A 115343-nucleotide genomic window follows, 5' to 3' on the forward strand; every position below is an offset into this window, starting at 1 on the left:
GAGGATAAACTCACTATAAAGTTAAAATTTACAGTTCCGCTGTTGCCTTCATTCAGAGAAATATCATTAATGGAAAGTGCTGGGGTAGTAGAAGTAGCGCAGGTGGCCGAATGGCTTTCCAAACCGTTAAATGTATCGTTGGCAAAGCCTTCCCATTGATTAGACGGATCAAAAGGGTTCGAACCATCAATATCTCCGCCACAGGTGGTAGCATTACGTCGGAGGGTATTATCAGCGGTAGAGGCCAGACCTGATCCCCACTCAGTTCCGGGGTCAAAACCTATCTGGCCAATTACATCTACGATAGTGCTCCCTTTACGGAGAACAATCGCATCGTCCCCATTATACCATCCGGCACCATTGGTTTGATTTGCTTTTGCTAAAATTGCCAAACTAGCAGAGCTATGCGCCAATACAAACACATTGCCGTTAGTTATGGTACCCGTTAAATTAATTGTAAGGCCGACAGAACTGCTTCCATTAAAGTACATCTGTACATTATACCCTTCCGTTGCCAGATCAATTGTATTTCCCGTCCCATTGTAAATTTCAAGGGCTTTGTTATTGCTTGATCCCTCAATATATTCAGAGAAAAATAACTCAGTGGGAGCCTGCGCCCACGCACTTCCTGCCATAGCCAGCATGAGCAGGCAAAAAAGGAGTTTGAACCTGATTTGTAAATTTTTGAGCATAAAGGATTAGTTTAAGGTAAGCTCAAAAATAGAAAGGTTTGGGGGCTCCATAAAGTTAACAAAATGTTACCAGTAGGCTCAAAAAGCCCTTTTTACCCCAACTAAGGAAGTACCTATCTAGCCATTTAGGCAGCGGTATAGGATATTTTCAAGGAAAATAAAGCTAAGCATCTGGCTGTCAAATGGCATTATTTCACCGTATCAATTTTGCTCGTATTGTTAAATATTTATTGCCGTTTACGAACTGGGAAGAATAGTACCAGGAATACTTTCTTTGATCCAACCCCGGCCAACCATTTATGCTATGATTTCCAATAATTACGTATATTTCACAAGTTAATTCCCGGTATTTCTTTAACCAACCCTACCCTATTCATCAAAAACCAATGAATCAGATAGCCCGCTTGTGCCCCCTGTTTTTCCTGGTCATTTTTGCAGCCTGCACTACCAGTGAAAGTACTTCCGACAACGAAGAAGGTCTCGCCACCTTCAGTGCCGACAGCCTGAAAAAACACGTGGCGGTACTGGCCTCCGACGACTTCCTGGGCCGTATGCCATTTACCGAAGGCGAGACCAAAACCATTAATTACCTGCAGGCGCAGTACCGGGCCGTGGGACTGGAACCCGGCAACGGCGAAAGTTACCTGCAGGAAGTACCTATGGTCAATATTGAGGCAACCGCCGCGCCTACTATGCAGGTCACTTCGCCCAGGGGTACCACCACGCTGAAAGCCTTCGATGAGTACGTTATCTGGACCGACCGGACCGAGCCCACCATCCGCCTCGACAACAGCGAACTTGTATTTGCGGGCTACGGCGTAGTGGCACCCGAGTACAACTGGAACGACTACGCAGGCCTGGACGTGAAAGGAAAGGTAGTGCTGGTCATGGTCAATGACCCCGGTTTCTGGTCGGGTGACACTAGCTTGTTCAAGGGGAAAGAAATGACCTACTACGGCCGCTGGACCTATAAGTTTGAAGAAGCCGCCCGGCAGGGTGCCAAAGGTTGCCTTATCATCCACCGCACCGAGGCGGCGGGTTATCCCTTTGCCGTACAGCAGAATAACTTCAATACCTCCCGGCTGCAATTGGACAATCGGGGCAAGACTATTCCAAACTGTGACGTCATTGGCTGGGTACCCGAGACGATCGCTACCGGCCTGATGGAGTCGGCGGGACAGGGGGCCGATTTGTACGCGAAAGCCGACCAGCGGGGTTTTAAGGCGGTACCACTGGGGGTGAAGCTAAGTACCTCCATGACCGTGAAGAGTACCTACAATAAAACCCATAACGTCATTGGCAAGATCACCGGCACTACCCGCCCGGATGAAGTTATTATCTACACCGCCCACTGGGACCACCTGGGCATAGGTACCCCCGACGCCACCGGCGACTCCATCTACAACGGCGCACTCGACAACGCTACTGGTACCGCCGGACTCCTCGAACTGGCCAGAGCTTTTAAAAGCCTCAAAACCCAGCCCGAACGTACCATAGTATTCCTGGCGGTAACGGCCGAGGAGCAGGGCCTGTGGGGTTCGGCTTATTACGCCCAAAACCCGATTTACCCGGTTAATAAAACCGTGGCGAATATCAACATGGACGGCCTGAACCGCTTTGAACCAACCCAAGACATGGTACTGGTGGGCGAAGGACAGTCAGAACTGGAAGAGTACACCAAAGAAATCATTGAGCAGGACGGTGGGTACATCTCGGCCGAAACCCATCCCGAAGCCGGCTACTACTACCGCTCCGATCACTTCAATTTTGCCAAGGTAGGTATACCGGCCCTGTACCTCGAGTCCGGCGTAGATGTAGTGGGGAAAGGTAAGGAGTACGGACAGAAATTACAGGAAGAGTACACCGAGAAAAGCTACCACCAGCCTTCCGACGAATACGACCCCGCCACCTGGACCATGGAAGGCGCCATCAGCGAACTGAAACTCTTATTCCGGGTTGGCAAGCGTATGGCCTTCGAAGAAAAATGGCCGCAGTGGAAAGAGAGTTCGGAGTTTAAAGCGATCCGGGAAGCTCAAAAGTAATCAGCTGAATGGAACAGGTGCGTACAACCGCAGTAGTAGTGGCTGGTCAAATAAATTAAAAAGCTGGCTGGAAGCCGTAACACCTTACCATAAGTATTTTATTTTCTATGAATAAAATGACCCGACCTACCGTAGTAGCTATTCCGGGAAGTACCCGGCAGAAATCGGTAAACCATAGTCTTATCAAGGCCATCACCGAACTAACGGCCCAGCGCCTGGAAATTACGGTGTATGACGGCCTTGGACGTCTGCCACAATTTAACCCGGATGATGACCAAGAAAATGTGGCGGCCAACGTCTCAGATTTCCGACAACTCCTCCGGGAGGCCGACGGAATCCTGATCTGTACCCCCGAATACGCCCGCGGAGTACCTGGTACGTTGAAAAACGCCATTGACTGGACCATCTCGTCGGGTGAATTCCCACACAAACCTACACTTCTCATAACAGCTTCTACGGATGGTACCTTTGGACACCGGGCACTAATGGAAACGCTGAAAGCCATTGAGGCAAAGAATATTGACAATCTGCAACTGGTCATTCAGCATGCGAAAACAAAAATCAGTAATGAGAATAGAATTACCGATGAAAGTACCCGCCATGCCGTGGAGGAGCTATTGGATAGGTTTGTCTGGACGATACAAAATTCGTAGTGTACGCAGGTTTCTTTCTAACCCCGGCGGGAGGCGCTCCTCCCGCCGGGGCAACACGTAGTACCATCAGTGCTGCCCCGATTTGGAATGAAAAATCGTTCAAAAAAAATGGCCGCAATGGAAAAAGGAATCAGGTTTAATTACAGTTCGGGATAAGCAGAAGCAATAATACCAAATTTGTCCCGACGGAAATTCACCACTAACAGGTACTTACTTTTTATTTTATCAAAATAAAAAAGCCAGATGAAAACCCTCGCCCTGACCATTCTGCTTTCACTCGGCCTGCTGCCGGTCTACGCCCAATCGGATAATCCGAAGTACGATAAGGTACTGTCGGAGTCGTTGGGTGGGGATGATTATGGAATGAAGCGGTACGTACTTGTTATACTAAAGACCGGACCCAATACCTCCGAAAGCAAAGAGAGCGTGACCAGCCTCTTCCAGGGCCACATGGAAAATATAGGTAGGTTGGCCGCCCAAAAAAAGCTGGTTGTAGCCGGTCCTTTGCACAGCAATGAGAAAGCCTACCGGGGCATTTTTATTCTGGACGTAAAGACCAAAGAAGAAGCCTCCCAACTACTGGATACCGACCCGGCAGTAAAAAGTAAACTTTTAGAGGCGGAGCTGTTCGAATGGTACGGTTCAGCCGCTTTGCCGGTATACCTGGAAAGTCACGAAAAGATTGAAAAAAAGAGGATGTAGTACCTGTCTCCTCCCCCGCCTTTCCCAAACCTTTACCTGCCAATACAGTTTCAACTGCGGGCAACTCCTGATCAGGCAGTACCTGGTCGGGAGTTGCCTAGTATCATTAAGCAGATTGTATGATTGTATCGCTGTTCATCAGACATTTCAAAATTTTCAGAGGAGATAACTTTATTCCACTTTCCACCGGCAGTGGCTTTTCAAGCATAATAGGCGGCAATGGGGTTGGAAAAAGTACCATACTTGAGGCGCTGGACATTGCCTTTGATAAAAGGTACTCCCAGGACTGGCCCATTAATAACGAAGCAAAAGCCGAAGGCTTTGATGACGTAAACTTCCCCTACATAGCACCGGTCGTTGCCATCCGAAAAGATTCACTCAGAAGAGAAACGAAAGAAGAATCAGCGCTTTATAAAAAAGCAAAAAAGCTTTCAGACTTTTTATGGAATGCAGAGGATGAGGAAGAGGAAGGCTCTTTTGGCGCGTTTAACCAGTTTAAGCAAGAACTTAAAAACAGATTCGATCAGGAGGAGTACTTCCTCATTCTCATTGGAAAGAAGTACAACAAGAATGAAATTTACTTTGGTCCCCTCCACCATAGTCTGGACTTCATAGGTGGTAAGGCAGATAAGGATTACAAAGAAGAAGCCTTACAGGACTATTTCGATGATTTCTACGACTACATAATCAGCCACTATTCGTACATCTATATACCGGTCGAAACGGACGTCAATACCTATACAAAGCTGGAAACCCAGGACATGCAGAAACTGATGGACCGGAACATCCAGAATGTTATTGTAAACGCCATTAAACCCAGCACTTTAAAACAGATTAATAACGACCTGGATGAATTCATTCAGGACATTGAGAGTGTACTGGAAACGTACGAGTACAAAGGACACTATAAGAACAGCCTGACCATGCCGGACCTGGTCTCGAAGATAATCGAGGCGTACTTTTCCATAAAAGTACTCAACAAGATTACCGATGGAGGCAGCGGAAGGATACCCGTAAACGAGTTGAGTTCCGGCGAAAAGAGGAAAGCGTTGATTGATATTGCCTATTCATTTCTGGTAAAAAATACGGACCGGGACTCCAACCTGATCCTGGCTATTGATGAACCCGAAGCCTCACTGCACATATCCAATGCCTTTGAACAGTTTGAGAAATTGATCGGGATTAGCAAGCAAAACCACCAGATCATTATAACGACGCACTGGTACGGGTACCTACCCATTGTAACCCACGGCAGCGCGACTTCAATCAAAGAAGAACCGGATGGAAGGCTAACTACCAGTTTCTTTGATCTGTATAACTACCGGGAAGCGATTACCAATGCACGAGCCAGGGTAAAGGGTCCACTTCCGGTTGACTACAATATCAAAAGCTACAATGATCTGGTCCAGTCCATTGTATTCACTTTGCTTCGGGATGACCCCTACCACTGGATTGTTTGCGAGGGGATCTCTGAAAAGATTTACTTTGAATACTACTTCCGGGACGAAATCAAAACCAAAAACCTCAGGATACTGCCCGTGGGTGGGTACCGGGAAGTCAAGAAGATTTATGACTACCTGAAATTTCCCATTCAGGACCCGGACTACGCCATCAAGGGCAAAGTGTACTGCCTGATTGATACTGATCAGGAGCGGGTAGAAGTTGAGTATGCAAAGAATAAAAAACTTTTCTTCGAGCGGCTACTAAACGTAGAAGGTTCGGGTACTGAATTAGTTGACATCAATAGTAATCAGACCAGTCCGCCCACCGAAATTGAAGACTGTCTGGATGCGGCTATCTTTTACCAGACCCTGGCTGAATTCACAACCGAAGACGAAACCCTGGCCACTATACTAGGCGAATACCCCCTATTGGACACTGCCCTGAACTCATTTGACTTCCTGGACCTGCGCCGCACCGACCGCCAGGCTATCAAGGACTTCTTTGACGCCAACGCCGGCTCCAACAAGGTACACTTTGCCAAGAAATACGTGGAGATAGCTGAGCGGCCCTTTTTTTCAGCCAAACAGGAACCGGGCTGGATTACGGATATAAAAAACAAGCTTTACGGGGAGGCGGAGCAGAAATAACTACCGGAAGTATACACAGTGCTACCTTAGATTTGGCAGCAAAGACTTTGATTCCATCAAAAACAACTGACCAATAAAACAATAAAGAGCCGTCCCGATGGGGCGGTTCTTTATTTATTCACCCCGGGGTTCTACCAGTACTACCTCTTCCTTATCTACAATAACGGCCCCTTCGGCCAGTCCTTTGGGCTTGCGGATAAACTTTTTGGGCGTCACTATAACCGGACAGAGGCTGTCGGTGCGTCGCTTCGAGTACCAGGCCGCCAGCTGAGCGGCCCGCTCGATAACCGGCGCCGGAAACTTCTTACCAGCCTGGTACTTAATCACCACGTGCGAGCCGGAAACATCCCGCGCGTGCAGCCACAGATCCTCTTTGTAGGCGTACTGCCGCGTGAGCAGGTCATTGTTTTTGGCGTTGCGCCCCACCAGTATGGTATAGCCCTGGTACTCGACTTTTTTAAAAAGCTCACCCTGCAAGGGCGCATTGGTAGTTTGCTTGAGTCCGTGTTTTTTAATGTAGGAGCGTAGCTCACGCAGTTGCTCAATCCCTTCCAGCGCTTCCAGGTGCGTCCGTAGCTGCTGCATTTCCTGCTCGCGGGCTTCGGAACTCTCCTGTAGCTTGGCAATTTCAATCTTTTCGTTTCGGGCTTTGCGGTAGTATAGCTCCGCGTTTTTCTGCGGCGAAATGTCTTTTTTGAGTTTAATCCAAATGGGCTGGTCGCGGTAGAAGTCGTGCAGCTCCACCCGCTCGGCGCGCTCGGGTATCTGGTGCAGGTTCGCCATCAGAATATGCCCCATCTCTTCGTTTTTGCCGCCTTCTTCCCGTTCTATGAGTTTCTGGAAATTGTTTTCGAGGTAGCGCTCCGTTTGCTGAATCCGTTTGCGAAGCAGGCGTACAATCTCCCCTTTCTCGTGCTCTACGTTGCTCAGGCGCACGTGGGCGTAGTAGTAGCGGTTCAGCGCCTCCAGCGGGTCCTCGTAAGTACCCTTTATTTCTCCCAGAGGCAACAACGACAGCAGGGGCGCGTGGTCAAGTATAGTCAGGTAGAAGTTAGCGGGGTTCTCTAACTGGTTCACTACCGTCTGAATGGTAGCCCAGCGCTGAGCTGGCTCCGTCACTACGCTCAGCTGCTCTTTCAGGTAGTTGTTTATCTCCTTGCCAAAGGTGGGGTACAGGGGCTCGTGGCGGCAGTCATGCATCAGGTACGCTTCAAAGGACTGTTCGAGTGGTCGGGTGAGCTGACTGAGTTGTAGTTGCTGGTCGGCTACGAGTTTGTTATTAAACAAGTCAATGGCTTGCCCGCTGGCATCAAAGTGGATAATATTGGAACGATTGCCAAAGAGCTTAAAGACCAACGTATCGCCTCCTTCCAGTTCCATCCCCAGCGCCCGCTCGTTCAAATACGACTTTACGCCAAGTACCTGTTGATCGTACAACATCGTAAACAAATCCACGCTATTGCGACGGGCGCGGTCAAACTGGTCGGGGAAACTCAGGCAGGCAAAGTCCGGACGCAGGCTAGCCTTAATAAAGAAAGGTTTGTAGAAGTTAAGCTTGCCGCGGGCTTCGGCAAACACCAGAATAATCTCGTCTTTTTCCTGACTGAACGCCTCCATTAATCGCTTGCCCTGAATCTCGGAATGGAGCCGGGGAGCGAGTTGTCGTAAAAAGTAGAAGTTCTGATGCACAAATGTAGGTACCTGGTTTCCGGGACAAAGGTAGCTTTTTTGATTCGTGCTTTAGGCTATAGGCTTTATGCTGTAAGCAAAAGAGGCGCAGCTAGCTGCGCCTCCCAATTACCTTCCCTACAGGTACTTTATAGCTCCGCTAACTTCCCTGCCGGATCATCCGTTGTACGGCTTCCTCAATAACATACTCCAGTTTTTCCATTTTTCTGGGAAGTACTCCTTCCGCAACTGATTTCAGGACAACCGTTTCGTTATCGGCATCCACCAGTTCCAGCGACAGGGTACCCATGTCGTAGCGTCCTACTTCCTTCTCTTCAATCTGCCATCTCCAGCGGTACTGTCCTACGTAACGCGGCGCACCGTCGTTGGCGAAGTTGGTCTGGCGGGTCTGAACTTTTTCCTGTACATCCAGGCCTATGTTTACTTTCAGCGCCGGATTGGTACTTTGCTTCATGCCTTTGCTTTCCAGATTACGGGCAATGGCATCCTTCATCATGTTTACACTGTTTTTAAGGCGCACCCGGCCCGGAAGGGGCAGGCTGTCACCATCCACGTTGATCTCTCCAAAACCAAAAGTTGGATACTCGGCTACGTTTAGCTCCTGCGCTTTAATGGTATCCACCACCCGCACCCTGGGGCTACACGATACCGCCAAAAACAGGCAAACTACGGCTATACTATATGTCCTTAATCTTCTCATCTTCTGCACACTATTAGTAGTAAAAATGGTACTTCTTTATAACGAAATAACACATTTTTCAAGCATATAGTGCCCCGTAAACTCTTGCACCGGAGCCTTCCGGCCGTTCTTTAAGGATGATTTAAACTTCCAGCGTAAGCCCGTCAAAGCCCAGCCGGATATGCGGAGGAAGTTCAGCTTCGACGGCTTCGTGAAGACCCATTTTGTGACTTAGGTGAGTAAGGTAAGCGGTAGGTACTTCAAGCCGGTTGATGAGGGCAATGGCCTGGGAAAGGGTAAAGTGGGAAATATGGGGTTCCCGTTGCAGCGCGTCCATCACCAGCACTTTGGTCCCCTTAACTTTTTCGAGTTCCTGCTCGGAGATGAAGTTGGTGTCGGTAATATAGGTAAAGTCTCCCACCCGAAAACCGTAGACCGGCAGCCGGCCGTGCATGACTTCAATGGGAGTGAAGGTAACGCCCGCTACGTCAAAGGGTTGGTTGGCAATGGGGATGAGCTGTAAGTGCGGAACGCCGGGGTAACGGTCTTCTTCAAAAGCATAGAAGAATTCCCGCTGTATCTGGTCAAGTACTTCCACCCGGCCGTAAAGGGGCATGTCTTTCCGCTGGCGAAAGTTAAAAGCCCGCACATCGTCGAGCCCGGCGACGTGGTCTTTGTGCTGGTGGGTAAAAATAACGGCATCCAGTTGCCTGACCCTGGCCCGAAGCATCTGCTGCCGAAAGTCCGGACCGGTATCAATAACGAAAGACTTTCCCTGTACTTCCAGCCAGACCGAAACCCTGAGCCGTTTGTCGCGGTAATCCAATGAACGACAAACGGCACAGTCGCAGGCGATAACCGGTACCCCCTGCGACGTACCGGTTCCAAGGAAAGTAACCCTCATGCAGTTTACTTTTCGGTAAGGTGCGCTACTACTTCTACCAGACGGTCAAAGTTGAGCGGCTTCATCAGGGCATCGTTAAAGCCCGCATCCTTGAAGTCTCCGTCGGTGTAGTTTTTGGCATTGCCGGTAATAGCCACAATGGGAGTCTGGGCTTTTTGGGGATTACCCAGCGACCGGATGGCCCGGGCGCACTCCATGCCATCCATGATCGGCATGTTTATATCAAGAAGGATAATATCGAAGTCTTCTTTTTCAAGCAGCTGAAGTACCTGCTCCCCATTTTTAACGGCGGTAATTTCGTAATTCTGGAATTCGAGTATCTTCCGGGCTAAATTTTGAATCACCGAGCTGTCTTCGGCAATCAATACACGTTTAGTATAAGACATGTTGAATTTTCAGTTTTAATGGTTCAATTGTCATGGTGAATTTAGGGATATTTCGCCTAAGTAAACAAGTACCCTCCGGTATTCTGGCAAAATTCATCTATTTTTTTACAAAAGATAGTTTTTCGCGTAATGGTCCAGTAGTACCTGGCGGGTACGCATCCGCTGATGATTAAGTACTTTAAGTAGTTGTAAATAAATAGCTTATTATCCCCATTTTTAAACTCCGCCAAGGTACCTGACAGCGAGTCTACCTGAATATGGGGTAAAGCCAGTACCTTTGGCTACCAAACCTGATTTTTACAACTATGCTGCGATACCTGTTTCTGTTGCTGCTGGCAGCGGGACCTTTGCTGGCCCAGGACTACGAGGAAGAAATAGCCATTCACCGGGATGAATACAGGGAAGAATTTCTGACCAGTCCCAGGTCTCCCCTGAAAAAAGAAGACCTCGAAGGGCTGCGCTTCTACGAACCAACCCTGGCTTACCGGCTTGAGGCCCGGTTTGTACCTACCCCAAAAAGTCAGCCTTTTGAAATGCCCACTTATAATGGTGAAAAGAAAGCCTATGTCAAGTACGGTGAACTGCACTTCAGCCTGAACGGAAAGCCCCAGAAACTGGCCGTGTATAAGTCGGCACTGCCGCAGCTGCCCCAGTACCGCGACTACCTTTTTGTACCTTTCAAAGACCCCACCAACGGCACCACTACCTACGGCGGCGGCCGCTACCTGGACCTTCGGACAAATGATGTCAAAGACAAGCGTCTGCTGCTGGACTTTAACAAAGCCTATAACCCCTACTGCGCCTACAGCGACGGGTACAGTTGCCCGATTCCCCCGGCCGAAAACCACCTGAAGGTAGCCATTGAGGCCGGCGAAAAAACCTACGCCAAGCAGCGCTAAGTACCTTCAGGTCAGCCAGTCATTCAGTTTTTTTTCGTAGCAGGCCAGAAAAGCATCATAGGCCTTCTTAAGTTCGGGCAGGGCTTCGGACAAGGTACTTGTGTCGTTTGTTTTCAACCGGCCTTCGGCCTCGCGGGCTATTTCGGCTACCTGCATGACCCCTACCGTACCGGCGCTTCCTTTCAGGGTGTGCAGGTGACTTTTTACGGTGGCAATATCATCGCGGTCGAAGGCAATGATGGCTTCGTTGACCAGTTCGGTCGACTCGTTTACGAAGTCTTCGTAAACCGATAGTACCAGGTCGGCCCCTCCGATGCTTTTCAGCTGCTCCACCAGGGCACGGTCCAATATGGGTAGTACTATTTCCTGGGCTATGGCCTGTTGCTTCTGCCCCAGCTCGCGATTTTTCTTGCCGCCCACAATTTCTCTTACTTTATTTATTAGCTGCTGGGCCCGGATGGGTTTGGGAATATAGTCGTCCATGCCCTGGCTCAGGAACCGGTCGCGGTCCTCTTTCATGGAGTAGGCAGTCATGGCAATGACGGGAGGAAGTCTTTTGCCAAACTTTTTCCGGAGTTCGCGGGTTGTTTCGACCCCGTCCATATCCGGCATTTGAATATCCATAAATAAGACATCAAAGTAGCCATCGGGTAATTCAAAAACCTCCTCAACCTTTTTGATGGCCACAAAACCATCTTCGGCCGTAATGACTTCACAGCCGGCTTTTTTCAGAATTTCGCTGGCTACCTTGCGGTTCACCAGGTTATCATCTACCAGCAAAATACGGGGATGATAGTCGGAAAAAGCATTGTCAATGGGTACCTCGAGGTCATTTGCATCCTGGCTGGCCGGTGAAATACTGGTTTCCCGGGCTTCAAACGTAAACCAGAACATACTTCCCGCTCCCGTATGGGATTCTACCCCAATGTCACCGTTCATGAGCTGACACAGCTGCCGCGAAATAGCCAGTCCCAGACCAGTTCCCCCGAAGGTTTTGCGGGAAGAGTTGTCAACCTGGGTGAAGGAGGTAAACAGCATCTTCTGGTCTTCTTCTGATATACCAATGCCCGAATCGTATACCTCTACTTTAAATTTATGCAGTTTCTTTTTGCTCCCTGCCAGCGATACTTCAATGCGAACAGCACCATTCTCCGTAAACTTAAGGGCGTTGGAAGTCAGATTGGATAGAATCTGAAGCAGGCGCGTCTGGTCGGCCAGAATATAGGTCGGTAGCTCAGAGGCCAGCTTATAGGTCAGGGTATTGCCTTTGTTGCGGGCGGTTTGTCCAAAGAGAGCCACCAGTTTTTCCAGCAACTCCGTCAGTGATAGGGGTGCCTCGTGCAGCACCATTTTGCCGGCTTCAATTTTGGACAAATCCAGAATATCGTTCAGGATATGCAGCAGGGTTTCGCTGGAACGCTTGATGGTATGTACATAGTCGCGCTGCTCGTCGTTGAGTCGGGTACTTACCAGCAGGTCTATCATGCCAATAACCCCGTTCATGGGCGTACGTATTTCGTGGCTCATATTGGCCAGGAAGCCTTCTTTTACCTTCAGGGAATGCTCAGCCTGTTCCTTGGCTTTCCGGAGTTCCTGCTCGTTGTGCTTGAGCTCGGTAATATCGCGGGCCAGGGCGGCTACTTCCAGCGGTTTGCCGTTTTCGTCGGCAAAAAGCAGCATATTGAACATAAACTGCCGCTCGGTACCATCCTTGATCCGCAGGGGGGCTTCGAAGTTGCGAAGACTTTTATCGCGACGCAGCCGGATGAGGGCCGCGTGTATCAGTTGCCGGTCAAAGAAGAACTCGGAAATATTGCGACCCAGTACCTCCTGCGGGGTATAGCCGGTCCGCTTGAAAACCGACGGGCTGATCATGGTTATGCAGCCCTGGCGGTCCACACGGCAATAAATGTCCTGTAGGTTTTCGAATATTCCCCGGAAAACTTCTTCGCTTTGGCGTAGGTCAATTTCGGCCTGCTTCCGGCGCGTAATGTCCCGGGCAATGCCCGAAACTTCCTCAATTAGGCCTCCGGTGTACAAAATAGGATTCAGATAAAACTCCAGCCACATATCTCCCCCACCGCGTTTATCAATTTTCAGCTCAAAGTACTGAGGCTCGCCCCGGAACGTCTGTCGGTAGCGGTTTTCGAGTACCCGGCGATTTTCGGCCCCCATCATGCGCCAGCCCAGCTTTTCGGTACTTACATTCAGCGAAGGCGGCATATTGAGCTGCGCCTTAATCAGGTCGGCGTAGTTGCGGTTGAATGAAGTAAGCTGTAAACTTTTATTGACCGACCAAATCAGGTGGGAACTACTGTCAAAGATGGCGTTGAGCCGGGCGGCGTATTTGGCCAGCTCTTCTTCGCTTTGTTTCCGGGCTATGGCCAGCGCCACCTGCCCCGAAATAAACTCCAGCAGTTCCAGGTCGCGGGCGTCAAAGGTGTTGGGGTTGTCGTAGGACTTTACCCCGATGATTCCGGTTACCCGGTCGCCAATGCGCAGGGGTACGCACAGCAGTACCTTGGGCGTAACGCCATACAGATACAGGCTGTTGGTAGTAGCCAGCTTTTCGATATCCTCTTCGTACAGGAACAGCGGGCGGTTGGAGGCAATGGCGAACTCGGTCAGGCCGTTGCCCAGGCGGCGCTTGGTAAAGCGCAGGTTTCCCTGAAAGTATTCGTCTATGTAGTACGGGAAGTACAGGTAGCTTTTGTTCTGGTCATAAAGGGCAATAAAGAAATTCTTAACGTCAATGATCTTGCCTAATTCCTGGTGAATATTGTGGTATAGATCGTCCAGATTCTGGGTACTGATGGTCCAGTTGGCGATGCTATAGTACAGGCTCTGCGCTTTTTCGGCCCGTATTTTCTCAGAAAAATCGTGCAGGATACAACGAAACGCGGTGGGCTTGCCGTGGTCGTAGCGGCAGTTAACGCTACCGGTCAGGAATATTTTGCGGCCTTCCTTGCTGATAAAAACCGTTTCAAAGTCGGGCATGGGTTTGCCTTCCTGAATTTCCCGGAGTTGTTTCAGCGTCACTTCCCGGAACTGCGGATGCAGAATATCCGAAATGGTCATGGCGGCGATTTCTTCCAGACCGTACCCAAGTACCTCCCGCCAGGCGCGGTTCACAAATATGAACTTGCCGTCGAGGGTAATCAGCTGAATCAGGTCACTGGTATTATCCACCAGGTCCTGAAGCTGGGAGTTGGACTTGGACAGGGCCGACTCCATGCGGCGGCGGCGGGTGATGTCCTCCCCTACCAGCGTTATAGAACTAAGCTTCCCGTTTTCTTCCTGCATGAGTACCGAGTTGATGGACAAGGTCCGCAGGGTACCGTTCTGAGCCAAAAGTGGTAATTCCCGCCGTTCTATCTTGGCCCCCCCGTACATTCCATCTTCCAGCGTATCGCGTACCTCATCCTGGTCTTCTTCCGGAATAAGTTTATCAAACAGGCTGTACCCCACCAGGTCTGACTCCTGCCAGTTGGTCTTTTTCAGGGTATAGGGACTCACCGACTTAATCACCAGGTCGGGGCTGAGGGTAATTCCTATCAGCTTAAGGTGCTCAAGGGTACTATGTATCGATTGCCAGTCGGTATATGATTTTATTGTTTCCATGGTTGTCACTGCTGGGCTAACCTAAAACCGGTTATATTCTTTATTCAATAAATCTACGAAATTAGGCGTAATTTTAGGCCTTGTTCCTGCATTATCAAAACTTGTAACTTTTGAAAGTACGTGCCAAAAAACATCTGGGCCAGCATTTTCTCCGCGATCTGAACATTGCGGAGCGAATCGTGGAAAGCCTGACCAGACACCAACAGTACAACCAGGTACTAGAGATAGGCCCCGGTATGGGGGTACTTACCCAGTACCTGCTGACTAAGGAGTACTTGACTACCTACGTCATAGAAATTGATATTGAGTCCATTAACTACTTAAAGACCCACTACCCCTCCCTGCAGGACCGCATCATCGATGGCGACTTTCTGCGCTGGAATCCGGGTACTTTATTTAAGGAGCCTTTTGGCATTATTGGCAATTTCCCGTACAATATTTCCTCCCAGATTTTTTTCAGGGTCCTGGACCAGCGCGATCAGGTACTTGAGGTAGTGTGCATGCTGCAGAAGGAAGTAGCCCGTCGCATTGCTTCGCCTCCCGGCAGCAAAGAGTACGGTATTCTGAGCGTACTGCTACAGGCTTACTACGATATTGAGTATTTGTTTAGTGTGCCACCGGGTGCATTTGATCCGCCCCCTAAGGTACAATCGGGAATAATACGGCTTACCCGCAACAAAACCGCGAAATTGGACTGCGATGAGAAATTGTTTTTCAGACTGGTAAAAACGGCTTTTAACCAGCGGCGCAAAACCCTGCGGAACGCGTTAAAGCCGCTGGGTACCGTGCCCGACCATGCCTTACTCGATAAACGCGCCGAGCAATTGGCCGTAGCGGACTTTATAGTACTAACCCGGCTTTTGGCCCAGGTACCGATTGATACTATTGACCTTCCGGAAAATGATTTGTGAGAATCAAGGTAATTGAAGTACCATGAATTTTGAATTAAAAAAAGAGTATGTAGATCACATTCAGGAGCTGATTGAGAAGCAGGACGCCCCAACGCTCCGGGCTGAAATGGAGGAATTATATCCGGCCGACGTTACCAGTCTGCTGGATGAACTCGACACCGAACCCGCCCGGTACCTCCTTAATCTGCTCGATACCAAGGTAGGGGCCGAGATCCTGGCCGGGATTGACCCCCACGACCGCCGCGACTTTCTTAAAAGCTTTACCTCCGATGAAATTGCCCGCTATGTAAACATCTTTGATTCCGATGATGCCGTGGATTTGCTCAATGAGCAGCCAATACGCATACGGGAAGAGGTAATAGCGCTGCTGGAAGACCGCGAACAGGCCCGGTTTATCCTGGATCTGCTGCACTACGATGAAGACGTGGCCGGGGGTCTGATGCAGAAGGAATTGGTAAAGGCCAATGTAAACTGGACGGTAAACCAGTGTATTGAAGAGTTGCGGAAGCAGGCCGAAGATGTAGAGAAAGTATATTCAGTATACGTAGTCGACGACAACGACCGGCTTTTGGGGGTACTTTCCCTAAAACGCATTGTACTGGCCCAAAAATATACCCTCATCGAAAGCCTCTACGACAAGGACATCATTTTTGTGGAAACCTACCGCCCCGCCGAGGAAGTAGCCGAGCTAATGCGCCGCTACGATATGGATTCCCTGCCCGTGGTGAATGTACAGGGTAGGTTGCTGGGGCGTATTACCATTGATGACGTTGTGGACGTAATTACCGAACAAGCCAGTTCGGATACGCTGGCCATGGCGGGTATTACCGGAGAAGTAGAGGAAGACGATACCGTATGGCGACAAACCCGTGCGCGCCTGCCGTGGTTGCTGGTGGGGATGATGGGGGGAATACTGGCGGCCAAGTTTATCAGTTTTTTTGAGGGTGATCTGGTCATAGTGCCGGCTATGGCGGCGTTTATTCCTATTATTGGCTCTACGGGGGGGAACGTGGGTATTCAAACCTCCTCCATTATATTGCAAAGTCTGGCGGATAAGTCGGGCCTGGATACGGGCGTCTGGCAGCGTCTGGTCCGGATGTTTGGCGTAGCTCTTATCAACGGCCTCATCATCAGCATCATCGTATTTGGCTTCAACCTTTTAATTGGTAATGAGGTACAGCTGGCGATGGTGGTTTCTTCGGCACTGGTGTCGGTAGTCTTTCTGGCTTCTTTTATGGGTACAGTTACTCCCATTTTGCTGGATAAGCTGGGCATCAATCCGGCCGTCGCCTCCGGTCCTTTTATTACCACGGCGAATGATTTGATTGGTTACGGGGTATACTTCGGCCTCGCGCACCTGCTGCTGGATCTCTAGCTGTAAGCTATTAGGCGTTAGTTATTAGCTTATAAATTTCCGCTGGCACTTGAAGGATACCTCGCAAGCCAAACATTAGGGAAACGCACTAATATTTCAGCAATAGCTACCTAACGCCTAAAAGCTAATTCCTAACACCTGACAACTCATGATTGCAGTACTACAACGGGTTACTGAAGCCTCTGTCACCATTGATGGAACCATACACGGGCAAATCGGGCTGGGTTTTCTGGTACTCGTAGGAATAACGCATACCGATACCACTGAGGACGTGGAATGGCTGGGGCGGAAGATAGTGGGGATGCGGGTTTTTTCGGATGCTGACGGCCACCGTGGCAGCGGAAAAATGAATCTGGACCTAAAGACCGTAGGGGGTACTATCCTGCTGATTAGCCAGTTTACGCTACACGCCAGTACCAAAAAAGGCAACCGCCCGTCCTTTATCGAAGCGGCCCGACCCGAAGTAGCTATCCCGCTGTACGAACAAATGATCACTTTTCTCAATCAGGAACTAGGTACTCCCATCCAGACCGGCGCCTTCGGGGCCGATATGAAAGTAAACCTCCTGAACGACGGCCCGGTCACGATCCTAATTGATTCAAAAAATAGAATTTAGAGGAAAAAGGAGGAAAGCAGAAAAGCGGGAAGGGAGGAAAGGAGGGAATACTCTTTTTTGTCGAAAATAAATTCACTAATTCACCATTCACTCATTCACCAGTAAACACCATGACTATTGAAGAAGCCCAGCAGGAGGTAGATAGCTGGATAAAAACCTACGGGGTAAGGTACTTCTCGGAATTGACCAACATGGCCATCCTGACCGAAGAAGTAGGTGAACTGGCCCGGATCATGGCACGCACCTACGGCGACCAGTCTTTCAAAAAATCAGATCTGGAAAAAGACCTGCCCGACGAAATGGCGGATGTACTGTGGGTACTTATTTGTCTGGCCAACCAGACGGGCGTAAACCTGACCGAAGCTTTACAAAAGAATATCGAAAAAAAGACCCTACGGGATAAAGACCGCCACAAGCAGAACCCCAAGTTGTAACCTACTAACGCGAAATCACCACCGGAGATTCTTCCACACCAGCTTCGGCTTACCCCTTATAAGCCGTACTTGTCCAGGAGGTACAGCATGGCAGCCATGGAAGCAGCCCCCATTTCCAACTCTCTGCGGCTGATGGCATCAAAGGTATCGGAGGCGGCGTGGTGGTAGTCAAAGTACCGTTGGGAGTCAGGGATCAACCCCAGCAGTACCGTGCCCTGTTGCGCCAGCGGCCCAATGTCCGCCCCTCCCCCGCCGGGGCCAATTTCGTGCAGACCGTAGGGGGCTAGCAGCGGTTGCCAGGCAATAATCTTTGCCCTTTTGGCAGCATCTCCAACTACTCCAAATCCGCGCGGTACAAACCCGCCCCTATCTGACTCAATCGCTGCCAGGTGCTTTTCTTTCTTCGATCGGGCTGTGTCGGCATAGGCCATTCCGCCCTTTAAGCCGTTTTCCTCGTTCATGAACATAACTGCCCGAAGGGTACGCCGGGGCTGGTACCCCAGTGCCTTTAAGAGCCGAATTGCCTCAATGGCCTGAACACAGCCCGCCCCGTCGTCGTGCGCGCCTTGACCCAAATCCCAGGAGTCCAGGTGGCCCCCTACGACCAGTATTTCTTCCGGGTTCTGAGTACCTTTCAATTCACCGATTACGTTATGGGAAGGCGCATCGGGAAGCGTTTCGGGGTTTTGCTGAAAGAAAAACTCAAGCTCAGGATTGGTCTTCAGCATCCTGCTCAGTAATTCAGCGCCATTGGTACTTATACCCGCCGCTGGTATCAGCGGAACGCCGGTACCATAGCGCATGGCTCCGGTATGCGGGAAGTCATCCAGCCGGGTAGTCATGGAACGAACTATGGCCCCAACCGCGCCCAGTTGGGCTGCTTCGGTAGCTCCATTGCCCCGCTGATCCACCGCGCCACTGTACGCCTCAAAGGTGTTGAGCTTAGTGGGGTCCATGGGGCGGTTAAAGAAAACTATTTTGCCCTGTACCTTACTACGTCCCAGTTCACGGAGTTCCTGAAAATTCTTTACTTCCACCACCCGGGCTTTAATTCCGGTCTTTGGAGTAGCTACCGAACCACCAAGGGCAGCAATCGGGACTTCTGTTTTTTGGTTGCCAATTTGTATGTAGGCTTTTTCCCGGGTACCGCGTACCCAGTGGGGTACCATTACATTCTGCAGGAATACCCGGTCAAAGTCCTCCTGTTCCATTAGCTGTCTGGTATAATTTACGGCTTTGGCGGCTCCTTCTGACCCGCTAAGCCGCGGACCAATGCGGGTAGTGAGGTGCCGCAGCCACTCGTAAGACTTGCCGCGGCTCAGGGCTTCGTCAAACAGCCGACGAATAAATACGGAATCTGACGGGGGCGTACTTTGCGCCAGTACCTTGGTACCTGCCACCGTAAGGAGCAGAACAGAGAGGAGGAAGAGTCGTTGCATGGGAGCAAAAAAGTTACTTTTTTCCAAAAATAAAAATCCCGCGCGTTTCTGCGCGGGACCTGGTCCATTATCTGATTTTCTTACAAGCATTCATATTCAAAACCATATACCTGCGTGGAAGCCTGCCCCGACTGGGAAAAGAGGGAAACGCTGGCCTGGCTGGGAAGGTCCTTTTCGGTATACTCATAGGTAACTACCCCGGTTTGGGAAACGCCACCCGCAGGTCCGTAAAACTTAAAGCTACCCGGGTTCTGGCTACTGGCCCCTCCTCCCGAAATAAGGTTTACCATCCTGACCGCATCGCTGAACAAGTACAGGTTTTGCCGACCGTCGTAGTTCTCGTACTCGGCTACCAGTACTTCGGCAGGCACTGCGGGTACTTTAATGTACCACCGGGTCAGGTTGCCGTTTTCATCGTACTCGTAGCGCCAGTAGGTGGCATCCCAGGCAAATTTCGTCACGCGTTTCCGGTCATCATATTCCAGATTGTTGGTCTGTACCAGTTGTGGCCCCGAATTTAACAGCCGCGACTGGGTCAGACTATTCACCTTGCCCTCTTCATCATAGATGGGCTCATACTGGAAGTTTTGAAAAGGGGCCGCCAGACCCGTTTCTCTGAAAAGGATTACCTTTCCGTCCTGATTGTATTCAAAGGTATAGCGCTTTTCGGGCGAGGCGGAGTTGTCGGTTTTATACTGCACCATTCGATACAACCGATTCTGCTCATCATACTCGTAGGAACGGTAGGGGTTGCCGTTGAGGGTTTCGGCTTTAATGAGACAACCCGTTGGATTCTTTTCAGGTTCGTTCTTTTTACAGCCAGCCAGCAGGGCCATAACCAGAAAAAACAGGTAGATCAGCGGTGTTTTCATAGATGTGTCTTTCATACTAGTGCGGTGCAAAAATGATACCTAAATTACTACAAATAATTTTCATTATCCTGCGTCCCAGGCAGTTCTTGCCGCCACCAACAAAAAAGCCCGTGGATAAGTCCACGGGCCACTGTATTATATAGAGTACTTTTTAAAGTTCCAGTAGCAGACGAGCCGGGTCTTCCAGCAGTTGCTTTACCCGTACCAGGAAGCTTACCGAATCACGACCGTCAATGGTACGGTGGTCATAGGACAGCGCTACGTACATGATTGGGCGAATGACGATTTCACCATTAACTACCACGGGACGCTCGACAATATTGTGCATACCCAGAATGGCTGACTGGGGCGCGTTGATAATCGGCGTAGACAGCATGGAACCAAAAATTCCTCCGTTGGTAATGGTAAAGGTACCACCCGACATTTCGTCGATACCAAGTTTGCCATCCCGCGCGCGGGTAGCCAGCCGGATGATTTCTTTCTCAATGGCCGCAAATGACATTTTTTCGGCGCTACGGATGACGGGTACCACCAGGCCGCGTGGAGTCGACACCGCGATAGAAACATCACAGTGGTCGTTGTAAACAATATCGTCGCCGTCGATGTAGGCATTAACTACCGGGAAGTCCTGAAGGGCAACACAAATCGCTTTGGTAAAGAAGGACATAAAGCCCAGACCTACTTCGTGCTTTTCCTTGAATTTATCTTTGAACTTGGACCGCAAATCCATAATGGGCTTCATATCCACTTCGTTGAAAGTGGTGAGCATGGCGGTTTCATTCTTTACCGACACCAGACGACGGGCAATAGTACGGCGCAGGGATGACATTTTCTCCCGACGTTGTCCATGGTCACCCGTGGGGGCTGGCGCAGCGGCCTGGGCAGGAGCAGCAGGAGTTGGTTTTGGCGCTTCTGCTTTGGCGGGCTCGGTTGCTGGTTTTGAGCCACCCTTTTCCGCTTTCAGGGCATCTTCCTTCGTTACTTTTCCGCCAGTACCCGTTCCGGTTACCTCTTTGGGATCGATGCCTTTTTCGGCCAGTATCTTGGCCGCTACCGGCGACACATGACCCGCCGAAAACTCCCGGTCGTCTTCCTGGGCGGCGGGAGCTGACGCTGACTGCGTGGGTGCCGGTGCGGTGGCCGCACTACCCTGGCCCGCTTCGATGCGGCAGATGGTCGCCCCAATGGCCAGCGTTTCGCCTTCGCCCGCTACAATACGCAGGGTACCGGCCGCCTCGGAAGGGAGTTCAAAGGTAGCTTTGTCCGATTCCAGTTCACACAGGATCTCATCCATTGCTACCTGGTCACCGTCTTTCTTTATCCAACTGGCAATAGTTACTTCGGTAATGGATTCACCCACGGTAGGTACCTTCATTTCGACCACGTTGCCCGAAGCCTTAGGCGCTTCGGCCTGAGGCGCATTAGCCTGGGGCGCACTAGCCTGGGGCGCATTAGCCTGGGGAGCGGGAGTCACTTCCTTTTCCTGAACGGGGGCCGGTGAGGCGCTTCCATTTCCGGCTGAAGTACCTGAACCTGACTTATCAATGGTGGCAATCAGGTCACCAATAGAGAGGGTATCACCTTCCTTAGCCTTAATATGAAGTACTCCTTCGGCTTCGGCGGTTAGCTCAAAGGTAGCCTTGTCAGAATCCAGTCCGCAGATTACTTCGTCCATCTTCACCTGGTCACCTTCGTTCTTAAACCAGGTTCCAATGGTAACTTCGGTGATGGATTCACCTACGGGCGGTACTTTTATTTCTATTTCAGCCATTTTTTCAACTTTCTTATGAAAATAACGTGGTCAATTTACATTGGTTTGAATACTATTCAAAAGCCCGGCGGATGATCTCGGCCTGCTCCTGCGCGTGTATCTTGGCAAAGCCCGTAGAAGGTGACGCACTCGGACGGCGGGCAATAACTTCCAGGGGTTGTTCGGGGTACATACGCAGCAAAAAGGTCCAGCCTCCCATGTTGAAGGGTTCTTCCTGTACCCAGTATACTTTGGCCTTTTTATACTGTCCGATCAGCTCATTGAGTTGATTCTTGGGGAAAGGATGCAGTTGCTCCACCCGAATTATAGCTACATCGTCCCGCTTGTCGGCCTGCTGTTTTTCGAATAACTCGTAGTAAAGCTTTCCGGTACACAGCAGTACTTTCTTCACCTTTTTGGGATCAGCGAACGTATCACCAATAGTTTCCTGGAAGCGACCACTGGTCAGCTCATCCAGGGATGATACGCACAGCGGGTGCCGCAGCATTGACTTGGGCGACATAACTACCAGGGGCTTCCGGAACGGGAAGCTTAGCTGACGACGCAGCAAGTGGAAGAAGTTAGCCGGTGTCGTAATATTGGAAACAATAATATTATTGTTGGCTGACAACTGCAGGAACCGCTCAGGGCGGGCATTGGAGTGCTCGGGGCCCTGACCTTCGTAACCGTGCGGCAGCAACATCACCAGTCCGTTCCAACGGTCCCACTTGGTTTCGCTGGTAGTAATAAACTGGTCAATCATGACCTGCGCGCCGTTGGCAAAATCACCAAACTGGGCTTCCCAGATCACCAGGGCGTTGGGATTAGCCATGGAATAACCAAACTCAAAGCCAAGTACACCGTATTCGGAAAGCAATGAGTTGTAAATCATAAACCGGCCCTGCTCATCCTGGATATGGTTCAGGTTGGTATAGGCTTCGTTGGTTTTGGCATCGCGCAGCACCGCGTGGCGGTGGGAGAAAGTACCCCGCTGCACATCCTGTCCGCTAAGGCGGACAATTTTACCTTCGGCCACAATAGAACCGTAAGCCAGGAGCTCAGCCGTAGCCCAGTTAACCTTTTTGGTATCAAAGATCATTTGCTTCCGATCTTTGAGCAGCTTATCTATCTGCTTGAGCGTACTAAACCCTTCCGGTACTTGTGCCAGGGCCTGACCTACTTTTTCAAGTACTTCGACACTTACCCCCGTTTCCGGTGATTTTTCAAAATCCTCGGGGGTAGAATATTTCAGGTTTCTCCACTCCTGCTCCAGTTTAGGCATAGCATAAGGCAGGGCTTTCTGCTTCACCATGTCGAGACGTTCCTGCAGGAGGGCCTTAAACTCTTTATCCATGTTGGCAGCTAGCTCGGCGTCCACATCTCCGCGTTCTACCAGTACTTTCTGGTATATCTCGCGCGGGTTCTGGTGGTTTTCGATGTAGCTATACAGTACGGGCTGGGTAAACTTGGGTTCATCCGATTCGTTGTGTCCGTGGCGACGGTAGCACACCATATCAATGAATATGTCCTTGTTGAACTTCTGCCGGTACTCTACCGCCAAACGCATACAGTAAACTACCGCTTCGGGGTCGTCGCCGTTAACGTGCAACACCGGGGCGTCCACAATCTTGGCTACATCGGTACTATAAATACTCGAGCGGGCATCTTCAAAGTCGGTAGTAAAGCCTACCTGGTTATTGATAACAAAGTGGATGGTACCTCCGGTATAGTAGCCTTCCAGATTGGACATCTGGGTTACTTCGTACACAATACCCTGACCGGCAACGGCGGCATCACCGTGAATTAGTACGGGTAGTACACAGTCGTAGTCGCTGTTGTACATGCCGTCGGCGCGGGCCCGCATGGCTCCTTCCACTACCGGATTTACGGCTTCGAGGTGCGAAGGGTTGGGGGCCAGCTTGAGGTACATCTGGTGTCCCGAGGGGGTCTCGATCTGACTTGAAAAACCCATGTGGTACTTCACGTCGCCGTCGCCCCACACCTGATCGGGCAGGTTTCCTTCAAATTCATTGAAGATCTGCTCGTAGGTTTTACGCATGATATTGGCCAGCACGTTCAGGCGACCCCGGTGGGCCATCCCGATCATAACTTCCACTACGCCCATTTCGCCCGCCTTGTTAATCATAGCGTCCAGCGCCGGAATGGTTGTTTCACCCCCTTCGAGGGAAAAACGTTTCTGTCCCAGAAACTTGGTGTGCAGGAAGTTTTCGAATACAACTGCCTCGTTGAGTTTGGAGAGAATATGCTTTTTCTCATCTGTTGAAAAAGTCATATTCAGCGCCTCCTGCTCAATCTTTTCCCGCAACCAGTTTTTCTGGTCAGGATCCCGGATGTAGAGGTACTCAAAACCGATGTTGCCCGTGTATATTTTTTTCAGGGCATCCACGATTTCCCGTAGCCTGGCCGGACGACCGAACACTTCCGTTCCCGCTTCAAAGACCTGATCCAGGTCAGCTTCGGTCAGGTTGAAATCGGCCAGGTCCAGACGGGGTTTACGGTCGCGTCGCTGGCGAATCGGGTTGGTGGTAGCCAGCAGGTGCCCGCGTGAGCGGTAGCCCCTGATCAGGTGTACAACCTCCATCTCCTTCCGGATCCGGTCCGCGTCCGTCCGTCCGGGGTCCATCCGTCCCGGGTCCATTTTACCGGTAGCCGGCACCTCTTTGGTAGCCACCCCATTGGCGTGGCCGTTTCCATTGAGCGGATATTTTTGTGAAAACTCAAAGCCTTCAAAAAATTTACGCCATCCCTCTTCCACCGAGGATGGGTCTTGCTTGTAGGAATTGTACAATTCCTCTATGTAAGCACCGTCAGAATTAGCTATATATGAATATTTATCCATCACAAATGTGATTTTTCTTTTGCGGGGCAAAGTTACGAGATGTTATCTAAACAAAACACAAAAAAAACTCCTTTTTACTGGATACTTTACCAATCATCCTTCGGCCACAAGCCCTATTTAGTTCAGATGAAAGCCCGATGGATTGGGCACGAACTTGAGCATTAACTCATGCATGCCAACCGGGCCGGTACTGGTCACGTTAGCGCCTGCTTCAATGGCTCTTGAATTAAAAATGTAACCAACCCTTACATTAGTTGAAACCTGGACTTCGCCAGAAAGTTGTAAATAATTTCGAACGGCAGTCCGGAAGGAAGCTCCCAGTCCAATGCGTTCATTATACCAGGCGCGGGCGCCCACATCGACGCGCAGGCTGGTACCGGCTTCCTGCACCACCAGTACCTGAGGAACCAGTTTCAGGTCTTCGGCCAGGTCAAACTGCCCCCCGGCCAGTACATACAGCGGTCGCCGGTAAATACCGTACGAAGCCCGGCTGCCGTACCCCTGGGCCAGTAGTTCGGGTTTGGAAACACCCGCGTAAAACCGATCAGTCCGGAGCCAGATACCCGCGCCAAAACTGCCCAGCGCGCGGCTGAGGGAAGTATTGGAGGTAAAATCGTAGACCGGCAGTACATTTACGCCCCCCTGTATTCCCAAGGAAATCTTTACCGGACCGGTACTTGCCACGTGGTAAGCTACCGACCCGTAGGCACCCGTAGTGGCGTATACGCTCATACGGTCGTTCAGAGCCTGCAAGCCTAAACCTACCTTACCATTGGCTACCGTACCGTCCGTAGCGAAGGTTTGGGTAATGGGGGCGTTGGGCAGGAAAAACCACCGGCGACGGAGAATCGCCGTCATGTTAAAATCTTCCCGCACGCCGGTAAAAGCCGGATTTATGGCCATCGGGTTTTGCTGGTACTGCTCGTAAAGTACCTCCCGCTGACCAAACGACCAGCTAACCGACCCTACTACCAGCAGAAGTACCCAACCTGCCTTCCTTACAGCCAACACTGCTACTTTTTTCATGTAAAACTAAATTTGCTTCAAGTGTAGTCATCCTTTTGGTACAAAACAAAAAAGGCAGAAGAAAACCTCTTCTGCCTTTTGCGAATCATTACTGGTATTTAATTCAGGTTTACAATCCTTATTTCGGTACGGCGGTTTTGCTGGTGCTCTTCGTCCGGACAATTTACCCCGTCGGTACATTTGTTCACCGGGCGGCTTTCACCATAACCACGGGTCGCTATTCGTTTCGCGGCTATTCCTTTGCCTACAATGTAATGTTTAGCTGCGCGGGCCCGGCTGTTGGAAAGGGCCTTATTGTACTTACTATTGGCCCGGCTGTCGGTATGGGAGCTTAGCTCAATTTTCATTTCGGGGTACTTCTGCATAATCTCCACCACTTTGTCCAGTTCCTGCTGGGCATCCGGGCGCAGCTCCCATTTATCCAGGTCATAGTAAATGTTTTCTACCTGCATAACATCGCCTTTTTCAAACATCAGGATGTTAATTTCGGTGAGCTTATCGGGCGAGAAATTCAGGATTTTCTTGCCAAACGTACCAAACTCACCAATGGTAGCGTCGATAGTGTAGTTACGGCCCGGTACGGCATCAAAGGTATACGTACCATCAGCGCCGGTTTCCGTTTCCTGAATAGTCCCGTCCATATCGTCGCGTCGGGTAACAAGTACCCCCTGGAGGGGCTGGTTTTTGTTGGATACTACTTTGCCTTTCATCATGACTGAGCCAGCCGTGGCAGATCCACTACCGGTGGCGCGTATTAACGGAATTTCCAGGCGACTGGGCTGGACATCGTCAAAGGCACGTACGGCAAACCCGATGGAGTTATTGAGGTAGCCCGTGCTGGAAGCAATAAACATGAATTCATTTTCAGCTTCCATGCACAGGGACAGGGCACCGGTACTATCGGTACGCACCTGACGCATTTTGGCAGCGTTATGCTTGTTTTCAATCTGAACCAGGGCGCCTTTCAGCGGCTGACGGCTTACCGCATCAAGTACCTGAACGGTCAGGTCGCGGCAGGCGTAGAGGGGACCTTCGCGTTCGAAGCTATAGATATCGTCGTCGGAGCCGCCGTTGCGTCGGTTGCTGCTGAAGTACCCCTGCGAGCGGTCGCCGTCGGTCAGGATACCAAAGTCATCCTTGCTCGAATTGATAGGCGCTCCCAGGTTGATGCTTTTTCTGGGTTTGACGGGTTGTTCCATAACGGCGTAGTAGATATCCAGGTCACCCATGCCCGGCCAGCCATCCGAAGAAAAATAAAGGCCACCCCGCTCATCCACAAAGGGAAACATTTCATTGCCTTTGGTATTTACTTCGGGTCCCAGATTCTGAGGCTCCGACCAGGTGCCATTTTCGAGACGGGACACATAAATATCGGTTCCGCCCATACCGCCCGGACGGTCGGAGGCGAAGTACAACAGGGTATTGTCGGCGTTCAGGGAAGGGTGCCCGGTGGAGAAATCATCGCCGTTGAGAGGAAGTTCTTCTATTCGGGTCCAGGACCCGTTGATATTCTCGGCGGTAAATAGCTTGAGTTTATTGATGCCGTCCTGGCTTTTCCCGTACTTACCGTTGCTGAAATTGTTTCGGGTAAAAATAACCCGGTTGCCGTCCTTAAAAAAGGTGGCGGGTCCTTCGTGGTACTTGGAGTTGAGTGTCTTGCTGAACTGCTCCGATTCGGTCAGTGGGTTTTCTTCGTAACCCAGGTTGATATTATAGCTGCTGCCGGCGTAGTAGCCCACCGTTCTGGAATCATTGGCCGTGGTAGAAGTGTAGGCATCGCGGCCCAGTACTCCTCCTTTTTTTCGCCGCTGGTTTCTTCTTTGCTCGGTCCCTCCCCCCAGAGAAGCCGTCGGCCGTTTTTTTAGCCGGGCCAGGTCATTGAGGTAGTACAGGTCCAGAAAGGCCGTTTCGTTCCAGTTAAATACCCGCTTGATACTGACTCCCTCGTTACGACCCGAAACAAACACCAGACCGTCGCGGAAGTAGGCCGGGCTGAAGTCGGCGGAGGAGCCATTGATGTCCAGAAAATTGACCCGGTATGAAGCCTCGTTTTTTGTGAGCAGGGAAACATTCGTATTTAACTTAGAAAAATTCTTAGCCCGGTTATCGGCTTCTTCGAGGGCGGAGTACTTTCCGTATATTTCCTGGGCCACCTTGTACTTGCCGTTGCTGGCCAGAGCCTGGGCGTAGTAAAGGTAGCACTGGTTGTACTCCTGGGGTAAGCTTTTATCGTACTCTCTGATCAGGTCCCCAAATATACGTTCGGCGTTCTGGCTGTCTTTGAGTTGACGGTAGCTGTACCCGAGCTTGGCTTTGGCGGCCAGCGATTCACCACCCGACAACTCTTTGTTGAGGAGGGCCTGCTCGTACAATTTCGTAGCTTTCAGGTAGGCCAGTGATTCAAATTCCTTATCGGCCTGGCCGAGCAAAGTCTGCCCAAGCGCCTGCCCTGTAAGGAATAGAAAAAATACAAGAAAGTTGGTAAAGCGTGTCATATACCGATGTACTTTAAGACAGAGGTGTGTATCAGAAAAGGCATATCCTTACCATTAGGAACCCTTCAAGAGTACCGGAGAATATTCCTTTCTGCTGCCGCCTGGGTTAGAAATAACGGGGGGTCAGGATCTTGCTCTTGCTAAAACCAAACTCATACCGAAGCATGATTTCGTGACTACCCGAATTGATACTCAGGTTGGTCTGCCGGAGACCGTTCAGCATCATATCATAGGCATACCCCAGCCGGAACTGGTCGGTCAGCTGAACTTCGAGCATACCTACCACCGCGTCGCTGGTAAACATTTCGGCGCTGTTCTGGAGGGTACTGAACTGATTACGACGGTAGGAAGTACCAAGGGCCAGGCGGTCATTGATCCAGAGGTTCAGGTTACCATCCAGGCCAAGCGGAGCGCCGTTGGCATACTTTACCAGCAGGGAAGGCTTTAACTTCAGGGAGTTGCTCAACCCTACCACAAAGCCCGCCATCATGTAAGCGTGTCGTCTTTGCTGCGCCCGGTTGTCACCCGAATTATAATCAGAAAGGTTGTTAACAATCAGTTGCGGAACCGAAACGCCCAGGTAGGACCGGTCGTTGCTGAGGTAAATACCAGTACCAAAGTTGGGGAGTATTTTGGAGATATTGGAAGCAAAAGCCGGGTCAACCGACCCGCCGGGGGCCAGTCGTGCTTCGGTCAGATCCCAGCGAAAGCTAATGGCTCCGGCCTGTAGTCCCAGCGCGAGGGTAGAGCGGTCGCCTACCTTTATACGAAAAGCGTAGGAGGCAAAAGCACCGGTTTCGTTCTGGAGGCCAATCTGATCGTTATAGATCTGCAGACCTAACCCTACCCTTTCCTTATTAACCGGAGCATCCAGGGTAAAGGTCATGGTTTTGGGGGCGCCGTCAATATTAACCCACTGATTTCGGTAAAGGCCCGTGGTGCTCAGTACATCACGGCTTCCGGCATAGGCCGGGTTGAGCGCCATCATGTTGAACATGTACTGAGAGTACATTTTGTCCTGCTGAGCCAGAACTTCGGTACTGCCGACCCCGAGGGCCAGCAGTACCAGAACAGTCCATTTTTTTAATTGAGTGTACTGCAACATTTTCTTATCTGGTTATTGTCAGGTATCGTACAAAGCGGCGTCCATCACCCAGTTTGACTACGTAGAAGTAGGTTCCATCGGGGAGGCCCTGGCTGGTATTTCCTACCTGCAGGCCATTGTTTGGTGTACCGTTCCAATCGTTGTTATAGCTATCATTTTTGTAAACCAGGCTCATCCAGCGATTGTACACTTCCAGCGTTACGGTCTGACCACCGGTATTTCTGATTACGAACAGGTCGTTGATACCGTCGCCGTTGGGAGAGAAACCTTCCGGTATGAACAGCTCGGTACCCGCCGGAATAATAATCGGGGTTGGATCTTCCTCGGTGCCTTCTGTTGGGTCTCCGTTTCCGTTCAGGTCAGGTATCATACCATTGGTTGACACATCGGTCACTACCAGGTCGCCCGCTCTGGCTGATGCATGTACCCGGTTGAGGTACGGGGTCTGTCGGCCGTCGGTTGATACGTTTATGGTAAATTTGAGCGTATCCGCAATTCCGGCGTTCAGGGTACTATTGGTTGCAATCAGCAGCTCTACGTCGTTGAGCCCGTCAAAGTCAGGGTTTATGGCCAGACTGCTTAGATTACTTGCAATTGGTGTGCCAACTTTCCGGAACACCGCTCCGGTCTGGGCATTGAACACCTTAGCGAGTGAATCAACCAGTTGTACATTGGTCAGGAGTTCGCTGCCGTAGTTTTTCACCACCACCGTGTAGGTAATGTTGTAGCTTCCGTCAGACTGCCGCAGCGTATCAGAAATGGTCATGGCTACCCCAATCTTCGGACTACCCGGAATATTGTTCAGGTCAATCGGGGTTGGGGTGCTGTTGTTACCCGGGTTCAAATCGTTGTCGGGGTCAGCACTGGTACCGGAGGTGGATGTATCAGATACCATTACTCCTCCGCCACCCATGGCCGAACCAATGGCCACGTTGTTGAACTGGGAACTGGTGGCGCCGCGCACATCGACCCGTACCGTCAGGAATATATCGCGGGTAAAGGCTTTGGGCAAGGTACTTAGCGAGTCTACCAGGAGCTCGGTAGCACCGGCCTGACCCGTGTAAGCCTGGTTTACCGTCAGACCGGCGTCGGCGCTTACCGCTACACCTCCCGGCACCAGGATGGCACCATTGCCAAAGGTAGTGCTGAGGTTGTCCGTTACTTGCACCTTGTTCAGCTCATTCATACCGAGGTTGGTAAGTCGGATCGTATAAGGTACATCATAGATGCCCGTTTCTACCTCAACCGGTGTACCTACCATTTTGGCTACCCCAAGCAGGTTTGGCATATCAAAGCGAACCGGGGTAGGCAGATTGCCCAGCGGAGCCGGATTAAATCCGTTGTTTGATATATCCTGTACCATGGTTCCCCCGGCACTACCCTGAGCGATAACCGAATTGTAGAATGGCCCGTTGCTACCGTTAGGTTTTACCCGTACGTACAGCGTTATGATATCCGAGGCGCCGGCGGGCAGGGTACTTCCGCTTAGCAACAGGGTATTTTTATCCTTGCCGTTATAATACGGATCAGTAATCAGCGAACTGGTGGCACTCACTTCCGGCGAACCTATCACGTGGAACTCAACCGGATCCGGGAATGCCTTGGTTAGCGAGTCGATGAGTTGAACATTCGTGAGCGCCGAGGTACTGTAGTTCCGGAGGGTGATTCGGTAGGTAACCACGAAGGTGTCATCAAATGAAGGTTCAACGTTAACTACTCCCATCGCAACCCCCACCGCGGCCGAATCAGGCGCGGCCCCGGTGACATGAATATCCACCGACGATTCATTGTTGGCAGCTACCGGGTCAACCTGGTCCTGACTCAGAATCCGGACGGTATTGGTAATGGTACCTGTATCAGTCACCAGCACGCCGCACGAATGCACAATACTATCGTTCGGGGCCAGCATGGGTATCACTGCCTTAATAATATTCCCTTCCACCTCAAAGCCGGAGCCCAGTACAAACTCCAGTCCCGCGGGGAGGATATCAATCACCGAAATATTGGTGGCGGTATCCGGTCCGTAGTTCTTGAGCTTAATGGTATAGATGACGCTGTCACCTACCTGTACGTGCGTTTTGTCAACCAGCTTGATAACTTTTAGGTCGGTACGCAGGGTGTCAGAACCGCAGCTGAATACCGACACCTTCACTTTGGCCGGTGCGCTGTAACAACCTTCGGCAGAACGCTGGAATACGTAGTAAGTACCTTCTCCTACCGATTGTGGTGAAGTCACCAGCGCTGAGGCTGGACTGGTACCCACCCGGTATTCAAAAGTACCTCCCGGTAAGACTGTACTCATGACGGTGGTGCTAAGGTCAACCGTAGTAGCCGGGCAGATATTCCGCTTGTTGACTACAACCGGCGTCGGTAAGGCGCTGTATACGTTTACTACCACCCTCGCCGACTTCATGGAAATACAGGAGTTGCTGTTTACGAGGGTTACGTAGTAAGTACCGCTTGTTTTTACCACAAACCGGTTGCCGGAAGTAGTATTGCTTCCGTTCCAGCGGTACTGGTACGGGGTATCGGTGGCGGTAAGTACTACCGAGTCGCCCGCGCAGATATTCAGGTGGGTTGGCATGGTATCCGTCTTGGCTACTCCGTTGATGGAAATATGCGGACGGAAGGTTATGTTCTGAATGGTCAGTTTGAGCGAATCCTGGGCGGACTGACAAATACCTGCACCGTCCGGATCGTTGGTGGTAAGTTTCAGAGTCACGTAACCGCTTATCAGGTCTTCCTCGGCAGGATAGTAGGTAGCAGTAAGTGAATTGGCGTTATCAAAAGTACCCTTACCGCTGGTAGTCCACGCGGCACTGGTAGCGGCTCCACCAATAGTACCCGAAAGCTTGTAAGAGATGGTCGCGCAGATGGTAGCATCGTTGCCCGCGTTGACCGTGGCCGGATTGGTCTGGCAATCGGCAATTGGGTCAGAGCAGTCAATTATGGTGGTCACAACGATGGCGGCCGGATCACTGAAACATCCGGAGGTAGTTTTCTCGAATACATAGTAGGTACCGGCCGTTGCGACGCTGGCCGGGTTGCTTACCGCTGGCGAACCGGGGGTGTTGCCGGTTCGGTATACAAAGGTACCTCCCGTTGTTTTTGGCGTACTGGTTACCGCCGTAGCCAGGTTCACCGTAGTGGCCGGACATACGTTGAACAGATACGTGGTCGAAGGCTTGGCTATTTTTGGCGTTACGGTAACGGTCACGGCGTTAGAGAGCGGGCTCTTGCAGTTATCCGAGGTGCAGCACTGGGCAGTAAAGGTAGTCGTGGCAGCCGGTGTGATGGTGATGGAATTACCCACCAGGCCATTGGACCAGATTACCGAACCGCTGGTACAACCGGTAGCGGTCAGGGTTACGGTACTACCGAAGCAAACCGAGGTTTCGGAAGCCTTGGCGACTGGCGCGGCCGGCGCGCCCACCGTGATAACAGCCGGAGCCGAGGCGGCGCTTTGACAGGCACCCAGTTTACAGATGGCCGTATAGGAAGTGGTAGACGTTGGCTTCACTACAATGCTCGCGCCGGTTTTACCATTGGACCACTCTACATTTCCACCACAACCCATGGCCGTAAGGGTTACACTATCGCCGACGCAGATGTTCATGGAGCTGGCAGCGATGGTCGGCGGATTAAGCTCGGTTACACTTACCGTTACGGCGTTGGAAACTTTGCTCAGGCAGGTATCAACCTTACAGAGGGCGGTAAAGGTAGTGGTAGCATTCAAAGGTATCGTAATGCTGCTGCCCGTCTGTCCACCCGACCACACCACCTGGCCGGTACAGTTGGTAGCTGACAGGGTTACGTCGCTGCCTTTACAAACCGTGGCGTTGCTGGCCTTGATAACCGGGGCCAGTACTTCACAGGCAAATACATTTATCTTAATCCTGGCGGTATCGCTTACGCATTCTTTCACTACACATATTGCACTATACGTAGTAGCAGCGGTAGGCGATACGGTGATACTGGCTCCGATGGAACCGTTGCTCCACTGTACTTTACCACCTACGCAACCCGCAGCGGTAATGGTGACAGGTACGCCTTTCTGAACCGGATTAGCCGAAGCAGTCAGGGTAGGCTTGGCCGGGTCAATGACCACAATGGTATAGTTGCCAGATACGGGACTCTTACAGCCATTGACTACGCACTTAGCCGAATAGCTGGTGGTGGCCGCTGGAGTTACGGCGATTGCTTCGCCAGTCTGGCCGGTAGACCACTCGGTAGTACCCGTGCAACCCACAATCTGTAGCGTGACACTTTCACCCTTACAGATGGTGTCTTTGGAGCAGATAACGGTTGGTGCGGGAGGCGACGTAACATTAATGGTGATAACGCCCGGGGCACTGGTACAGGTACCGGTTCCACAGGTAGCTTTATAAATGGTCGTAGTGGTTGGCTTCACCTTGATGCTGGCCCCGGTCATGCCGTTGGACCAGGTTACCGTGCCGGTGCAGCCGCTAGCCGTCAGGGTTACGCTGTCACCCACGCAGATGCTGGTTTTGCTGGCGGTAAGGGTAGGCGCCGCCGACTGCCCCACGTTGATGGTAACCTTATTGGAAGGACCACTCGCGCAGGTACCGGTACCTTTACAGATAGCGGTGTACTGGGTCGTGGTGGTTGGCTTCACCTTAATGCTGGCTCCGGTCATGCCGTTGGACCAGGTTACCGTGCCGGTGCAGCCGCTAGCCGTCAGTATTACGCTGTCACCCACGCAGATGCTGGTCTTGCTGGCGGTGATGCTTGGTGGCGTACCATTTGTATTGACATTGATACGCACTGTATTGGAAACGGCACTGGCGCAGCTTCCTACTTTACAGGTAGCGGTGTAGTCGGTCGTAGCGGTTGGTTTCACCGTTACGCTGGCACCGGTCATGCCGTTAGACCAGGTCACGGTACCACTACAGTTGGTGGCGGTCAGAACCACACTATCACCCGAGCAGATTACCGTTTTATTAGAGGCAATAATCGGGGCGGTCGGGGCGGCCACCTTAATGGTTACCACGTTGGACTCACCACTCAGGCAGGCATCTGTTTTACAGGTAGCGGTAAAGCTCTGGGTCGAGTTCAGGGTAACGGTAATTGAACTACCGGTAGCACCATTGGACCATTTTACAGTACCCTCACAACCGGTAGCCTTCAGGGTAACCGGGGTGCCGGGACATACGGTAGTCTCGCTGGCGGAAATAACCGGGGCGGTCGGGGTTACTACTTTTATTATATGATCTTCCGACACCTTACTCTCGCAGCCGTTTGTGACACACTTGGCCGAGTAGGCCGTAGTGGTAGTCGGGCTAACGGTAATAGATGCTCCCACGGCTCCCGTTGACCACTGTACCTGACCGGCACAATCGTGAGCGGTCAGCGTGACGCTTTCACCCGGACAAATCTCCATTTTCCCACAGGTAACAACTGGTGCGGGACCCGGCGTAGTGACCTGGATGGTGATGGAAGCCGTTTCGCTCACACAATTTGCCTGCTTGCAGTAGGCAGTGTAGGTAGTGGTTTCGGTTGGAGTTACTACCAATGGGCTGCCCGTTGCACCGTTGGACCAGATTATGGAACCGGTACAGTTAGAGGCGGTAAGTGTAGCACTGCCTCCTACACAAACGGCGTTGGCACTGCTGGCCAGTACCGGCTTGGTGGGATTGTTAATCTTTATGGTAATGGCATTGGAGGCTTCACTGATGCAGTCGCCTTTCTTGCACTGGGCGGTAAAGGTGGTGGTTTCGGAAAGGCCCACGGTGATAGAGGCCCCGGTCATTCCATTGGACCAGACTACAGTACCATCCTTGCATCCCACGGCCGTCAGCGTGGTGCTTTCGCCTACGCAGATATTGGTAGAAGCGCAGGCAATAACCGGCGGGTCAATCGTGGGACAACCTACCGTAACGGTTACCTTGTCGTCATCGTCTTCGCCTTTATCATAGCCATTACCAGGTGTCGAGTCCGGATCTTCCTGGTCCGACTTGGTAACCTGGGCTATGTTAAGGATACTTCCGTTGCCGGTTACCTTGGCCTTAAAGCTCAGGGTTTTGGTTTCATTGACACCAATGCTGGCAAAGGTACCTTTGAGGGTAGTGCCAAATTTGGTCATATTGGTACTTGACACAAACTCAAGTCCGGCAGGCAGCAGGTCGGTCACCTCTACGTTAGTGGCTACCAGCGGCCCCTTGTTGCTTACCTCCAGGGTATAGGTTATTTCCTCGTTTAGTGCCGGATTGGTCTTGGACACTTTTTTGGCCAGCATCAGATCCGCTACCGCGCCTACCTTAATGGTAACCGTCGAGGTATCATTATGCGTTTGATTGGGATCGTTGTCCGGGCTTTTTACAATGGCGGTATTGACAATACTACCACTGGCAGTCCCTTTTATGCTGGCGTTGATAATCAGGGTACGGCTGGACGTGTAAGTCAAATCACCGATGGTCCATACGCCGGTAGCACTGCTATACTCACCCACCGGTACCGAACCGGTGTAGGTCAGGGAAGCGGGCAGTACATCATCAACGGTTACGTTTTTAGCGTTGCCCGGCCCCAGGTTCTTAACGGTCACGGAGTAGGTTATGCTTTGTCCCGGCGAATAAGGTGCGGGGGTAATAACCGTTTTTACCACGGCCAGGTCGGCGTAGCAGGTTTGTACGGCTACGGTAATCGGGGTTCTTTCGCTGATACAGCCTTCATCGCTGACGGCTTCGGCGTAGTAGGTAGTGTTAGTGGTGGGAGATACTGTCAGTTTTCCTCCACTTACGGTAGTACCAATGGGTGTACCACCCGTAGCCTGAGTATACCAGCGAATGGTCATATCCGGAGCAAACCCAATGAGCTTGGTACTCTTGCCCTGGCAAATCAGGGTATCGTCGCAGGCTACCCCAAAGGCGGGGGCCGGACGCGGATTGATGATTACCTTTATGGCATCCATTTTTGGTTTACAATCACCCTCCGGATCATTGGTGGTAGCTGTCAGTACTACTACGCCGGCCGCCAGGTCGGCTGAGGATGGGGTATATACCGCGGTTAAGCTACTGCCGTTGGCAAAGGTACCCGAGCCATTCGACGACCAGGTTACTCCGGTGGCGGCTCCGGTAACCACTGCGGTTACTGTAACGGTTTCGCCGGGGCAAATTTCCTGATCAGCACCGGCATCAACCGTATAAGCCAGTTGACAGTCACAAGCGCTAATGTTAACCGTTACGACCGCCGGGCTGCTGTAACAACCGGCCGGTGATTTTTCAAACAAATAGTAAGTACCACCGGCTACCTTGATAGGATTAGAAACCAGCGCCGAAGTAGGACTGGTACCCGTTCTCCATTCAAACACCCCACCCGAAACCGACGGTATCGGATTCAGGAACGTCAGGTTGGCCAGGGTATCCGGGCAGTTGTTGTTCAGGCTACCCGGTACTGTTGGCTGAGTAGGCTTGGGATTAACCGTCACCGTAACCGGGGTACGGCCCTCGGTTTTGCAACCTTCGGTGGTTTCACCTTCGAGGTAGTAGATAGTAGTCGCCGTTGGGTTGAGCGACTGGGCCTGTCCGCTGGTGGTGGTAACGAAAGCCGTTCCGCCGGTGGCGGCAGTGTACCATTTAATGGTAGTACCTGACACATTGCTGCTGGCGGTGAGAGCTATTGATTCACCTGCACAAATAGCCTTATTACCCGTAATAGTAAGCGTGATGGTTGGGCAGTCGGGGGTAATACCGGCGTCTATAGTCAGGTTATTTCTAAGTTTATCGTTGGCTGGCTTTGAGGTGTCAATGGTAATGGCATTGGTCTTACCACTTACGCCCGATTCACTGGCATCGCTATCTCTGGCGTCATCGTCGCCCTGGTTAAACTGGGTGAACAACTTGCCGGAGGGAGCCGAGAATTTAACGAAGTACTTACCACTCTGGAGCGAATCAAAAAGGTACTTACCGTTGCTATCGGTCACGGTAGTAGTAATAGCTACCATGTTTTCATCCTGAAGCTCAACGGTCACCTCTTGCACACCGGGTTCACCGGCATCCTGAATACCATCCTTATCGTTGTCAAGCCACACAAAATCACCAATGGAACCAAAAGCTCCGGGGACAATCTCGATGGCACAGCAGCCGGAGGCCGGACAGGAAATACCTACCACGGATGTAAAAGTAAAAGAACCCGGACCTTTGATGGTCAGGGTAGTGTCCTGGTTGATGGCAGCGACGGTTTTATTATTTACAATTACGGAGTCTTTTATTTCAGTCCCGTTGTAGTACCATTTAATACCTTTATAGCCGGTAGGTACATCAACTATGTACATATCGCCGGGGTACCAGTCTATGGGTACAGAGAAGCAGCTGGTGGCAATATCATCCTGATCCAGCGCTCCATCACCCGGCCAGGAATCCTGGTCATCTTCGGTCATGCTTACGATTTCAGCCACGCTAAAGAAAACTCCCTGGGCCAGTACGGTAGCTTTTATTTCCAGAATAGCCGAATCGTTAGCCGCTACGGTACCTACGTTCCAGGTACCGGTTGCGGCCGTATAACTACCCGTTCCCCTTACAATAGCGTTACTAACGTAGGTGACGCCGCCAACCGGCAGGCTATCGTGTACCACAACATTGGTGGCCGCATGAAAACCGGTATTTTTAACGGTAAGCGTATAGGTGATGTTCTGCCCGATGGATGGCTTCGCCTGGTCAATCTTTTTACTCAGGCTTAAATTTACCTGGGCTGATACGGTGGTAGCAGCCAGCAGAATTAGGGAGAAGAAAGAAATGATACCGGGCAGGAGTAGCTTTGTCTGGAGCGAAGAGCCGGAGGCTGATAGCCGACGGAGGAGAAAATTGGGGGTCCTTTCAACCGGAGAACCTGAGTGAATCAGTTGAAAAAGGGGCCGGAGGTGGGTGGATAGGACGTTAAAAAAATTTCTTAGTAAAAGTGGATTACTCATATGGAAAATAGTTGTGTGTGAATCCAAGACATAATAGTGTACTTCACTGTGTTGAAGAGTACGTCCTTCCCTACTTGCCTTTCTCCCACCAAACCTACGGACTTTCCTTCTGATAGTCAACCACCTGTAATATAACAATGCATTCCCATGGATTGCACGGGAATACCAGGTAACAGCTTTATTTCTGTACAAAAGTGCAAAAAATAAACTGTATATTTTTATTGTAATTAAAGTGCTTTTTGATAATAAGGTATTTGCCACCCCCGCTAACCGAACTCGTTGGATAGCAGCTGATTGAAAAATACTTTTTAGGCCTATATTGTTTAAATTTTTTTTCATAGCCGAAGTAGCAAATTGGATTTCTCTTAGTCCCAAAAGGCAGTTTTTTGACGCACTTAGTTTCAAACACAAACTGTGCCAATTTTACCCCCCTTCCCGACCACCAAATTGCTCCTCCTCCCACCCAGTTAGGAATGAGGTACTTAGACCAAAGCAAAAGCAAAAGAATTTTATTTTAACTTGCTGATAATCAAAATCTTGCGAAGACAAATGCAGCAAATGAAGAGGTGTATATACTCTAGCCAAAAAAGTGCCAGAAATTAGTAACCGGCGCAAAAAAACACACTCCTTCCTGACTCATTATCAGATGGTAAGAAATATTTAACTTGGATTTCTCCTCTAAAAATTCAGCTGTTTCCATCATGCAAAGAGGCACCCAATTGGGTGCCTCTTTGCATGATTCGGTAAAGTACCTGGCTCTTAAAAATCGTATCCCAGCGTTATATAGGGGATCGCTTTGTTCGTGACACCGTTGTCGACACCCCAGGCGTAGTCAAACTTCACGTAGAAGCCAAACAACATGGTACGGGCTCCTACCCCGTAGCCCATCAGGTAAGGATTACGGAAGTTGGTAACCGTAGCGCGGAACGGATCCGAGCCACCGCCCACAATCTCGGTATTAAGGCTGTTTTCCTGGCTGAAAGGCCCTCTGCCGGTCCAGGCGGTACCTATGTCAGAAAACCCGACGATCTGGAAGTTACGAAGGAAATTGGATGTGATGGGTCCACGGTAAATGTACTTAATCAGCGGAATCCTGAGTTCAGCGTTCACCAGGACGTAGTTGGTACCTGACAAACGATTCAGGTTAAAACCACGGAGGTTGGTTGCAAACTCGGAGAAGAAAACATCGCGGTTGTCCACGCCGGGTCCAAAGGCCAGCGGATTATTGGTAGTACGTCGCTCGACCCGGTTAAGTACCCAGTTTTCCATACCACCCATGATTGACTGCTTGGGTGAACGCCCGCCCGAGCGACTGAAGGCAAAGCGGGTAGCCAGGATAAGGTCACGGTGGATTTTCTGGTAGCGTCGCAGGTCTATACTTACCCGGTTGAAACTCTCATCCAGATCGGAGATACCCAGCTGGTTTTCGTAACGAATCTTGAAGCGGGTACCTTCAATCATGTTCATGCCATTGATCCTGGAATTGTCGTAAACAAACTCCGAAATAACACCTCCGTACTGGGTGGATAGGTCAGGCTCCGACAGCAGATTCAGGTCAACCAGGCGGGTTACCGTGTAGGTAGGCGAGACCGAAATACGGGTATTGACCGAAAAAGGATAGGCAGCCGTAAGCCGTACCTGGTTGAACCGGTACTTCTGGGTGGCATTTTCTTCATCAATATACAGGCTGCTGCGGTCGATCCGGGCACCAAAGTCAATCCGGTAGGTGTAGTTTTTGTATTCGGCGAAAAGGTCACTGTTTCGGAAGGTAGTTGAAACGAAGAACCCCGCTTTAATGACGTGGTTTTCCAATAAATCATTCATAGAGATTGACTGGGAGTATCCAAACTTTCTCAGGGGGTCAATACGCCAGTCGGAGGTAGCGTCGTTGGCTATGAATATTCCCTTGTAGTCAAAGGGCCCCCGGATCGAAATATTTTCCCGCCGACGTGACTTGGGTATGGTAGCAGGAGCATTGGCTACGGTACCCCGACGCTGCCGGTACTCAAATGTTTTCAGTACATCCGGATCAAACTGATAATTGTCCGTATCAACCTCCCCTTCTTTCAGTTCTATCCGGTTTGTAATGGCCGGTAGGGTATCTGCCTGGGGCGTTGTAGCCGGGGCCACAGCCGGGTTTTTCTGGTTGGTTCCACCCGTTGCCGTCCGTTGTCTCAGGTCCGGCGTGTCCAGGTTGGCATTCATGTCAATCCGGTTGTGGAACGACAATACATATTCTCCTTTGTCCAGTCGGGTGTAGGCCAGGGAGCCATTGCCCAGGGTAGTCATATCGGCGTTACGCATGCCTACTATGTAGTTGGTAATCTGCGAAACGTTACCCGAAGCCCGGTCAACTTTAAAAAGGTTGGTAATGCCCTTCTGATCCGACAGGAAATAAACGGCCTGTTCGGTCGCGTGAATTGGTTTCATTTGGTACCCCTGGTTCTCAACCAGACTTTCAACGAGCTCGGCCCGCGGGGAACCATCATGTTCAAAAATCCCAAGCTCCGTACCCGTACCGGCGGTTTTGGTGGTAGTGGCAAGGGAATCGGTGGATCGGTTGGAGGCAAACACAACGCGCCGCGACGAACCATTTACAAAACGGGGCGACACGTCATCGAACATATCATTGGTGAGGGCAATGGTGGAGGCACGGGCAATACTTACCAGGTAGATGTCATTTTTTCCGCCTTTATCGGCACTTACAACCAGCATACTACCATCGTTGGAAATATCCATATCAATGATCTGGTCCAGACCACGAATGGTCCGCTTGACCAGAATCTTAGGCTTTTTGGTATCCAGCTTTTCGTAAATGTAAAAGTTCTGCTTAGCCTCCTCTTCGGCCAGTACCGCCAGCGTATTGTTGCGGGTCCAGGCCACCAGTGGCATTAAACTCTTTCCCTGTACCAGACCCGTCATAATTTTCCCCTGACGGATGACCATCCTCCGGCCGGTTTCGAGGTTACTCACTACAACGCGGTAGCGATCTTTGTGCATTTCGGTGTAGGCCAGGTATTTTTCATCGCCCGATATTTTTACCGAAGCTCCGGCCGACATGGTACTCAGTACGTTCAGCCGGTGCTGCCAGTCGGGAGTAGGCTCAATATAATGCTGCCCCGCCTGGGTGACCATTCCGCTGTAGTAGTCGCGCCAGTCGCGCAGAAAGCGGTTATAGGACGGAATACCCAACGTACTGGTAATGCTCGTTTGCTCGGTACGGATAATACGGGTCAGGTTCAGGATATTGGAAATATTATCCCGACCGTAGCGTTCGGCAATGTAGTTCCAGATCGACTGCCCCACCAGCATGGCGTCGGTACCGGTCAGCAGGGCTGGTTTCCGGATCTGGCGCTGCAGGGTCACATCCCGCATGTAATCATTCATTTCGGGTGTCCAGCCCTCTGCAATGTAGGCCGCGATTCCCGACATAAACCATTCGGGCAGGGTCAACAACAACGAGCTTTGCAGGGCATCTTTCAGATTTCCCCCGTAGAGCATATCATACACGAAAAGCAGGGCAATTTCTTTAACCAGTTTTTTGCGGAAGCTGAGCTGGTCACCGGTAAAGGCTATTTCTACCCGCGACTGAGCCAGATCCAGTTCCTGATCTTCAAGATCTCCGAAGGTAGCCATACCCATATTGCTCTGCTGAAGCTCACCGGGCGAATTGTAGAGAAATATCTTTACCTTGTTGTAGGGTGTATAGCCCAGCATTTCGGTGATCCGGTCAAACTCCGTCTCGGCCAGTTGGGCGGTGGTGCGGGCCAGGGTAGTACCTCCCTGATAATGGTATATTTCGAAGTTGGAGGTTTTGAAAACCTTCCAGTCAAAGGTTCGGTACTGGATGCGATTTTTCCCAAAAACCTCCTGGGAAGGATAGCGTTGCGCAAACACCCCCTGATTGGCAACGGTGAACAGAAAAACGAATGCCAGAGCATTCGTAACATATCGGAAAGGTAACTTCATCTGAATCTTTGGCTTTCTTTACTGGTAATATAACGAAAAATACCTACCAATATTCACTAACAAATTTAAATCTTTCCCCTTTTCCATGTACTCTACCAAGTTGGCAGCAAAGTAGGGCGCGAGCGTAACCCCTTTGGTACCCAGACCGTTAAATACTCCCACCTGCTGAAACTGTGGATGAAAGCCTACCAGCGGGCGGCGATCTTTGGAAGATGGACGCAGGCCCGCCCGTTGCTTCAGTACCTGATAAGGTACCTTCAGTACTCCCTTTGCTTTTTCTTCCAGGTACTGCCGCCCCTCTTCGGTGGTTTCCCAGTCCAGGTCGTGCCAGGAATAGGTAGCCCCCAACCGGCACTTTCCTTCCCCGTCTGGCAGAATGAAAATTCCCTGATTCACAATTCTATCAATAGGGTACTTGTCCAGCGCTATTTCCAGAATTTGCCCTTTTACCGGGTTGAACGGGAGCCAGTTGAACAGGGTATTACTGAGGGCGTCTACACCCTGACAAAATATGACTTTACCAATACGCAATCCATTCCACTCAACGGTATCCCCGCTCAGTACCATGTCGTCAGGGTTAAAAAAGCCCTCCCGGTACTGCCCTCCTTGCTGAAAGTACTCCTGGCTTTTGAGCAGAAACAGAGGCAGGTCTACCCAGCCCGACCCGGTCACTTCCAGCCCACCGTGCGGCGCATACAGGTAGTCGTTATAGGGTAGGTTGGCGGGAGGTTGCTGAATATAGGGGCCTATGCCGGGTTCGGCGGTTTGGGCGAGGTAACTGTTCTGTTCTTCTACCGAGCGGTAGGGCCTGTAAATGTTGATGTAGTGCAGAAACCGCGCCTGCAGGGTTTCTTCCAGCTCTCCGTAGAAGCGGCGGGCGTAGGGGAATAACTCATCGGCCAGCCAGGTCTTTACCAGCTTTCGGCCGGTTAACGGGTTGAAAATACCCGCCGCCACCAGCGAAGCCGCCGGTCGGGTTGAATCATTTACAATTAGAAATTTTTTGCCGCACTGGTGAAGGTGCCAGGCCAGCGAGGTACCTGCCAGCCCCTGCCCCACTATCAGGTAGTCGTAGTCCATTGGTTTTGCTGGTGAAGTCAGGCTTCTTCGCGGCGGCGGATGGCTTGCCCGATTCGTTCGTCGGCAAGGCGTACTACCAGGTCTACCTGCTCATCCACGGTCATCAGGGTATTGTCGATCAGGATGGCGTCTTCGGCCTGCCGCAGGGGGCTTTCGGTGCGGTTGGTATCAATATAGTCCCGTTTCCGGATGTTCTCAATTACCTCCTCAATGCCGACAAGTTCCCCCTTGGCGAGCAGTTCTTCCTGTCGGCGGTGGGCCCTTACCATCACGTCAGACGTCATGAATATTTTGAGCTCGGCCTGCGGAAACACCACCGTACCTATATCCCGTCCGTCCATGACTATCCCCTTGCTTTTGCCCATTCGCTGCTGCTGGGCTACCATGGCGTGGCGAACTTCCGCCACCGTACTTACCTCACTCACGCGGTCCGAGACGTACATTTTCCGGATTTCATCCTCAACATTCAACCCGTTGAGGAAAGTATCGTTACTGCCGGATTCGGGGTGCCGGCGGAACGAAATATGAATTTCGTCCAGAGCCTTCTGTACCTCGCGGGGATTGGTATGGGAAATGTGGTTCTGGCAAAAATACAGCGTAACGGCCCGGTACATGGCCCCGGTATCTATATAGGCGTAATGCAGCTGTCGGGCTACCAGCTTAGCCGTGGTACTTTTACCACAGCTGGAATACCCATCAAGCGCTACGGTTATCTTTGGCATACTTTCGTTCGGTCGTATAAGATTGCAAAATAAACGAAAGTAGCCGTTTGATGCACCTTTTTAGGTACGAAACTTCACGTAAAGATGTTCGTCCCAGAAAGTACCTTCCTTAAAAATGGCCTGCTGATGAATAGCTTCCAGGGCATAACCGGCTTTTTCAAGTACCCGCATGGAGGAGCGGTTAAAGCTGAAAACGCCCGCGTAAAGCCGTTGAATGTCAAAGACGGAAAAGGCTTCGGCGGTAAATTCCCGAATGGCTTCGGTCACCAGGCCCCTACCCCAGAACGGCTCCGCCAGCCAGTATCCAATCTCGGCGCTGTAGCGATATACATCTTTTTGCCTGACTACACCAATTCCCCCCACCAACTGGTCATCCTGTACAATGGCCCGGCTCAGGTGGGTGTCGGCGCTTTGGCCATACACGCAAAAATCAATCCATTTCCGGGCATCCTCAAGGGTATAAGGAGAAGGAAATGAATCGCGGACATTAGCGGCAATCCTGGGATTATTGGCGTAAAGCGCCAGATTACCGGCATCGTTGTACCGGTACGGACGTAGCAGAATTGACATAGAGGCAAGTGAGGATAGTTCTCTTCCGGAAATGAAAGGTACTACTTTAGGGCTAGTCTGTGCTGTTAGTGGTCATTAAGAACATATACGCTTAGCCCCCGGGCACCGTGGGCACCTATCACCAGCGACTGCTCAATATCGGCCGTTTTGGAGGGACCGGCAATAAAGCAGCCCCAGCCCGTTTCGGAAATATTTACCCGTTCCATTGCCTCGTGCATGGTATTAACTACTTCATTTCGCCGGATAACAATGCCCAGGTACTGCGTGATAAACGGAAGTACCCTATGCGCCACGTGCTTTTCGGACACCCAGATGGCCCCGTTTTCGGCCACGGCGAATTCACCCTCAATCACGGCCACATTCACCATTTCCAGCTCGTGCGGGTCCTCTACATTCAGGCTGAAGTCGGCCCAGTCGGCCAGAAAGGGTATGGTGGTGGCCCGGTTGCTAAATTCGTTAAAGGTAGTTTCCAGCCGAACCCGGATGTCCTGCCAGTTATTGGCCAGTTCGGCTACGCCTCCGTTCAGGTTAACCATCTCCGAAAACTTACCCACCGGGTCATCATAAATGATACCGTACTGAGGGGCATCGGGCAGCTCGGTAGGTTCGGGTTGGGCCGCTTTGATTTTATTCAGTATTGAATCGCGTGAAGCCATAGGTACCTGTCGTTTTGTTAAAGCTTAAAGCCCTGCCGGGCCAGCAGCTGCCAGCCATTTTGGCCCCGCGTCCAGACCTGCAGTACCCCCAGATTGGTTTTGTTTCTTACCCCACCAGTTACCACATCGGCGAACATCTTATTGCGTACTACAGCCGTATTACCGACAATTTTTATCTCCATATCCGGCATTTCCAGCGTTTCAAACACCGACTTCCGGTTTAGAATCACATCCAGGAATTCAGCCTTTGTTTCTATTAACCCGCTGGAATGACCATACGAAAGTTCTTCGGCCAGTATGCTCCGCAGGGCCGCTTCGTTTCGGGTAAGTACGGCATTCTTCCAGGTTTCGATGGCCGTCTGTACCTGCTTTTCCTGCACCGACTGGGCCAGTACCGAACAGTAGCTGAGTAGAATGAACGATAGTAGTACTAAGGGTTTTTTCATTGGGTAGATAAGGAATAGAAATGAGTAAGTACCATTAGAAGCATCTCCACCTTGAAATTTACGTATCGAAAGCCGGCAGTTTCAAAACCTTTTTACATAAAATAATTTGCACACCAGGAGTTCCCACCAGGTATAGGAAAATAAATCAGGGTACCTGCGGCATTGGTTTCATTTTACACCTCTTCCTTCGAAACCAGTTCGAGTAAAGAGTACTTAATAGAAGAACCATCAGCGGGTGGACTTCTGAGGGTTTCTTTCCTTACCCGCATTGTATAAATGTACCCTTCCTGGTAGGTAAATCCTTCAATCTGCTCATAAAAAAAATGCCACTGCTGGGTTCCCACCAGCTCTCCCTCCTGAATCTGTAAACACTCCATCGGGCCGTGGGCACCGACACAGGCGGCTTTGCTATCTCTTACCTTCAGAATAATTTCTCTTTCAATATCATGCTTTTCACAGGAAAAGCAAAGCAATAGAGCGACTAACAAATAAAGGGGTCTTTTCATGGAATCGTTTGTTTTTTTAAGTACGACCCGTTTTTCCCGCAGTTCGTTGCAGTCACTGCGAATAAAACTTGAACCCGGTGTCTGCACGAGCCTATGCGCCTACTCCCCTCCCCGGTTGCGGGCGTACCACTCCCGGAAGCTTTCCTTCGGCGGGGCGGGCATATCACGTTGTTTAAACCAGGGATTCAAGGAATTATTTGTCACTACGGGTAAGGCCCGCATAACCGTACGGCCCAGCTTGCCCGACCACTGGTAAAAACGGGGCTGGGAAAGTACCGCTGCCATCGCTTTTATACCTACCGTTTTGGACTTAGGTACATAACCTTCCCTGGCCAGAACCTGCCGCCATTTGTAAAGCTGGTCGTGAATGTCAATTTTTACGGGGCATACGTTGGAACAGCTCCCGCACAAAGTACTGGCAAAGGGCAGATCGGCGTTTTTGGTCATGTCCAGGTTGGGCGCCAGTATAGCTCCGATAGGTCCGGCTACGGCGTTGTGGTAGCTGTGTCCCCCGCTCCGGCGGTACACCGGGCAGGTATTCATACAGGCTCCGCACCGGATGCACTTCAGGGAATTACGAAAGTCGGGACGTCCCAACTGGGTACTCCGGCCGTTGTCCACTATTACTATATGCATTTCCTGCCCCGGCCGCGGGCGCTGAAAGTAGCTGCTATAGGTAGTAATAGGCTGGCCGGTGGCGCTGCGCGCCAGTAGCCGCAGGAACACTCCCAGGTGCCGGGCCTCAGGAATCAGCTTTTCGAACCCCATGCAGGCAATGTGTACGTCGGCCAGGTGGGCACCCATGTCGGCGTTGCCTTCGTTGGTACATACCATAAAACCTCCGGTGCTGGCTACGGCAAAGTTAACCCCAGTCAGGGCTACGCGGCGGGTCACAAACTTCTCGCGCAGGTGTTGCCGGGCGGCCTCGGTCAGGTACTGCGGGTCGGTGGCTCCGGCCTCGGTACCCAGGTGCTTGTGAAAGAGGTCACCAATATCTTTTTTCTTCAGGTGAATGGCCGGCAATACTATATGGCTGGGTGGTTCCTGCCGCAGCTGCACTATGCGCTCGCCCAGGTCCGTATCAATCACTTCGATGCCCTGGCGGGTCAGGTACTCGTTGAGGTGGCACTCCTCGGTAAGCATTGACTTGCTCTTGACCATGCGGGTAACCTGATGCTTTTGTAGTATCTCCCCTACGATCCGGTTATGCTCGGCGGCGTCGGCAGCCCAGTGTACCTGTATGCCGTTAGCAAGAGCCTTCTGCTCAAACTCTACCAGTAGTTCCTCCATGTGGGACAGCACGTAGTGTTTAATGTGGGAAGCGGTTTCGCGCAGGGCCTCCCATTCGGGAATCTGAAAAGCGGCTTTATCGCGTTTCTGACGCACAAACCAAAGTGTTTCGTCGTGCCAGTCTACGTAAGATTCGTCCCGGTTAAAGGTTTCGGAGGCCCGGGCGTGGTCAGTTTCGGCTTTATACATAGTCAATTGGCTGTTTCTTCTCAGATTCTGATTTCCGTGAAACTTTGTATGGTTCCGGCGCTAGCAATGGCGCCGGAATTTTTTATTAGTTATGATTCAGGATTTCGGCAATATGTTTTACCTGAACCGGTGAGCCTTTACGTTTCAGAATTCCCTGCAGGTGCATCAGGCAGCTCATGTCAGCTCCCGTGATATATTCGGCTCCGCTTCGCTCGTGGTCGGTTACCCGATCTTTCCCCATCTTGACCGACACGGCCTCTTCACTCACACAGAAAGTACCCCCAAAGCCGCAGCATTCGTCGGCCCGGCCCAGTTTGACCAGCTCCAGGCCCTGTACCTTACCCAGCAGGATTTCGGGTTTTGAAAAGGGCGGCGCGTTCAGTTCTGACATCTGCGCCAGCCCCAGGCCCCGCTGTCCGTGGCAACTCTGGTGCAGCCCGACCCGGTGGGGAAACCGGGCCCGCAGGTCAGAAACTTTGACTACATCCGTCAGAAACTCCACCAGCTCGTATATCCTGGTACGTACGGCAGTAGCCGTTTTCTCGTCCTGGTCTGAGTGCAGATGGTCTTTTATATGGAGGGTACAACTACCCGAAGGGCTTACGATGTAGTCAAACTCCTGAAAATTCTGAATGAAGAGATTGTTGCAGTCGGTGGTGAGATGTTCAAAACCCGAGTTGGCCATGGGCTGTCCGCAACAGGTCTGCCGAGGGGGGAATTTGACCGTACACCCAACCTTTTCGAGTACTTCCAGCGTGGCTATCCCTACCTGGGGGTAAAACTGGTCAACGTAACAAGGAATGAAAAGACCTACTTTCAAGATATATTCAGCACTAGCTGGTTTAGGTTTACCAAAATTCGACGGTGGCTACAATCGGAAAGTGATCGGACGCATCCCGATCCTGCCGAAGTACTTTGTAATTCTTTACATTAACCCGGGTGTTTTTCAGGACCATTATATAGTCCAGGCGGTCGCCGGGTACGCCTTCGGTCCAGGTAGGTAGCAACGAGCCCCGGGCGGCATCCATCCATTTCTTCCGGAAGGAGAAATAAGGCTGCTCGTTGGGCCGCGCTCCCATGTCCATCGCCAGCAGCACCGGCTGAATACTTTCGTCCAGCATCCGGTTGATGTAGGCTGCCTGCAGAGCCCGGTCAAATACCGAGGCGTACTCCAGGCGGGCGTTGCAAAACCGGAAGGTAAAACCGCGCGCAGGCATTACCAGGCCACACAGCAGCACCCTCGGGTCCGAGCCGGGCGAAGTAGGCAATTGCAGTTTCTGCGTTTTTTCAAAGGGCCACTTGGACAGGATACCTACCCCCTGGCTGCCACCCGTGGTTGAGTCGGAGGCACCGTAGGCGTAGTACATGCCGGTTTGGATGGCCAGCTGACGCAACTGAAAACGTACTTCACCGTCACTATCCAGACTATCCACGGCCTGAAGCGCTACCAGATGGGGTTTTTGCTCCTGTATGACTTTTAAAATAGCCCTCAGATTCGACTTACCCCAGCGGTTCTCACCGTGCCGGATGTTAAAGCTCAGTACTTTAACCTCTACTACTTTCCCTGGCTGAGACGCTGCAATAGTTACAACCACCGCGAGCAGTACCAGCAATGTAAAAAATCGTTTCAAGATAGAACCTCACCGTTTGAACACTATCATTCACTATCCTGCATATCGAATATTTTTTTCATTAAAACCCATTTCTCACCGGGTTTCGCCGTTGGAAGTGCCTGCTGGTACTTCCACATGAGTCCTTCCCACTCCTGCACTACCGGGTTGTTTTCGTCCATGACCGCTTTCTGTTCAAAGCTGAAATCATCCCGGGTTTCCATAATCATAAACAGGCGGTTGCCCAGGCGGTAAAGCTCCATCTGTACAATACCCGACTCCCGAATACTCGCCCGAACCTCGGGCCAGATAGCCTGGTGGTGGGCTTCGTACTCGGCTATGAGCGCGGGATCATCTTTCAGATCGAGAGCCAGGCAGTACCTTTTCATAGACCGGATTAATTAGTAGTTACCCGCGCACCTCTCAGCGCGTAATAAATAATAAAGGCAAAGCACAGCATAGGTACCACCAGCGCAAAGGCCGGTCCCGACTTAAACAAGGCTCCCGCCACCATAGGCATAACCGCTCCGCCAACTATAGACATAATTACCAGCGAGGAGGCCAGCTTGGACTCCGCCCCCAAACCCTTGGTCGATAAGGCAAATATAGTCGGGAACATGATAGACTGGCAGAAATAAGTAAGACTTAAACAAATAACCGCCGTAAGTCCACCCGAAAAGATAGCCATTACCAGCAGCAGGGTAGCCCCTACGGAGTACCAGGTCAGTACGCGGCTCGGGGAGATACGGGACATCAGGGAGGTACCCACAAACCGGCCCAGCATGAACAACACCAGAGCAAAAGAAGCATGGTAACCCGCAATCTGGGTTGAAGATAAGGTACCGGTAGTACCGGTTATGGAATTGATAAGATTCATGTACCCTTCGGCCAGTGACCAGTGCTCTTCGCGGGAAAAGTCCAGCTTGAAATCTACGAAGTACCCCCAAAGTACCGTTTGCGCTCCTACGTTCAGGAATTGGGCAATGATACCCAGCGTAAGGTGACGGTGACGAAACAGGGAAAGAATAGAAATAGGGCGGTCGGTGCTTTCGGCTTCATCTTCGGTGACCGGTTCGGGCATGCGGGTGATCACAAACAGCAGGGCGACAAACAACACCAGCGCCCCAATAAACAGGTAAGGTCCCTGCACGGACAGCGCCTCCTGTATCCGGATTTGCTCGGCTTCCACGGCGGGCATGGCGGCCAGCGTTTCGGTGGTGTATTCGGTACGGGAAAATATAAATAAGGAGCCAATTACGGGTCCCAGAATCAGGCTGATACCGTTGAATGATTGGGCAAAATTGATTCGCCATTCGGATTTGTCGGGGTCGCCCAGTACGGTTACGTACAGGTTGGCGGCGGTTTCCAGAAAAGCCAGTCCGCTGGCAATGGTGAACAGGGCAAACAGGAAAAAGCCATAGACCCTTACCGAAGCCGCCGGGTAAAACAGGAAGGCCCCGGCCGCGTACAGCAATAGCCCGAACAGAATTCCCTTTTTGTAGCCAAACCGTTTCATAAAGTACCCCGCCGGCAAAGCCATAAAAAAGTACCCCATGTAAAAAGCAAAGTCAATAACGCCCGCCTGAAAGCGATTCAGATCCAGCGCAATCTGAAACTGCTTGATGAGGGTCCCGTTAAGGGAGTTAGCCAGCCCCCACAAAAAGAAAAGGCTGGTGACCAGAGCCAGGGGAATAAAGTAACTACTTCCGGAAGTAGCAGGGCTCTTGACGGTAGCCTTCGCAGAAGAGGGAATTGATGCCATAGGTAGTTTAGGAAATGGTTTAGTTAAGGTACTTAATCAGGCCTCGTCCAATCCGTAAAATCGGGTGGCGTTCCGGCCAAAAATCTTTTCTTTTTCAGTTACAGAAAACCCCAGCAGGTACTCCTCCAGAATCTCTTTCATTTGTCCGTAGTCAGCCGCTACCAGGCATACCGGCCAGTCGGAGCCAAAAAGCAGACGATCCACACCAAAGGCCTCCACGACGACATCCAGGTAGGGGCGAAAATCATCCTTTTTCCAGTTGTGCCAGTCCGCCTCGGTTACCATGCCGGACACTTTACAGTGGACGTTGGGGTAGCTGGCTAGTTGCCGCATTGCGGCAGCCCATTCCTCTATCTTTCCTTCTTTAATATACGGTTTAGCCAAATGATCCACGACAAATTTCACATCGGGAAGTTGCTCCACAAAGTACCGGGCCGCCTCCAGCTGGGTTGGATAAATAAGAATATCGTAGGTGTAATCAAAAGCCACCAGTTGCCGTACGCCCCGGATAAAATCGGCCTGACGAAGGAAGTCTACGGGTTCGGCTTGTACGATGTGCCGGAAGCCTTTTAATTTTTCAAACTGAGAATAAAATTCCAGCCGCTCGTACAGGTTAGCCGCCCGCAGGTCCACCCAACCTACCACGCCCTTTACAAAGTCATTGGCTTCGGCCAGTTGCAGTAGAAATTCCGTTTCGGCTTCGGTCTGGTCAGCCTGTACGGCCACGCAGCCTTCTATGCCGTTGGCCCTGAGTACCGGCCCCAGGTCACCCGGAAGGAAGTTGCGCCGAATGGCTTGCATGTCGGGCGTAATCCAGGCGTCGCGCACGGGATCAAAAATCCAGAAATGCTGGTGAGCATCAACGGTCATGACTCGAGATTTTTTACTCGTTAAACTAAGGGGACGCGGGGTTTCCAGGCTTCGGCCGTCTGTTGCTGCTCACCCAGTCCTTCAATTCCCAGTTTTACCTCATCTCCCGGCTTCAGATAAACCGGTGGTTTCATGCCTAACCCTACCCCAGCCGGCGTACCCGTTGATATTACATCGCCCGGCAGCAGGGTCATGAACTGGCTTAGGTAACTAATCAGTTTTGGAATACCAAATATAAGGTCAGAGGTAGAGGAATCCTGGATTTTGGTACCATTTAGAGACAACCACAGTCCCAGATTATGCGGGTCGGCTACTTCGTCTTTGGTAACCAGGTAGGGTCCCAGCGGCGCGAAGGTATCGTTGCTCTTTCCTTTCACCCACTGTCCGCTGCGCTCCAGCTGAAATTCCCGCTCCGAGTAGTCGTTATGGACAGCATAGCCCGCTACGTAGTTCATGGCCTCGGCTTCTTCCACGTAGCTGGCCCGGGTACCTATTATTACCGCCAGCTCTACCTCCCAGTCGGTCTTGACGGAGTTTCGGGGAATAACCACGTTGTCGTTGGGTCCGCAAAGGGCCGTTGTCGATTTAAAGAATACAACCGGCTCCTGGGGAGGTTCCATACCCGACTCAGCCGCGTGGCGGGCGTAGTTTAACCCTATACATACGATTTTGGACGGACGGGCAATACAGGAGCCAAAACGGACCCCTTCTTCTACTACCGGACACGATGCCGCCTGGGCAGGCAGCCATTCGGCCAAGCGGGTCAGGCCACCGGTGGTAAAGAAGTTTTCGTTGTAATCTTCTCCAAATGCGGAAATATCTATCATTTTTCCATCAGGAAGCAGGACCCCTGGTTTCTCCTGTTCGTACGCGCCAAAGCGGAAAAGTTTCATCTTACTGAGTTTAAAAGTTTATGAGTCAATGAGATTATGAGTAAGTAATCGACAATTGATTAGTTGTTAAGCTTTTCGAATCCTCCATCAATCAGGTAGTCGCAACCGGTTATAAAGGCTGCTTCGTCGGAGCAGAGGTACAGCGCGAGTCCGGCGATTTCCTCCGGCTTGGCCATGCGACCGATGGGTTGGGTTTTGGAAAGTTTTTCAAACATTTCCTTCTCCTGTCCGGGGTAATTTTTGGCAATGAAGCCATCCACAAAGGGAGTATGTACCCGGGCCGGCGAAATGCTGTTGCACCGGATACCCTCGGCCAGATAATCTTTAGCTACCGAAAGAGTCATGGTATATACCGCTCCTTTACTGGTAGAGTAGGCAAAGCGGTCGGGAATGCCCACCGTAGCCGCAATGGATACCATATTTAGTACTACCCCACCCCCAGCCTGCAGCAGATGGGGTATGGTCGCAAAAATGCAGTTATAAACACCTTTGATATTTACATTGACAATCCGGTCAAAATCAGCTTCCGAGGTAGTATGGGCTTTACCTATATGCGCAATACCGGCGTTGTTGACCAAAATATTAATGGTATGCTGAGCGGCAATCCGGTTTATTACCTCTACTACTGCGGCCTGTCTGGAAATATCAACCTGATGCGCCTGGGCTTGTCCGCCTTCCTGCTTAATTACTTCAGCAACCTGCTGAGCCTGTTCGCCATTGAGTTCAAGAATATGTACGAAGGCTCCCTGCCGGGCGAAGATTTGGGAAATAGCCAGGCCAATTCCGCTGGCCCCGCCGGTTACCAGCACTACTTTATTGTCTAATCGGAACATGGTTAGGTACAGCTGCTGAATTTAGGAATAGGTTTGGTTTGAGAAAACAACTCCCTATAAGAGGACGCGAAGATTCAAACATAACCATGAAACTACATTTCTTTTTATATACAATGACAATTTTAACCGCTTTAAAGCGGGACTGCCCGATGCTCCCTGAAATATAGCCAAACGATAACAATTTGTACTACAGACCGTTGTATTCATAAAAAACAACCTTATGAAATCGCTATTTTCAAAATATAATAAACCGTTTCTGGCCATTTTTCTCCTTATTGGATGCAGCTCTTCCGAACAGGATCCGGGTGCCAACCCGCAGGGACCGGGTACCAACGCAGCCAGCTATACCGCCACCGACGCCTTTCCCGGCCTCAAGTTCAGGTCACCGGTAGACCTTACCTACGCGCCGGATGGTTCAAACCGCCTTTTTGTGCTCGAGCAGGAAGGAGTAATCCGGGTATTTGAAAACAAAGCCGACGCCAGTTCAGCCCAGGTATTTCTGGACATCAAAAACAAAGTGACGGATGGTGGAGAACGGGGACTGCTGGGGATAGCCTTTCACCCTGACTACCGTACCAATGGCTTCTTCTACGTTAACTACACGCGGTCCAGTCCGCTGGAGACGGTTATTGCCCGCTACAAGGTCAATCCGTCCAACCCCAACGCGGCCGAACCGGCCAGTGAAACCGTACTGCTTACCTTTCCACAACCCTTTTCCAACCACAACGGTGGTGCCGTAAAGTTTGGTCCGGATGGGCACCTGTATGTATCGGTGGGTGATGGCGGAAGTGGTGGCGACCCCCAAAACAATGCTCAGAACCGGAACAACCTGCTGGGTACTATCCTGCGCCTGGACGTGAATTCTACCGAGAAGGGAAATTATGGAATACCGAGCGGTAATCCATTTAAGGGTAATTCGGAGGGGTACCGGGAGGAAATTTATGCTTACGGTCTTCGTAATCCCTGGCGCGTCAGCTTTGACAGCCAGACCGGCAACCTATGGGCCGGGGACGTAGGTCAGAACGCCATTGAAGAAATTGATATTATCAAGGCCGGAGGCAACTACGGCTGGCGACGTAAAGAAGGCACCGAATGCTTTAATCCCAAATCTAATTGTGAGGAGCAGGGAATGGTCGCTCCCGTCTTTACCTACTCCCAAAGCAACGGCGACAGGTCTATTACCGGTGGCTTCGTGTACCGCGGCAACAGCCTTTCTGAATTAAAAGGCCACTACATCTACGGCGATTTTGTAAGCGGTAAAATATGGGCGCTGCAAATGGATGGTGAAAAAGCGGGCACCAACCGACTTCTGATTGACCTGCCCGGTACTATTTCAGCCTTTGGTGTGGATGCCAACAACGAGCTTTATATCCTGAATTATGGCGACGGGAAACTAATGAAACTAACAAATTCCAAAGAGTGAAAGAGTAAGTTTAAAGTACATGAGTATATAAGTAAAAAAGGGAGTAGTATGTACCTGATGGCTCATACTACTCCCTTCTTAGCTAGTAATGTTATAATTAATTGGAGAAAAAGCTTTCTCCCTTCTTCCCCCTTCCTCCCAATTCTCCTTTTATAAAGATACCCCTCTTTTCCACGGGATGAAGTCGTCCTGCCCCAGTTGCTGGGCTTTGGTAAGTACTTCACCACTGGCAATTTGAATGACACATTCCAGCAAGGCCTCGGCATTCTGCTCAATACTCTGCTCACCCGATACCACCGGACCGCTATCGAAGTCGATGACATCGGCCATGCGCTGAGCCAGCGTGGTATTGGTAGATACCTTCACCACCGGACAAATCGGATTACCGGTAGGAGTACCCAATCCGGTTGTGAAAAGGATAATGTTGGCACCGGCAGCCGCTTTCCCCGTAGTAGCTTCTACGTCGTTGCCGGGAGTACATACCAGATGTAAACCGGGTTGGGTGGCGCGCTCGGTATAGTTCAGTACATCGGCAATGGGAGCGTTTCCACCTTTGCGGGCCGCACCGGCCGACTTGATGGCATCGGTAATCAGGCCGTCCTTGATATTACCGGGTGAAGGGTTAAAGGCAAAGGCTGACCCCACGGCGTCGGCTTTGGATGAATAATCCCGCATGAGCTTTTCAAACTTGGCCGCTTTCTCCTCGGTTACGCAGCGGTTCAGCAGTTCCTGCTCTACCCCGTGCAATTCGGGAAACTCCGCCAGCAGTGTTTGTCCACCCAGAGAAACAATAATATCCGACAAATGCCCCAGTACCGGATTGGCCGATATACCCGAGAAACCATCGGACCCGCCGCATTTCAACCCCACGGAGAGTTTGGTCAGCGGGGCGGCTTCGCGTTCCTGCTTATTCACCTCTACCAGCCCCATAAATGTTTCCTTGATAGCCCCCGACATCAGCGAGTACTCTGTACCTTTTTGCTGCTCAAACACGTACATCGGCTTGTTGAAGTTGGGGTCACGTTTTTTGATTTCATCTTCCAGAATGGAAAGCTCCGAATTCTGACAACCCAGGCTTAGTACCGTTATCCCGGCCACGTTGGGGTGTACGGCGTAGGAGGCAAACAGGGAGCAGAGCGTAGTGGCATCCTGACGGGTACCTCCACAGCCTCCTTCGTGGGTCAGAAACTTTATCCCATCCACGTTCCGGAACGGCCGGTTAGCCGCCCCATTACCTCGTGTACTTCCAATTGACTCCAGGTCAGGAATGCGGCTGAAGTCACCTCCCTGCTGGTAGGTACTTAAAAACTCACGTACCTGCTGCCGGTACTGGTCCGACTGCGCGTAACCCAGTTCTTTTTCGAAGGCATCTTTCAGGATTAGCACGTTCCGGTTTTCACAGAATACCAGCGGTACTACCAGCCAGTAGTTGTAAGTACCTACGCGCCCGTCGGGCCGGTGGTACCCCATAAAAGTCCGATCGGTCCATTTGGTTACGTCCAGCGGCGACCAGTTGTACGGCTGCCGACGGGCGGTGCTGTACCCTTCTGAGTCGTGTTTGAGATTGAAGGTAGTAATGGGTTCGCCCCGCCGGATAGGCTGGGTGGCGCGGCCTACCAGCACGCCGTACATAATGACGGCTCCACCGGGTTCAATATCTTCGGTAGCAAACTTGTGTTTGCCGTTTACCCCGTAAGGCAGGTTAAACTGCTCTCCCCCCCACTCCGCCGCAGCGTGGGCGGGCAGGTCGCGGAGGGCCACTATTACGTTATCGTTGGGGTGTATCTTAAGAATAGACGCTGACATAAAAATATAGGAATGAATTCATCAATGGAAGACCGAAAATAATGTTTATACCCTTACAAGTACTACTATTTTATAAAACTACCGCTTCCTTTATTGCGCCAGAATCCTTTTCTTTGGTCATAAAGTTCAATCACACTCAACGCTAACACTTAATTTCCATCATGATACACGCCAACGTACTGAACCTATTTGACCAGACTATTCAGGAAGCAGAAGTAAGTATAGAAAACGGGCGGATAGTCAGTATCGTTAACAAAGGCAAAGAAAATACTTCCCTACCCTACCTGCTGCCGGGTTTTGTGGATGCTCACGTACATATAGAAAGCTCTATGCTCACCCCGGCGCAATTTGCCCGGCTGGCAGTGGTACACGGTACCGTCGCGACGGTCTCGGACCCCCACGAAATTGGCAATGTACTTGGTGTCCCCGGTGTAGAATATATGATAAGCGACGGAAAGCGGACACCTTTTAAATTTTGCTTTGGAGCTCCCTCCTGTGTACCCGCCACCACATTTGAAACCGCCGGGGCAGTTATTGATTCAAAAGATATCCGTCGTTTGCTGGGCATGAAGGAGATTGGGTACCTGGCCGAGATGATGAACTTCCCCGGAGTACTGCACGAAGACCCGGACATTATGACCAAAATCCGCCTGGCTCAGGCCTTTAATAAACCCATTGACGGCCACGCCCCCGGCCTGCGGGGCGAGGCGGCCCGCCAGTACGCCGAAGCCGGTATGTCGACCGACCACGAATGCTTTACCTACGACGAAGCACGGGAAAAGATAGACTACGGTATGCACATCCTGATTCGGGAAGGTAGCGCCGCCCGCAACTTCGAAGCACTTATCCCTTTACTATCGGAGTTTCCGCAGCGGATTATGTTCTGCTCCGACGACAAACATCCCGACAATCTGGTGGAGGGGCATATTAACCTGCTGGTAAAGCGGGCGCTTGCCAAAGGCCACTCCCTTTTTAATGTACTACGGGCGGCCTGCCTCAACCCGGTACTTCACTATCGCCTGCCCGTGGGGTTGCTGCGTGAGGGTGACCCGGCTGACTTTATTATGGTAAATAACCTGACTGATTTTACCGTGCAGCAGACTTACCTGAACGGACAGGTAGTGGCCGAAAACGGAAAGTCGCTCTTGCCTGACCTGCGGAGCGCACACGTTAACCAGTTTAACTGTTCCCCTAAAGTACCTGCAGACTTTAAATGTGTAGCTCCTGAAGGTACTTCGGCAGTGCGGGTTATTGAAGCCCTGGAAGGGCAATTGGTTACCAACGCCCTATTGGAACCGGTTAGTCCTAAACAGGGTACCATCCAGGCCGACCCAACCCGCGACCTTTTGAAGATTACCGTGGTCAATCGTTATCAGGATAGCCCACCGGCGGTAGCCTTTATCCGTAATTTTGGCTTGAAATCCGGGGCGATTGCTTCTTCTATGGGCCACGATTCTCATAACATAGTAGCCGTGGGCTGTGACGACGACAGCCTGTGTCAGGCGGTCAATAGGCTGGTGGAGGCCCGCGGCGGAGTGGCAGCCGTTGGTAAGGGTGAGCAGCATTTACTGCCTTTGCCCATTGCCGGACTCATGACCGACCAGGACGGTTACGAAGTTTCGGAACGGTATACCAGTATAGACAAATTTGTAAAAAATAGGTTAGGAAGTACACTTCAATCGCCCTTTATGACCCTCTCCTTTATGGCCCTGCTGGTCATTCCATCCCTCAAATTAAGCGATAAAGGACTCTTTGACGGGGACCAGTTTCAGTTTGTGTCTGTATTTGGTAAAATTGGATAATATGCATACATACTTGTATACAATAGCTATACTGGCAAAATAATATAACGAAAATATTTTTTTTTAAAATTTTTTTATGAATATATTTACAAGTGTAAAAATGACCCTTAATCCTAACCTAACCATTTCATAACCTCTCTAATGGCACACGTTCGATACAAACAAGAAGAAGAGCTGCGTTTTTGGAACCAGTTCCGTAAAGGTGACGAAAACGCCTATGCCTGTCTATACCAGTCTTACGTGCATATCCTTTACCAGTATTGTTCGCAGTTTACGATTGACAAGCCGCTCATCAAGGACTGTATCCACGACCTGTTCGTGGAACTGTGGCGCAACAGAGCTACCATCGGTGATACTACTTCGGTACGTTTTTATCTGATGGCCTCCATTAAGCGCAAATTGGTACGCCACCTCAACGCTCAGCAGAAGCACACCAGCAACGAGGATATTCCGGTAGAATATTGGCACATCAATACCCCGTCGTACGAGAGCCACCTTATTTCTGAGGAGGAATTTGATTCAACCAACCAACACCTTAACCTGGCCCTCAACCGCCTCCCCCGCCGCCAGCGTGAAGCTATTTTCCTGAAATTTTACATGAATATGAACAATCAGGAAATTGCTGACCTCATGAAAATCAACATCCAGTCGGTTTATAACCTGGTTTTTGGCGCCCTGAGTAACCTCAAGAAGCACATGACTCTGGACCGGGTAACTGTATAAGATACTTTACAGCTTACTCAATCAGCTAAAAATACACCCATTGTATTATCCCGGCGCGGCCCCTGAAAAGGCCGCGTTTTTTTGGTACCTGTTCTGTCCGTTGAAACGTATATGAATACCGTAAGCAGCCGGATTGGTTTTGTGCGGGTAATCTACTTTTTTTGTTACTACGACCAAGCCCAATACCCAAGCCATGAACCAACTTACCACACCACTGGCCGAACGCCTCCGCCCCCGTACGCTCGATGACTACGTCGGGCAGCAAAATCTGCTGGGTACTAATAAACCCCTGCGCAGAGCCATTGAACGCAATACCATTCCCTCCATGATTCTCTGGGGACCACCCGGGGTGGGCAAAACTACCCTGGCCCTGCTCATAGCCGAGGCCACCCGGCGTCCCTTTCACAGCCTGAGCGCTATTAACTCGGGGGTAAAAGATTTGCGCGAAGTACTTTCCCGACCCAGTGGGCTGTTTTCACCAATTCTTTTTATCGACGAAATTCACCGCTACAACAAGAGTCAGCAGGACTCCCTGCTGGGGGCGGTAGAGAAAGGGCAGGTAACGCTCATTGGCGCCACTACCGAAAATCCCTCATTTGAAATAAACTCGGCTCTACTGTCGCGCTGCCAGGTGTATATACTTGAGGCATTCGGCGAAAAGGAACTTACCGAGCTGGTGAGCCGTGCGCTGGAAAAGGATGATTGGTTACGGAGTAAAAAAATTACGGTTGAGTCCTACGACGCACTCTTTCGGTTGTCAGGGGGAGACGGGCGCAAGCTACTCAACCTGTTGGAACTGGTGGTACTGGCCGAAGGAGAAAAAGAAGAAATCGTGATTACGGACGAAGGAGTTACTCAGGCGGCCCAACAAAACATAGCCCGCTACGACAAGTCGGGTGAGCAGCACTATGATATTATCTCGGCCTTTATAAAATCCATCCGGGGTAGCGACCCCAACGCCGCCCTGTACTGGATGGCCCGCATGATTGTAGCCGGAGAAGACCCGGAATTCATTGCCCGGCGGATGCTCATTCTGGCTTCGGAGGACATTGGTAACGCCAACCCCACCGCCATAATCATGGCAAACGCCTGTATGCAGGCCGTCAAAATGATTGGTTACCCGGAAAGCCGGATTATTCTGTCGCAGGTGGCAGTTTACCTGGCTACTTCGCCCAAGAGCAACGCCAGCTACACCGCCATTGACGACGCTATGGCTCTGGCTCAGAAAACGGCCCACCTGCCCGTACCCCTGCACCTGCGCAACGCTCCTACCAAACTGATGAAGGAGATTGGTTACGGCAAGGAGTACCGCTACGCTCACTCGTACGAGGGAAACTTCACATTGCAAAACTTTCTGCCCGATGACCTGAAAGGCACAAAACTTTTTGAACCCGGACAAAATGCCCGGGAAGAGGAAATAAGGCGAAAGCTACAACAATGGTGGGGAGAATGGTACGGGTATTAAAACCCTGACTGGTACTTTAACCGCTCCGTTAAGTACCAGTCAGGATCTTTGGTTTCAGGCGGGTAAGGCCACGAGATGCTTGGTTGCCAGCTGAGGAATATATTCAAGCTCAAACCGCAGATCGTCCAGTTGTTTCAGGATGAAGCCGCATACTTCATACTCCTCCCGGTCCTCAAAGTACTTAATCATCTGCTCCACAAAGGGGCGGCCGTATAGTACTGCAATTCCCCGGTACTCATCGAAAAAAATCGCCAGGGAAATGATACTGATGTTACTTTGGGTAATCGCAAACTGAATACTGCTGGGTCTGCGGTGCATGGCGTACCTGATCAGGTTCTCTGTCAGGGCCAGGGAATAGTCCAATTTACTCATTTTGATAGGGAGGGGGATGATTTTTTTTCTTACTTGGAGCTAAAATAGTAAAGAAAATAACGTTGTAACTACTTAGCTGAAAATAAATATTTGCCTCCTGGCCCTTCCTCAGAATTTTCTAACCGTGAAGGCCATCTTTACAGAATCAACTTATTATGCAAGTATCTGAAAGCTTTTGGAACAGGTACCATAGGAACAACTGATAGCAGAGGCATTAATGAAGGTTGATTGGAAAAAGACCTCAGGTACCAGAAAAAAGATAGGGGGCTCTGTCAAAGGATACTTTAACTGATTCCTCCTCCAGAATTTAGCTTCGGGAAATATTTAAAATGAAACTCCCACTGATTACTTAAATCAGCGGGAGTTAGTAATTGTGCACCCGAAGGGATTCGAACCCCTATCGTCGGTACCGGAAACCGAAATTCTATCCATTGAACTACGGGTGCGGGTCGTTACCGGAAAATCGCTTCCGGGAAGCGCTTTATGAGTAGTAACGGGCTGCAAATATAAGAGCAAAAGTTTGTAGTTGTCAACTTCCTGGCCAAATTCCTCGTAACAATTCAACGCATTAAAGCGCCTTCAACAGCTCCCAATCTTTTACATCTTTCAGGTAGAGGTAGTTGAGCAGGATACCGTTGCTGTTATTGATGAGCCGGTGCCCTTCCACAAAAGGGGCTACGTGGGTGGTAATTCGCTCAAAATCGGAAGCGACGCCCTGGGCCTGGTTGTGGTAGGCCGCGATTTCATCGGCCGTAAGCTCCAGCTCATAGTAGAAGAAGTACATGGCCTCGTCGCTGGTACCGGTCGAGGGAAAGCAGGGTGCTTCGTTTAGCCGCGTCAGGTCTTCCTTGCGGACTTCAATACTGGTTTCCTCCCACACTTCGCGGGCCGCAACGGCTGCCGCATCGCTCTCACTATCGAGCATACCGGCCGGGTGTTCGTAGGTAGGGGAGCCGTCGCAGATGCGCCGCTGCCTGACCAGCAGCAGGTACTTCTGCCGGGATACCCGTTCAATAAAGCATACCAACACACTCACCACCTCGCCTTTCAGGAAGCAGATGGGGGGTATTTTGTCGCCTTCGGGGGTACTTGCGTCGGTGTAGAGCAGCGAAAAAAGTACTTCGCCCTTCCCGTTCCGGCGCGTGTAAAGTTCATCAATCCGGTGTACGTCAAGCCCGCTGCGAAGGAGGTTATTTTTCCAGAGATTGTATTTATGGGAATCCAGGAGATTTTCCGGCATTTTTTTGTTTATTAGCTAAAATTGTAATCGTAGTTCTAATGGAACTTACCCTAAGTACCCCCGCGCTCCTGTTCTCAACGGTATCTCTGTTGATGATTGCCTTTACCAACCGGTTCCTGGCGATTGCCAACCTGATTCGCGACCTGCACAAACAGTTTCAGCAGAACCCCGAAAAGGTGGTAGTGGACCAGATTAAAAACCTGCACACCCGGCTTCGCCTGATTCGGACCATCCAGGCCACGGCCGTACTGAGTCTGCTCCTGAGCGCTGTTTGTATGCTGGTCCTGTTCGAGAACCAGATGGAACTGGCCCGGGGTCTGTTTATTGGTGCGCTGGTACTTCAGATTATCGCGCTGGTCCTTTCGGTACTTGAGATTTCTATTTCCATCAAAGCGCTTCAGATAGAGCTAAACGATATGGAAGACCAGTTGGGCCAAAACCGTTTTGAACTATTTAACCTGCTTTCCAAAACCGAAACCGAACAGGAAAATCTGACCAGGAACAAGCAAAAAAATCCGGGTCAGAAAAGCGGGAGCGACAACGCAACGTAGGGCATTCCGTAGGAGCTGGCAAAGCGATCCTTGCGGTTGTTAAGCAGCACATTGGTCCGGTAGGCTACCCGACCCGCAATATAGCCCACTTTGAGGCCAAACCGTTCGGTTATCCGCACCCGCGCATATACTTCGCTCTGCCCGTTGTTGGCCCGCAGTACCGAAGGCAGCGCATTCAGATTGGTTGGGGCCGTACCCAGCAAACTCCGGTTGTACTGTTCGGCAAGGGAATCATCTGCCGCCGCCGGATTCGCAATCGTATAGAGCCCTTCGCGGCGCTTGCCAAACGCCAGTCCCAGAATATCGGTATTGACCCCCAGGTCCAGGATACTCAATCGGATATTAAAACCCAGCATAAAACTGGCCCCATTGACCGATAAACGCGCTACCCGCAACCGATCATAACCTCCTGCCCCATCGGGAGCTTCCAGGTTAGTAGGCCCAGCGGAGTAGTAGCCCCAGCCCCGAAGCCCCCACCCCACCTGCAGCCAGGGCATTTTGGCCGAACTCAGATGCTGATGATAGGTAACAGATGGAGCCCAGTCTCCGTTCTGAAAACCGGTACCAATATCTATTCCGGCCGAAAGGCGGGAAAGAGACTGAGCGAAACTACCGCTTAAACCAAAGGTGGATATAATGACAATTAGAAATAGTTTTTTCATTGGATAATAATGAGTGGACCAGTCAGTATCAGTAACGAGAAGCAGGCCAGTGAAAACTGGCCTGCTTTTGTCTTTATTGTTGTACTTTTTTAAAAATAGCAGCGCCCAGCGGAGGCAGATCTACCAGGATGGAATAAGGTTTACCGTGCCAGGTTTTATTTTCCGTAGCAACTGCTCCCGTATTCAGGGTACCGCTGCCAAAAAACTCAGGGGAGTCGCTGTTGAATATTTCTTTCCATTCACCCTTAGTCGGAATCCCAATCCGGTACTGCTGCCGGGGAATGGGCGTCAGGTTAAGCGCGATTACGAGGTTCTCGGCCGCGTCTTTGGCCTTACGTGAATAAACCAGCACCGAGTTTTCGCGGTCCTGGGTATCAATCCATTCAAATCCTTCGGGTGAAAACGAGTATTCAAACAGGGCGGGTTCAGCGCGGTAGAGCTTATTAAGGGCTTTCATACACTCGGCTATACCGTTATGCGTATCCTGCTTAAGCAGGTGCCAGTCGAGGCTCTTCTGGAAGTTCCACTCCGATGGTTGTCCGAATTCTCCACCCATAAAGACCAGCTTGGTACCCGGGTGCGTAAACATGTACGAGAACAGCAAACGAAGGTTGGCAAAGCGTTGCCACTCGTCGCCGGGCATTTTATTTATTAGCGATCCTTTTCCATACACCACCTCATCGTGCGAGAGGGGTAGCATGAAGTTTTCGGCAAAGCTGTAAACCAGGCTGAACGTCAGCTGATCCTGGTGCCACTTCCGGAACGAAGGATCTTTTTCGAAGTACTTCAGCGTATCATTCATCCAGCCCATCATCCACTTCATTCCAAAGCCCAGACCGCCCACAAACACCGGACGGGAAACGCCGGGAAACGCGGTGGATTCCTCGGCTATGGTCTGAATATCCGGAAACTCTTTATAGGCCGCCATATTCATTTCGCGCAGCAGCGATATGGCCTCGAGGTTTTCCCGTCCGCCAAATTCATTGGGAATCCACTCGCCCTGGTTGCGCGAGTAGTCCAGGTAGAGCATGGAGGCCACCGCATCTACCCGAAGGCCGTCTACGTGGTACCGGTCCAGCCAGAACAGGGCATTGCTTATCAGAAAAGAACGTACCTCATTGCGTCCGTAGTTGAATATATAGCTTTTCCAGTCGGGATGGTAGCCTTTCCGCGGGTCTTCGTGCTCGTACAGCGCAGTACCGTCAAAGCGGTAGAGGCCGTGGGGATCACCGGGAAAGTGGGAAGGTACCCAGTCCATGTACACTCCGATGCCTTCCTGGTGCAGCCGCTCAATGAGGTACATCAGCTCCTGGGGAGTACCCAACCGGGAGTTACAGGAGAAGTACCCGGTAATCTGGTACCCCCACGACGGGGTATAAGGGTGCTCCATTACGGGCATGAACTCCACGTGGGTAAAGCCCATTTCCTTGACATAGGGTACCATAGCATCGGCTAATTCCTTAAAGGTCAGGTGGCGCTCGGGATTGGCCGGGTCGCGCCGCCAGGACCCCAGATGGACCTCATAAACGGAGATGGGGGCATTGAGTTTATTGGTTTCTTTGCGGTTGGCCAACCAGTCAGCATCGGACCACTCGTACCAGGTATCCCATACAATGGAGGCCGTCTGAGGAGCCAATTCACACCAAAAAGCAAAAGGATCCGCTTTTTCCAGCTGCTGCCCATTGTTGGATGAAATAAAGTACTTGTATACTTCACTGTGCCCAACGTCCGGAATCCAGCCTTCCCAGATTCCCGAACTGTCCCAACGGGAGGTCAGCTCATGGCTACCGCGGTTCCAGCCGTTAAAGTTTCCGATAACCGATACCTGGTTGGCGTTAGGAGCCCAAACGGCGAAGTAAGTACCTACCACTCCGTTATTTTCCATTACGTGCGCCCCAAACTTATCGTACAGCTTGAAATGCTTGCCTTCGCGGAAAAGATGAATATCCAGGTCTGTAAAACGGGATAAAGGCTCAACGGGCTTCCGGTTCAGGGTAGCAGGGGCTTCCTGTGGCTGAAGGTCAGCGGTTTCAATCGGTGGTGTTTCGGTCTTTTGCTTTTTATTGGTTGCTTTTGCCATCACGTATAAACTTTTATGGTTGAAGGGTACCCGCCGGGAGTATTCCCATAAGATTCAATTTATTTTTTAAAGTACTTTATAAAACAGGCAAGTACCTATCTTGTATCGTCCTGCTTAGCTGCCGCGTAACTTTTCAATTTCCCGGATAACATCCACAATTCCTTTCAAAGGAATCTTGACCCAGTCGGGACGGTAGCTCAGCTCATAGCCCAATTCATACACCGCTTTCTCCAGCAGGTAGTACAGCATCAGGAAGTTGATTTCACTTTGGTCCTTAAAAAGAGGATGCGGCCAGCCGAAAGTATCCATGTAGGCGTCAAGGTAGGTATCCTTCATGAGCTTGTACCACCGCCCCGTTACCTTCATCAGCTTCTGGGGGTCAATTCCGGCCGTTTCGGTACTATGAAAAATCTTGGCGGATACGGCATAGTGGTAGCTGCGTATCATACCGGCTACGTCTTTCAGGGGCGAATGCTTGATTTTACGTTCAGTAATGCTCGCTTCGGGTTCGCCTTCGAAGTCAATAATAATAAAGTCGTGGTCGGTACTAAGTACCTGCCCCAGGTGGTAGTCGCCGTGGATGCGTATCCGTTGCGAGCTGAGAGTCCGCTTGAGCATCCCCTGCGTAAATTCTTCTATCAGCTCTTTTGACTCCATAAACTTCCAGGCCAGGTGCTGGGTAGCCGGGTCCAGATCTTTGTACTTATCAATCAGGAGCGCATACCGGCTTTCGAGCAGGTGATTGATCCGCCTCAGCAGAAACTTACAGTACTCGGTAGTAAACGGCTCCGGCGCAAAGGCTTCCTCGGCCTCGGGTGCGTACAGGGCCTGGTGCATTTCGGCAGTACGCTGGCCCAGCAGCGCCACCTGCTCAAAAACATTCTCCTTAATGGAAAACACGCGCAGAGGTACTCCGTACAGGAAATCGTTGAGGTAGTCGCCGGTCATAGACCAGTTGTCCTTTTTGGCGTCGACCATGCGCTGCATCATACCCAGGGTTATGTCGGGGGTACCGTCGGTACGCCGCCAGGTAATACTTCCGCAAAAAGCCGGAATCTGCCGGAAGGGCGAGTTTTCGGTTATAAACTCCACCAGTTCTACCTCGGGATTGGTTTCCTTGAAAAGCTTTCGGTAGAGTTTAAAAAAGTACCTTTCCCCGAATATCATAGCTGAATTGCTCGAGTCGACTGGCAGTACCCGGGAGCGAATCTGAGCAGGCTGGTCATTTTCTTCCAGGCCCTTTCCTTTCCGGAATACCAGCGAAGATGCGTCCTCGGAAACCGCTTCTGTGGTATAAATATGTTCGTAGATTTTATTGCGAAAACTTTCTGTATACATGGCGTCAATCAGGTACCCGTCGGGCAATGCTGCGACCAGCCCCTGCTCGGGCAGGTTGTCGGGCAGGTGGTTCTGAAAAGACAGGGGCAACTGGTAGTATTCGTTGTCGCCTTCCTTGTAGGTTACCTCCACAATACACACCCAGGCATCTCCAAAGGGCAGAGACACATCAATGGCACAGGTAGTTACTTCGCGGGCTTTACCCGCGAACCACCGGCATTTTTTCAAAAAAGTTTCAAGAAGCTGTGGAGTTAGCTGTTTATGCATAGCATTCGGTATTAGGCGTAATGTATCTCTAAGAACAGGCTAAAATGCTGAATGTTGGCTTTTTTTGTCTTTTTTTCATGGCTCCCGCCGTTTTGGACCCTGGTCTTACATTTTGTCGGCAGTTCGCTGCACCTTCCCCAGTACACGCATGATATTACCACCCCATATTTTTTCAATGTCCCGGGCCGGGTACCCGCGCCGTACCAGTTCTTCGGTAATGGAGCCAATTTCGCTGACGTCTTGGCAACCTACTACCTGTCCGCCGCCGTCCATATCCATTCCTATGCCTACGTGGTCCACGCCTACCAGCTTTATCACGTGCTCAATATGGTCCACAGCATCGCTGACGGTGGGTACATCATCCGCATATTTTTCCCGAAGGGCTTTACGCTCCTGGTACAGCGCCTGCCGGTCAGCCTCCGAAAGGTCGGTCTGGCGAAGCTTCATACGCAGCGCCTTCATGGAAATCTCCTGCTGCTGCGAAGGTTTTTTAAGAAAGTCCGGCACAAAGTTGATCTGGATTACGCCCCCGTTTCGGGCAAGGGCCTTGATCATGTCATCGGAGAGGTTGCGGGGATGGTCGCACAGGGCCCGACAGGACGAATGAGAGGCAATGGCGGGTGCTTTGGTCAGCCGCATTACGTCATAAAACGTAGAGTCCGATACGTGCGAAATGTCCACCATAATACCCAGCCGGTTCATTTCCCGGACTACCTCTTCTCCAAAAGGGCTCAGTCCGTTGTACTCCGGGCCGTCGGGGTCCATGGAAGAGTCGCAGATGTCGTTGTTGGCCGAATGCGACAGCGTGATATACCGTAGTCCCAGATCATAAAACTGTTTCAGGTTGGCCAGATCGTGGCCCACCGGCCAGCCATTTTCCATCCCGATGAACACGGCCCGTTTGCCCTCTTTCTGCAGGCGGTAAGCGTCTTTGGGCGTAGTAGCCAACGCCGCCACCGACGGATTATCCCTGACCGCCTGATGAATTTTGTCAAAAATGGCGAGGGCCTTTACCTTGGCTTCGGCCGTAGCCTCGGGGGTACGGCTGCCCTGCCCCAGGTACACGGCAAAAAACATGGCGTCCATGCCCCCTTTTTTCATGCGGGGAAAATCAATCTGCGACCCTTCCTTCTCAAAGTCGTGCTCTTGAGCCACATCAAATCCTTCCTTCATCATCATGATAGGAACATCGGCGTGGGTATCGATGGTCAGCGCGTTGGCGTGAATCCGGGCGGCCTTAATTTTTATCTCCTCCTTCTTCTGTCCTAAGGCCAGTATGGGGAGCAGCAACAGCAGCAAGAGCGTTTTTTTCATGGTACCTTGGTTAAGGAGGCTTTTAGGGTTAAATGCGTAAATTCTGAAAGCGTATTTTAGGTATACATCAGCGGTGTACGAAGAAATTTTGAAGGTGCCGCTCCTAAGGAGCCTTACGTTCACTTTTGATCCTGTTTCTACTAAAGTACCACCCCTACGGGGCTTGGTTGAAGCTAATGGTAGTGCCTGGCCTTTTGCCAATGTTTAAGTAGACAGCAAACACATTTCTTCGTACACTACTGATTCATAATTCACGCATTCATAATTCATAATTCTGTTAAATATCTTCAATCCGGAACAGGTGGAACGGCATCACGTTCGGGTCCAGCTCAATAAAGTTCCACTCTTCTGACCAGGTGTACTTCCGGCCGGTAATGAGGTCGTGGACCGTGTACTGCTGCCAGCCTTGCAGGCCAAGCAGGGACGGGGGTACCTGCACCATACCATTCTGTTTGTTATAACCATCCAGGTTTACCACGCACAGGATACGGTTGCCATTGGAGTGCGTTTTGAGGTAGGCCATCAGTTGGTCGTTGTGAATAGTACAAAAATGGATGTTGTTGGTATGCTGCAGAGCCGAGTTCTCCTGCCGTATGCGGTTCACCATCCGGATTAGGTAAGTCAGCTTATTTTCTTTTTCCCAGTCCCAGTACTTTACTTCGTACTTTTCTGAGTTGAGGTACTCTTCCTTACCGGGGAATGCTTCGTGCACCATCATTTCGTAGGTAGGCCCGAATATACCGTAGTTGGAGGTAAGCGTAGCCGCCATGAAGTACCGGATCAAAAACAAAGGCTCGTGCCCCGACTGAAGCATATACGGGTCAATGTCGTGGGTATTAGGCCAGAAGTTGGGCCGGAAGTAGTACTTCATCTCCGTTTGGGTCAATTCGGTCATGTACTCTTCCAGTTCCTGCTTAGTCGACCGCCAGGTATAGTATGTATACGACTGCGAAAATCCGACTTTGGCCAGTTGCTGCATTACTTTAGGGCGCGTAAAGGCCTCCGACAGAAAAATCATGTCGGGGTACTCCCGACGGGTTTCGGCAATAATCCACTCCCAGAACTTAAACGCTTTCGTGTGGGGATTATCTACCCGAATGAGGCGAACGCCCCACTCCGCCCACAAGAATATAATACGCCGCAGTTCCATCCACAGTCCCCGCCAGTCCTCACTTTCAAAGTTGATGGGGTAAATATCCTGGTACTTCTTCGGCGGGTTTTCAGCGTACTGAATGGTACCATCCGGCCTTATTTTGAACCACTCAGGATGATCTTTTACCCAGGGATGATCGGGCGAACATTGAATAGCCAGGTCAAGCGCTACTTCCATGTCCTGGTCGCGGGCGGCGGCTACCAGGGCCTTGAAGTCTTCCAGCGTTCCCAGGTCCGGATTGATGGCATCGTGACCGCCCAGTTCGTTCCCGATGGCGTAGGGTACGCCCGGGTCAGTCGGCTGGCTATTTACTGAATTATTCTTACCCTTCCGGAACTGGTGACCAATGGGGTGAATGGGCGTAATGTACAGGACATCAAAACCCAGGTCGGCTATACGCGGCAGCAGTTCTATCTGATCCCGGAAAGTACCCGGACGCCCCGGCTCCCTCGACGAAGACCGGACAAACATGGAGTACCAGGCGCTGAATTCGGCCTTTCGGCGGTCCACCCACACCGGCAACTCGCGGTAGCGGGTAGCGTACTGGCGCTCGGGGTAGCGGTTGGCCCATTCACCCAGCCTGAAACTGTGGAACAGCTGCAACGCATCGTCATAGCGGTTTTCGTCCCGGAATAGCGCCGCTGCATTATAAAGTGCTTCCTTGTCGTCACCGGAGGCTTTGGGAATCATTTCTTCCACAAACTGAGCGCCCATCAGCAGCTCCATGCGTACGTGCTGCTTATCCTTTATTTTGAGTTCCGTTTCGTGTCGCCAGGAGGCAACATGGTCCACCCAGCCTTCAATGGTATAGGTATAGTAGCCCAGTTTTTCCACCAGGAAGCTCCCTTCCCAGCGATCATTGACCAGGTAGGTCATAAATACTTCGGTCCACTGCTGGTCATCGGTATGTTTATACAGCAGGCGGGCGGCTACCTTGTCGTGGCCATCGGCGAATACGTCGGCTTCTATTTGAATGGTTTCTCCGGGAATAGCTTTTACCGCGTACATTCCCCCGTCAATTTCGGGTACTACGTGTTCAATTACGACCCTGCGGCGGCCTTCCAGTTGTTCAGGTATGAGTGAAGTAGGTTGTTCTGCCATAAATTAAATTCTTTTGTACAGGTAATAAGGTAATTATAGGCTTAGTTTGGCAAATTAGATAATTTCTAGTAAAAAGAAATTGAATAGTACTTTGAATTAAATCTCCTGTGGGGTTTCTAAAAAATCACGCCATCCTACCGGCGCGACCCGCTTTTTTTTACATTTTCCGCTTGTGTAATATTAGTTTTTGTCAAAATCCTCCCTTAGTTACGGCTCCGGCCAACGCAACAACCCATTTAAAAAAGCAGCGGGGAAAATAATAGGTAGGAGGTGCCTAAAAATGCAAGGAAGCAGGTTTCACCGAGCATTCCGCTGTTTCCTACTAATCCTTTCTTATATTTACTACTATATCGGGCCCGGCTTGGCAAATATGAAAAACGGTCTACCACAACTTACGGACGAAGCCCTGTGGAATTTATACCGGCAGGGCAACGAAGCAGCCTTAGCTGTTGTTTACGAGCGGTACGTAAAACGTTTGTATGCCTACGGCCGGAAGTTTGGGGCCGAAGCGGGGCTGGTGAAGGATTGTATTCAGGACTTATTCGCGGAACTACTCAGTAAACCCCAGGCCGTTTCCCAAACACCCAGCGTACAGAATTATCTGCTGAAAGCCCTCCGCCGTAAACTACTGGCCAAAAGCCGCAAAAGCCTGTCCGGACACGTGTTTTTATCCGCAGACCCGGACGAGTACTTATTCGAACTGATTCCTTCCCCTGAACAGGAGTTGATCATCGCGCAGACTGCCCAGGAGGATTGCAGGCGGGTGCAGGAGGCTATAGGTAAATTAACCAAACGGCAGCAGGAAATAATTTACCTGAAATTTTACCACGACCTCGACAACCACTCCATCGCCGAAGTCATGTCGCTTACATACCAGGCCGTTTGTAATCTTGTCTCCAAAGCCGTCAAGGCTATTCGTAAAGTACTTTCCAATCCGGCCACGCTACTGGCGCTCCTCCATTTGGGTTACGACATAGCCTGATTCAGGCTTTTCGAAAAATAATTTTCATTTTTTGGTTAGTTAAACCTCCTGGCTTTCTATTACCTGATAGAAACCTATTCTGCTTTTCCCGATGAGCCAGCTACCCGATACCCTTGAGGACCTGCTACTGCATGATGATTTTTGTCGCTGGCTAAAAAATCCGGTTCTGGATACGGCGGGTACCTGGACTACCTGGCTGGCTCAGGACCCGGAGCAACGGGGCGAACTGCTCCGGGAAGCCCGGCTGGTACTGCGGAGCCTGCCACCCGACGAAGAACTTTCACCCACCGACGTGGACACCATCTGGCAGGGAGCGCTGGCGCGCCGGTCGGTACAGCAGATGGCGGGGGGTACTTCGCTCAATCGGCAGGTACTTTGGAAACAGTGGTACCGCCTGGCCGCGGTACTGGTGCTGGCTAGCGGGCTGGGCCTGACGGGCTGGTATGTCTGGAATAACCGCCCGGCTGAGTACCAAACCGCCTACGGCGAAATACAAACCCTGGACCTGCCCGACGGTACCAGCGTCACGCTTAACGGACACTCGCAGCTCAGGTACCAAACCGGCTGGTCGGGAAACCGGGAGGTGTGGCTGAGCGGCGAAGCGTTTTTCAAAGTCAGTAAAAAGGGGGAAGCGGGAAAGTCAATTCCCTTCACTGTACATACCGATGGCGTGGATGTGCGGGTACTGGGTACCCAATTCAACGTGCGTAACCGCCGGGACAAGGTACAGGTACTGTTGACCGAAGGAAAGGTAGAACTGCGGGAAACGCAGAAAAGTAACAAAACCGTAGTCTTACAACCAAACGACCTGGCCGAGTACTTATCTACCTCTACCGGGCTTAGCAGGCGGCGGGTGAAGCCTGACCCGTACCTGTCCTGGATGGATAAAGTACTGGTATTTGAGCAGGCTTCCCTGCGGGAGGTAGCTCAGACCTTTGAAGATACTTATGGTCTGACGATTGTCCTGGCCGATGAATCGCTGGCCGGGCTGACTTTTACCGGGAACCTGCCCGCTGATGACGAAGAACTGGTACTTAACACCTTTGCTAAAGCATTCGGCCTGAACCTTACCCGCAGCGGCAATCAGGTGATATTTAAAAAACAGTGATTCCTCCTGCTTAATAACAATTGTTTACGCCCATGAAATTGCTCCCCATTACCCTACTACTAGTTACCCTGATTGGTCCACTTCCCGAACCCAATCAGCGGCTGGCGCTGGCTGGTCAAACCCGGCCGGGTAGTGAAACCCAGGTGGGAACGCAGGAACTGGAAGCAGTACTTCGTAAATTGCAGGAGCGGTATCAGGTTTATTTCAACTACAACAGCCAGGCTGTACAGCATAAAGCTGTTGTCTTTGATGACCAGAAGGTACCGGAAGGCAATCTGGACCAGTACCTCCAGACGCTGCTTCGCCCCCTGGGCCTGAAGATTGAAAAAGTGCAGAACCGCAGGTACCTTATTTACGAGGAGACTCCGGCTACCTCCGCCCCTGCCAGGGGTCCGGTAGAACCTCGAACCGACAAAAGTGAAGCCCTGTTCACTGCCACCCTGGCCGGCAGGGTTACCGACGCCCAGACCGGCGAACCGTTGCCATTCGCTACCGTTTACCTTAACTCAACTACCAGGGGTACCACCACCGGCGAAGACGGAAGGTACCGGCTGCCGGGTATTCCCATGGGTACCGTTGAAGTTGTGGCTTCTTACGTAGGTTACGAATCAGGCAGCCAAACTATCCGGGTTACTACGGAGGGTGTTCGTACGCTTAACTTTTCTCTGAAACCATCGGCGAATATGCTCCGCAGTGTTACAATTGTGGGCCGCAAGAGCCGGGTCAGGAAGCGGCAACTCCGAAAATTTATGGATGAACTGATGGGGCTGAGCCCGTTCACGAGCCGGTGCGAACTCCTGAATGATTCGGTAGTGCTGTTTACGGAAGATCGGGGAAAGCTCATTGCCCAGGCCAGTGCGCCACTGGTCATAGAAAACCGGGCGTTAGGGTACCGTATTCATTATGATATGACTCATTTTGACACCTTTCGGCTCACAACTCACTACGCGGGTACAACCCGTTTTGAGGAACTCACGCCGGACAATCCAGATCAGGCCGAACGCTGGCAGCGCAATCGGCAAACTGCCTATAAAGGCTCCTCCCGCCACCTGCTGGCCAGCCTGATCACCGGCACCTACGAGCAGGAGGGTTTTTTGGTGTACCAAAGTAATATGACTCTGACCGACGCTAATTCTACAGCTCCCATTATGCAGTTTTCGGCACTACGTCGGGTCACATCTATTATTCCCGACAGCCTGTTCCAAGCAGGCGACCTTCCTTTCGAGCGGGTGTTCCGTACCATTCAGCCTTTGGAAATATTCCATTCCCGCATCTATACCCGCAATTCCCCTTATACCGACATGCCATATGCTTATTCCATCCTGACATTGCCGCAGGGTAAGGCCATAGTCACCACCGACGGCTGGGTATCGGTACCTATGGGTATGGAAATTAGAGGGTACCTGGGACAGGACCGGCTGGCCCGCCTGCTCCCGGCCGACTGGAAACCTACTAAAACAGCAGTAGTGCCCCTGTTGGCCGAAGCAGCAACCACAGGTACCCTGCTGGATTCAGATCAGGTACTTGACTCGCTGAGCAGGCAATGGCGCACCTACCAGCAAACTGTCTCACCCAACCTGTATCTACACCTGGACAAACCCTTTTACACCACCGGCGATACCTTGTGGCTGAGCGCCTATGTCCTAAAACAGGACGGCGAACAGCAAACTACCACTACCACCGTGGAAGCGGCAGAACCTGAGTCGCAGCCCGCTCTGCATGTGGAGTTGCTTACGGCGCAGGGACATCCCGTAGCTCACCAGTGGTTATCCATTGAGAATGCGCGCAGTTCAGGGTATTTACGTCTTTCGGATACACTTGCCACGGGTACCTACCGCTTGCGGGCCTATACCGAAGCGGACCGGGACCATCCCTTCCCCCCCTTTGAGCGTCTGGTACAGGTTCAGAACTGGCTCAAACCCGCCCCCCCCGGCAACAGCCGGGAAGTAGTCTCGGACGTGCAGTTCCTGCCCGAAGGCGGAAATATGGTAGTCGGGCATACTTCCCGATTGGGTATAAAAGCGCTGGACAGCCTGGGTCGGGGCCTATCGGTTTCAGGTCTAATTATAGATAGTAAGGGCAATGAAATATCATCTTTCGGTACCAATGCGCTGGGCATGGGCAGCATAGAACTTACTCCCTTACCGAATCAGAAGTACCAGGCCCTGATCAACCTCCGTAGCTATCCACTTCCCGTTGCCGAGGCTGAAGGATTGAGCCTGCGGGCCGACTGGCTCAGCGACAGTACCCTGCTTAAGCTCCGTATCCAGGCATCGGAAAGCCTGGTTAACCAGCCGGTGTACATAATCTTGCAAAGCCGGGGAACCTTACAGCAACAGGCAAAGCTACAACTGACGGAAGGCCGGGCAAGTCTGGAAGTACCTACGGCTAAACTTCCCCCGGGCATTGTACAAGTTACACTTTTTGATGCAGAGGGACGGCCCCAGGCCGAGCGGTTGGTGTATATACCAGAGCGGCTGAGCCCCGTACGGGTTGAACTACTACCCGACAAAACCCACTTCGAAGCTCGTGAACAGATGATCCTGAGCCTGCTCGTGCGGGATGGTACCAACGAACCGCTCTCCGCTTTTTTATCCGCTTCTGTTACCGACGCTGATCAGCTTCCGGCCGATACTTCGGCGGCGGACCTGCGCACGCACCTGCTCCTGTCGGGTGAACTGCGGGGTACCATCGAAAATCCCCGTTACTATACCCAGACCAACCAACCTGCCACCCGCCGGGCCCTCGACGACCTGCTGCTCACACAGGGCTGGCGACGCCTGAGCTGGAGCAAGCTTCCTGCACAATTGCCTACCAAAGTAGAGTCAGTACCAACGGCCGTAGTGCTTCATGGACGGGCCGTGGACAGGCGGAGTCGCCCGGTACCTAACGCTAAGCTCCTGTTCACCTTTACTGGCTCATCCCAGGCCTTTTCCATTTCGGTTCAGGCCAATGAGCAGGGCGTTTTTGCCCTGGGAAGGTTAGCATTCACCGATACCAGTCAGGTCCGGGTAATTATTATGAACCAGAACTTGAGGATAATTAAAGGCCGGGTATTGCTGAATGCTCCGGGAGCGACGTTTAGCGAAGTACCATTGCCGCTGGCTGATCCGGCAGACTGGGCGCAGCGTCATGAAAAGTACCTGACCCAGGCTCGTAACCGGCAGGAAATTTCGCCCGAACTATACCGGGAAAAAGGGGCACGGCTCCTTCAGGAAATTCGTATAAAAGGCAAAAAAGAAGATGCCGAAAGTGATGCCCGAAGGACCAGCATACACGGTACCCCCGACTACTCAATAACTTTTGATGAAAAATCGCGCAGCTACCCGAATGTATACGAAATGATCATGGGCCGGGTACCCGCAGTGAAAGTACTGAAAGGACCTAACGAAACCTATTCGGTTGTCGTCCGCGAGGCTGCCAATTTTCAGGGAAGGGTTTCTCCTTTGTTTGTAGTAGATGGGGTTTCCATTTTCAGTGAAACCGGTGATGAACTGAGCTATTTGAATCCGGCTGATGTGGAGCGTATTGAGTTTCTGGTGAACGGTGGAGCCGCCGCCTATGGTGCCAGGTCAGCGGGTGGGGTAATTGCCATATTTACCAAAAAGTGGCGTGCGGGTAAAGCTGGTAAGGAGGACAACGCCGATTTTGTCGTGCCAGGCTACGCGGCTAGGCGGCAGTACTACGTTCCTCGTTACGGCACCTCCTCCTCCACCGGGCGCCCTGACCTGCGGGATGTACTATACTGGCAACCCCTGATTACGACGGATAATCTTGGAAAATCTACCCTGCTTTTTCCCCTTTCCGATCACGCCCACACTTTGCGCGTTAGCATTCAGGGAATTACGGACCAGGGTGTACCGGTGTCGGTGGAGAAGCTCGTAAAGGTCCGGTAGGGAAAATAAGATTAAAGATCCGCGATGTACTTCTGGCCACCCAGCGCCCGCATCTGCCGGGCAATTTTACTGGTGCGCCCCTGCACGTAGGAAGAGGGGTTTTTGATGGAATACCGGATCGGGTTGGGGAGTACCGCGGCAATGCGGGCCGCTTCGTGGCGGGTCAGGTTTTTGGCCGGCTTACCATAAAAACGCTGCGCGGCGGCTTCCACTCCAAAAGTCATTTTGCCCGTTTCGGCTACATTGAGGTATACTTCCAGAATACGCTCCTTACCCCATATCAGCTCGATCAGGACCGTAAAATAAGCCTCCAGCGCCTTCCGGATATAGCTTCGGCCATTCCACAAAAACACGTTCTTGGCCACCTGCTGCGATATAGTACTGGCTCCCCGCGGCCGCTTCCGCTTTTCGGACATGGCATCCTGAATTTGTTCAAAATCAAATCCCCAGTGATTGGGAAATTCCTGGTCTTCGGAAGATACCACGGCCAGCGCTGCTTCCTTAGAGATATTTTCATAAGACACCCAGTCGTGGTATAGTTTGGTACTTTCTCCTTCTGCTGACGCTTCTCCTTTACGCACCAGCATCAGTGGCGTCACCCATACCGGCACTACCTTCAGCACCACGACCCAAATGACCGAGAGGATCAGGAAGTACAGGACAATCTTGAAAACTATAGCAAAAAAGAGACGCATAGGTACCTGAAGTCAATATCTGATTGTAAATCTTAAGCGCAAATGTCGCAAAGAGTAAGTACAAAGTACACGATGCCAGGGCGCTTTAGCCTAAAAAATAGTTTACCCTGTAAGCGACTTGACAATAAAAGGGTAACTGGCAGGACGAGACGACTTATCCATAAGTACCTGGCCTGGATTTGGGAAAATATTCTATTCCAATAAATCACTATCTTTATGAATACTCATTTGTTGACTTTTAGTTTTCTACTTATCATTACTCTTTCGGTACGGAGTGCTGCGCAGGGGCTTCCCAAACATACCTTTTCCAATGAATCTGTGGAACTCGTGACGGATTATGTAATTCTGGATGGACTTCTGATGGATAAAAACAGCCCCCTACTGGACAAACTGACCATAGTAAGGATGCAGAAAGTAAAGGACGCTCAGGAACTGAAAGAACTGGGGGTAAAAGATTTCAGTAAATCATATACTTTTTACCACTCAAAGCCTTCCGGGTTTTACGAATATGTTTTCAGATGGGCCAGAACCAACATGGTGGTTCCTTTTAGCCACTGGGATGTACACTTACCCCTGATCATCAATAACAAATTACTTACTCCTACTGACTATCAATCTCTTTCAGACTCGGATACTACCAGGATAAGAGCCATCGAATATGTACCCATGCATTCAGCAGGCCTGAAAGGGTACCCCACCGTAGTATACGGAGCCCTTAAAGTAGAGGTAAAAAAGTAGCTCTAAAACAGCTAAGTATGAACGAGGACTTCCTGAGTTTTGTGTGGCGTTACCAGTACTTTGAAGCTTCGGACCTGCGCAGCGAGTCGGGCGAATTGGTACGTATACTTCAGCCGGGGCAGCATAATACCAATGCGGGGCCTGACTTCACCAATGCCCGGGTGGTAATTGACGAAGTAGAATGGGCGGGCTGCGTGGAAATGCACGTCTATTCGTCGGACTGGCAGCAGCACCGGCACGCGCAGGACGCCGCTTACGAGAGCGTGGTACTGCACGTAGTATGGGAAGACGACCGACCCGTACGCCGCGACGATGGTACCCTGCTGCCTACCCTCAGCCTGAAAGGCCGCGTGGCGGGGCCGGTACGGGAGCGGTACGAGCAGCTGATGAACCAAACTGACCCCATTCCCTGCGCTCCCCAGTTCGGGGAGGTAGCGGCTATCCGGAAGCTTTCCATGCTGGACCGGGTACTGCTGGAACGGCTCGATAAAAAAGCGGATCTGGTACTTAGTCTTTGGGAAATGAACGGGAGAGACTGGGAAGAAACCACCTACCAGTGGTTGGCGCAGCACTTTGGTTTTAAACTCAACGCACCTCCTTTTCTCAGGCTGGCGCAACAACTCCCTTTAAAAACACTCCAGAAACACCGTGACAATAGTCTGCAAATAGAAGCCCTGCTTTTTGGAACGGCTGGCTTACTCCCTGAAACCACCACTAACGATTACGTACTGATCCTGAAACAGGAGTATAAATTTCTGGCTGCCAAGTACCGGCTGAAAGGAAAAGGTCCGGGGCTCCACGAATGGAAATTTATGCGGTTGCGGCCAGCGGGCTTCCCAACGGTACGGCTGGCTCAGCTGGCAGTATTAATTCAGCAACAGTCGGGTCTGTTTGCGGCACTTTGCTCGGCTCCGGACGTGGCTATCCTGCGAAAAATGTTCCGGGTAACGCAGTCTGACTACTGGAGGGAGCATTACCACTTTGGTAAAGTGGCCAAAGGCAAGGTACCCGCCCTGGGTGCCGATGCGGCCGATCTGCTGATTATTAACGTGGCTGTCCCTCTCCTGACTGCCTATGCCCGACAACGCGACCAGCCAGCCCTGCTCGACAAGGCCCTGGCGTGGCTGGAACAGCTACCAGCCGAAAACAACCACCTGACCCGCCAATGGGAAGAACTGGGGATGCGGGTAAAGACGTCCGCCGATTCGCAGGCCCTGATTGAGTGGTACAACCATTACTGTTCGGCCAAACGCTGCCTGGAATGTACAGTGGGTTTAGCGCTGCTACGGTCCGCTTAGCTGTTGCTTACCAGGCTTATTCCGGATAAAAGAAAAACAGTCCCGACCAGAAAAGGTACTATGGACTCCCATTTGGTAACAAAAAGACCCAGCACCGGTTCGTTGTCGGAAAGGAAGGCCACGCAGGCAAATAAGATAACAATAATACCCAGAATAGTAAGAAGTGCTCCGAAAAAGCGTTTAAAGCGAGTATTGTCCATTGATAGCAGGTAATTATAGTAGTTAGAACTTGGCTTATTGTTGGTACATTTAATCTGTATGGTACTGAGCAGGCAAACTAGTCGCCCCCTTCTACTCCAACCTTATTTTCTTTTTCCGCCAGTCCCAGCTTTCTTCCTTCCTCAACCATAAACGGATAGGCTTTTTCCATTTCATTGGGGATAATACCTTCCAGAATAGCCTCCCGGATGGCTTCTTTAATGATGCCTACTTCCCGTGACGGCTTTATACCGAAGGTTTGCATTATCATTTCTCCCGTAATGACCGGCTGAAAGCTACGTAGCTTATCCCGTTCTTCCAGGTCGTGCAGCCGCTCCTGCACAATATCGAAATTTTTTAAGTACCGCTTTACCCGCTCGGGATTTTTGGAAGTAATATCGGCCCGGCACAGCAGCATCAGGGCTTCCAGGTCTTCCCCGGCTTCGAACAGGAGTCGCCGCATGGCCGAATCGGTAATAGCTTCCTTGGAAAGTACAATGGGACGCAGGTGCAGCCGAACCATTTTCTTGACAAAGCGCATTTTTTCGTTCAAGGGTAGTTTCAGCCGACGAAAAATAGCCGGTACCATCCGGGCCCCTACCTCTTCGTGGTTATGGAAAGTCCACCCGGCTTTTTTGTCGAATCGCTTGGTAGCGGGCTTGGCTATGTCGTGCAGCAGCGCCGCCCACCGCAGCCACAGGTCCTGCGAGTTTTCTGACAGGTTATCAAGTACCTGCAGCGTATGGTAAAAATTATCCTTGTGTCCTTTGCCCTCGATATGCTCCACCCCCTGCAACTCTACCAGTTCCGGAAACATGATCTGCAAAAGGCCCGCGTGGTACAGGAGCTTAAAGCCGTAGGACGGGGTGGGTGACAGGACTATCTTGTTCAGCTCGTCAATGATCCGCTCGCCGGACACAATAGTGATCCGGTCCTTCATCTGTATAATTGCGTCGAAGGTATCGGGTTCAATGTCAAAGTTGAGTTGGGAAGCAAACCGGATGGCGCGCATCATGCGCAGGGGGTCGTCGGAGAAAGTAATGCCCGGTTCCAGTGGCGTCCGGACTATTTTCATGCGCAGGTCACGCATTCCTTCAAAGGGGTCAATGAGATCGCCGTAGCTGGCACCGTTCAGGCTGATACCCATGGCATTGATGGTAAAGTCGCGGCGTTTCTGGTCGTCCTCGAGGGTACCATCTTCCACCACCGGTTTACGGGAATCGGAACGGTAGGATTCCCGGCGGGCGCCTACAAACTCTACTTCCAGGTCGTCAAGCCGGATTTGGGCCGTACCAAAATTCCTGAAAACACTAACATGTACTCCTGCACCGAGCAACGCGGCCACCCGCTCGGCCAGATCAATACCACTGCCTACGCATACTATATCGATATCCTTGCCGGTCCGCTTCAGGAGCAGGTCCCGCACAAAACCTCCTATCACGTAGGCATCAACGCCCAGTTCCCGGGCCGCCCTGGCTACCGTTTCAAAAATGGGATACGCAGCTAATTTTTCTCTAAAATTCATGGGACAAAGGTAGTAATTAAACCCTACTGTTGGGAATCAGCAAAATAATCAGGCCATCCCGTCAGCCCTTTTTATGGACTTTTAAGCCTACCTCTTTCCACCTTTTCAGTCAAGTAGCTCAGCCCTATCCGGTACTTTCATTTGAATTAAATGCAGGATTTTCCTTACTTAGCTACTACATTATTATTTATTGGATTTCGTGAGGTATTTTGCAATTACACTTTTCTGGGTCGTTTTAGGATTAACAGCCCCGGCCTCCCGGGCCCAAACCCGAACTACTACCACGCAGCCTTCGTGGCAAAAACTTTACGTCATAAAGGACAAACGGTTTATTTCCCAGGGCGCCGACCGGGTGTTTTTCTGGCTGGGCGATACCGCCTGGGAATTGTTTCACCGTCTCAACCGGGAAGAAGCAGATCTATACCTGAAAAACCGGGCCGACAAAGGTTTCAATGTGATTCACGCCGTGGCGCTGGCCGAGTTTGACGGCCTGACCCAGCCCAACCAGTACGGGCAGCTCCCCCTGGTCAACAACGACCCTGCCCAGCCCAACGAAGCCTACTTCAAACACGTTGACTACGTGGTAGACAAAGCGGCGCAGTACAACCTGTTTATTGGCTTACTGCCCACCTGGGGGGATAAGTTTAACAAAAAATGGGGGGTAGGCCCGGAAATATTTACTTCTGAAAACGCGCGTATCTACGGCGAGTACCTTGGTCGGCGCTACCGCAATAAAAACGTAATCTGGATCCTGGGCGGCGACCGCAGTCCCGAAACAGAAACGCACTACAAAATAATACGGGCCATGGCGGAAGGTATCAGGGCCGGGGACGGTGGTTCGCGTCTGCAAACGTACCACCCCACGGGCGACTCCAATTCGGCGGGTTTTTTCCATCAGGATGCCTGGCTCAATCTGAATATGTACCAGTCCGGGCACGCCACCCGCGATAAGAAGAACTACGTGATGATGCGGCAGAATTACAACCTGTTCCCCGTAAAACCTACCCTGGACGGAGAACCTCGCTACGAAGACCACCCCATAAACTGGAAGCCGGAGCTGGGGTACTTTGATGACTTTGATGCCCGGCAGGCGGCCTGGTGGGCGGTACTTTCGGGTGGAGCCGGACATGTTTATGGATGTCACGACATCTGGCAGTTTTTTGACCCGGACCGTAATCCACCCGTTTCCTGGGCCCGTACCCATTGGAAACGCGCGCTGGACCTGCCGGGTGCCTACCAGATGGGCTACCTGCGACGCCTGATGGAGTCGCATCCGTGGTGGCGGCTGATGCCCGATCAAAGCCTGATCCAGAACAAAAATCCCGAGGATGGCGGGTACCAGGTGGCCGGTATTTCCGAAGATTCCGATTTTTTGCTGGCTTACTCGCCCTACGGTCGGCCCCTACAAATAGACCTGGCCCGACTGGCCGCCGCCCCCCGGCTGCTGGCCTACTGGTTCAATCCGCGCGACGGCAGGTCCATCCGCATTGGCGAAGTAGAGAACAAGGGCGTAGTGGAGTTTAAACCCTATGTAGCCGGCCCCGGTTCTGACTGGGTACTCGTGCTGGACGACGCTTCCAAAACCTGGGCCGGGTACGGGCTTAAAAAATAAGGTACTACTCGAAGCGCAGGTGCTTTACCGACGCCCCCGATTCGGCCAGTTCGGTGAGGGCATCAATACCTATTTCCAGGTGCTTTTGCACAAAATTGGACGTTACCTTTTTGTCGCTTTCTTCGGTTTTTACACCTTCGGGTACCATGGGGTTGTCCGACACGAGCAGCAGGGCACCGTGCGGAATAGAGTTAGCAAAGCCTACGATGAATATGGTTGCCGTTTCCATGTCAATAGCCAGGGCCCGTATATCGCGCAGGTACTCTTTGAAATCTTCATCGTGCTCCCAAATCCGGCGGTTGGTGGTGTATACCGTACCGGTCCAGTAGTCCATTTCGTGCTTGGCTATGCTGGATGACACTGTGCGCTGCAAACGGAAAGATGGCAGGGCGGGAATTTCGGAGGGCATGTAGTCGTCGGAGGTACCTTCGCCCCGGATGGCCGCGATTGGAAGTACCAGGTCACCAACCTGCGTTTTTTTCAAACCTCCGCATTTGCCCAGAAAAAGTACCGCCTTGGGTTCAAGGGCCGAAAGCAGGTCCATAACCGTAGCCGCCATGGGACTACCCATTCCAAAATTGATGATGGTAATATTATTGGCCGTGGCTGTTTGCATGGCGCGTCCGTACCCTTTTACCTCTACCCCAAACTTCTCGGCAAACATGGTTACGTAGTTGATGAAGTTGGTAAGCAGAATATACTGACCGAATTCTTCTACGGGAGTACCGGTATAGCGGGGCAGCCAGTTCTGGACGATCTGTTCTTTGGTGGTCATAGTTGTTGTACCTGTTTATAAATAAATTGATGTCCGGAGGAAAGAAATGCATATTTGGCGTTATGAAAACTGCTGTTTACTTTCGGCAATGGAACCGCTGAATCTTCCTCCTTTTGCCTACAAAGTTAAGGACATGGACGGGAAACCGTACATTTATGACCATATCCGGAAGAAATTCGTGGTACTTACGCCCGAAGAGTGGGTACGTCAGCACTTTATTCACCTGCTCATTAACCACTACGGCTATCCCAAATCCCTCTTTGCCGTCGAAACCGGCCTGCGCTACAACAAACTGTCCAAACGAACGGATATTTTAATCCTGAGTACCGAAGGTACCCCCTACCTGCTCGTTGAGTGTAAGGCTCCCCACGTACCGGTGTCGGCGGCTACCTTTGCCCAGATTGGCCGTTACAACTTTACGCTTCGCCCTACCTACCTGGCCGTCACCAACGGCATGGCTCACTACTGTTTTTCGGTGCAGGACGAGCAAATTATTTACCACGACGACTTCCCCCGCTTTGGCCGCTAAGTAAGTCTGGATTAACCTTGTAGAATGCAAAAGTCCGTGCGGCCATTAACCACACGGACTTTCTTACTCCAATAAAAATTTGAACTGATTACCTGGCAGCTACCAGTTTCACATCCAGTGTGAAATCATCGTAGATGAGGTTATCACCCAGGGTAGCCGCGTCAAAGAATGACTTGGAACGGAACTTCATGTCGTACTTGGAGCGGTCAACCGTGATAGTACCGGCTACCTGCGCACCGTTGGCAGTAGGGGTTACCGTTACGGGGAAAGTTACGGGCTTGGTTATGCCTTTGATCGTCAGGTTACCCGTTACATCGTACTTGTTGGCGCTGGTAGCCGTAGCATTGGTTACGACAAAGGTAGCGGTGGGGTGCTTTTCAACCGAGAAGAAATCTTCCGACTTCAGGTGACCTACCAGTTTACCGTTGTAGTTTTGGTCAGTCAGGTCCTCGTCTGTAATGGTAGTCATATCAGCCACGAACTTGCCACCTACCAGTTTGTTGCCATCCAGGGTAAAGCTACCTTCTTTCAGAGCTATTTTTCCGTAATGCTCACCGGTCACTTTCTTACCGTTCCACTTAATCTCACTCTTGGCGGGATCTACTTTGTAGCTAACGGCCTTGGCTTTGGTACCGTCTTCGGCTACTGCTACTGAGGAAATCAACATTACTGCGGCCATAACACTGGCAAATTGCTTGAACACTTTCATTGGTTTACTTGATTTGGTTGGTTGAAAATTGGAAATTTATTAAAAGCTTTTTATTCGGTTTTACGCAGTCGGTCAAGCAAATTACTCAGCTGATCGGCCTCTTCCGGAGACAGGGTATGGAGGTTTTTCTCCATCTCAAGTATTACCGGGTCGAGTTGTTCCAGTAATGACAACCCTTTTTCGGTAATAATAACGTCAACCGCCCGGCGGTCCGAGGGACAGGAATTGCGAATGAGCAGGTCTTTAGCCAATAGTTTGTCAACCAACCGGGAAGCATTGGAGGTTTTGTCGAGCATCCGCTCGGCGATGGCGTTCATCTTAATCGGATTAGGATGCTGCCCTTTCAGAATACGCAGTACATTGTACTGTTGAGGCGTAATGCCATACTCCCGCATCACTTCCAGTTGCTGATACATCAGCCAGTTGCTCGTATAGATCAAATTCACGGTAAGCCGGTGGTAGGGCGTCCGGAATTTTTTCTGCTTTATATCAGTTTCGATGGACATAGCTTCTTTCAGGATGATGCAAATTTAATGTATTAACATTTAATGTACAAACATTGATTGTACTTATTTTAGTTCCTCAAAACAAGTTACAAAAATAGTTGTACAGTAGATAGCTGTTACTACTACTAATTTATAATTCTACCCTAGTCGTTTTTTCAAGATCATAGCTATGCTTACACTCAGGCGGCCACTAATTCTGGCTTCTAATTCGCCCCGGCGGCAACAACTTATGAAGGAAGCTGGTTTTGAGTTTAGGGTGGAAGTAAGATCTACGGAGGAAGATTTCCCCCTGGATATGCCGCCAGCCGAAGTAGCTGAGTACCTGGCCCGTCACAAAGCCGAACAGTTCAGCCGGGACCTGGGCGAAGAGCTGGTACTTTGTGCCGATACCATTGTGGTAGTAGACAGTACCATCCTGAACAAACCCGCGGACGCGGCGGAAGCCGGTACGATGCTCCGGATGCTGTCGGGCCGGACCCACCAGGTTATTACGGGGCTTTGCCTCCTGAGTGGCGAGGGTAGCCAGGTGGTTAGTGATGTGGCTCATGTAACCTTCCGTGAGCTGGTCCAGATGGAAATTGACTACTACATTCAGCAGTACCGCCCTTTTGATAAAGCGGGCGCCTATGGTATACAGGAATGGATCGGGATGGTAGGAATTGAACGGATTGAAGGCTCTTACTATACCATTATGGGCTTGCCGGTACACAAGGTTTATCAGCTACTCAAGAGCTATGTCCGGTAAAAAGAGGCTAAGCAGGTACCCGTTTTTTAGTTAGTAAAAACCGGACTTTTTATGTCTTTACCCCGAGTCTGTTACGAAATTTTTGTCCGCTCCTTCTGCGATTCCAATGGCGACGGAATCGGAGATCTGAACGGTATTACCTCCAAACTGGACTACCTGCAGGACCTGGGGATTGAAGCCATCTGGCTAACACCCATTCACCCCTCCCCTTCTTACCACAAGTACGATATAACGGACTACTATGCCGTGGAGCCGGAGTACGGTACTTTGGAAGACTTCCGGCGGTTGCTGTCCGAAGCCCACCGGCGCAACATTCACCTGTATCTGGACCTGGTCGTTAACCATACCAGTACGCGGCACCCCTGGTTTCGGGCGGCCAGCACGGGTACTGCTACTCCCTACCGCTCGTTTTACTGGTGGATGACCCAGCAGCAAATTGAAAAAAGGGGCATCGGACGCCGCCAGCTGACGGCCGACTCCTGGGAAGCTAATCCGTGGCACGAGGTGGCCGGAGCACCGGAAAAGTACTACGGTATGTTTACGCACAGCATGCCGGATTTGAATTATGACTCGCCCCTGCTCCGGGAGGAAGTTTATAAGATTGTGGACTTCTGGCTCAATGAGGTGGGCGTAGATGGATTCCGGCTCGATGCGGCCCGGCACATTTACCCCTACTGGGAAAAAGACCGCAATCCGGTTTTTTGGGAGGAATTCGGAAAGCAGGTGGAAATAATTAAACCAGGTACTTATACCGTGGGAGAAGTTTGGGCCGACGCCCACGAAGTAGCTCCTTATTTCAAAGGACTCAAGGCCAACTTCCATTTTGACCTGAGCTACGCTTTACAGCAAATATTGCTGGAAGGTACCCACAAAAACCTGGTCAGCAAACTCCGGGACGATTATTCCGTATTTCGTTCCAGCAATCCGGCCTTTATTGACGCTACCATGCTCACCAACCACGACCAGAACCGGATTGGCAGCGTAGTAGAGGGAGATGTGGCCCGGATGAAGCTGGCCGCCGCGTTGCTCCTTACGCTGCCCGGACAGCCCTACCTCTACTACGGAGAAGAAATAGGTATGCTGGGCAAGAAACCCGACGAGCGAATCCGGGAGCCATTCATCTGGACCGAGGACCGGCACGACCCCCAGCGGGCGCTCTGGATCAGGCCCAGGTACTCCCGTCGTGGTACCGTCCGGCCTTTGTCCCGGCAGCAGCCGGACCCTACCTCTCTGTTTAATCATTACCGGCAGCTCATCCGGTTGCGTAAAGCCGAACCAGCCCTGGCGCAGGTACAGCAGCCAAATCTGGCCGAAGCCCGTCTCCCAAACGATAGCCTGCTGGCTTACTACCGCACGCATTCGGAACGTCCGGTGCTGATCATTCACAACCTGCGGGGCATGGCCCAAACCGTTCATCTAGCGGGTACTATGCAAAACTACCGGAACGTTTTGTTTTCCACGGATGCTTCGGTGGGCCTGCAAAAAGATACCATTCAACTGGCTCCTTATGGCAGTGTAATCCTGGTTTAAGGGATTTGAGCGGGTACTTTCCGTTAGTACCTAGGGGAGCTTTGAGTTCAAATTGTGGATTTTTCCGCTGGCGGCTAACTATTTTTTTCGTAAATTCAGGGTATCAACAGGTTCTAAGTACCATGCAGGCTATTCTTGTTCCTACCGATTTTTCGACCAACTCCCAGAAAGCGCTGGAAATAGCGGCCGGGTTGGCGGTGCAGGCTAACGCGGAACTGGTACTTCTTAATGTAGGGGATAATGTAACAAATACCTCGCCCATTCAGGAGTTTGTCACATTTGACCAAAACAGCCGCGGCGGACTGACCCAGAACGCCAGGGACTACATGGTTGAGCTCAGGCGGGAGTTAATGGAGAATCCAGCTTTTGTCCCGTTAAAAATTCGAGCGGAATTTTACAAAGGCTCGCTGGTACCGATTATTGAAAACTACGCCGAACAATACAATATAGATTTGATTGTGATGGGTACCCGGGGTGCCAGCGGGCTGGAGGAACTGCTCATTGGGTCAAACACCGAAAAGGTAATTCGCCGGGCCTGCTGTCCGGTACTGGCGGTACCGCAGGAAGCCAAAACCGGAAAAATAACTTCCGTGGTTTTTCCTAGTACCCTAAAAGATAACCAGAAGGTAGTGTTCCGTCGGATGGCGGCTATCCAGAAGACTTTAGGTACCGGTATTCAGGTACAAGTACTCTACATTAATGACCCGGCGGGGCTGGGCAGCGAGGAGGCCATTCAGCAACGCTTTAGGGAATTGATATCGGACAGCCAATTGCTAAATACCACTTTCCACCTGAAAGGAGCGCTGGACCTGGACGAAGGGGTGGAGATACTGCGGTTTGCCAAAGAACAACAGGCGGATATTATTGCCATGGGAACCCACCAGCGACGCGGCCTTTCCCACCTGCTGCTGGGGAGTATGACCGAAGATACTGTTAACCACTCCGAAATACCGGTACTTACCATTCCCATTCGATAAGTTAACAGTACCGGTCGCTCCGGGTTTCAGTAGAGAGTTTGGGGGCCTGTGCTTTATATCAAAAACTCATTCTGACCCTTTGCGCTACGCTCTCCCCCAATGAAAACCTCTCTATTTCCCCTTATGGCTACCGCGGCTATTACGCTTACCACCCTTAGTACTTCCCAACCGGCCACAGCCCAGGCTGTATACCCCAGCATCGGGCAGGTTGTTTATCAGGATGCCGGCCTGGAAAAACTACTCCCGAAGGGCACCCCCATTGAAGTACTGGCCTCGGGCTTTGTCTGGTCCGAAGGACCCATCTGGATAAAAAATGGCAACTACCTGCTCTTCTCGGATGTACCCCAGAATATTATTTTTAAATGGAGCGAGCAGGACGGGCTTTCCGAGTTTCTTAAGCCTTCGGGTTATACCGGCCGGGGTACCTACAGTGAAGAACCCGGCAGCAATGGTCTTACGCTCGACCGCCAGGGACGGCTAATTGCCTGCGAGCACGGCGACCGCCGGGTGTCGGCCATGCCGCTGACCGGCGGCGGAAAATGGACCCTGGCCGATCGCTACCAGGGCAAACGATTCCATAGCCCCAATGACGTAGTACAGCATCCCACGCAGGATAGCTACTACTTCACTGACCCTCCCTACGGTTTACCCAAACGACAGGACGACCCCACCAAAGAACTCCCGCACTACGGGGTATACCGGGTAACGCCCGATGGCACGGTAACCCTGCTGGTCAGTGACCTGACCCGACCCAACGGCCTGGCTTTTTCGCCCGACGGCAAAACCCTGTACGTGGCGCAGTCGGACCCGGAGCGGGCTATCTGGATGGCTTATCTGGTACTGGCCGATGGAACCGTGGGCAAAGGCCGGTTGTTATACGATGCAACTCCCATGGTAAAGCAGGGACTTCCCGGCCTGCCCGATGGTTTTAAGCTGGACAAGGACGGAAACCTGTGGGCCACGGGACCGGGTGGCGTACTTATCATTTCTCCCGACGGTAAACTGCTGGGCCGGATTGATACCAAACAGGCTACCGCTAACTGCGCCTGGGGCAATGATGGAAGTACCTTGTACATAACCGCCGACGGCTATTTATGCCGGATTAGAACAAATACGCGGGGAGCGGGTTTTTAAGGTATGAAAATTGCATCTAAGTAGCTATTTTTATGACAATTACGTGCCAGAAACTAAATTATTTATTACCTTTTGATAAATCTTTCAATATCACGAACTTCGTGGCGTTCTTGGTGAGAACAGCAAAATTGTGTTGATTGGGATGCTTGAAAATCGTCGCTTTGTCATTATTGGATTTTTCATTTTTGTAGGAATTGCCTATCTGTTCAGGCTGTTTCACCTGCAGGTCTTGGATGAAAGTTATTCGATTGAATCGTCCAGTAACTCCATCAAAAGGGTTATAGAAGTACCTTTCCGTGGCCAGATCTATGACCGCTACGGCAAGCTTATTGTCTATAACACACCCGTCTACGATCTGATGGTCACGCCTTACAAAGCTAAGGTGCAGGATACCCTTACGCTCTGTAATCTTCTGGGGATTGAGCGTTCAGACTTTGACAGCCTGATGCTGGCCGCCCGTACCTACTCACGAAATAAGCCCTCCCTGTTCCTCCGCCAGCTATCCAAGGAAGACCTGGCCCGGATTCAGGATATTATGGTGGATTATCCTGGTTTTGAATTTGTAAAAAGCTCCCTCCGCAATTATTCCGCTCCTGTTCTGGCCAATACGGTTGGCTACGTCAGTGAAATTACCAAAGGCCAGATTGAAAAGCAGGAAGGTGAATACTACCATCAGGGCGATTACGTGGGCCAGAGCGGGATTGAAAAGTACTACGAAGAGCAGCTGCGCGGCAAACGCGGGATAAAGTTTGTGATGCAAAACGTAAGTGGTGTGGCCAAAGGCTCCTGGAAAGACGGAGAACTTGACACCAGTGCCATTGCCGGTCAAAACCTCTTCACGGGCATTGACCTGATGGTACAGCACTACGCCGACAGCCTCATGAAAAATAAGGTAGGTAGTGTAGTAGCGATTGAGCCCAAGACGGGGCAGATTATCACCATGGTTTCGGCCCCAACCTATGACCCCAGTATACTGGCTACCCGCCATTTCTCCAAAAACTATTCGGTACTGGCCATTAATCCTTACAAGCCGCTGTTTAACCGGCCCGTTATGGCCAGCTACCGGCCGGGCTCTACGTTTAAACTGATTCAGGCGCTGGTGGCCCTGCAGGAAGGAGTTATAACGCCCGGTACCGGTTTCGGGCACGCCGGGTCGCCGGTTAAGTGCCACGGGCACCCCGCTACTTCCGATGTAGCTACCGGCGTGAGGTACTCGTGTAACCCGTATTTCTACCACGTCTTTAAGCGACTCATTTATAACAATTCTATCACCAATACTTTTGCCGCCTCGGCCAAGGGAGTCAGTGACTGGAATGCCCGGGTAAGTAAGTTTGGAATAGGTGAACGACTGGGAATAGACCTGCCCAGTGAATACAAAGGAAACCTGCCCGACCAGAAGTACTATGATAAAATCTACGGAGAAAGCCGCTGGAAGTTCTCCAATATTTACTCGTTAAGTATCGGCGAGGGAGAGATTCTTATTACGCCCCTCAAAATGGCCAACGTAGCCGCAATTATCGCCAACCGTGGTTACTACTATACCCCTCACGTGGTAAGTGGTATTGGTCAAAAGGACAATCCGCTTCCGGAATTCAAAGTGCGCCACGAAACGGGTATAGATGCCAAACATTTCGAAACCATTATTCCGGGAATGATTGGCGCGGTGGAAGGGGGTACCGTAATGGGCCTGGCCCGGATTGACAGTATTCAGATCGCGGGCAAAACCGGTACTTCGCAAAACAAAAAAGGAAAGGATCACTCCATATTTATTGCTTTTGCCCCGGCGCACGACCCCAAAATCGCCATTGCTGTGTTTATCGAGAACGCGGGCTTTGGAGGGGTGGCGGCCGCTCCCATTGCCAACCTGATTATCGAAAGGTACCTCAAACGCAAGACCAAGAATAAGGTACTCGAAAACTACGTCCTCACGCGGGATTATATGCCTAATGTGGTATTACCAGGCAGCGCTCCCAAAGCACCGGCCAAAAAGGACACCAGCAAGAAGAAGGAACCAGCCTCGGCCCCCATTGCCACTACCAAAAAGGAAGGAGTAGACAAGTCCAGAATGGCGGTAGTATCGTCCGGAAACTAAGTGTCCCGCCTACCGGAAACCTTGACCCAGAAAACACATTTAAGTACCGTACCCCCTCAAACTGTCGGCTAGAAAATGGCTCGTAATCAACAAATTACTCAAAATCTCGATTGGATCGCCGTCCTGATTTACATCCTGTGTGTAATGATGGGATGGTTCAATATCTACGCGGCCGTTTACAGTCCGGAGGTACCTACCAGTATCTTTGACATGGCCCATAACGCCGGTAAGCAGCTTATGTGGTTAGGTACTACCACGCTCCTGATTACAGCTATCCTGGTTATTGACCATAAGTTTTATGAGACATTCGCCTACATCATTTACGGGCTTGTGATCCTGTTGCTGATAGCGGTACTTTTCATTGGATCCGATATCAACGGTTCCCATTCCTGGATCAAAATAGGTGCCTTTTCTATTCAGCCCGCCGAATTTGCCAAATTAGGTACCAGTCTGGCGCTGGCCAAGTACCTCAGCGACCCGACCGTGAGCCTGACCCGGTCGTGGAAAGAGTACTTGCCCATTGCGGGCTTTATCGGACTGCCGTCACTCCTCATCCTGCTTTCGAACGAAACGGGTTCCATGCTGGTATTTGCGGCTTTTGTCATTATGCTTTACCGCGAGGGCCTGCCCGGTATTATCCCCGCCGTTGGTATTATCATGGCCGTTCTGGTGGTGATGACCCTGCTGGTTTCCAACTGGTTTATCGTAGCCGGAATTATTACGCTGGCGGGACTTATTATCTGGTTTATGCCCAAAACTACCCGACGGCAGGGTGGCTTGCTGGCTACGCTGGTGGTGGCGGTTTTTATGACCGGGGTGGTAGTTGGGGTAGATTTCTTTATAAATAACGTGCTGCAAAAACACCAGCGCAGCCGGATTATGGTACTTGTGGACCCCGACTCCGACCCGCGCGGCGCCGGCTGGAACGTGATTCAATCCAAAATTGCCATCGGGTCCGGGCGCCTCATGGGGAAAGGGTTTCTGGAAGGTACCCAAACCAAATTTGACTTTGTGCCCGAGCAAAGTACCGACTTTATTTTTTGTACCGTGGGCGAAGAACACGGCTTTATCGGCGCGTCCATTGTGGTGGTTCTTTTCGTCGGGCTCATTGGTCGGCTAATTGTACTGGCCGAGCGGCAGCGAACGCGCTTTGCGCGGGTTTATGGCTACTGCGTAGCGGGTATCATGTTTTTCCACTTCATGGTCAACATCGGCATGACCATCGGCCTCATGCCCGTAATTGGTATTCCGCTGCCCTTTTTCAGCTACGGGGGGTCTTCGTTGTGGTCGTTTTCAATCCTTCTTTTTATTTTCCTGAAAATTGACTCGCAGCGCCCCTACACCCTCTCGCGTACCTGATCATGGCTCTTATCAGCAGGAAAAAGATACCATACCTCATCAGTACCGAGCTGCGGGAGTACCTCACCAAGTACCAGCGGGAAGTACCCCTCAGTATCCATTACTCTGACCTGCACCGGTATTCCAACGCCATTTCGCTGTACGACCCCCGGGGCAATGACACGCTGTGGCTGTCGGTCTTTTACGAATCCAGCGATACACAAGATATCTTTTATGCCCTAAAGACGATTTACGCCCACCTGAAAGTCGACGGGGATCTGTCTATTCTGAATCACCTTTCGGTGGATCGGGTAGACCTGTGTACCTACGGTAACACGCGCCCGTTTCGGGTCCGGATTGTAAATCAGATTAACGACAACTTTGATTACTTCTATATCAAGCACGCCGATGCCTCGCGGGTATACGGGCTGGAACTGGAAGATATTTTTTCGCCCAATCAGGTCAGTTACCTGACCAGTGGCAACTCGCTGGTGGAGGAGCATATAGTCGGGATTCCCGGCGATGTATTCATGAAAACTTACCTGACCGACCCCAACCTGAACCACATCCGGTTGTGCAAGGAGTTTGTGAAATTTAACGAGCGCTGCTTTGTGCGGCTGCTGGGCGACATGCACTCCAGCAACTTTATTGTAGACATTACCCCCGATTTTGAAGAAGTATACTACCGGCTGCGGGCCATAGATTTTGACCAGCAGTCGTACGAGGGAAAGAAATCAGTGTACATGCCCCAGTACTTCCGGCAAAATAACCCCATTATTGAGCTGGGAATAAAGTACATGACTTCCGAAAGCGTGCGCCAGTACCAGATGGAGGAACGCTCCCAGATTGCCACCCGTATGCGGATTGAAAAGTCCCGTGCGAATGACATACTGGATGTAATGGAAAATGATCAGCTGTCGAGTCCGGAATACATAGCCCAACTGCGTCACGAACTGGCCCGTCACTACCGCCATCAGGCCTTTCTGGAGTGCCGAACCATGGGACAATTGGTCCGCAAAAGCCTGGAGCTGGTCTCCAGTCACTAAGCCAGCTTACCGGCAGCAAGTAACAGTAATATCCAGCCCACTATCAGCAACAACCCACCAATGGGCGCAACGGCTCCGAATTTGGTGATTCCGGTAAAGCAGATGGTATACAAAGAACCCGAGAAGATAAGGACTCCCCCCATAAAAGCATAGCCCGACCAGCCCAGCCAACGGACCGCTTCGTCGCCCGCCCGCTGCATCAGCAGACCAATTACGACCAGCATGATGGCGTGGTAAAACTGGTACTTCACGGCTGTTTCGAAGGTATCGGCGCGGCCTGCTGCTTCCAGCGAAGCCCTTAGCGCGTGCGCGCCGAAAGCTCCCAGCGCTACCGCCAAAGCACCCAGAAGGGCCCCTGCCTGTATCATCAACTTCATCTTTTTTCAGGTTTGGTCATTTTTGCAAAGGTACTCGCTCAGCCCCTGCTTTCAACTTCATGAACAAAAAAGTTCTCCCTTATTACCTAAAATACCTTTCGCTCTGGTACTATTTTTTTGCAGCTTTTGTGGCCGCTATTCCTGCGTATTTTGCCTCAATCAGTACGGGTGGGCGGTCAATAAAATTTGTATGTTGGCTTGCTATTAAAAAATTATTAAATTAGTTGCGGTTATTGTTAAGGTAGTAGTTGCAAGTTGTAGATGAATATGCGTATTTTTACGTGAACTTAGGTAATTGTACCCGTTATGTTTACCAAAAATTTACGATCGCTTTGCAAAAAACTATACACACATGGATATTTTAGTAGTTGAAGACAATGAATTGTTGCTGAAAGCAATTGAATTCAGGTTAAAAAAAGAAGGCTATAACATTACCACATCTACGGACGGTAAAGATGCACTCGAAAAAATCAGCAACTCCGTCCCCGATTTGATCATCACGGATATTATGATTCCCTTTTTTAACGGGCTGGAAATCGTAAGTACCGTCAGAAACAAGTTTTTATCCAAGATACCAATCATAGTCCTGAGCCGGGTTGGTTCCGAAAAAACGATCCTGGAAGCTTTCGAGTTGGGAGCCGATGATTTTATCACCAAACCATTCAGTCCCAACGAGTTATGCATGCGCATTAAAAAGCTCCTGATTCCCCAGTTAAGAGCTTACTGATTGGTCCGTTCATTACACTGTCTTCCTCTGAAAAGGCCAAAATAACTCCTCCGCCGGGGGTGAACACGTACTTTGTGTCACGCAAGTACCTTTTTAATTATCCCCTGAATTTCCACGTACCATCCGGAAGAACTGCGTCTGCCTGTCTACTTGAGGAATAACCAGTCCTGCGTACCATTTTTCTATTCACGAATACATTCTGTTTTGTATATTTGAGCAACTACCGCTGGCTTGGTCCGGGGTAGCCAGCCCGTACCACTCCTACTTTTAAGGTTGCCAACTGGCCCTTTCCGAAAAGTACCCGTACCTACTTTACCCGAATCTGTGCACCTTCATGAATCTTGAAAAGTTAAGATTTCCATTTTCTCCCGTGGCTTTAGTACACTTTGGGAGACTAGTCAGCCTGTGGGCTATCATTCTGTTACTATTGACTTTCCTCGAAATCGGGTACAGTACCTCTCTGTTCGGTTTACCTGATCCGTTTTTTTTGGTGCTGGGCAGGGCGGTGCTAAGTAGTTTGTTCTTTTTCCTGAAAAGCACCACCGTCCTTTTTATCCTGCATGGGCTATTCTCCCTGATTTCCCTTAAAGTGGCGCGCTCGGTATTTATCGGGGTAGCCTTGGTGCTGGTAGCCATGCAGCTGGGCCTGATGAAGTACTTCCTGACGGCACTGGCACCGCTCGGTTCCGATTTATTCATTTATTCCATGGATGATATTGTCCAGACAGCCGGGGCCGCCGGAGCGGTTTCGGTAGTTGGCATACTGGGCTTCCTGGTGGTGGGCGCGCTGGTGTGGGCGTTATTCAGGTACCTTACTTCATATATTCCCGCCAACCGCTGGGCGGTACTTGCCTTGCTGCTGGTCTCAGTAACCTTTACCGCGTCGGGCGTTGACAAGCTGGTACCTCCGCCGCAGTTTGGCAACGAGTATGTCAACTACCTGTCCTACAACAAGTCGCTTTACTTTTCTGATGCCTCCTATACCTACTTCATGGCGGACAGTAAGAGCGACGGTATTGATATATATTCAGACATGTACCTGGGGCTGGGTGAAACCATCAGCTCGGGCGATGATAAAATCATGACGGTGTCCTACATCGGGGCCAATGAGTTTCCTTTCCTGCACAAGGAAGAAACGCCCGATGTGCTGGGTCCTTTTTTCAGGAAATCCGACAAGCGGCCCAACATTGTACTCCTGATCGTAGAGGGGCTGGGCCGGGCCTTTACGGGCGAAGACCCTTACCTGGGCAGCTTTACGCCTTTCCTGGATTCGCTTTCCACCAAAAGTCTGGTTTGGGCCAATTTCCTGAGTGAAGGCGGACGTACCTTTGCGGTACTTCCTTCCATTCTGGGGTCGGCCCCCTTCGGCAAATCAGGCTTTAATGAACTGGGCGAGAAAATGCCGGGGCATTTTACGTTGATGAATATTCTGAAGAAAAATGGCTACAGTACCTCTTTCTACTACGGAGGCAACAGCAGCTTTGACCTCATGAGTACCTACCTCCGGAAAGGAGGTATTGGCCAGATTTACGATGAATCGTCGTTTGGAAGCGGCATTCCGAAAATTCCCGAGAACAACGGTTTCAGCTGGGGCTACGACGACCGGGAGCTTTTCAATCACTTTTTCCGGATAAATGCCACGCCCGATAGTTCAGCCAAGCTCCATGTAATCCTGACCGTATCCATGCACAACCCGTTTCTGTTGAATAATCAGGCGGTATATATGTCGAGGGTGGAGCAAAGAATGACCGAACTGGCCTTCTCGGAGGATCAGAAAAACAAAACCCGACCGTACAAACAGATGCTCTCGACGGTTTTATTTTCGGACGAAGCCATCCGTGATTTTTTCCAGACCTACCAGAAGCGCCCCGACTTTGCCAACACTATTTTTCTGATTACCGGCGACCATCGTATGCCAGAAATACCGATGACGACCAAGATCGACCGCTACCATGTACCGTTGATTGTTTACTCGCCCTTACTGAGCCGCAAGGCCTATTTCCGCTCTATTTCCACGCACTTTGATATTACGCCGACCCTGGTTTCTTATCTGGCCAATAACTACCCGGTGCAGCGGCCGGCCGTAACCAGCTGGCTGGGAACCGGTATTGATACCATTCGCCAGTTCAGGAACATACACTCCTACCCCATTATGATGACCAAAGCCGAAATGGTGGACTACATCATGGGCAACTACATGCTCAGCCGGAACGAGTTATACGATATTTCGGCTAATATGGACCTGAATCCGGTCAATGAGCAATCCAGGAAAAGCAGTCTTCAGAATTCATTTGAATTGTTCAAGCAGAAGAACAACCGGATTATCGGCGGTAGCCGCCTGGTACCTGACTCGGCTCTGGTGAAGTTTAGTCCGTAGTGGGGGTCCGGGTAGCTACCTGCTGGTGGTAGTCGTCCAGAATCCGGGCCATCATGGGCTGGTATACCTTCCAGAAGAACTCGTTCCGGTCAGAAAGAGTCGCAGAATGCATAAACAGAGGTACTACCTTGTCAATCCATTTGAAGGAAGCCGAATACAACTTGACGGGATTGTCGCTGTAGTCACCGGCGAAGTAGTAAAACTCGTAGTCGGCCCCTTTGTGCCTGAGAATAGCCGGAAAACGGGTAGGAATACCGTAGCGGGTCAACTCACTTTTGCCCTTACTATTGGGCTTGATTTCGTAGTCCGCTACCGACTGATTGAGCCGGGGATTGAATAACAGAATATCAAACCAGTACGAATAGGGGGAGCGGGCGGGTAAGCCGTAGTACTCACGCCCTAACTGGCTGGCGACCAGCTCCGGTATTTCTTCGGTGAGGTGGGTTCCGCTCTCCAGCACTACAATCTGATCGGTGTCTTTGACAAAAGCAATTCCTGACTTTTTAAAACTCCAGCGCCCCTGCTGCTTCACGTAGTTCCGGACCAGCCAGCGGGGTAGTTCGGTGTTGGTAGAGTCCAGGGAAGTGAAGTACCGGCCGATCCAGCCCGTCCAGTGCATCCCGAATTCCAGCTCAAAACGATTTCGTATTGTGGTGGAGGTGGGGGAATTGATGGCGTTAAACTCCAGCATAATCAGCTTCTTGTTCTTTTTCATAGTCCTGAGAAAAAAAACATCCTGCTCGCTCATACCACCATACAGTATACCCGACCGTTCCGACTGATTCTTGCCCTCGAACCATTCCTGCTTATAAATACCGTAGGTATCGGTGTAGTAGGTAAGGTCACTATCCTGACTGAGCTGCTCCAGTTGCTCATTCGAGAACCGTTCGAGCCCTTTTATCTTGTACAGCTGTTTATCCTGCGGAAAAAAACCGAAATAGTCGCCGATGGAATAAAGTTTCGATTTGGTTTTGGAGTAGCGGTGGTGGCGCAAAATCCAGGTGAGTGAACTATGTTCCTGGGCATCCGAAGTAAGTACGGTTTTGTCCACAATAGCGGCCACCAGCTTGCGTTTCGGTGTAAAAAACCACGCCAACCACAGCCAGATGGGTAATGAAAGCAGGAGGTAAAATACTAGTCTGACGGTAGAGATTTTCTTCATGAGGCGCTCCTTTAAAACCTGCGTTGGTACATAATACCGAAACTCAGCTGAGTACCACGGGCGCGATCAGGCTGCGCTTCATTGAACCAGGTACCTGTTAGTAGCAGTACGTTTACCTTGTTGATCCGGCTGCTGTACCACACATCTACCTTGCGCGAACTTAGCTGCTGTGGCCGGTCCAGCAGTATACTCCGGTTTTCGTCCGGCGATATTCCCGAGCCAATTGCCACCGACAGAAAATCATCGGCCGTGTCGAAGTAGTAGCGGGTAGTAAAGGTATAGCTGTGCGACAGGCTTTGGATACCGGGCACCAGGTAAGTACGCAGATTGAACCAGTAGTTGCTGAAATATTTACCAGCTGAGGCCGTGTAAATCCAGGTAGCACTTGAAAACCTGAGGTACCTTAAGCCCAGGTCGGCTTCGTAACTTTGGGGCAGGTTGGCGTAAAGCGAGTACCCCGCTCTAAACCGCGGAAAAATGGGCTCATTGCCCGAATAACCAACGTTAACATAGCTGTAAAAGCGGGGACTGATGCGCGGATAAGCTTCGGCTTCGACCTGAAGGCCACTCGAGCCAAACCGGTTGGCATAGTTAACCCGACCAATTACAATGCCCCGGTTGGTACGGTGTCCGTAGGCTATGTTGGCAATATGCCAGGGCGTTTCGTTCAGGGCCGAATTATAGTTTTTGTTGAAATAAAAGAAATCATAACTAAGGGTAATCTGATCCAGCGAGGCGAATGTTCTGATTTGCGTGGCCAGGGCCTTTGCTTCCGGGTTGTGCGGGTACCTTACCAGAATGTCATTAATCAGAATAAATGCCTCCGGATAATCCTTTACATCGTACAGGGCCTGCGCTTTCTTAAGCATATACTCCTCATCCTGCGGGTAGAATTCCAAAGCTTTGTTAATATAGGAAAGGGCGGCGGCGGGGTCGGTGGCCGCGTACTCCAGCTCAATGTATTGATTAAGGGCTTCGCGGTTTTGGGGGTTTCTCTTAAGTACTATATCCAGTTCTTCCCTGGCCTCTTCGCGCTTGTTGGTCAGCATGTACACCCGGCTCAGCAGTATACGCATAGGAGCATTGTCCGGTGTCTTTTGTAATGCCAACTGTACCAGTCGCAGGGCTTCGGGGTAGTCTTTTTGAACAAAAGTAGCCAACCGCGCCCGTCGAAACAGCTCGGCCGGGCTTAGCTCCGCCTGAGCCAGTACCCCACCAGCCACGGTAGTCAATAGAAAAAATAGAAAAACTAAAAAATGGCTTTTCACAAGTTGTGCGTGTTTATTAAACAGCGGAAAATCTTCAAAATTAAAAATAGTTACTTACTAAACATACGCTTTTGGACAATGCGGTACTTAAAAAAATTCAATTTTATAATTTCATTTTTGGCACGGTTTTTGCTTGACCCCTATTTAGTATCCTGATCCGAAAACATACAATCCTCCGCAGTAATACCTAGCAAATAATATGCCTTTTTTAGTTTAGAAGGCCACTTACAGCTGGTATAGCGAAAAAAATGAGGAGCAGGAGAGGTTTCCAGCCGGATAGAAATAAATAGTTGGGGTGATAAGGGTATATCTAAAAAAATGGCCGAATTTTAGTGCGTAGTTGGCTTTAAGCTTCTAGTCGTCAGTTCAAAGAGAAACAAATTGCGCTAAGGCACTAACCAGACGGCTAATTCTGAATAACTTAACTAGAAGTAGGGGTGTTTCTTAAAATAATTATAATTTTTATTTTCTAATCCGGGCTTAGTCAGCCCACCGGTACCTACTGCTTTACAACACCTCTGCCTTATTTTCCGCCTTACGAATTAATACTACCGAATGGTCTACTGGTTTACATACTTTGGGGGAGGTACCATAAAATTTCAATACTCTTTACTGATCTTTCTTATCCTCATTTTTTTGTGTGTTAGCCTGGCTTTTTTTATTCTTATTGTACTTAGTATTAAAAACCGGCGGATTCTGCAAAAAAGAGATGCTAATCTTAAATTAAACTGCGAGCAGATTTTTAACTCGGTTATGTTCGAGGAGGAGCTCTCTTCCGAGGCCCGGCGACTGATAGATAATTTCTTTGCCAATCCGGCCCGAAAACAGTTTTTGCTGACCGAGCTGGTTGATCTCAAAAAGCTTTTTTCCGGCGAAGTGGCGGACAAGCTCCGGGATTTCTACATCAATTCGGGTTTGGTGAATCACTCGATCAAAAAAATTAAAACCCGGGACAGAAAGACCATCCTCGTCGGGATTGAAGAACTGATGGAGATGAATATTACCTCAGCTATTCCGGCGCTGGACTCCCTGCTGACATCACCCGAAATTGACGAAGATATCAAGGGGCATGTGCACCTGGCTATTCTTAACCTGGACCCGGACCAGGGCTTCAGGTACATCAATGAGGCCAATAGCTACCTGACCGAGTGGCAGCAACTCACCATCATAGCGCTGCTGGACCGCAAAAATTATTTTGACGTACCGTACCTGGATAAGTGGCTGGATAAAAATGATTCGCTCATTATTTTTGGCTGCCGACTGATTCGTTTTACCAAGTCCCTGATTGAAATTCCGTTGCTAACCGAAATGGTGAGCACAAGCAAGCCCACTATAAAGGTGGAAGTTATAAAAACGCTGGGTGTACTTGAGGTGAATGATGTTACTCCCCTGCTCATAGAGATTTACCCCTACGAAAACGAAGAAGTCAAAGAGGCGATATTACTGGCACTCGGCCAGTTTACCGAACCGGCCGCGCTTTCTTTTCTGGTTGAATGTGCCATTCTTGATCCTTTCAAATATAAAATGCTGGCCGTACGGGCCATTGATAAAACCGAAGGTGGCGATGACGCCCTGAAACAACTGCTTTCCCTCCGGAATCCCGAGATTGATAAAATAATCAGACACGTAAGTGATCCCCGACTTTAATTATGGAGATAATCGTCTACCTGCTTTCCGAAATTTACACCAAGGGGCTGCTGCTCTACTGTATTACGGTACTGCTCATTACGCTCACGCTAGGTATTGTTTCGTTTAGGGCCCTGCGCAAGTACCTCAACGAAAACCGCCGCATTGACTATGCTGACGTGGTACTTTCCAACCTGACGCCGTCTATTTCGCTGGTGGCTCCGGCCTATAATGAGGGAAAAACCATCGTCGAAAATATCCGGTCGTTGTTGTCTATCCACTATGCCAACTACGAGGTAATCATTGTCAACGATGGAAGTAAGGACGACTCTCTCCAGCGAGCGATTGAGGCGTATCAGCTGGAGGTGGTGGACTTCGCGGTGAACGAGGAGTTGGTATCCAAGCCGATCTGGAACGTCTACAAATCGTCGCAGCCCGCCTACCGGAATCTGATAGTGGTGGACAAGGAAAACGGAGGCAAGGCCGACGCCTTGAATGCCGGCATAAACGTGTCATCCGGTCGTTACGTGGCCTGCATTGACGTTGACTGCGTACTGGTTCAGGATTCGCTCCTGAAAATGGTAAAGCCGTTCCTGGAAAGCAAAACCAAGGTTATTGCTACCGGGGGGGTAATCCGGATCGCCAACTCCTGTGAGATAGAACACGGCAATATTGTAAAAGTAAAAGTACCCGATTCATTTCTGGCCAGGGTGCAGGTACTTGAGTACCTGCGTTCCTTTTTGATGGCCCGGATGGCCTGGGGTAAGATAGACTACCTGCTGCTTATATCGGGGGCTTTCGGTATGTTTGACCGGGAAATAGTCATCAAGGTCGGCGGCTATAACACCAAAACCGTCGGGGAAGACCTGGAGCTGGTGGTACGCATGCGCCGGTACATGATTGACAATAAATTACCCCACAGCGTTAAGTTTATTCCGGACCCGCTCTGCTGGACCGAAGTCCCCGAAACCCGGACTATATTGAACCGCCAGCGCAACCGCTGGATGCGCGGTACCATTGAGACCCTGCTGATCCACCGCAAAATGTTCTTTAATCCGACCTACGGCAAGCTGGGCCTGCTGAGCTATCCGTACTGGTTCTTTTATGAGTTTATGGCGCCGCTCATTGAGTTTTTCGGGTTTCTAATCATGCTTGCCCTTACCGTACTGGGCCTGGTCGACTGGACCTACTTCCTCAGCCTCATGGGAATGGTTTACGCGTTTGTCATCATGTTTAACCTGTTTACGCTCCTGGCCGAGGAGTTTACCTACTTCCAGTACACGCGCTACCGCGACCTGTTCAAACTCATTGGAACCGCCTTACTGGAACCTTTCCTCTTCCATCCTTTTGTAGTACTATCGGCCATTGAGGGGAACCTTGACTTACTGGAAGGGAAGAAGAGCTGGGGTGAAATGACCCGGAAGGGATTCACCAAAAAAGAAGAGCAACCACTTACTACCACTCCTCAGGTTGCCGAATAAAAAAGAATCGCCCGATTGCAGTAATCGGGCGGCTCTTTTTTATTCAAGGTACCTACACCACTTGCGCTCTCTATTTTTCAAGTTCATTCCTCAGAATAACCAGCGACTTCTGGAAGATACTTTTAAGCCGGTTAAAATTAGCCAGGATGGTATCCTTTTCAATGGTGGCAATGGCCTGTTCCTCAATCAATTTGAGCAAGCCCTGCTCTTTTACACCCATCATCGAAAAAGAACTACTGAGGGTATGGGCTTTCTTCCGGATTAACTCATAATCACCCTCCACAACCGAATTTTCCAGTAAATCCATTTCGGGAGGAGTTTTGGTAATGTACAGTTCAATCATCTCTCTCTCAAACTCGGCTGAGCCTTCCGAAAAGTTTTTCAGGTAGCTCAGGTCAATTATGCTTTCCACCATGGTCGTCTCATCGTCGAACGAAGGCAGCGCTTTGCCAATGGCAGAAAACTGAGTGATCTTGTTATATAAATCCCTGGAAGAAAACGGTTTTGTCAGGAAATCATTCATACCCGATGAGTAAATATTATGGTCGTCCTCAAATACCCCGTGGGCCGTTAAGGCAATAATTGGTGTTTTGACGTTGAGTTGCTGGCGGATGTATTCGCTCGCCTCGAAACCATTCATTTCCGGAATCTGCAGGTCCATCAGAATCAGGTCATAGCTATTGCATTTTACTTTTTCAACCGCCGCTTTTCCGTTCTCGGCCAGGTCGGTAATAAACCCAAAGTTGGACAGCAGTTTCAGGGACACTTCCTGATTCAGCCGATTGTCCTCCACCAACAAAACCTTGATGGTTTGGTTGTCAATTAGTTTGGTAGTGGTTTCGGGAAGTACCTGCGTGGTTTTCTGAAAAGGAAGCGTAAATCCAAAAGAAATGCCTTCGCCGTCATTTTCCAGATGGACGGTTCCCCTTTTAAATTCAATACCAATCGACGCGGTATCCAGTTGACGGCTTTTTGTCTGGTACTTGAGGGCTATCTGCGAGTCGGTTTTGGCAAAGCGCTTCAGGACATCCTTTAATTCACTAATGGGAATAACAATGCCTGAATCGGCCAGGCTAAACTGGATGTAGCATTCGGTATCGGTCTCCTGTACCTTTTTTACGTGGAGTTTAACCTTACCTGACTTATTGTACTTTAAAGCATTATGGACCAATTTCAACAGAATCCTTTTCAAACTGGCGGGGTTACCGGTCAGGACGTTAGGTACTGATTCATGAATAGAATGTCCCAGTTCCAAACCTTTTTCGGCGGCTTTGTACCCTAATAAGGTGGTAACGCTCCGGATGAGCTTCCGGGTTTCAAAGGGGGTGTCTTCGTTTAAATTGGGCTGGGTGGCAATATGGAAAATGTCATTCATAACGCTGAGAAAGTTTTCAGATGGTGTGCGGGCAGTAACTGACGACTCAAACCACTCGGTATCCTGATTAACACTATTGGCCACAGCGTTGAACTTGTCAGAAGCGGGCTGTACCGAAGCAGCGCCACCCGGCCTGTTTACCGTCACCCGCTTAGGTGCACCACCAGGTTGACGCGTTACTTCGGTCGTAGGGCCCACCGCTGGTGCTCCCAACAGGGACTCGACCAGGCTGTTGGTATTCAACCAGGCAAACTGAGGGTTTTCGTTACCAATTACAGAAAGCAGATTGCTGTTATGGCTACTACCTGTAAACTCTTCCAAGGAGGCCATCCAGCCCCCCGGTTCATCGCCCGGGCCTTCATCCGTCGATTGAGGAAATGACTCTCCGGCCGGATAGTCTAAATCCTTCATGAAGTACGATATATCCCGAACAACCGCATAAATCTGGTCGGGTACCGTATCAGCAGTAGCAACCCATTTGAGTATTTTATAATCGCCGTTTTTTGTCTGGAAGCGATTGGTAAAGTGTACGGTTTTGGCTTCTCCCGATAGTTTTTCTATTTCGGTAAAGGTTAGTTCGACATCGTCAGGATGGGTAAATTCGTACACCCGGTGGTTCATCATCTCGGTGCTTTCCCAACCCAACTGCTGCGTAAAACCGGTATTCACTTCCCTGAAGGTACCGTCTAAACCAGCCACACATACCATGTCAACGGCTCGGGCAAAGAGCGCCTCGTACGTTTTTAAGATTTTTCTTTCCTTTCTGGCTACAATATGGCCCGCTACTTCCTGGGCTAATAGCTGTAGGGCCACCCGCTGATCGTCGGAAAGTTTATTGGGCTTCTGGTCCATTACAGCTAGGGTACCCAACACATTGCCCAGCGGGTCAACCACCGGACAGCCCGCGTAGAAACGAACGCCGGAGGTACCTGTCACCATGGGCAATTCCCGAAACCGCTCGTCCTGAGTAGTGTCTTCTACCTCAAATAGCCCGCTGCCACTAATGGTGTACTGGCAAAATGACTGGCTCCGGTTTGTATGAGAAAAGTCCAACCCCTGCTTTGACTTAAACCAGGACCTTTCCTCATCAACGAGTGAAATCAGCGAAACCGGAACTTTACAAAGTACCGAGGCTAATTGGGTAAGGCGGTCAAATTCCGGTTCAGCGGGAGTATCCAGAATTTTGTAGCTCTTCAGCGCTCTCAATCGCTGGAACTCATTAGCGGGTACAGGTAGCATAGGTGTTATAGTGTAGTGAAAGTAAAGGTAAACGGTACTATTTTTCAGTGTGTTAGTTCAAACAATCGTTTATTATGTGTGCAAATAATGTACCGAAAAAAGTACCAGCCTTTCTACCACATTCGCGGTAGAGTAGGTACTGTGGGGCGGGCGGCTTTGGCCCAGGTATAGGCAAACACCTGGTACCCCACAATCCGGATATTTGATTTCCCTTCAAACTGGGCGGCATTGAATTGCAGCACCATATCCGCATAGGCATCGTCAAAGGTGTAATTGTCCCCGGTTTCGCTGTAATAGTCAAACATCACGTCTGACTCAGCACTGAAAAGCAGGATTACATCCATGACTTTATTCTGTTTCTTAGCGGCTTTACCCAGGAACTCCAGTCGGTCCTGCATGTAACTCAACTGCGGTATAGACCGGTAAGCGTGTACCATAATACGGTCGAGCCAGTGAACCAGCGAGTCGGCCTGCTGCATTTCCTGGCCAGCCGGGTTGCGGAACCAACCGATATACGCCTCCGCTATCACGGGTTTTTCCAGGCCAGCCTGCGTACTGCGCATGGACTTCATGTGGCCCACAAAACAGTTAAAATCGCAATCGTCGCTGTTCCACCACTCATTTTCCAGGTTATAGACCGTAAAACGTTCGTTTTTATCAGTTCTGGAAGCATCGTACCGGGCGTTTTGAATAAAGTTTCTTCTCGACCCCCGCACCGCCGCTACCTGATCAATGCCGTAGACAGACCGGGTTTTCCTGATGAATCGGCCCAGCGATGAAAAACGCTCGTCGGCCATTACGGTGTTCAGGTCGTACAGGCTGATAGCGTTGAAGCCGTTTTCCACGCACCAAACCAGCAGCGAGTCCTCCTTCCGGGTATCCCCCAGTATTTCCAAAAAGTTGTTGATATACACGCCCCGGTAGGCCGGAGGAGGTATATGTTTCATAGCCTGGCAGGTAGAACTATACTCACCGCCCGGATTTACCGTAGGCATTTTCATTTGACAGTCGGTTAATACCAGTACCGTCAATGCAGTGATGATCAATGAAGAGCTTCTCATGGAGCAGGTAAGCTTTTAATTGAGCACGCCTCGCTGATTTGGAGCAAAGAACATGCCAATTTATGGTTGGAAAGTAAAAAAATACACAATTTTAGCCACAACTTAGTAAATGGCCAGCGGGCGGATTTTTACTAAATTTCTATTTAAAGTAACTCTATTTTGCCAAATTTGTAACAGGTCTTCCTCTTTTTATTCCGCATTATTACAGCCATAGCCCTGGGTGTGGGTCTAACTTATTCTTCCGACCTGCTCTACCTGCACCTTTGCAAATACTTCACTAACTTGCGGCCCAGCTCAAAAGCAGGACGCATGACAATTCGCCGTTTCGTAGAACTCTGGACGCACCGTTACCATAAATATTCGCATATTTTTAAAGCCCACGCCCTGGCTCAGCGGGCCTGGCTGCATTTTTACCGGTTAAAACAACAACTACCCGAAGGTACCCAGCTGGTGGCAGTAGTCCGGACGGAACACTTTGGCGACATAGTGGCCGCCGAGCCCCTTTCCCGCCACATCCGGCAGCTGCACCCCAAGGCACATATAGTATGGTTCGTGAGGCCCTCGTTCCGGGAGCTGGTGGAAACAAATCCGAATGTAGATGAAGCATTTAGTGAATTTTGTGTGACCGAGCGCGGGGTACTTTTTGAAAAAGGTATCTTTGACAAGATATATCCCCTGCAGTTTCGCAATAACAATCACTGCCCCAAGTGCCAGGTCTTTCTGGAAAATCCGATCGCCGACGCGGCCGGGATTACGGTGCATACCTACTTCAACTACGGCAATCTGCTGGAAGTATTTGCCCAAACGGGAGGTGTATCGTTACCCGCTGACGACCAGCCCCGGCTGTACCTGCAGGACCGCCACCGGCAAAAAGTCGACGCGCTGAACCTGCCCGGCTCCTTTATTGTGATTCATTGCCAGTCCAACTACGCTCCGAAAGACTGGCCCGCCGCCCGTTGGGAAGAACTGGTACACTGGCTGCTGGATACGTATCCCTACCAGGTAGTGGAAATAGGCCTGCGCAGTAACCTCAACGTACAACGGGAAGGGTACCATAACCTTTGTGGTACCCTAACCATACTGGAAACCGCCGAGGTCATACGCCGCGCCAGGTACTTCATCGGGCTCGACAGTGGCCCCTCGCACCTGGCCAACGCGGCAGGTACCTTCGGGTTTATACTCATGGGTGCCCTGGGTGACTTCCCCCGTTACAACCCCTACTCGGGCAGGTACGGTAGCGGTGAAAACTGCGTCCTGATTCGGGAAACAGGCATTCCCTGCGCGCAACTACCGCTCGAAAAGGTACAGAAACCCATTGAAGAGGTACTTTCCAGACCCTACCAGGAGAATAAACAACCGACTAACGAGCGCCGAAAATAGCGCTGCCGACCCGCACCAGGGTACTCCCCTCTTCGACCGCGAGGAGGTAGTCGCCACTCATGCCCATGGAAAGTTCACGCAGCTCGACCCGCTCGCTATTGTAACTTTTCGCTTTTTCAAAGAATAGTTTCAGCCCCCTGAACTCCTTCCTGATCTGCTCCGGGTCGTCGGTATTGGTGGCCATTCCCATCAGGCCTACAATGCGTATATGAGTCAGGGATTGCAGCTCCGGGGCACTGAGTATTTCAACGGTTTCCTCTTCCGATAATCCAAATTTGGTTTCTTCTTCGGCAATAAATAGTTGCAGCAGACAGTCAATGGTTCTACTGTTTTTTCCGGCCTGCCGGTTTATTTCCTTGAGGAGCTTAAAACTGTCTACCGAGTGAATAAGCGACACAAAGGGGGCCATGTACTTGATTTTATTCGACTGCAGATGCCCGATCAGGTGCCACTCTATATCTTTGGGTAAGGCTTCGTACTTGGCCACCATTTCCTGAACTTTATTTTCCCCGTAGCGCTTAAAACCCGCCTCGTAGGCTTCCCTAAGTACTTCCAGGGGCTTGGTTTTCGTAACGGCCACCAGCCGGGCCCGTCCGGCCAGTTCATCTTCGATATGTGCAATATTTTCGCTGATACTCATTTTTGAGAAACTAAGAGCCTGTCCAAGCAGTTTGTACAAAAAATTTAAAATAAATTAATACGTTATATTTGCCCCCGAGAGCTTTTATAATCAAACATAACTATATTACTTACTTCTCACAAAAACCTGATTCGGTATGGACTACAATCAAGAACAGAAGAGAGATCGAAAAACCCTTCTGTGGGCCGCACTGGCTGTACTGGCCCTCCTTAACGTGGTGTTGCTGTACTTCTTCTACCAGGAAAGGCAGGAAAATGTAAACAAAGATACAATCATAGCCGCCAAGACCGAAGAAGTATTGACTACTAAGACCAAACTGGACTCGATTTCGGTACAGTTGGATGCCAAAATTGCCGAAATACAGCAGCTTGGCGGGAGCGTAGACTCCCTCATTGCGCTCAAGGAACAACTTGAAAAAGACAAACAAAACCTGAGAACGACCAATGCTTCGTCGATTAAGCAGTACGAGTCTAAGATCAAGTCTTACGTAGCGGTACTGGCTCAGAAAGATCAGGAGATAGTCAGGCTGCGGGAAGAACTGGGCGTGGTCACGTCCCGAAACCAGGAACTGAACCAGCAGGTGTCCGGTCTGCAGACGGAGCGGCAGGCGCTTAGCGACTCCGTTACTACCTATTCCAGCCGCAACCGCGAGTTAAACGAAAAGGTAACGCTGGCTTCGGCGCTCAAAGCTGAAAATATTAAGGTCAATACCATTACCAACAAAGGGAAGGAACGCGACGGGGGCAAGTACCGCGCCCGCCGGATTGATAAGATAAAGGTAAACTTCCAGTTGGGCGACAACCCCATTGCCCAGCAAAACCAGAAAGACATATTTCTGCGCATTCTGGACCCAAACGGCGCGGTCCTGTCGGACATGGCAACCGGCTCGGGGGCTTTTATCCTGAATGGCCGCGAGGTACTTTACAGTTCCAAGCAAACCGTTAATTTTACCAACAGCCACCAGCCCGTCGATATCCTTTACGGCCGGGGCGGTACGCCTTTGAAAGATGGCAAATATACCGTTGAACTATACAGCGAAGGCTTCAAAATCGGGCAGACTGCCTTTGTAGTCCGGTAATAGTATCAGTTTCAGCGATTAATAATAGAGACAGGGCTTGGAATTATCGGTTCCAAGCCCTATTTTTGCACCCTCATTTTGAGACAAAAGTGTATTTATTTTACTTTCAAACAATTACCGTATGTCTAAGCAGTATGAAACGGTGTTCATTTTAACTCCCATCTTATCTGAGGCCCAGATGAGGGACGCCGTTGACAAGTTTCGCGATATCCTCACCAACAATGGTGCGAAGCTGGTGCATGAGGAAAACTGGGGATTGCGCAAGCTGGCCTACCCTATTCAGAAGAAAAACACTGGCTATTACCAGTTGTTCGAGTACACAAACGAAGGTCCGGTAGTTGACACGCTTGAGACTGAGTTCCGCCGTGATGAGCGCATTATGCGTTTCTTAACCATTTCACTTGACAAGCACGCTATCGCTTATAACGAAAAGAAGCGCAAGGGACTGGTAGGTAGAAAGAAGGAAGAAGCAACTGAAACAAAAACCGAAACCGAACAAGCTTAAGCTATGACACTCGTAAACGAACCGGTTGAGAAGAACGTCAACCGCAAAAAATATTGCCGGTTTAAGAAATCAGGCATTAAGTACATTGATTACAAAGATCCTAACTTCCTGCTGAAGCTCGTTAACGAGCAAGGCAAGATCCTGCCTCGTCGCCTTACCGGTACCAGCCTAAAGTACCAGCGTAAAGTATCGCAGGCCATTAAGCGGTCACGCCAGCTGGCGCTGCTGCCGTTCGTAACCGATCAATTGAAATAATAAAGGAGGTAGCCAAACACATGGAAATCATACTATTGACAGATATAGCCGGAGTAGGATACAAGAACGACATCGTAAATGTGAAAGCAGGATACGGTCGTAACTATCTGATCCCTCAGGGCTACGCTTTGCTGGCCAACAATACCAATCGTAAGATTGCTAACGAGAACATTCGTCAGGCCTCTCACAAAGCCGAAAAATTGAAGAACGACGCCGAAGAAATTGCGGCGGGTATCGGTAACATGACCATTGACATTCCAGCCGTGGTTGGTGAAAGTGGTCGTATTTTTGGTCGGGTAACCAATACTCAGGTTGCCGACGCCCTAAAGGCCAAAGGCTTTGACATTGACCGTAAGAAAATTACCGTAGACGACGTAAAAAGCGTAGGTACCTACACGGCCGTGATTGACCTGCATAAGGAAGTAAAACACAATGTTACTTTCAATGTAATACCGGCTGCAGAGTAGTAAATTCCGGCTCTTACGAAAAATAGCAACCCGCTAAGGTTGCTATTTTTTTTGCACTTAAAAAGTAGTTTTGCCGGGAACAACACTTAAAGGTAAAGGTGTTTCTGTGTTACCAGCAGACACACCAGCTTCTGCCCAACCCTCTGATCCCAGTCCGTTAGCATGCACCTGTATATTCATATTCCATTTTGCCGGCAGGCCTGCCACTACTGCGACTTCCATTTTAGTACCAATACCGAGCGAAAAAGCGAAATAACCCGCGCCATTGCGCGAGAAATAGTACTCCGCAAAGAGTACCTGCCAAACACCGAGCTACAAACGATTTATCTGGGAGGAGGTACTCCCTCTCTACTGGATGAAGCCGAACTTGATCTACTGCTAACTACCGTTCATCGCCACTTTTCTATTCGTCCTACCGCCGAAATAACCCTGGAAGCCAATCCTGACGACCTGACGGAGCAAAAGCTGAATCAGTTTATAAGGAGCGGTATAAACCGGCTGAGTATTGGAATACAGTCCTTTCACGAAGGGCACCTCAAATATCTGCACCGTATCCATACCACCTCCCAGGCAGCCGAAAGTGTTAAACGAGCCCTGGACCAGGGTATTGCCAATATTTCGGTAGATCTAATCTACGCCATTCCGGCTCCCGACCACAACCTTCTGGAACGGGATATCCAGCAGGTACTTGCCCTGGATGTACCCCACATTTCGGCCTACTGCCTCACGGTGGAACCCCAGACGGTATTTGGAAACTGGTTGAAAAAAGGCAAAATAAAACCCATAGACGAAGAATTTGCCGCCCGGCAGTTTGAATTGGTGGTACAATCGCTGGCCCAGGCCGATTATGAACAGTACGAAATCTCAAACTTTGCCCGAAACGGTCAATACAGCCGACACAACAGCGCCTACTGGCAGCGTCGACCTTACCTGGGCGTGGGTCCCAGCGCCCACTCTTACAACGGCGCGAGCCGCCAGTACAACGTCAGCAACAACGCCCAGTACCTCACTTCCCTGCAAAAAGACGAAATACCTACTACTATCGAGCAGCTCACCGCCGCCGACCAGGTCAACGAGTACCTGCTCACCGGCCTGCGTACCAAGTGGGGATGTCGGCTGGACATGCTGAGCGAGCTTTCGGGGGGTAGCTTTCTGCCCCGTCAGGGCAAAGAAATATTCCGCCTCATCGAAAAAGGCTGGCTCTACCTCTTCGACGAAACGCTGCTCCTGACCGAATCCGGCAAATTATTTGCCGACCGCGTTACCAGCGAGCTTTTTGTCGATTAAAGCAAGACTGGCACTATTTTATTGGATCTCTCCCCTATTTAGGCTGAACGCCCGACTGGATATATACCAATAAGAGATTCCATAAAATGAAAAAAAGATTTTCACTCCTGCTCTTGCTGTCAGGCACAGGTCTGGTGACTTGGGGGCAGACTAATCAAAGCAACAAGGTCCCGAACCTGGGCATAAATCTGGAAGGCTACTCTTATCCCTATCCGGTCAGGTACCATACCTTCCAATCGCAGAGGGAGTCACTACACATGGCCTATATGTACCAGAAGACTTCAAAGTCTGCCAAAGGCACCGTGGTACTCATGCACGGCAAAAACTTCAATGGCGCCTACTGGGGCGAAACCATGAAGTACCTGCTGGAAAATGGCTATAATGTATTTGTACCCGACCAGATCGGTTTTGGAAAATCCACCAAACCCAGCGACTACCAGTATACCTTCCAACAACTGGCCCTCAATACTAAGACCATCCTGGACTCCCTGGGCATTCAGAAAGCTACCGTACTGGGACATTCCATGGGAGGAATGCTGGCAACCCGCTATGCCCTGATGCACCCCAACCAGGTGGAAAAATTAATTTTGCTAAATCCGATCGGCCTGGAAGACTGGAAGCTGAAGGTACCCTACCAGCCCATTGGGTACTGGTACAAAAATGAGCTGAACAAAACCTACGAAGGAATAAAGAAGTACATGCAGACCAGCTACTACGACAACAAGTGGAAGCCGGACTATGACCTCTGGCTCAATCTGGTGGCGGCCGTGCTGGAAAGTCCCGACTACCCCCGTTACGCCTGGAATGCCGCTCTCACCTACGACATGATCTTTACGCAGCCGGTGCGGCACGAATTCAGGTACCTTAAGGTACCAACTGTACTCATCATCGGGCAGCGCGACAAAACCGCCCTGGGCAAGGATCTGGTAAGCGAAGCCGTAGCCAAAACGATGGGCAACTACGCTACTCTTGACCAGGAAGTAGCTGCCGAAATCCCAAATAGTCGTCTTATTGAATTGGAAGGAGTTGGCCACCTTCCCCACATAGAGAATTTTCCGCTATTCACAGAGCAGCTGAGCAAAGCGTTGGAATAGAAAAGTCCAATAGTTAAAAAAACTCAAAAGGCAGCCGGTAGGGTACCGCCTGCCTTTTGAATTAATAGTACTCCAGGTACTTATTTTTTCTTCTCCATTATTGCCTCCACCGCCGTAGCCAGGTACACCATGGGGGCATTCCAGTTGATAGCAATTTCATTAGAGGCATACGAACAATCGTCGTCGGTAAAAGACTCGTCCGGGTAGTTGCTGGTATAGGTCTTACACTTATCCTGTTGACCCGGATTTGGCCCACCGGACAAAAGTCCTGGTACGGGCTCTTCTATACCATCTGCCACCGATGGTCGGTGATGCGGACGTATGGGTGTCTTATCACCAAAGCCCGTCAGAAACGAGTAACCGGTCGCGTTTCGGCCTAGGAGATAATCCAGATTACCCAATGCGGCATGTAAGTACTTCTTTTCGCCGGTCAGCTGGTGGGCCTGGATGAGCGCAATACCCTGATTGGCCGCCACTGAGCTACTTCCCCAGCTGAAATCACGCTGGGTCTTGCCCATGACCGTATGGTAGGGTTGCTTGTCTAAGTCAGTTACCATATCATTGGCAAAGCGGATGATGATTTCCCTGGCTTCATCTATGTACTTGTCGCCCGATGAATGTAGTCGCTTTCCCGAGCGGGCCAGCGTGTAGTACGCCAGCGCCCGCACCTGATTCCAGGATGGCAGCGACAGCGGTGCCTCCGGAAACAGGTCAATACCTTCCAGGTACTTGTCCTGACCCGTAGTTATATACAGCTCCGTAGCCGCCCATATCCACTCATCGTCGCTGCTTCGGTCCTGGTAGCTGCCGGTAGATACGTCCGGGTCAAAGTTCTTATTCATCTCATTCTGGTCGTAGTTTACGGTTGGGTTCTGCTTTGCCCAGGTCCAGCCTTTCAGAGCTGCCGTACGGCACGAGTCGGCCAGACCGGGTAGTTCTTTCTGGTACTTATCAAAAATCCGGGCTGCCTGTGCCGTTACTGCCACAAAATCCAGCGTAGCGATGGTGTTCTTCTGAATGACATAACGAGGCTTTTTTGCCTTATCAGGCATAATCATGCCTTCAAAGCTGGGGGTTGTAAGCTTATGGTATACACCCCCATCACTGGAGTCTTGCATGGTCAGCATCCAGCGCAGGTTCCAGACGGCTTCGTCGAGTAGGTCAGGTACCTGATTGTCGCTTTCCGGTATGTTCACATCCAGCTTTTTTGTATACTGGGGAAAGTCTTCGTACAGCGACAGTAAGGTACCCATGGTAATTCCCGAATTGACAATGTACTTGTTGTAGTCACCGGCATCGTACCAGCCGCGGGCTGAGGAAATTACCGTACCCCCCGGACGCCCGGCCGAAGCTGCCGATGGATGAATAAGTACCTGATCATCGGGGTGGCCCGCCGGACGAGCCCACTTACCGGCGTACTTTTCGGGTAGTGCCGTAGACACCCGCTGGAAGTAAAAGCCTTTCAGTGAACCGGCTGCCACCTCTCTAAGTACTTCCGGCCTGATAGAAAAAGTATAGGAAGTACCTACATCCGGTACCTCGACTACGTACTCTCCCTTTTTGGTAAAGCTTGAAAAATCAGCGACGCGGTTCCTTTTACCTGAGTACTGATTGGTGCGGGGTTCGCTAAGAGTGCCTGTAAAGACAACTTT

Annotated in this window: 89 protein-coding genes and 1 tRNA gene (2 of these 90 cut by a window edge); 39 read left to right on the forward strand and 51 right to left on the reverse strand. The window is 50.8% G+C overall.

All coding sequences use genetic code 11. The features are described 5' to 3' along the window. Positions 1-692, reverse strand: partial view of an ExeM/NucH family extracellular endonuclease gene (locus tag VGN67_RS19700; RefSeq protein ID WP_327488610.1) — the 5' portion only. Its footprint begins 2830 nt before the window's first position; only the first 692 of its 3522 coding nucleotides appear in the window; the start codon lies at positions 690-692; its stop codon lies off the left edge, out of view. A 386-nt stretch (positions 693-1078) separates the two neighbouring features. Between VGN67_RS19700 and VGN67_RS19705 the strand changes: the two genes are divergently transcribed. The 4 genes from VGN67_RS19705 (at position 1079) to VGN67_RS19720 (ending at position 6179) form a co-directional block, all read left to right on the forward strand. Further along, entirely contained in the window at positions 1079-2734 is a 1656-nt protein-coding gene (locus tag VGN67_RS19705) for a M28 family metallopeptidase (RefSeq protein ID WP_327488611.1), read from the forward strand. 116 nt (positions 2735-2850) lie between these two features. After that, the gene (locus VGN67_RS19710) at positions 2851-3387 is read left to right on the forward strand and encodes an NADPH-dependent FMN reductase (protein WP_327488612.1); all 537 of its coding nucleotides are present in this window, start codon (positions 2851-2853) and stop codon (positions 3385-3387) included. Between the two features lie 243 nt (positions 3388-3630). After that, positions 3631-4089 (forward strand): YciI family protein, encoded by a 459-nt coding sequence (locus VGN67_RS19715; RefSeq protein ID WP_327488613.1) that lies wholly within the window; start codon positions 3631-3633, stop codon positions 4087-4089. Positions 4090-4208: 119 nt separating this feature from the next. Beyond that, entirely contained in the window at positions 4209-6179 is a 1971-nt protein-coding gene (locus VGN67_RS19720) for an AAA family ATPase (protein WP_327488614.1), read from the forward strand. A gap of 114 nt (positions 6180-6293) precedes the next feature. Here the strand turns inward: VGN67_RS19720 and VGN67_RS19725 are convergent, their stop codons facing one another. The 4 genes from VGN67_RS19725 to VGN67_RS19740 form a co-directional block, all read right to left on the reverse strand. Continuing rightward, entirely contained in the window at positions 6294-7868 is a 1575-nt protein-coding gene (locus tag VGN67_RS19725) for an NFACT RNA binding domain-containing protein (protein ID WP_327488615.1), read from the reverse strand. A 139-nt stretch (positions 7869-8007) separates the two neighbouring features. Continuing rightward, the gene (locus VGN67_RS19730; protein ID WP_327488616.1) at positions 8008-8568 is read right to left on the reverse strand and encodes a DUF4136 domain-containing protein; all 561 of its coding nucleotides are present in this window, start codon (positions 8566-8568) and stop codon (positions 8008-8010) included. A 121-nt stretch (positions 8569-8689) separates the two neighbouring features. Then, the gene (locus VGN67_RS19735; RefSeq protein WP_327488617.1) at positions 8690-9451 is read right to left on the reverse strand and encodes an MBL fold metallo-hydrolase; all 762 of its coding nucleotides are present in this window, start codon (positions 9449-9451) and stop codon (positions 8690-8692) included. Positions 9452-9456: 5 nt separating this feature from the next. Then, a complete protein-coding gene (locus tag VGN67_RS19740; protein ID WP_327488618.1) occupies positions 9457-9837 on the reverse strand; it encodes a response regulator in 381 nt (126 codons plus the stop codon). A 305-nt stretch (positions 9838-10142) separates the two neighbouring features. On the opposite strand from VGN67_RS19740, the gene VGN67_RS19745 reads away from it, so the two are divergent. Then, a complete protein-coding gene (locus VGN67_RS19745) occupies positions 10143-10736 on the forward strand; it encodes a DUF1684 domain-containing protein (protein WP_327488619.1) in 594 nt (197 codons plus the stop codon). 6 nt (positions 10737-10742) lie between these two features. Here the strand turns inward: VGN67_RS19745 and VGN67_RS19750 are convergent, their stop codons facing one another. Further along, positions 10743-14357 (reverse strand): PAS domain S-box protein, encoded by a 3615-nt coding sequence (locus VGN67_RS19750; RefSeq protein ID WP_327488620.1) that lies wholly within the window; start codon positions 14355-14357, stop codon positions 10743-10745. Positions 14358-14467: 110 nt separating this feature from the next. On the opposite strand from VGN67_RS19750, the gene rsmA reads away from it, so the two are divergent. The 4 genes from rsmA (at position 14468) to VGN67_RS19770 (ending at position 17693) form a co-directional block, all read left to right on the forward strand. Next, positions 14468-15268 (forward strand): 16S rRNA (adenine(1518)-N(6)/adenine(1519)-N(6))-dimethyltransferase RsmA, encoded by an 801-nt coding sequence (gene rsmA / locus VGN67_RS19755; RefSeq protein ID WP_327488621.1) that lies wholly within the window; start codon positions 14468-14470, stop codon positions 15266-15268. 22 nt (positions 15269-15290) lie between these two features. Then, a complete protein-coding gene (gene mgtE, locus VGN67_RS19760; RefSeq protein WP_327488622.1) occupies positions 15291-16643 on the forward strand; it encodes a magnesium transporter in 1353 nt (450 codons plus the stop codon). 148 nt (positions 16644-16791) lie between these two features. Beyond that, positions 16792-17259 carry a D-aminoacyl-tRNA deacylase gene (dtd, locus tag VGN67_RS19765; RefSeq protein WP_327488623.1) on the forward strand — a complete coding sequence of 156 codons (468 nt, stop codon included), beginning with the start codon at positions 16792-16794 and terminating at the stop codon, positions 17257-17259. Positions 17260-17369: 110 nt separating this feature from the next. Beyond that, on the forward strand, positions 17370-17693 hold the full coding sequence (locus VGN67_RS19770; RefSeq protein WP_327488624.1) for a nucleotide pyrophosphohydrolase: 324 nt from the start codon (positions 17370-17372) through the stop codon (positions 17691-17693). A gap of 56 nt (positions 17694-17749) precedes the next feature. Here the strand turns inward: VGN67_RS19770 and VGN67_RS19775 are convergent, their stop codons facing one another. The 23 genes from VGN67_RS19775 to VGN67_RS19885 all read right to left on the reverse strand — a co-directional run bounded on the left by VGN67_RS19775 (position 17750) and on the right by VGN67_RS19885 (position 53562). Continuing rightward, the gene (locus tag VGN67_RS19775; protein WP_327488625.1) at positions 17750-19132 is read right to left on the reverse strand and encodes a M20/M25/M40 family metallo-hydrolase; all 1383 of its coding nucleotides are present in this window, start codon (positions 19130-19132) and stop codon (positions 17750-17752) included. Between the two features lie 80 nt (positions 19133-19212). Beyond that, a complete protein-coding gene (locus tag VGN67_RS19780) occupies positions 19213-20019 on the reverse strand; it encodes a hypothetical protein (protein ID WP_327488626.1) in 807 nt (268 codons plus the stop codon). A gap of 136 nt (positions 20020-20155) precedes the next feature. Continuing rightward, positions 20156-21775, reverse strand: coding sequence for a 2-oxoglutarate dehydrogenase complex dihydrolipoyllysine-residue succinyltransferase (gene odhB, locus VGN67_RS19785; protein ID WP_327488627.1), 1620 nt, complete (start codon positions 21773-21775; stop codon positions 20156-20158). A gap of 52 nt (positions 21776-21827) precedes the next feature. Further along, complete coding sequence (locus tag VGN67_RS19790; protein WP_327488628.1) at positions 21828-24614, reverse strand: 2-oxoglutarate dehydrogenase E1 component; 2787 nt, start codon at positions 24612-24614, stop codon at positions 21828-21830. 117 nt (positions 24615-24731) lie between these two features. Beyond that, positions 24732-25640 (reverse strand): type IX secretion system membrane protein PorP/SprF, encoded by a 909-nt coding sequence (locus VGN67_RS19795; RefSeq protein WP_327488629.1) that lies wholly within the window; start codon positions 25638-25640, stop codon positions 24732-24734. A gap of 98 nt (positions 25641-25738) precedes the next feature. Beyond that, the gene (locus tag VGN67_RS19800; protein ID WP_327488630.1) at positions 25739-28135 is read right to left on the reverse strand and encodes an OmpA family protein; all 2397 of its coding nucleotides are present in this window, start codon (positions 28133-28135) and stop codon (positions 25739-25741) included. Between the two features lie 106 nt (positions 28136-28241). Then, a complete protein-coding gene (locus VGN67_RS19805) occupies positions 28242-29240 on the reverse strand; it encodes a type IX secretion system membrane protein PorP/SprF (protein ID WP_327488631.1) in 999 nt (332 codons plus the stop codon). A 4-nt stretch (positions 29241-29244) separates the two neighbouring features. Continuing rightward, the gene (locus VGN67_RS19810) at positions 29245-38166 is read right to left on the reverse strand and encodes an SdrD B-like domain-containing protein (protein ID WP_327488633.1); all 8922 of its coding nucleotides are present in this window, start codon (positions 38164-38166) and stop codon (positions 29245-29247) included. A gap of 759 nt (positions 38167-38925) precedes the next feature. Continuing rightward, positions 38926-42135 (reverse strand): hypothetical protein, encoded by a 3210-nt coding sequence (locus tag VGN67_RS19815; protein ID WP_327488634.1) that lies wholly within the window; start codon positions 42133-42135, stop codon positions 38926-38928. A gap of 18 nt (positions 42136-42153) precedes the next feature. After that, on the reverse strand, positions 42154-43215 hold the full coding sequence (locus VGN67_RS19820) for an FAD-dependent oxidoreductase (RefSeq protein WP_327488635.1): 1062 nt from the start codon (positions 43213-43215) through the stop codon (positions 42154-42156). A gap of 17 nt (positions 43216-43232) precedes the next feature. Next, positions 43233-43937 (reverse strand): (d)CMP kinase, encoded by a 705-nt coding sequence (gene cmk, locus VGN67_RS19825; RefSeq protein ID WP_327488636.1) that lies wholly within the window; start codon positions 43935-43937, stop codon positions 43233-43235. Between the two features lie 60 nt (positions 43938-43997). Further along, a complete protein-coding gene (locus VGN67_RS19830; protein ID WP_327488637.1) occupies positions 43998-44507 on the reverse strand; it encodes a GNAT family N-acetyltransferase in 510 nt (169 codons plus the stop codon). Positions 44508-44572: 65 nt separating this feature from the next. Then, a complete protein-coding gene (locus VGN67_RS19835; RefSeq protein ID WP_327488638.1) occupies positions 44573-45163 on the reverse strand; it encodes a LutC/YkgG family protein in 591 nt (196 codons plus the stop codon). 17 nt (positions 45164-45180) lie between these two features. Next, entirely contained in the window at positions 45181-45609 is a 429-nt protein-coding gene (locus VGN67_RS19840; RefSeq protein ID WP_327488639.1) for a nuclear transport factor 2 family protein, read from the reverse strand. Positions 45610-45782: 173 nt separating this feature from the next. Then, positions 45783-46115: a DUF4377 domain-containing protein gene (locus tag VGN67_RS19845; protein WP_327488640.1), complete on the reverse strand. Its 333-nt coding sequence runs from the start codon at positions 46113-46115 to the stop codon at positions 45783-45785. A gap of 99 nt (positions 46116-46214) precedes the next feature. Beyond that, positions 46215-47594, reverse strand: a complete 1380-nt coding sequence (locus tag VGN67_RS19850) for a lactate utilization protein B (RefSeq protein WP_327488641.1) — start codon at positions 47592-47594, stop codon at positions 46215-46217. A gap of 85 nt (positions 47595-47679) precedes the next feature. Continuing rightward, positions 47680-48414, reverse strand: a complete 735-nt coding sequence (locus VGN67_RS19855; RefSeq protein WP_327488642.1) for a (Fe-S)-binding protein — start codon at positions 48412-48414, stop codon at positions 47680-47682. Positions 48415-48442: 28 nt separating this feature from the next. After that, entirely contained in the window at positions 48443-49225 is a 783-nt protein-coding gene (locus VGN67_RS19860) for an endonuclease/exonuclease/phosphatase family protein (RefSeq protein WP_327488644.1), read from the reverse strand. Between the two features lie 26 nt (positions 49226-49251). Continuing rightward, on the reverse strand, positions 49252-49593 hold the full coding sequence (locus tag VGN67_RS19865) for an L-rhamnose mutarotase (protein WP_327488645.1): 342 nt from the start codon (positions 49591-49593) through the stop codon (positions 49252-49254). 8 nt (positions 49594-49601) lie between these two features. After that, positions 49602-50966, reverse strand: a complete 1365-nt coding sequence (fucP, locus tag VGN67_RS19870) for an L-fucose:H+ symporter permease (protein WP_327488646.1) — start codon at positions 50964-50966, stop codon at positions 49602-49604. A 36-nt stretch (positions 50967-51002) separates the two neighbouring features. Then, the gene (locus VGN67_RS19875; RefSeq protein ID WP_327488647.1) at positions 51003-51836 is read right to left on the reverse strand and encodes an amidohydrolase family protein; all 834 of its coding nucleotides are present in this window, start codon (positions 51834-51836) and stop codon (positions 51003-51005) included. 20 nt (positions 51837-51856) lie between these two features. Continuing rightward, positions 51857-52729, reverse strand: a complete 873-nt coding sequence (locus tag VGN67_RS19880) for a fumarylacetoacetate hydrolase family protein (protein ID WP_327488648.1) — start codon at positions 52727-52729, stop codon at positions 51857-51859. Between the two features lie 59 nt (positions 52730-52788). Further along, positions 52789-53562: an SDR family oxidoreductase gene (locus VGN67_RS19885; protein ID WP_327488649.1), complete on the reverse strand. Its 774-nt coding sequence runs from the start codon at positions 53560-53562 to the stop codon at positions 52789-52791. A 220-nt stretch (positions 53563-53782) separates the two neighbouring features. Between VGN67_RS19885 and VGN67_RS19890 the strand changes: the two genes are divergently transcribed. Then, positions 53783-54985, forward strand: coding sequence for a PQQ-dependent sugar dehydrogenase (locus VGN67_RS19890; protein WP_327488650.1), 1203 nt, complete (start codon positions 53783-53785; stop codon positions 54983-54985). Between the two features lie 150 nt (positions 54986-55135). On the opposite strand, the gene VGN67_RS19895 is transcribed toward VGN67_RS19890, so the two are convergent. Next, complete coding sequence (locus tag VGN67_RS19895) at positions 55136-56791, reverse strand: altronate dehydratase family protein (RefSeq protein ID WP_327488651.1); 1656 nt, start codon at positions 56789-56791, stop codon at positions 55136-55138. Between the two features lie 161 nt (positions 56792-56952). Between VGN67_RS19895 and ade the strand changes: the two genes are divergently transcribed. From ade to VGN67_RS19910, 3 genes are all read left to right on the forward strand, one after another. Then, complete coding sequence (ade, locus tag VGN67_RS19900; protein WP_327488652.1) at positions 56953-58593, forward strand: adenine deaminase; 1641 nt, start codon at positions 56953-56955, stop codon at positions 58591-58593. Between the two features lie 141 nt (positions 58594-58734). After that, positions 58735-59316 carry a sigma-70 family RNA polymerase sigma factor gene (locus VGN67_RS19905; RefSeq protein ID WP_327488653.1) on the forward strand — a complete coding sequence of 194 codons (582 nt, stop codon included), beginning with the start codon at positions 58735-58737 and terminating at the stop codon, positions 59314-59316. A gap of 193 nt (positions 59317-59509) precedes the next feature. After that, positions 59510-60781 (forward strand): replication-associated recombination protein A, encoded by a 1272-nt coding sequence (locus tag VGN67_RS19910; RefSeq protein WP_327488654.1) that lies wholly within the window; start codon positions 59510-59512, stop codon positions 60779-60781. A gap of 54 nt (positions 60782-60835) precedes the next feature. Here the strand turns inward: VGN67_RS19910 and VGN67_RS19915 are convergent, their stop codons facing one another. From VGN67_RS19915 to VGN67_RS19925, 3 genes are all read right to left on the reverse strand, one after another. Next, positions 60836-61153: a hypothetical protein gene (locus VGN67_RS19915; protein WP_327488655.1), complete on the reverse strand. Its 318-nt coding sequence runs from the start codon at positions 61151-61153 to the stop codon at positions 60836-60838. A 374-nt stretch (positions 61154-61527) separates the two neighbouring features. Continuing rightward, positions 61528-61599, reverse strand: a tRNA-Arg gene (locus VGN67_RS19920). A gap of 122 nt (positions 61600-61721) precedes the next feature. Then, positions 61722-62393, reverse strand: coding sequence for an NUDIX hydrolase (locus VGN67_RS19925; RefSeq protein WP_327488656.1), 672 nt, complete (start codon positions 62391-62393; stop codon positions 61722-61724). Positions 62394-62431: 38 nt separating this feature from the next. Between VGN67_RS19925 and VGN67_RS19930 the strand changes: the two genes are divergently transcribed. Then, positions 62432-62944: a DUF2721 domain-containing protein gene (locus VGN67_RS19930; RefSeq protein ID WP_327488657.1), complete on the forward strand. Its 513-nt coding sequence runs from the start codon at positions 62432-62434 to the stop codon at positions 62942-62944. Here the strand turns inward: VGN67_RS19930 and VGN67_RS19935 are convergent. The 5 genes from VGN67_RS19935 to VGN67_RS19955 all read right to left on the reverse strand — a co-directional run bounded on the left by VGN67_RS19935 (position 62914) and on the right by VGN67_RS19955 (position 70859). Beyond that, the gene (locus VGN67_RS19935; RefSeq protein WP_327488658.1) at positions 62914-63606 is read right to left on the reverse strand and encodes a hypothetical protein; all 693 of its coding nucleotides are present in this window, start codon (positions 63604-63606) and stop codon (positions 62914-62916) included. The genes VGN67_RS19930 and VGN67_RS19935 overlap by 31 nt on opposite strands. 73 nt (positions 63607-63679) lie before the next feature. After that, positions 63680-65686, reverse strand: a complete 2007-nt coding sequence (gene glgB / locus VGN67_RS19940) for a 1,4-alpha-glucan branching protein GlgB (protein ID WP_327488659.1) — start codon at positions 65684-65686, stop codon at positions 63680-63682. A 114-nt stretch (positions 65687-65800) separates the two neighbouring features. Next, positions 65801-67291: a maltokinase N-terminal cap-like domain-containing protein gene (locus VGN67_RS19945; RefSeq protein ID WP_327488660.1), complete on the reverse strand. Its 1491-nt coding sequence runs from the start codon at positions 67289-67291 to the stop codon at positions 65801-65803. A gap of 105 nt (positions 67292-67396) precedes the next feature. Next, a complete protein-coding gene (locus tag VGN67_RS19950) occupies positions 67397-68605 on the reverse strand; it encodes a dipeptidase (RefSeq protein ID WP_327488661.1) in 1209 nt (402 codons plus the stop codon). 277 nt (positions 68606-68882) lie between these two features. After that, entirely contained in the window at positions 68883-70859 is a 1977-nt protein-coding gene (locus VGN67_RS19955; RefSeq protein WP_327488662.1) for an alpha-1,4-glucan--maltose-1-phosphate maltosyltransferase, read from the reverse strand. Between the two features lie 370 nt (positions 70860-71229). Between VGN67_RS19955 and VGN67_RS19960 the strand changes: the two genes are divergently transcribed. The 3 genes from VGN67_RS19960 (at position 71230) to VGN67_RS19970 (ending at position 76845) form a co-directional block, all read left to right on the forward strand. Further along, a complete protein-coding gene (locus VGN67_RS19960) occupies positions 71230-71841 on the forward strand; it encodes a sigma-70 family RNA polymerase sigma factor (RefSeq protein WP_327488663.1) in 612 nt (203 codons plus the stop codon). A 91-nt stretch (positions 71842-71932) separates the two neighbouring features. Next, complete coding sequence (locus VGN67_RS19965) at positions 71933-72949, forward strand: FecR family protein (protein ID WP_327488664.1); 1017 nt, start codon at positions 71933-71935, stop codon at positions 72947-72949. 32 nt (positions 72950-72981) lie between these two features. After that, complete coding sequence (locus VGN67_RS19970) at positions 72982-76845, forward strand: carboxypeptidase-like regulatory domain-containing protein (protein WP_327488665.1); 3864 nt, start codon at positions 72982-72984, stop codon at positions 76843-76845. Between the two features lie 11 nt (positions 76846-76856). Here the strand turns inward: VGN67_RS19970 and mtgA are convergent, their stop codons facing one another. Next, positions 76857-77540: a monofunctional biosynthetic peptidoglycan transglycosylase gene (gene mtgA / locus VGN67_RS19975; protein ID WP_327488666.1), complete on the reverse strand. Its 684-nt coding sequence runs from the start codon at positions 77538-77540 to the stop codon at positions 76857-76859. A 216-nt stretch (positions 77541-77756) separates the two neighbouring features. On the opposite strand from mtgA, the gene VGN67_RS19980 reads away from it, so the two are divergent. Both VGN67_RS19980 and VGN67_RS19985 read left to right on the forward strand, forming a co-directional pair. Then, on the forward strand, positions 77757-78278 hold the full coding sequence (locus tag VGN67_RS19980; RefSeq protein ID WP_327488667.1) for a hypothetical protein: 522 nt from the start codon (positions 77757-77759) through the stop codon (positions 78276-78278). A 17-nt stretch (positions 78279-78295) separates the two neighbouring features. Next, positions 78296-79576: a DUF2851 family protein gene (locus VGN67_RS19985; protein WP_327488669.1), complete on the forward strand. Its 1281-nt coding sequence runs from the start codon at positions 78296-78298 to the stop codon at positions 79574-79576. Here VGN67_RS19985 and VGN67_RS19990 read toward each other — a convergent pair. Both VGN67_RS19990 and VGN67_RS19995 read right to left on the reverse strand, forming a co-directional pair. After that, on the reverse strand, positions 79573-79776 hold the full coding sequence (locus VGN67_RS19990; protein ID WP_327488670.1) for a hypothetical protein: 204 nt from the start codon (positions 79774-79776) through the stop codon (positions 79573-79575). The genes VGN67_RS19985 and VGN67_RS19990 overlap by 4 nt on opposite strands. Positions 79777-79853: 77 nt before the next feature. Next, on the reverse strand, positions 79854-81299 hold the full coding sequence (locus tag VGN67_RS19995) for a CCA tRNA nucleotidyltransferase (RefSeq protein ID WP_327488672.1): 1446 nt from the start codon (positions 81297-81299) through the stop codon (positions 79854-79856). 199 nt (positions 81300-81498) lie between these two features. On the opposite strand from VGN67_RS19995, the gene VGN67_RS20000 reads away from it, so the two are divergent. After that, the gene (locus tag VGN67_RS20000; protein ID WP_327488673.1) at positions 81499-82911 is read left to right on the forward strand and encodes a glycoside hydrolase family 140 protein; all 1413 of its coding nucleotides are present in this window, start codon (positions 81499-81501) and stop codon (positions 82909-82911) included. A gap of 4 nt (positions 82912-82915) precedes the next feature. Here VGN67_RS20000 and VGN67_RS20005 read toward each other — a convergent pair whose 3' ends face one another. After that, complete coding sequence (locus tag VGN67_RS20005; RefSeq protein ID WP_327488674.1) at positions 82916-83686, reverse strand: AMP nucleosidase; 771 nt, start codon at positions 83684-83686, stop codon at positions 82916-82918. Between the two features lie 88 nt (positions 83687-83774). Here VGN67_RS20005 and VGN67_RS20010 point away from each other — a divergent pair, with 88 nt between their 5' ends. Beyond that, a complete protein-coding gene (locus VGN67_RS20010; RefSeq protein WP_327488675.1) occupies positions 83775-84215 on the forward strand; it encodes a type I restriction enzyme HsdR N-terminal domain-containing protein in 441 nt (146 codons plus the stop codon). Between the two features lie 88 nt (positions 84216-84303). On the opposite strand, the gene VGN67_RS20015 is transcribed toward VGN67_RS20010, so the two are convergent. Together VGN67_RS20015 and VGN67_RS20020 are read right to left on the reverse strand one after the other, a co-directional pair. Further along, positions 84304-84924 (reverse strand): YceI family protein, encoded by a 621-nt coding sequence (locus tag VGN67_RS20015; RefSeq protein WP_327488676.1) that lies wholly within the window; start codon positions 84922-84924, stop codon positions 84304-84306. A 50-nt stretch (positions 84925-84974) separates the two neighbouring features. Continuing rightward, positions 84975-85430 carry a MarR family transcriptional regulator gene (locus VGN67_RS20020; protein ID WP_327488677.1) on the reverse strand — a complete coding sequence of 152 codons (456 nt, stop codon included), beginning with the start codon at positions 85428-85430 and terminating at the stop codon, positions 84975-84977. A 169-nt stretch (positions 85431-85599) separates the two neighbouring features. Between VGN67_RS20020 and VGN67_RS20025 the strand changes: the two genes are divergently transcribed. From VGN67_RS20025 to VGN67_RS20055, 7 genes are all read left to right on the forward strand, one after another. Continuing rightward, positions 85600-86175, forward strand: a complete 576-nt coding sequence (locus VGN67_RS20025) for a Maf family protein (RefSeq protein WP_327488678.1) — start codon at positions 85600-85602, stop codon at positions 86173-86175. Between the two features lie 51 nt (positions 86176-86226). Continuing rightward, the gene (locus VGN67_RS20030) at positions 86227-87705 is read left to right on the forward strand and encodes an alpha-amylase family glycosyl hydrolase (RefSeq protein ID WP_327488679.1); all 1479 of its coding nucleotides are present in this window, start codon (positions 86227-86229) and stop codon (positions 87703-87705) included. Between the two features lie 122 nt (positions 87706-87827). Continuing rightward, entirely contained in the window at positions 87828-88682 is an 855-nt protein-coding gene (locus tag VGN67_RS20035; RefSeq protein ID WP_327488680.1) for a universal stress protein, read from the forward strand. A gap of 123 nt (positions 88683-88805) precedes the next feature. Next, positions 88806-89816, forward strand: coding sequence for an SMP-30/gluconolactonase/LRE family protein (locus VGN67_RS20040; protein ID WP_327488858.1), 1011 nt, complete (start codon positions 88806-88808; stop codon positions 89814-89816). A 142-nt stretch (positions 89817-89958) separates the two neighbouring features. Then, positions 89959-91908: a penicillin-binding transpeptidase domain-containing protein gene (locus VGN67_RS20045; RefSeq protein ID WP_327488681.1), complete on the forward strand. Its 1950-nt coding sequence runs from the start codon at positions 89959-89961 to the stop codon at positions 91906-91908. 75 nt (positions 91909-91983) lie between these two features. Next, entirely contained in the window at positions 91984-93267 is a 1284-nt protein-coding gene (gene rodA / locus VGN67_RS20050) for a rod shape-determining protein RodA (RefSeq protein ID WP_327488682.1), read from the forward strand. Positions 93268-93269: 2 nt separating this feature from the next. After that, positions 93270-94292 (forward strand): hypothetical protein, encoded by a 1023-nt coding sequence (locus VGN67_RS20055; RefSeq protein ID WP_327488683.1) that lies wholly within the window; start codon positions 93270-93272, stop codon positions 94290-94292. Here VGN67_RS20055 and VGN67_RS20060 read toward each other — a convergent pair. Next, positions 94289-94669 (reverse strand): DUF423 domain-containing protein, encoded by a 381-nt coding sequence (locus VGN67_RS20060; protein ID WP_327488684.1) that lies wholly within the window; start codon positions 94667-94669, stop codon positions 94289-94291. The genes VGN67_RS20055 and VGN67_RS20060 overlap by 4 nt on opposite strands. 352 nt (positions 94670-95021) lie before the next feature. On the opposite strand from VGN67_RS20060, the gene VGN67_RS20065 reads away from it, so the two are divergent. Then, complete coding sequence (locus VGN67_RS20065) at positions 95022-95396, forward strand: response regulator transcription factor (RefSeq protein WP_327488686.1); 375 nt, start codon at positions 95022-95024, stop codon at positions 95394-95396. A gap of 370 nt (positions 95397-95766) precedes the next feature. Continuing rightward, a complete protein-coding gene (locus tag VGN67_RS20070) occupies positions 95767-97773 on the forward strand; it encodes an LTA synthase family protein (protein ID WP_327488688.1) in 2007 nt (668 codons plus the stop codon). Here the strand turns inward: VGN67_RS20070 and VGN67_RS20075 are convergent. Together VGN67_RS20075 and VGN67_RS20080 are read right to left on the reverse strand one after the other, a co-directional pair. Next, a complete protein-coding gene (locus tag VGN67_RS20075) occupies positions 97763-98935 on the reverse strand; it encodes a hypothetical protein (protein ID WP_327488689.1) in 1173 nt (390 codons plus the stop codon). The genes VGN67_RS20070 and VGN67_RS20075 overlap by 11 nt on opposite strands. Positions 98936-98946: 11 nt before the next feature. Continuing rightward, positions 98947-100203, reverse strand: coding sequence for a YaiO family outer membrane beta-barrel protein (locus VGN67_RS20080; RefSeq protein WP_327488690.1), 1257 nt, complete (start codon positions 100201-100203; stop codon positions 98947-98949). 753 nt (positions 100204-100956) lie between these two features. On the opposite strand from VGN67_RS20080, the gene VGN67_RS20085 reads away from it, so the two are divergent. Further along, on the forward strand, positions 100957-101850 hold the full coding sequence (locus VGN67_RS20085; protein ID WP_327488691.1) for a HEAT repeat domain-containing protein: 894 nt from the start codon (positions 100957-100959) through the stop codon (positions 101848-101850). A 2-nt stretch (positions 101851-101852) separates the two neighbouring features. Next, positions 101853-103310, forward strand: coding sequence for a glycosyltransferase (locus VGN67_RS20090; protein WP_327488692.1), 1458 nt, complete (start codon positions 101853-101855; stop codon positions 103308-103310). Between the two features lie 70 nt (positions 103311-103380). On the opposite strand, the gene VGN67_RS20095 is transcribed toward VGN67_RS20090, so the two are convergent. Both VGN67_RS20095 and VGN67_RS20100 read right to left on the reverse strand, forming a co-directional pair. Further along, positions 103381-105924 carry a response regulator gene (locus VGN67_RS20095; RefSeq protein ID WP_327488693.1) on the reverse strand — a complete coding sequence of 848 codons (2544 nt, stop codon included), beginning with the start codon at positions 105922-105924 and terminating at the stop codon, positions 103381-103383. 113 nt (positions 105925-106037) lie between these two features. After that, positions 106038-106985 carry a hypothetical protein gene (locus tag VGN67_RS20100; protein WP_327488694.1) on the reverse strand — a complete coding sequence of 316 codons (948 nt, stop codon included), beginning with the start codon at positions 106983-106985 and terminating at the stop codon, positions 106038-106040. Positions 106986-107294: 309 nt separating this feature from the next. Here VGN67_RS20100 and VGN67_RS20105 point away from each other — a divergent pair, with 309 nt between their 5' ends. Beyond that, positions 107295-108365 carry a glycosyltransferase family 9 protein gene (locus tag VGN67_RS20105; protein WP_327488695.1) on the forward strand — a complete coding sequence of 357 codons (1071 nt, stop codon included), beginning with the start codon at positions 107295-107297 and terminating at the stop codon, positions 108363-108365. Here VGN67_RS20105 and VGN67_RS20110 read toward each other — a convergent pair. Continuing rightward, the gene (locus VGN67_RS20110) at positions 108346-109005 is read right to left on the reverse strand and encodes a YggS family pyridoxal phosphate-dependent enzyme (protein WP_327488696.1); all 660 of its coding nucleotides are present in this window, start codon (positions 109003-109005) and stop codon (positions 108346-108348) included. The genes VGN67_RS20105 and VGN67_RS20110 overlap by 20 nt on opposite strands. A gap of 136 nt (positions 109006-109141) precedes the next feature. Between VGN67_RS20110 and VGN67_RS20115 the strand changes: the two genes are divergently transcribed. The 6 genes from VGN67_RS20115 to VGN67_RS20140 all read left to right on the forward strand — a co-directional run bounded on the left by VGN67_RS20115 (position 109142) and on the right by VGN67_RS20140 (position 113691). Beyond that, entirely contained in the window at positions 109142-110083 is a 942-nt protein-coding gene (locus VGN67_RS20115; RefSeq protein WP_327488697.1) for a hypothetical protein, read from the forward strand. 121 nt (positions 110084-110204) lie between these two features. Next, on the forward strand, positions 110205-110588 hold the full coding sequence (gene rpsF, locus VGN67_RS20120) for a 30S ribosomal protein S6 (protein ID WP_327488698.1): 384 nt from the start codon (positions 110205-110207) through the stop codon (positions 110586-110588). 3 nt (positions 110589-110591) lie between these two features. Further along, on the forward strand, positions 110592-110843 hold the full coding sequence (rpsR, locus tag VGN67_RS20125) for a 30S ribosomal protein S18 (RefSeq protein ID WP_207505344.1): 252 nt from the start codon (positions 110592-110594) through the stop codon (positions 110841-110843). 20 nt (positions 110844-110863) lie between these two features. Beyond that, positions 110864-111310, forward strand: coding sequence for a 50S ribosomal protein L9 (gene rplI / locus VGN67_RS20130; protein ID WP_327488699.1), 447 nt, complete (start codon positions 110864-110866; stop codon positions 111308-111310). Between the two features lie 162 nt (positions 111311-111472). Next, positions 111473-112597: a radical SAM family heme chaperone HemW gene (gene hemW / locus VGN67_RS20135; protein ID WP_327488700.1), complete on the forward strand. Its 1125-nt coding sequence runs from the start codon at positions 111473-111475 to the stop codon at positions 112595-112597. An 86-nt stretch (positions 112598-112683) separates the two neighbouring features. Then, positions 112684-113691 carry an alpha/beta hydrolase gene (locus tag VGN67_RS20140; protein WP_327488701.1) on the forward strand — a complete coding sequence of 336 codons (1008 nt, stop codon included), beginning with the start codon at positions 112684-112686 and terminating at the stop codon, positions 113689-113691. An 80-nt stretch (positions 113692-113771) separates the two neighbouring features. Here VGN67_RS20140 and VGN67_RS20145 read toward each other — a convergent pair whose 3' ends face one another. After that, a protein-coding gene (locus VGN67_RS20145; protein WP_327488702.1) for a glycoside hydrolase family 9 protein crosses the window boundary here: on the reverse strand, positions 113772-115343 show its 3' portion. It continues 183 nt past the right edge of the window; 1572 of the gene's 1755 nt are visible here — the last part of the coding sequence; its start codon lies beyond the right edge, outside the window — the gene reads right to left on this strand; it ends in the stop codon at positions 113772-113774.

This window comes from Telluribacter sp. (genome assembly GCF_035998675.1).
Lineage (GTDB): Bacteria > Bacteroidota > Bacteroidia > Cytophagales > Spirosomataceae > Telluribacter.

What these genes read in the sequence shown, in the direction of transcription:
- VGN67_RS19840 (WP_327488639.1), bottom strand. Translation starts at nt 45,609, where the DNA reads ATGAAAAAACCCTTAGTACTACTATCGTTCATTCTACTCAGCTACTGT.
- VGN67_RS20075 (WP_327488689.1), bottom strand. Translation starts at nt 98,935, where the DNA reads ATGAAGAAAATCTCTACCGTCAGACTAGTATTTTACCTCCTGCTTTCA.
- rplI (WP_327488699.1), top strand. Translation starts at nt 110,864, where the DNA reads ATGGAAATCATACTATTGACAGATATAGCCGGAGTAGGATACAAGAAC.
- VGN67_RS19990 (WP_327488670.1), bottom strand. Translation starts at nt 79,776, where the DNA reads ATGGACAATACTCGCTTTAAACGCTTTTTCGGAGCACTTCTTACTATT.
- VGN67_RS19805 (WP_327488631.1), bottom strand. Translation starts at nt 29,240, where the DNA reads ATGTTGCAGTACACTCAATTAAAAAAATGGACTGTTCTGGTACTGCTG.
- VGN67_RS20060 (WP_327488684.1), bottom strand. Translation starts at nt 94,669, where the DNA reads ATGAAGTTGATGATACAGGCAGGGGCCCTTCTGGGTGCTTTGGCGGTA.
- VGN67_RS19885 (WP_327488649.1), bottom strand. Translation starts at nt 53,562, where the DNA reads ATGTTCCGATTAGACAATAAAGTAGTGCTGGTAACCGGCGGGGCCAGC.
- VGN67_RS19790 (WP_327488628.1), bottom strand. Translation starts at nt 24,614, where the DNA reads ATGGATAAATATTCATATATAGCTAATTCTGACGGTGCTTACATAGAG.
- VGN67_RS19810 (WP_327488633.1), bottom strand. Translation starts at nt 38,166, where the DNA reads ATGAGTAATCCACTTTTACTAAGAAATTTTTTTAACGTCCTATCCACC.
- VGN67_RS20010 (WP_327488675.1), top strand. Translation starts at nt 83,775, where the DNA reads ATGGAACCGCTGAATCTTCCTCCTTTTGCCTACAAAGTTAAGGACATG.
- VGN67_RS19735 (WP_327488617.1), bottom strand. Translation starts at nt 9,451, where the DNA reads ATGAGGGTTACTTTCCTTGGAACCGGTACGTCGCAGGGGGTACCGGTT.
- VGN67_RS20100 (WP_327488694.1), bottom strand. Translation starts at nt 106,985, where the DNA reads ATGAGAAGCTCTTCATTGATCATCACTGCATTGACGGTACTGGTATTA.
- VGN67_RS19800 (WP_327488630.1), bottom strand. Translation starts at nt 28,135, where the DNA reads ATGACACGCTTTACCAACTTTCTTGTATTTTTTCTATTCCTTACAGGG.
- VGN67_RS19915 (WP_327488655.1), bottom strand. Translation starts at nt 61,153, where the DNA reads ATGAGTAAATTGGACTATTCCCTGGCCCTGACAGAGAACCTGATCAGG.
- VGN67_RS19930 (WP_327488657.1), top strand. Translation starts at nt 62,432, where the DNA reads ATGGAACTTACCCTAAGTACCCCCGCGCTCCTGTTCTCAACGGTATCT.
- VGN67_RS20035 (WP_327488680.1), top strand. Translation starts at nt 87,828, where the DNA reads ATGCAGGCTATTCTTGTTCCTACCGATTTTTCGACCAACTCCCAGAAA.
- VGN67_RS20105 (WP_327488695.1), top strand. Translation starts at nt 107,295, where the DNA reads ATGACAATTCGCCGTTTCGTAGAACTCTGGACGCACCGTTACCATAAA.
- VGN67_RS20025 (WP_327488678.1), top strand. Translation starts at nt 85,600, where the DNA reads ATGCTTACACTCAGGCGGCCACTAATTCTGGCTTCTAATTCGCCCCGG.
- mtgA (WP_327488666.1), bottom strand. Translation starts at nt 77,540, where the DNA reads ATGCGTCTCTTTTTTGCTATAGTTTTCAAGATTGTCCTGTACTTCCTG.
- VGN67_RS19845 (WP_327488640.1), bottom strand. Translation starts at nt 46,115, where the DNA reads ATGAAAAGACCCCTTTATTTGTTAGTCGCTCTATTGCTTTGCTTTTCC.
- VGN67_RS19970 (WP_327488665.1), top strand. Translation starts at nt 72,982, where the DNA reads ATGAAATTGCTCCCCATTACCCTACTACTAGTTACCCTGATTGGTCCA.
- VGN67_RS20115 (WP_327488697.1), top strand. Translation starts at nt 109,142, where the DNA reads ATGGACTACAATCAAGAACAGAAGAGAGATCGAAAAACCCTTCTGTGG.
- VGN67_RS19865 (WP_327488645.1), bottom strand. Translation starts at nt 49,593, where the DNA reads ATGAAAAGGTACTGCCTGGCTCTCGATCTGAAAGATGATCCCGCGCTC.
- ade (WP_327488652.1), top strand. Translation starts at nt 56,953, where the DNA reads ATGATACACGCCAACGTACTGAACCTATTTGACCAGACTATTCAGGAA.
- VGN67_RS19775 (WP_327488625.1), bottom strand. Translation starts at nt 19,132, where the DNA reads ATGCAACGACTCTTCCTCCTCTCTGTTCTGCTCCTTACGGTGGCAGGT.
- VGN67_RS20005 (WP_327488674.1), bottom strand. Translation starts at nt 83,686, where the DNA reads ATGACCACCAAAGAACAGATCGTCCAGAACTGGCTGCCCCGCTATACC.
- VGN67_RS19895 (WP_327488651.1), bottom strand. Translation starts at nt 56,791, where the DNA reads ATGTCAGCGTCTATTCTTAAGATACACCCCAACGATAACGTAATAGTG.
- VGN67_RS20030 (WP_327488679.1), top strand. Translation starts at nt 86,227, where the DNA reads ATGTCTTTACCCCGAGTCTGTTACGAAATTTTTGTCCGCTCCTTCTGC.
- VGN67_RS19980 (WP_327488667.1), top strand. Translation starts at nt 77,757, where the DNA reads ATGAATACTCATTTGTTGACTTTTAGTTTTCTACTTATCATTACTCTT.
- VGN67_RS19955 (WP_327488662.1), bottom strand. Translation starts at nt 70,859, where the DNA reads ATGGCAGAACAACCTACTTCACTCATACCTGAACAACTGGAAGGCCGC.
- VGN67_RS19835 (WP_327488638.1), bottom strand. Translation starts at nt 45,163, where the DNA reads ATGGCTTCACGCGATTCAATACTGAATAAAATCAAAGCGGCCCAACCC.
- VGN67_RS19925 (WP_327488656.1), bottom strand. Translation starts at nt 62,393, where the DNA reads ATGCCGGAAAATCTCCTGGATTCCCATAAATACAATCTCTGGAAAAAT.
- glgB (WP_327488659.1), bottom strand. Translation starts at nt 65,686, where the DNA reads ATGGCAAAAGCAACCAATAAAAAGCAAAAGACCGAAACACCACCGATT.
- VGN67_RS19795 (WP_327488629.1), bottom strand. Translation starts at nt 25,640, where the DNA reads ATGAAAAAAGTAGCAGTGTTGGCTGTAAGGAAGGCAGGTTGGGTACTT.
- VGN67_RS20015 (WP_327488676.1), bottom strand. Translation starts at nt 84,924, where the DNA reads ATGAAAGTGTTCAAGCAATTTGCCAGTGTTATGGCCGCAGTAATGTTG.
- cmk (WP_327488636.1), bottom strand. Translation starts at nt 43,937, where the DNA reads ATGCCAAAGATAACCGTAGCGCTTGATGGGTATTCCAGCTGTGGTAAA.
- VGN67_RS19770 (WP_327488624.1), top strand. Translation starts at nt 17,370, where the DNA reads ATGACTATTGAAGAAGCCCAGCAGGAGGTAGATAGCTGGATAAAAACC.
- VGN67_RS19905 (WP_327488653.1), top strand. Translation starts at nt 58,735, where the DNA reads ATGGCACACGTTCGATACAAACAAGAAGAAGAGCTGCGTTTTTGGAAC.
- VGN67_RS19745 (WP_327488619.1), top strand. Translation starts at nt 10,143, where the DNA reads ATGCTGCGATACCTGTTTCTGTTGCTGCTGGCAGCGGGACCTTTGCTG.
- VGN67_RS19705 (WP_327488611.1), top strand. Translation starts at nt 1,079, where the DNA reads ATGAATCAGATAGCCCGCTTGTGCCCCCTGTTTTTCCTGGTCATTTTT.
- VGN67_RS19850 (WP_327488641.1), bottom strand. Translation starts at nt 47,594, where the DNA reads ATGTATAAAGCCGAAACTGACCACGCCCGGGCCTCCGAAACCTTTAAC.
- hemW (WP_327488700.1), top strand. Translation starts at nt 111,473, where the DNA reads ATGCACCTGTATATTCATATTCCATTTTGCCGGCAGGCCTGCCACTAC.
- rodA (WP_327488682.1), top strand. Translation starts at nt 91,984, where the DNA reads ATGGCTCGTAATCAACAAATTACTCAAAATCTCGATTGGATCGCCGTC.
- mgtE (WP_327488622.1), top strand. Translation starts at nt 15,291, where the DNA reads ATGAATTTTGAATTAAAAAAAGAGTATGTAGATCACATTCAGGAGCTG.
- odhB (WP_327488627.1), bottom strand. Translation starts at nt 21,775, where the DNA reads ATGGCTGAAATAGAAATAAAAGTACCGCCCGTAGGTGAATCCATCACC.
- VGN67_RS19995 (WP_327488672.1), bottom strand. Translation starts at nt 81,299, where the DNA reads ATGAATTTTAGAGAAAAATTAGCTGCGTATCCCATTTTTGAAACGGTA.
- VGN67_RS19710 (WP_327488612.1), top strand. Translation starts at nt 2,851, where the DNA reads ATGACCCGACCTACCGTAGTAGCTATTCCGGGAAGTACCCGGCAGAAA.
- VGN67_RS19985 (WP_327488669.1), top strand. Translation starts at nt 78,296, where the DNA reads ATGAACGAGGACTTCCTGAGTTTTGTGTGGCGTTACCAGTACTTTGAA.
- VGN67_RS19950 (WP_327488661.1), bottom strand. Translation starts at nt 68,605, where the DNA reads ATGAAAAAAACGCTCTTGCTGCTGTTGCTGCTCCCCATACTGGCCTTA.
- VGN67_RS19740 (WP_327488618.1), bottom strand. Translation starts at nt 9,837, where the DNA reads ATGTCTTATACTAAACGTGTATTGATTGCCGAAGACAGCTCGGTGATT.
- VGN67_RS20065 (WP_327488686.1), top strand. Translation starts at nt 95,022, where the DNA reads ATGGATATTTTAGTAGTTGAAGACAATGAATTGTTGCTGAAAGCAATT.
- VGN67_RS19875 (WP_327488647.1), bottom strand. Translation starts at nt 51,836, where the DNA reads ATGACCGTTGATGCTCACCAGCATTTCTGGATTTTTGATCCCGTGCGC.
- VGN67_RS20085 (WP_327488691.1), top strand. Translation starts at nt 100,957, where the DNA reads ATGTTCGAGGAGGAGCTCTCTTCCGAGGCCCGGCGACTGATAGATAAT.
- VGN67_RS19820 (WP_327488635.1), bottom strand. Translation starts at nt 43,215, where the DNA reads ATGGACTACGACTACCTGATAGTGGGGCAGGGGCTGGCAGGTACCTCG.
- VGN67_RS20040 (WP_327488858.1), top strand. Translation starts at nt 88,806, where the DNA reads ATGGCTACCGCGGCTATTACGCTTACCACCCTTAGTACTTCCCAACCG.
- VGN67_RS20095 (WP_327488693.1), bottom strand. Translation starts at nt 105,924, where the DNA reads ATGCTACCTGTACCCGCTAATGAGTTCCAGCGATTGAGAGCGCTGAAG.
- VGN67_RS20090 (WP_327488692.1), top strand. Translation starts at nt 101,853, where the DNA reads ATGGAGATAATCGTCTACCTGCTTTCCGAAATTTACACCAAGGGGCTG.
- VGN67_RS20055 (WP_327488683.1), top strand. Translation starts at nt 93,270, where the DNA reads ATGGCTCTTATCAGCAGGAAAAAGATACCATACCTCATCAGTACCGAG.
- VGN67_RS19750 (WP_327488620.1), bottom strand. Translation starts at nt 14,357, where the DNA reads ATGGAAACAATAAAATCATATACCGACTGGCAATCGATACATAGTACC.
- dtd (WP_327488623.1), top strand. Translation starts at nt 16,792, where the DNA reads ATGATTGCAGTACTACAACGGGTTACTGAAGCCTCTGTCACCATTGAT.
- VGN67_RS19890 (WP_327488650.1), top strand. Translation starts at nt 53,783, where the DNA reads ATGAAATCGCTATTTTCAAAATATAATAAACCGTTTCTGGCCATTTTT.
- VGN67_RS20020 (WP_327488677.1), bottom strand. Translation starts at nt 85,430, where the DNA reads ATGTCCATCGAAACTGATATAAAGCAGAAAAAATTCCGGACGCCCTAC.
- VGN67_RS19830 (WP_327488637.1), bottom strand. Translation starts at nt 44,507, where the DNA reads ATGTCAATTCTGCTACGTCCGTACCGGTACAACGATGCCGGTAATCTG.
- VGN67_RS20140 (WP_327488701.1), top strand. Translation starts at nt 112,684, where the DNA reads ATGAAAAAAAGATTTTCACTCCTGCTCTTGCTGTCAGGCACAGGTCTG.
- VGN67_RS20110 (WP_327488696.1), bottom strand. Translation starts at nt 109,005, where the DNA reads ATGAGTATCAGCGAAAATATTGCACATATCGAAGATGAACTGGCCGGA.
- VGN67_RS19815 (WP_327488634.1), bottom strand. Translation starts at nt 42,135, where the DNA reads ATGAAGTTACCTTTCCGATATGTTACGAATGCTCTGGCATTCGTTTTT.
- VGN67_RS19965 (WP_327488664.1), top strand. Translation starts at nt 71,933, where the DNA reads ATGAGCCAGCTACCCGATACCCTTGAGGACCTGCTACTGCATGATGAT.
- VGN67_RS19730 (WP_327488616.1), bottom strand. Translation starts at nt 8,568, where the DNA reads ATGAGAAGATTAAGGACATATAGTATAGCCGTAGTTTGCCTGTTTTTG.
- rpsR (WP_207505344.1), top strand. Translation starts at nt 110,592, where the DNA reads ATGACACTCGTAAACGAACCGGTTGAGAAGAACGTCAACCGCAAAAAA.
- fucP (WP_327488646.1), bottom strand. Translation starts at nt 50,966, where the DNA reads ATGGCATCAATTCCCTCTTCTGCGAAGGCTACCGTCAAGAGCCCTGCT.
- VGN67_RS19880 (WP_327488648.1), bottom strand. Translation starts at nt 52,729, where the DNA reads ATGAAACTTTTCCGCTTTGGCGCGTACGAACAGGAGAAACCAGGGGTC.
- VGN67_RS19945 (WP_327488660.1), bottom strand. Translation starts at nt 67,291, where the DNA reads ATGCATAAACAGCTAACTCCACAGCTTCTTGAAACTTTTTTGAAAAAA.
- rpsF (WP_327488698.1), top strand. Translation starts at nt 110,205, where the DNA reads ATGTCTAAGCAGTATGAAACGGTGTTCATTTTAACTCCCATCTTATCT.
- VGN67_RS19935 (WP_327488658.1), bottom strand. Translation starts at nt 63,606, where the DNA reads ATGAAAAAACTATTTCTAATTGTCATTATATCCACCTTTGGTTTAAGC.
- VGN67_RS19715 (WP_327488613.1), top strand. Translation starts at nt 3,631, where the DNA reads ATGAAAACCCTCGCCCTGACCATTCTGCTTTCACTCGGCCTGCTGCCG.
- VGN67_RS19720 (WP_327488614.1), top strand. Translation starts at nt 4,209, where the DNA reads ATGATTGTATCGCTGTTCATCAGACATTTCAAAATTTTCAGAGGAGAT.
- VGN67_RS19910 (WP_327488654.1), top strand. Translation starts at nt 59,510, where the DNA reads ATGAACCAACTTACCACACCACTGGCCGAACGCCTCCGCCCCCGTACG.
- VGN67_RS19780 (WP_327488626.1), bottom strand. Translation starts at nt 20,019, where the DNA reads ATGAAAGACACATCTATGAAAACACCGCTGATCTACCTGTTTTTTCTG.
- VGN67_RS19960 (WP_327488663.1), top strand. Translation starts at nt 71,230, where the DNA reads ATGAAAAACGGTCTACCACAACTTACGGACGAAGCCCTGTGGAATTTA.
- VGN67_RS20045 (WP_327488681.1), top strand. Translation starts at nt 89,959, where the DNA reads ATGCTTGAAAATCGTCGCTTTGTCATTATTGGATTTTTCATTTTTGTA.